This window comes from Rhizobium sp. FKL33 (genome assembly GCF_005222915.1).
Lineage (GTDB): Bacteria > Pseudomonadota > Alphaproteobacteria > Rhizobiales > Rhizobiaceae > Rhizobium_E.
Genome location: NZ_STFX01000052.1, coordinates 791 through 112,267, shown reverse-complemented (window position 1 = coordinate 112,267; position 111,477 = coordinate 791). Strand labels below are relative to the sequence as shown.

At 60.7% G+C, this 111,477-nt stretch carries 109 protein-coding genes, 1 other RNA gene and 2 pseudogenes (1 of these 112 running past the window's edge); 55 read left to right on the top strand and 57 right to left on the bottom strand.

Features of this window, described 5'->3' with window-relative positions; genetic code table 11:
* The 5 genes from E8Q41_RS23345 to E8Q41_RS23325 all read right to left on the bottom strand — a co-directional run.
* Positions 1 to 587 carry the 5' portion of a hypothetical protein gene (locus E8Q41_RS23345; RefSeq protein WP_137157967.1) on the bottom strand. Its footprint begins 340 nt before the window's first position, so the window shows 587 of its 927 coding nt (coding positions 1–587); the start codon lies at positions 585 to 587; its stop codon lies beyond the left edge, outside the window.
* Positions 588 to 887: 300 nt separating this feature from the next.
* Positions 888 to 1,718, bottom strand: coding sequence for a 3-methyl-2-oxobutanoate hydroxymethyltransferase (panB, locus tag E8Q41_RS23340; protein WP_137157966.1), 831 nt, complete (start codon positions 1,716 to 1,718; stop codon positions 888 to 890).
* A 13-nt stretch (positions 1,719 to 1,731) separates the two neighbouring features.
* Positions 1,732 to 2,604 carry a pantoate--beta-alanine ligase gene (panC, locus tag E8Q41_RS23335; RefSeq protein WP_137157965.1) on the bottom strand — a complete coding sequence of 291 codons (873 nt, stop codon included), beginning with the start codon at positions 2,602 to 2,604 and terminating at the stop codon, positions 1,732 to 1,734.
* A 469-nt stretch (positions 2,605 to 3,073) separates the two neighbouring features.
* Positions 3,074 to 3,949, bottom strand: a complete 876-nt coding sequence (locus E8Q41_RS23330; RefSeq protein WP_137157964.1) for a 50S ribosomal protein L11 methyltransferase — start codon at positions 3,947 to 3,949, stop codon at positions 3,074 to 3,076.
* Between the two features lie 2 nt (positions 3,950 to 3,951).
* Entirely contained in the window at positions 3,952 to 4,554 is a 603-nt protein-coding gene (locus tag E8Q41_RS23325; RefSeq protein ID WP_137157963.1) for an SCO family protein, read from the bottom strand.
* Positions 4,555 to 4,844: 290 nt separating this feature from the next.
* On the opposite strand from E8Q41_RS23325, the gene E8Q41_RS23320 reads away from it, so the two are divergent.
* Both E8Q41_RS23320 and E8Q41_RS23315 read left to right on the top strand, forming a co-directional pair.
* A complete protein-coding gene (locus E8Q41_RS23320) occupies positions 4,845 to 6,896 on the top strand; it encodes a methyl-accepting chemotaxis protein (protein WP_137157962.1) in 2,052 nt (683 codons plus the stop codon).
* A 1-nt stretch (position 6,897) separates the two neighbouring features.
* The gene (locus tag E8Q41_RS23315; RefSeq protein ID WP_137157961.1) at positions 6,898 to 7,362 is read left to right on the top strand and encodes a chemotaxis protein CheW; all 465 of its coding nucleotides are present in this window, start codon (positions 6,898 to 6,900) and stop codon (positions 7,360 to 7,362) included.
* A gap of 76 nt (positions 7,363 to 7,438) precedes the next feature.
* Here the strand turns inward: E8Q41_RS23315 and E8Q41_RS23310 are convergent, their stop codons facing one another.
* A complete protein-coding gene (locus E8Q41_RS23310; RefSeq protein ID WP_246660303.1) occupies positions 7,439 to 7,897 on the bottom strand; it encodes a CreA family protein in 459 nt (152 codons plus the stop codon).
* A 295-nt stretch (positions 7,898 to 8,192) separates the two neighbouring features.
* Between E8Q41_RS23310 and E8Q41_RS23305 the strand changes: the two genes are divergently transcribed.
* Positions 8,193 to 8,375, top strand: a complete 183-nt coding sequence (locus E8Q41_RS23305; RefSeq protein WP_137157960.1) for a hypothetical protein — start codon at positions 8,193 to 8,195, stop codon at positions 8,373 to 8,375.
* Positions 8,376 to 8,415: 40 nt separating this feature from the next.
* Positions 8,416 to 8,613: a hypothetical protein gene (locus E8Q41_RS23300; protein ID WP_137157959.1), complete on the top strand. Its 198-nt coding sequence runs from the start codon at positions 8,416 to 8,418 to the stop codon at positions 8,611 to 8,613.
* A 62-nt stretch (positions 8,614 to 8,675) separates the two neighbouring features.
* Here E8Q41_RS23300 and E8Q41_RS23295 read toward each other — a convergent pair whose 3' ends face one another.
* On the bottom strand, positions 8,676 to 10,052 hold the full coding sequence (locus tag E8Q41_RS23295; RefSeq protein ID WP_137157958.1) for a TIGR03808 family TAT-translocated repetitive protein: 1,377 nt from the start codon (positions 10,050 to 10,052) through the stop codon (positions 8,676 to 8,678).
* A 115-nt stretch (positions 10,053 to 10,167) separates the two neighbouring features.
* On the opposite strand from E8Q41_RS23295, the gene E8Q41_RS23290 reads away from it, so the two are divergent.
* From E8Q41_RS23290 to E8Q41_RS23275, 4 genes are all read left to right on the top strand, one after another.
* Entirely contained in the window at positions 10,168 to 10,740 is a 573-nt protein-coding gene (locus E8Q41_RS23290; RefSeq protein WP_137157957.1) for a TMEM175 family protein, read from the top strand.
* Positions 10,741 to 10,844: 104 nt separating this feature from the next.
* On the top strand, positions 10,845 to 11,144 hold the full coding sequence (locus tag E8Q41_RS23285) for a BrnT family toxin (RefSeq protein ID WP_137157956.1): 300 nt from the start codon (positions 10,845 to 10,847) through the stop codon (positions 11,142 to 11,144).
* Entirely contained in the window at positions 11,131 to 11,400 is a 270-nt protein-coding gene (locus E8Q41_RS23280) for a BrnA antitoxin family protein (RefSeq protein WP_137157955.1), read from the top strand. The genes E8Q41_RS23285 and E8Q41_RS23280 overlap by 14 nt, the downstream gene beginning before the upstream one ends.
* Positions 11,401 to 11,479: 79 nt before the next feature.
* On the top strand, positions 11,480 to 12,337 hold the full coding sequence (locus tag E8Q41_RS23275) for a L,D-transpeptidase (RefSeq protein ID WP_137157954.1): 858 nt from the start codon (positions 11,480 to 11,482) through the stop codon (positions 12,335 to 12,337).
* Here the strand turns inward: E8Q41_RS23275 and E8Q41_RS23270 are convergent, their stop codons facing one another.
* The gene (locus tag E8Q41_RS23270) at positions 12,338 to 12,772 is read right to left on the bottom strand and encodes a MarR family transcriptional regulator (RefSeq protein ID WP_137157953.1); all 435 of its coding nucleotides are present in this window, start codon (positions 12,770 to 12,772) and stop codon (positions 12,338 to 12,340) included.
* A gap of 113 nt (positions 12,773 to 12,885) precedes the next feature.
* Between E8Q41_RS23270 and E8Q41_RS23265 the strand changes: the two genes are divergently transcribed.
* A complete protein-coding gene (locus E8Q41_RS23265) occupies positions 12,886 to 13,308 on the top strand; it encodes an organic hydroperoxide resistance protein (protein ID WP_137157952.1) in 423 nt (140 codons plus the stop codon).
* Positions 13,309 to 13,314: 6 nt separating this feature from the next.
* Here the strand turns inward: E8Q41_RS23265 and E8Q41_RS23260 are convergent, their stop codons facing one another.
* Positions 13,315 to 13,761 (bottom strand): MarR family transcriptional regulator, encoded by a 447-nt coding sequence (locus E8Q41_RS23260; RefSeq protein WP_137157951.1) that lies wholly within the window; start codon positions 13,759 to 13,761, stop codon positions 13,315 to 13,317.
* Positions 13,762 to 13,819: 58 nt separating this feature from the next.
* Here E8Q41_RS23260 and E8Q41_RS23255 point away from each other — a divergent pair, with 58 nt between their 5' ends.
* The 4 genes from E8Q41_RS23255 to E8Q41_RS23240 all read left to right on the top strand — a co-directional run bounded on the left by E8Q41_RS23255 (position 13,820) and on the right by E8Q41_RS23240 (position 16,568).
* Entirely contained in the window at positions 13,820 to 14,551 is a 732-nt protein-coding gene (locus E8Q41_RS23255; protein WP_137157950.1) for a thioredoxin family protein, read from the top strand.
* Between the two features lie 13 nt (positions 14,552 to 14,564).
* Positions 14,565 to 15,053 carry a DUF1579 domain-containing protein gene (locus tag E8Q41_RS23250; RefSeq protein WP_137157949.1) on the top strand — a complete coding sequence of 163 codons (489 nt, stop codon included), beginning with the start codon at positions 14,565 to 14,567 and terminating at the stop codon, positions 15,051 to 15,053.
* Between the two features lie 34 nt (positions 15,054 to 15,087).
* Positions 15,088 to 15,864, top strand: a complete 777-nt coding sequence (locus E8Q41_RS23245; protein ID WP_137157948.1) for a VOC family protein — start codon at positions 15,088 to 15,090, stop codon at positions 15,862 to 15,864.
* Positions 15,865 to 15,947: 83 nt separating this feature from the next.
* Positions 15,948 to 16,568 (top strand): FMN-binding negative transcriptional regulator, encoded by a 621-nt coding sequence (locus tag E8Q41_RS23240; protein WP_137157947.1) that lies wholly within the window; start codon positions 15,948 to 15,950, stop codon positions 16,566 to 16,568.
* 21 nt (positions 16,569 to 16,589) lie between these two features.
* On the opposite strand, the gene E8Q41_RS23235 is transcribed toward E8Q41_RS23240, so the two are convergent.
* Positions 16,590 to 16,775 carry a hypothetical protein gene (locus E8Q41_RS23235; RefSeq protein ID WP_137157946.1) on the bottom strand — a complete coding sequence of 62 codons (186 nt, stop codon included), beginning with the start codon at positions 16,773 to 16,775 and terminating at the stop codon, positions 16,590 to 16,592.
* 401 nt (positions 16,776 to 17,176) lie between these two features.
* Here E8Q41_RS23235 and E8Q41_RS23230 point away from each other — a divergent pair, with 401 nt between their 5' ends.
* Positions 17,177 to 17,671: a hypothetical protein gene (locus E8Q41_RS23230; RefSeq protein ID WP_137157945.1), complete on the top strand. Its 495-nt coding sequence runs from the start codon at positions 17,177 to 17,179 to the stop codon at positions 17,669 to 17,671.
* 6 nt (positions 17,672 to 17,677) lie between these two features.
* Here E8Q41_RS23230 and E8Q41_RS23225 read toward each other — a convergent pair whose 3' ends face one another.
* The gene (locus tag E8Q41_RS23225; RefSeq protein WP_137157944.1) at positions 17,678 to 19,252 is read right to left on the bottom strand and encodes a helicase HerA-like C-terminal domain-containing protein; all 1,575 of its coding nucleotides are present in this window, start codon (positions 19,250 to 19,252) and stop codon (positions 17,678 to 17,680) included.
* Between the two features lie 182 nt (positions 19,253 to 19,434).
* Here E8Q41_RS23225 and E8Q41_RS23220 point away from each other — a divergent pair, with 182 nt between their 5' ends.
* Entirely contained in the window at positions 19,435 to 19,806 is a 372-nt protein-coding gene (locus tag E8Q41_RS23220) for a hypothetical protein (RefSeq protein ID WP_137157943.1), read from the top strand.
* A 104-nt stretch (positions 19,807 to 19,910) separates the two neighbouring features.
* On the top strand, positions 19,911 to 20,456 hold the full coding sequence (locus E8Q41_RS23215; protein WP_137157942.1) for a MarR family transcriptional regulator: 546 nt from the start codon (positions 19,911 to 19,913) through the stop codon (positions 20,454 to 20,456).
* Positions 20,457 to 20,528: 72 nt separating this feature from the next.
* On the opposite strand, the gene E8Q41_RS23210 is transcribed toward E8Q41_RS23215, so the two are convergent.
* Positions 20,529 to 20,942: a hypothetical protein gene (locus E8Q41_RS23210; RefSeq protein ID WP_205910417.1), complete on the bottom strand. Its 414-nt coding sequence runs from the start codon at positions 20,940 to 20,942 to the stop codon at positions 20,529 to 20,531.
* A gap of 180 nt (positions 20,943 to 21,122) precedes the next feature.
* Between E8Q41_RS23210 and E8Q41_RS23205 the strand changes: the two genes are divergently transcribed.
* From E8Q41_RS23205 to E8Q41_RS23185, 5 genes are all read left to right on the top strand, one after another.
* The gene (locus E8Q41_RS23205; protein ID WP_137157941.1) at positions 21,123 to 21,725 is read left to right on the top strand and encodes a superoxide dismutase; all 603 of its coding nucleotides are present in this window, start codon (positions 21,123 to 21,125) and stop codon (positions 21,723 to 21,725) included.
* Positions 21,726 to 21,981: 256 nt separating this feature from the next.
* Positions 21,982 to 22,419, top strand: coding sequence for a cytochrome c (locus E8Q41_RS23200; protein ID WP_137157940.1), 438 nt, complete (start codon positions 21,982 to 21,984; stop codon positions 22,417 to 22,419).
* Between the two features lie 62 nt (positions 22,420 to 22,481).
* Positions 22,482 to 23,393 carry a cytochrome c gene (locus E8Q41_RS23195; protein ID WP_137157939.1) on the top strand — a complete coding sequence of 304 codons (912 nt, stop codon included), beginning with the start codon at positions 22,482 to 22,484 and terminating at the stop codon, positions 23,391 to 23,393.
* Between the two features lie 129 nt (positions 23,394 to 23,522).
* Positions 23,523 to 23,801, top strand: a complete 279-nt coding sequence (locus E8Q41_RS23190; protein ID WP_137157938.1) for a DUF1778 domain-containing protein — start codon at positions 23,523 to 23,525, stop codon at positions 23,799 to 23,801.
* Positions 23,798 to 24,325: a GNAT family N-acetyltransferase gene (locus E8Q41_RS23185; RefSeq protein WP_137157937.1), complete on the top strand. Its 528-nt coding sequence runs from the start codon at positions 23,798 to 23,800 to the stop codon at positions 24,323 to 24,325. Before E8Q41_RS23190 ends, E8Q41_RS23185 begins: the two co-directional genes overlap by 4 nt.
* A gap of 39 nt (positions 24,326 to 24,364) precedes the next feature.
* On the opposite strand, the gene E8Q41_RS23180 is transcribed toward E8Q41_RS23185, so the two are convergent.
* A complete protein-coding gene (locus tag E8Q41_RS23180) occupies positions 24,365 to 25,486 on the bottom strand; it encodes a TadE/TadG family type IV pilus assembly protein (protein WP_137157936.1) in 1,122 nt (373 codons plus the stop codon).
* A 175-nt stretch (positions 25,487 to 25,661) separates the two neighbouring features.
* The gene (locus E8Q41_RS23175) at positions 25,662 to 27,758 is read right to left on the bottom strand and encodes a S9 family peptidase (protein WP_137157935.1); all 2,097 of its coding nucleotides are present in this window, start codon (positions 27,756 to 27,758) and stop codon (positions 25,662 to 25,664) included.
* Between the two features lie 134 nt (positions 27,759 to 27,892).
* Between E8Q41_RS23175 and E8Q41_RS23170 the strand changes: the two genes are divergently transcribed.
* The gene (locus tag E8Q41_RS23170) at positions 27,893 to 28,681 is read left to right on the top strand and encodes a polysaccharide deacetylase family protein (RefSeq protein ID WP_137157980.1); all 789 of its coding nucleotides are present in this window, start codon (positions 27,893 to 27,895) and stop codon (positions 28,679 to 28,681) included.
* Positions 28,682 to 28,716: 35 nt separating this feature from the next.
* On the opposite strand, the gene E8Q41_RS23165 is transcribed toward E8Q41_RS23170, so the two are convergent.
* From E8Q41_RS23165 to E8Q41_RS23155, 3 genes are all read right to left on the bottom strand, one after another.
* Positions 28,717 to 29,130, bottom strand: coding sequence for a hypothetical protein (locus E8Q41_RS23165; RefSeq protein ID WP_137157934.1), 414 nt, complete (start codon positions 29,128 to 29,130; stop codon positions 28,717 to 28,719).
* Positions 29,131 to 29,169: 39 nt separating this feature from the next.
* Positions 29,170 to 29,463: an HdeA/HdeB family chaperone gene (locus tag E8Q41_RS23160; RefSeq protein WP_137157933.1), complete on the bottom strand. Its 294-nt coding sequence runs from the start codon at positions 29,461 to 29,463 to the stop codon at positions 29,170 to 29,172.
* 301 nt (positions 29,464 to 29,764) lie between these two features.
* A complete protein-coding gene (locus E8Q41_RS23155; protein WP_137157932.1) occupies positions 29,765 to 31,222 on the bottom strand; it encodes an FkbM family methyltransferase in 1,458 nt (485 codons plus the stop codon).
* A 200-nt stretch (positions 31,223 to 31,422) separates the two neighbouring features.
* Here E8Q41_RS23155 and E8Q41_RS23150 point away from each other — a divergent pair, with 200 nt between their 5' ends.
* Positions 31,423 to 31,653 carry a hypothetical protein gene (locus E8Q41_RS23150; RefSeq protein ID WP_137157931.1) on the top strand — a complete coding sequence of 77 codons (231 nt, stop codon included), beginning with the start codon at positions 31,423 to 31,425 and terminating at the stop codon, positions 31,651 to 31,653.
* Between the two features lie 25 nt (positions 31,654 to 31,678).
* Here the strand turns inward: E8Q41_RS23150 and E8Q41_RS23145 are convergent, their stop codons facing one another.
* Together E8Q41_RS23145 and add are read right to left on the bottom strand one after the other, a co-directional pair.
* The gene (locus tag E8Q41_RS23145) at positions 31,679 to 34,354 is read right to left on the bottom strand and encodes a UvrD-helicase domain-containing protein (RefSeq protein ID WP_137157930.1); all 2,676 of its coding nucleotides are present in this window, start codon (positions 34,352 to 34,354) and stop codon (positions 31,679 to 31,681) included.
* Positions 34,355 to 34,408: 54 nt separating this feature from the next.
* Positions 34,409 to 35,458 carry an adenosine deaminase gene (gene add, locus E8Q41_RS23140; RefSeq protein ID WP_170976591.1) on the bottom strand — a complete coding sequence of 350 codons (1,050 nt, stop codon included), beginning with the start codon at positions 35,456 to 35,458 and terminating at the stop codon, positions 34,409 to 34,411.
* A gap of 208 nt (positions 35,459 to 35,666) precedes the next feature.
* Here add and E8Q41_RS23135 point away from each other — a divergent pair, with 208 nt between their 5' ends.
* From E8Q41_RS23135 to E8Q41_RS23125, 3 genes are read left to right on the top strand one after another with little or no spacing between them, the layout of a single operon-like run.
* A complete protein-coding gene (locus E8Q41_RS23135) occupies positions 35,667 to 36,842 on the top strand; it encodes an efflux RND transporter periplasmic adaptor subunit (protein WP_137157928.1) in 1,176 nt (391 codons plus the stop codon).
* The gene (locus E8Q41_RS23130) at positions 36,839 to 39,976 is read left to right on the top strand and encodes an efflux RND transporter permease subunit (protein WP_137157927.1); all 3,138 of its coding nucleotides are present in this window, start codon (positions 36,839 to 36,841) and stop codon (positions 39,974 to 39,976) included. Before E8Q41_RS23135 ends, E8Q41_RS23130 begins: the two co-directional genes overlap by 4 nt.
* A gap of 12 nt (positions 39,977 to 39,988) precedes the next feature.
* Positions 39,989 to 40,222: a ribbon-helix-helix domain-containing protein gene (locus tag E8Q41_RS23125; RefSeq protein ID WP_137157926.1), complete on the top strand. Its 234-nt coding sequence runs from the start codon at positions 39,989 to 39,991 to the stop codon at positions 40,220 to 40,222.
* Positions 40,223 to 40,274: 52 nt separating this feature from the next.
* Here E8Q41_RS23125 and E8Q41_RS23120 read toward each other — a convergent pair whose 3' ends face one another.
* Positions 40,275 to 43,877 carry an AsmA family protein gene (locus tag E8Q41_RS23120; protein WP_137157925.1) on the bottom strand — a complete coding sequence of 1,201 codons (3,603 nt, stop codon included), beginning with the start codon at positions 43,875 to 43,877 and terminating at the stop codon, positions 40,275 to 40,277.
* 111 nt (positions 43,878 to 43,988) lie between these two features.
* Positions 43,989 to 45,407, bottom strand: a complete 1,419-nt coding sequence (locus E8Q41_RS23115; protein ID WP_137157924.1) for an FAD-linked oxidase C-terminal domain-containing protein — start codon at positions 45,405 to 45,407, stop codon at positions 43,989 to 43,991.
* 101 nt (positions 45,408 to 45,508) lie between these two features.
* Between E8Q41_RS23115 and E8Q41_RS23110 the strand changes: the two genes are divergently transcribed.
* Both E8Q41_RS23110 and E8Q41_RS26180 read left to right on the top strand, forming a co-directional pair.
* Entirely contained in the window at positions 45,509 to 45,997 is a 489-nt protein-coding gene (locus tag E8Q41_RS23110) for a hypothetical protein (protein WP_137157923.1), read from the top strand.
* Between the two features lie 119 nt (positions 45,998 to 46,116).
* Positions 46,117 to 48,234, top strand: coding sequence for a M10 family metallopeptidase C-terminal domain-containing protein (locus tag E8Q41_RS26180; protein WP_137157922.1), 2,118 nt, complete (start codon positions 46,117 to 46,119; stop codon positions 48,232 to 48,234).
* Between the two features lie 62 nt (positions 48,235 to 48,296).
* Here E8Q41_RS26180 and E8Q41_RS23100 read toward each other — a convergent pair whose 3' ends face one another.
* From E8Q41_RS23100 to ssrA, 3 genes are all read right to left on the bottom strand, one after another.
* Entirely contained in the window at positions 48,297 to 48,488 is a 192-nt protein-coding gene (locus tag E8Q41_RS23100) for a DUF4169 family protein (protein WP_137157921.1), read from the bottom strand.
* A gap of 6 nt (positions 48,489 to 48,494) precedes the next feature.
* Complete coding sequence (locus E8Q41_RS23095; protein WP_137157979.1) at positions 48,495 to 49,001, bottom strand: SspB family protein; 507 nt, start codon at positions 48,999 to 49,001, stop codon at positions 48,495 to 48,497.
* Between the two features lie 106 nt (positions 49,002 to 49,107).
* Positions 49,108 to 49,469: a transfer-messenger RNA gene (gene ssrA, locus E8Q41_RS23090) on the bottom strand.
* Positions 49,470 to 49,619: 150 nt separating this feature from the next.
* Here ssrA and E8Q41_RS23085 point away from each other — a divergent pair.
* The 5 genes from E8Q41_RS23085 (at position 49,620) to E8Q41_RS23065 (ending at position 54,755) form a co-directional block, all read left to right on the top strand.
* Positions 49,620 to 50,414 carry a thymidylate synthase gene (locus E8Q41_RS23085; RefSeq protein ID WP_137157920.1) on the top strand — a complete coding sequence of 265 codons (795 nt, stop codon included), beginning with the start codon at positions 49,620 to 49,622 and terminating at the stop codon, positions 50,412 to 50,414.
* Positions 50,411 to 50,929 carry a dihydrofolate reductase gene (locus E8Q41_RS23080; RefSeq protein WP_137157919.1) on the top strand — a complete coding sequence of 173 codons (519 nt, stop codon included), beginning with the start codon at positions 50,411 to 50,413 and terminating at the stop codon, positions 50,927 to 50,929. The genes E8Q41_RS23085 and E8Q41_RS23080 overlap by 4 nt, the downstream gene beginning before the upstream one ends.
* A 125-nt stretch (positions 50,930 to 51,054) precedes the next feature.
* Entirely contained in the window at positions 51,055 to 52,143 is a 1,089-nt protein-coding gene (gene hflK / locus E8Q41_RS23075) for an FtsH protease activity modulator HflK (protein ID WP_137157918.1), read from the top strand.
* On the top strand, positions 52,140 to 53,048 hold the full coding sequence (locus E8Q41_RS23070) for a protease modulator HflC (RefSeq protein WP_137157917.1): 909 nt from the start codon (positions 52,140 to 52,142) through the stop codon (positions 53,046 to 53,048). The genes hflK and E8Q41_RS23070 overlap by 4 nt, the downstream gene beginning before the upstream one ends.
* A gap of 135 nt (positions 53,049 to 53,183) precedes the next feature.
* A complete protein-coding gene (locus E8Q41_RS23065; protein WP_137157916.1) occupies positions 53,184 to 54,755 on the top strand; it encodes a Do family serine endopeptidase in 1,572 nt (523 codons plus the stop codon).
* Between the two features lie 10 nt (positions 54,756 to 54,765).
* On the opposite strand, the gene E8Q41_RS23060 is transcribed toward E8Q41_RS23065, so the two are convergent.
* From E8Q41_RS23060 to serB, 4 genes are read right to left on the bottom strand one after another with little or no spacing between them, the layout of a single operon-like run.
* Entirely contained in the window at positions 54,766 to 55,332 is a 567-nt protein-coding gene (locus E8Q41_RS23060) for a GNAT family N-acetyltransferase (RefSeq protein WP_137157915.1), read from the bottom strand.
* Between the two features lie 6 nt (positions 55,333 to 55,338).
* Positions 55,339 to 55,623: a hypothetical protein gene (locus E8Q41_RS23055; protein ID WP_137157914.1), complete on the bottom strand. Its 285-nt coding sequence runs from the start codon at positions 55,621 to 55,623 to the stop codon at positions 55,339 to 55,341.
* Positions 55,592 to 55,885, bottom strand: a complete 294-nt coding sequence (locus E8Q41_RS23050) for a BrnT family toxin (protein ID WP_137157913.1) — start codon at positions 55,883 to 55,885, stop codon at positions 55,592 to 55,594. Before E8Q41_RS23050 ends, E8Q41_RS23055 begins: the two co-directional genes overlap by 32 nt.
* Positions 55,886 to 55,934: 49 nt before the next feature.
* Positions 55,935 to 56,825 (bottom strand): phosphoserine phosphatase SerB, encoded by an 891-nt coding sequence (gene serB, locus E8Q41_RS23045; protein WP_137157912.1) that lies wholly within the window; start codon positions 56,823 to 56,825, stop codon positions 55,935 to 55,937.
* Positions 56,826 to 56,846: 21 nt separating this feature from the next.
* Here serB and miaA point away from each other — a divergent pair, with 21 nt between their 5' ends.
* Entirely contained in the window at positions 56,847 to 57,746 is a 900-nt protein-coding gene (gene miaA, locus E8Q41_RS23040) for a tRNA (adenosine(37)-N6)-dimethylallyltransferase MiaA (protein WP_137157911.1), read from the top strand.
* Here the strand turns inward: miaA and E8Q41_RS23035 are convergent.
* From E8Q41_RS23035 to E8Q41_RS23015, 5 genes are all read right to left on the bottom strand, one after another.
* Positions 57,736 to 59,748 (bottom strand): DUF87 domain-containing protein, encoded by a 2,013-nt coding sequence (locus E8Q41_RS23035; protein ID WP_137157910.1) that lies wholly within the window; start codon positions 59,746 to 59,748, stop codon positions 57,736 to 57,738. The two genes, miaA and E8Q41_RS23035, sit on opposite strands and share 11 nt — an antisense overlap.
* Before the next feature lie 115 nt (positions 59,749 to 59,863).
* Positions 59,864 to 61,723 (bottom strand): EAL domain-containing protein, encoded by a 1,860-nt coding sequence (locus tag E8Q41_RS23030; RefSeq protein WP_205910416.1) that lies wholly within the window; start codon positions 61,721 to 61,723, stop codon positions 59,864 to 59,866.
* 193 nt (positions 61,724 to 61,916) lie between these two features.
* Positions 61,917 to 62,678: an ABC transporter ATP-binding protein gene (locus E8Q41_RS23025; RefSeq protein WP_137157909.1), complete on the bottom strand. Its 762-nt coding sequence runs from the start codon at positions 62,676 to 62,678 to the stop codon at positions 61,917 to 61,919.
* Positions 62,672 to 63,739 carry an iron ABC transporter permease gene (locus E8Q41_RS23020; RefSeq protein WP_137157908.1) on the bottom strand — a complete coding sequence of 356 codons (1,068 nt, stop codon included), beginning with the start codon at positions 63,737 to 63,739 and terminating at the stop codon, positions 62,672 to 62,674. The genes E8Q41_RS23025 and E8Q41_RS23020 overlap by 7 nt, the downstream gene beginning before the upstream one ends.
* A 52-nt stretch (positions 63,740 to 63,791) precedes the next feature.
* Positions 63,792 to 64,931 carry an ABC transporter substrate-binding protein gene (locus E8Q41_RS23015; protein ID WP_137157907.1) on the bottom strand — a complete coding sequence of 380 codons (1,140 nt, stop codon included), beginning with the start codon at positions 64,929 to 64,931 and terminating at the stop codon, positions 63,792 to 63,794.
* A 106-nt stretch (positions 64,932 to 65,037) separates the two neighbouring features.
* On the opposite strand from E8Q41_RS23015, the gene E8Q41_RS23010 reads away from it, so the two are divergent.
* Positions 65,038 to 65,841: a class I SAM-dependent methyltransferase gene (locus tag E8Q41_RS23010; protein WP_137157906.1), complete on the top strand. Its 804-nt coding sequence runs from the start codon at positions 65,038 to 65,040 to the stop codon at positions 65,839 to 65,841.
* A gap of 4 nt (positions 65,842 to 65,845) precedes the next feature.
* Here E8Q41_RS23010 and E8Q41_RS23005 read toward each other — a convergent pair whose 3' ends face one another.
* Entirely contained in the window at positions 65,846 to 67,720 is a 1,875-nt protein-coding gene (locus E8Q41_RS23005; RefSeq protein ID WP_170976590.1) for an EAL domain-containing protein, read from the bottom strand.
* A 420-nt stretch (positions 67,721 to 68,140) separates the two neighbouring features.
* Between E8Q41_RS23005 and E8Q41_RS23000 the strand changes: the two genes are divergently transcribed.
* The 4 genes from E8Q41_RS23000 to ilvN are packed head-to-tail and all read left to right on the top strand — an operon-like array spanning position 68,141 to position 71,248.
* Positions 68,141 to 69,913 (top strand): acetolactate synthase 3 large subunit, encoded by a 1,773-nt coding sequence (locus E8Q41_RS23000; protein WP_281405316.1) that lies wholly within the window; start codon positions 68,141 to 68,143, stop codon positions 69,911 to 69,913.
* 55 nt (positions 69,914 to 69,968) lie between these two features.
* Complete coding sequence (locus E8Q41_RS22995; RefSeq protein WP_137157904.1) at positions 69,969 to 70,250, top strand: hypothetical protein; 282 nt, start codon at positions 69,969 to 69,971, stop codon at positions 70,248 to 70,250.
* A gap of 2 nt (positions 70,251 to 70,252) precedes the next feature.
* A complete protein-coding gene (locus tag E8Q41_RS22990; protein ID WP_137157903.1) occupies positions 70,253 to 70,654 on the top strand; it encodes a type II toxin-antitoxin system VapC family toxin in 402 nt (133 codons plus the stop codon).
* Positions 70,655 to 70,675: 21 nt separating this feature from the next.
* A complete protein-coding gene (ilvN, locus tag E8Q41_RS22985; RefSeq protein WP_137157902.1) occupies positions 70,676 to 71,248 on the top strand; it encodes an acetolactate synthase small subunit in 573 nt (190 codons plus the stop codon).
* A 24-nt stretch (positions 71,249 to 71,272) separates the two neighbouring features.
* Here ilvN and E8Q41_RS22980 read toward each other — a convergent pair whose 3' ends face one another.
* Positions 71,273 to 72,121 (bottom strand): aldo/keto reductase, encoded by an 849-nt coding sequence (locus tag E8Q41_RS22980; protein WP_137157901.1) that lies wholly within the window; start codon positions 72,119 to 72,121, stop codon positions 71,273 to 71,275.
* Between the two features lie 136 nt (positions 72,122 to 72,257).
* On the opposite strand from E8Q41_RS22980, the gene E8Q41_RS22975 reads away from it, so the two are divergent.
* Positions 72,258 to 72,851: a LysE family translocator gene (locus E8Q41_RS22975; RefSeq protein ID WP_137157900.1), complete on the top strand. Its 594-nt coding sequence runs from the start codon at positions 72,258 to 72,260 to the stop codon at positions 72,849 to 72,851.
* Between the two features lie 42 nt (positions 72,852 to 72,893).
* Here E8Q41_RS22975 and E8Q41_RS22970 read toward each other — a convergent pair whose 3' ends face one another.
* Both E8Q41_RS22970 and E8Q41_RS22965 read right to left on the bottom strand, forming a co-directional pair.
* On the bottom strand, positions 72,894 to 73,379 hold the full coding sequence (locus E8Q41_RS22970) for a DUF2269 domain-containing protein (RefSeq protein WP_137157899.1): 486 nt from the start codon (positions 73,377 to 73,379) through the stop codon (positions 72,894 to 72,896).
* Complete coding sequence (locus E8Q41_RS22965) at positions 73,379 to 74,668, bottom strand: SDR family oxidoreductase (protein WP_137157898.1); 1,290 nt, start codon at positions 74,666 to 74,668, stop codon at positions 73,379 to 73,381. Before E8Q41_RS22965 ends, E8Q41_RS22970 begins: the two co-directional genes overlap by 1 nt.
* A 191-nt stretch (positions 74,669 to 74,859) precedes the next feature.
* Here E8Q41_RS22965 and E8Q41_RS22960 point away from each other — a divergent pair, with 191 nt between their 5' ends.
* Positions 74,860 to 75,993, top strand: coding sequence for a M10 family metallopeptidase C-terminal domain-containing protein (locus tag E8Q41_RS22960; RefSeq protein WP_137157897.1), 1,134 nt, complete (start codon positions 74,860 to 74,862; stop codon positions 75,991 to 75,993).
* Positions 75,994 to 76,061: 68 nt separating this feature from the next.
* Complete coding sequence (locus E8Q41_RS22955; protein WP_137157896.1) at positions 76,062 to 77,189, top strand: ATP-dependent RecD-like DNA helicase; 1,128 nt, start codon at positions 76,062 to 76,064, stop codon at positions 77,187 to 77,189.
* Here E8Q41_RS22955 and E8Q41_RS22950 read toward each other — a convergent pair whose 3' ends face one another.
* Both E8Q41_RS22950 and E8Q41_RS22945 read right to left on the bottom strand, forming a co-directional pair.
* Positions 77,190 to 77,690, bottom strand: a complete 501-nt coding sequence (locus E8Q41_RS22950; protein WP_137157895.1) for a DUF4405 domain-containing protein — start codon at positions 77,688 to 77,690, stop codon at positions 77,190 to 77,192.
* A 150-nt stretch (positions 77,691 to 77,840) separates the two neighbouring features.
* On the bottom strand, positions 77,841 to 78,539 hold the full coding sequence (locus tag E8Q41_RS22945) for a MerR family transcriptional regulator (RefSeq protein ID WP_137157894.1): 699 nt from the start codon (positions 78,537 to 78,539) through the stop codon (positions 77,841 to 77,843).
* A 452-nt stretch (positions 78,540 to 78,991) separates the two neighbouring features.
* Between E8Q41_RS22945 and E8Q41_RS22940 the strand changes: the two genes are divergently transcribed.
* Together E8Q41_RS22940 and E8Q41_RS22935 are read left to right on the top strand one after the other, a co-directional pair.
* Positions 78,992 to 79,744 carry a pyridoxine 5'-phosphate synthase gene (locus E8Q41_RS22940; RefSeq protein WP_137157893.1) on the top strand — a complete coding sequence of 251 codons (753 nt, stop codon included), beginning with the start codon at positions 78,992 to 78,994 and terminating at the stop codon, positions 79,742 to 79,744.
* A gap of 567 nt (positions 79,745 to 80,311) precedes the next feature.
* The gene (locus tag E8Q41_RS22935) at positions 80,312 to 80,821 is read left to right on the top strand and encodes a hypothetical protein (protein ID WP_137157892.1); all 510 of its coding nucleotides are present in this window, start codon (positions 80,312 to 80,314) and stop codon (positions 80,819 to 80,821) included.
* A gap of 35 nt (positions 80,822 to 80,856) precedes the next feature.
* On the opposite strand, the gene E8Q41_RS22930 is transcribed toward E8Q41_RS22935, so the two are convergent.
* From E8Q41_RS22930 to E8Q41_RS22915, 4 genes are all read right to left on the bottom strand, one after another.
* Complete coding sequence (locus E8Q41_RS22930; RefSeq protein WP_137157891.1) at positions 80,857 to 81,216, bottom strand: DUF4087 domain-containing protein; 360 nt, start codon at positions 81,214 to 81,216, stop codon at positions 80,857 to 80,859.
* A gap of 66 nt (positions 81,217 to 81,282) precedes the next feature.
* Entirely contained in the window at positions 81,283 to 82,509 is a 1,227-nt protein-coding gene (locus E8Q41_RS22925; RefSeq protein WP_137157890.1) for an MFS transporter, read from the bottom strand.
* 37 nt (positions 82,510 to 82,546) lie between these two features.
* The gene (locus tag E8Q41_RS22920; RefSeq protein ID WP_137157889.1) at positions 82,547 to 83,158 is read right to left on the bottom strand and encodes a TetR/AcrR family transcriptional regulator; all 612 of its coding nucleotides are present in this window, start codon (positions 83,156 to 83,158) and stop codon (positions 82,547 to 82,549) included.
* An 81-nt stretch (positions 83,159 to 83,239) separates the two neighbouring features.
* Positions 83,240 to 83,950: an aspartate/glutamate racemase family protein gene (locus E8Q41_RS22915; RefSeq protein WP_137157888.1), complete on the bottom strand. Its 711-nt coding sequence runs from the start codon at positions 83,948 to 83,950 to the stop codon at positions 83,240 to 83,242.
* Between the two features lie 146 nt (positions 83,951 to 84,096).
* Between E8Q41_RS22915 and E8Q41_RS22910 the strand changes: the two genes are divergently transcribed.
* Positions 84,097 to 84,561, top strand: coding sequence for an Lrp/AsnC family transcriptional regulator (locus tag E8Q41_RS22910; protein ID WP_137157887.1), 465 nt, complete (start codon positions 84,097 to 84,099; stop codon positions 84,559 to 84,561).
* A gap of 42 nt (positions 84,562 to 84,603) precedes the next feature.
* On the opposite strand, the gene E8Q41_RS22905 is transcribed toward E8Q41_RS22910, so the two are convergent.
* Entirely contained in the window at positions 84,604 to 85,602 is a 999-nt protein-coding gene (locus tag E8Q41_RS22905) for an aldo/keto reductase (protein WP_137157886.1), read from the bottom strand.
* A gap of 117 nt (positions 85,603 to 85,719) precedes the next feature.
* Here E8Q41_RS22905 and E8Q41_RS22900 point away from each other — a divergent pair, with 117 nt between their 5' ends.
* Positions 85,720 to 86,616: a LysR family transcriptional regulator gene (locus E8Q41_RS22900; RefSeq protein ID WP_137157885.1), complete on the top strand. Its 897-nt coding sequence runs from the start codon at positions 85,720 to 85,722 to the stop codon at positions 86,614 to 86,616.
* Positions 86,617 to 86,619: 3 nt separating this feature from the next.
* Here E8Q41_RS22900 and E8Q41_RS22895 read toward each other — a convergent pair whose 3' ends face one another.
* From E8Q41_RS22895 to E8Q41_RS22885, 3 genes are all read right to left on the bottom strand, one after another.
* Entirely contained in the window at positions 86,620 to 87,312 is a 693-nt protein-coding gene (locus E8Q41_RS22895) for a hypothetical protein (RefSeq protein ID WP_137157884.1), read from the bottom strand.
* Between the two features lie 99 nt (positions 87,313 to 87,411).
* Complete coding sequence (locus E8Q41_RS22890) at positions 87,412 to 87,720, bottom strand: HigA family addiction module antitoxin (protein WP_137157883.1); 309 nt, start codon at positions 87,718 to 87,720, stop codon at positions 87,412 to 87,414.
* A gap of 5 nt (positions 87,721 to 87,725) precedes the next feature.
* Entirely contained in the window at positions 87,726 to 88,022 is a 297-nt protein-coding gene (locus E8Q41_RS22885) for a type II toxin-antitoxin system RelE/ParE family toxin (protein WP_137157882.1), read from the bottom strand.
* Positions 88,023 to 88,181: 159 nt separating this feature from the next.
* Here E8Q41_RS22885 and E8Q41_RS22880 point away from each other — a divergent pair, with 159 nt between their 5' ends.
* Both E8Q41_RS22880 and ilvC read left to right on the top strand, forming a co-directional pair.
* Positions 88,182 to 88,829 (top strand): TetR/AcrR family transcriptional regulator C-terminal domain-containing protein, encoded by a 648-nt coding sequence (locus E8Q41_RS22880; RefSeq protein WP_137157881.1) that lies wholly within the window; start codon positions 88,182 to 88,184, stop codon positions 88,827 to 88,829.
* 45 nt (positions 88,830 to 88,874) lie between these two features.
* Complete coding sequence (gene ilvC, locus E8Q41_RS22875; protein WP_137157880.1) at positions 88,875 to 89,894, top strand: ketol-acid reductoisomerase; 1,020 nt, start codon at positions 88,875 to 88,877, stop codon at positions 89,892 to 89,894.
* A gap of 259 nt (positions 89,895 to 90,153) precedes the next feature.
* Here the strand turns inward: ilvC and E8Q41_RS22870 are convergent, their stop codons facing one another.
* On the bottom strand, positions 90,154 to 91,350 hold the full coding sequence (locus tag E8Q41_RS22870; protein ID WP_137157879.1) for a GGDEF domain-containing protein: 1,197 nt from the start codon (positions 91,348 to 91,350) through the stop codon (positions 90,154 to 90,156).
* Between the two features lie 241 nt (positions 91,351 to 91,591).
* Here E8Q41_RS22870 and E8Q41_RS22865 point away from each other — a divergent pair, with 241 nt between their 5' ends.
* Both E8Q41_RS22865 and E8Q41_RS22860 read left to right on the top strand, forming a co-directional pair.
* Positions 91,592 to 92,821 (top strand): PLP-dependent aminotransferase family protein, encoded by a 1,230-nt coding sequence (locus E8Q41_RS22865; RefSeq protein WP_137157878.1) that lies wholly within the window; start codon positions 91,592 to 91,594, stop codon positions 92,819 to 92,821.
* Between the two features lie 212 nt (positions 92,822 to 93,033).
* Positions 93,034 to 93,720, top strand: a complete 687-nt coding sequence (locus E8Q41_RS22860) for a DUF2161 family putative PD-(D/E)XK-type phosphodiesterase (protein WP_137157877.1) — start codon at positions 93,034 to 93,036, stop codon at positions 93,718 to 93,720.
* Between the two features lie 697 nt (positions 93,721 to 94,417).
* On the opposite strand, the gene E8Q41_RS22855 is transcribed toward E8Q41_RS22860, so the two are convergent.
* On the bottom strand, positions 94,418 to 95,731 hold the full coding sequence (locus E8Q41_RS22855; protein ID WP_137157876.1) for a UDP-glucose/GDP-mannose dehydrogenase family protein: 1,314 nt from the start codon (positions 95,729 to 95,731) through the stop codon (positions 94,418 to 94,420).
* Between the two features lie 759 nt (positions 95,732 to 96,490).
* Positions 96,491 to 97,066 (bottom strand): hypothetical protein, encoded by a 576-nt coding sequence (locus tag E8Q41_RS22850; RefSeq protein WP_137157875.1) that lies wholly within the window; start codon positions 97,064 to 97,066, stop codon positions 96,491 to 96,493.
* A gap of 1,208 nt (positions 97,067 to 98,274) precedes the next feature.
* Here E8Q41_RS22850 and E8Q41_RS22840 point away from each other — a divergent pair.
* The 5 genes and pseudogenes from E8Q41_RS22840 to istB form a co-directional block, all read left to right on the top strand.
* Positions 98,275 to 98,373 (top strand): annotated as a pseudogene (locus E8Q41_RS22840) (IS3 family transposase); the annotation flags it as partial.
* A gap of 1,419 nt (positions 98,374 to 99,792) precedes the next feature.
* Complete coding sequence (locus tag E8Q41_RS22830) at positions 99,793 to 100,203, top strand: transposase (protein WP_137157873.1); 411 nt, start codon at positions 99,793 to 99,795, stop codon at positions 100,201 to 100,203.
* Complete coding sequence (tnpB, locus tag E8Q41_RS22825; protein ID WP_137157872.1) at positions 100,200 to 100,442, top strand: IS66 family insertion sequence element accessory protein TnpB; 243 nt, start codon at positions 100,200 to 100,202, stop codon at positions 100,440 to 100,442. Before E8Q41_RS22830 ends, tnpB begins: the two co-directional genes overlap by 4 nt.
* A 141-nt stretch (positions 100,443 to 100,583) precedes the next feature.
* Positions 100,584 to 102,075, top strand: a pseudogene (gene istA, locus E8Q41_RS22820) (IS21 family transposase).
* On the top strand, positions 102,072 to 102,842 hold the full coding sequence (gene istB, locus E8Q41_RS22815) for an IS21-like element helper ATPase IstB (RefSeq protein ID WP_137157871.1): 771 nt from the start codon (positions 102,072 to 102,074) through the stop codon (positions 102,840 to 102,842). Before istA ends, istB begins: the two are co-directional and overlap by 4 nt.
* A gap of 388 nt (positions 102,843 to 103,230) precedes the next feature.
* Here istB and E8Q41_RS22810 read toward each other — a convergent pair whose 3' ends face one another.
* The 7 genes from E8Q41_RS22810 to E8Q41_RS22780 form a co-directional block, all read right to left on the bottom strand.
* Positions 103,231 to 103,917, bottom strand: a complete 687-nt coding sequence (locus E8Q41_RS22810) for a hypothetical protein (protein WP_137157870.1) — start codon at positions 103,915 to 103,917, stop codon at positions 103,231 to 103,233.
* Positions 103,918 to 104,583: 666 nt separating this feature from the next.
* Complete coding sequence (locus tag E8Q41_RS22805) at positions 104,584 to 105,669, bottom strand: glycosyltransferase family 4 protein (RefSeq protein ID WP_281405315.1); 1,086 nt, start codon at positions 105,667 to 105,669, stop codon at positions 104,584 to 104,586.
* Between the two features lie 14 nt (positions 105,670 to 105,683).
* Positions 105,684 to 107,042 (bottom strand): oligosaccharide flippase family protein, encoded by a 1,359-nt coding sequence (locus E8Q41_RS22800; RefSeq protein WP_137157868.1) that lies wholly within the window; start codon positions 107,040 to 107,042, stop codon positions 105,684 to 105,686.
* A complete protein-coding gene (locus E8Q41_RS22795) occupies positions 107,039 to 107,932 on the bottom strand; it encodes a hypothetical protein (RefSeq protein ID WP_137157867.1) in 894 nt (297 codons plus the stop codon). The genes E8Q41_RS22800 and E8Q41_RS22795 overlap by 4 nt, the downstream gene beginning before the upstream one ends.
* Positions 107,933 to 108,053: 121 nt before the next feature.
* On the bottom strand, positions 108,054 to 109,229 hold the full coding sequence (locus tag E8Q41_RS22790; protein ID WP_137157866.1) for a glycosyltransferase: 1,176 nt from the start codon (positions 109,227 to 109,229) through the stop codon (positions 108,054 to 108,056).
* Positions 109,226 to 110,530 carry a WcaI family glycosyltransferase gene (locus E8Q41_RS22785; protein WP_137157865.1) on the bottom strand — a complete coding sequence of 435 codons (1,305 nt, stop codon included), beginning with the start codon at positions 110,528 to 110,530 and terminating at the stop codon, positions 109,226 to 109,228. Before E8Q41_RS22785 ends, E8Q41_RS22790 begins: the two co-directional genes overlap by 4 nt.
* On the bottom strand, positions 110,523 to 111,477 hold a 955-nt coding region (locus E8Q41_RS22780; RefSeq protein WP_246660299.1), incomplete at its 5' end, for a GDP-L-fucose synthase. The genes E8Q41_RS22785 and E8Q41_RS22780, both read right to left, overlap by 8 nt.

Here is a 111,477-nt window from a genome sequence, read left to right as displayed (position 1 = left end):
AGCCTGGCGAGAGGGCAGGAGGCCATCGGCCGTTCGCGGGCGAGAAAGGCCTCGCAGGCGCCGATGATGAACGCTTTCTCGAAGATGGGATCGCCGAGATTGTCGAGCCCGAGCCGGCCTTCGGGCATCACCAGGCTCATAGCCTTGAGCGCATTGGTTATGCGCTCCCGGAATGCCGTCTTGAGCTTGTCGGTGGGACGCAGTCTGAGCGAATGGCCGCGCCGTGCTTCCGTCACCGGTTCGATATGTTTGGCGAAGCGCATGACGCCGAGCATGGCGGAGGCGCGGCCCTGGCTGCAGAGGCCGGTGTCGGCGCAGGCCGCCTTGAAACGGTTGACGGTGAGGCCGGAGCCGGGAATGGCGGGATCATAAAGCGCGTCGAAATAGAGCGCCATCCAGGCCATCATCACCCGGCCGCGATCGCTGGTGACCAGGTTGAGCAGGGGGCGGTGTTCGAAATGGGCGACATAGCTCTTGGCGAAGCTGCGCACCGCGCGAGGCATTTCGGCCGAAGCCATGATCATGGCGACGTCGTCGCGGAATCGCGACGCGTCGCAACTGATATCGATGGCTGCTGCAGGTCTCACGCTTTCCCTTTCTCGTCGTGGTGCGCGGGATCATCCGCCATTGTTCCGGAAAAAACTATGCCATGTTCTTGGGTGGCGGGTGAGCCAAATTTTTGCAGTTGCGTTTTGAAAGATTCGCTTTCACCACGTGGCGCGCCCGCTGTTCCGCGTATTCGGCTCACACTCCGGTGGTTCGGAGGAGATGACGCGCTTCGGCGCGTCAAGGCGCATTACCTTTCGGCGTATTACCCCATAACGTCGATGGCCCGGCGTGGTCTTGCCCCCGCGCCGGGCTCTATCCTGCGGGGCCGCAAACCTCAATCAGAGCTTCTGGCGTCTCATCTGGAACGTATGTTCCTCGCCCGGGAATGTCCGCGCCTTCACGTCTTCGGCGTAAGCGGCGGCGGCGGCGGAGATCTCGGGGGCGAGATTGGCGAAATGCTTGACGAAGCGCGGCTTGAACTCGGTGAAGACGCCGAGCATGTCGTCGGAAACCAGCACCTGACCGTCGCAGGCGGCGGACGCGCCGATGCCGATGGTCACGGCCTTCAGTCCTTCGGAAATCTCGCGCGCCACGGGCTCGATCGTGCCTTCGATCACCATGGAGAAGGCGCCGGCGTCATCGATGGCGCGGGCGTCGCGGCGGATCTTTTCGGCTTCGGCTTCGGAGCGGCCGAGCGAGCGGTAGCCGCCGGTGGCGTTGACGAGCTGCGGCATCAGCCCGATATGCCCCATCACCGGAATGCCGCGGCTCGACAGGAAGGCGACCGTCTCGGCCATTTCCTCGCCGCCTTCGAGCTTGACGGCCGAAGCGCCGGTTTCCTTCATGATGCGGGCGGCGGTGCGGAAAGCCTGTTCCTTGCTCTCCTGATAGGAGCCGAAGGGCAGGTCGACCACCACGCAGGCGTCCTTCGAGCCGCGCATGACGGCCTGGCCATGGGCGATCATCATCTCCACGGTCACCGACACGGTCGATTCCAGGCCATAGACCACCATGCCCAGGCTGTCGCCCACCAGGAGCAGGTCGCAATGCGGATCGAGCAGCTTGGCGATGGGCGCGGTGTAGGCGGTGAGGCTGACGACCGGGCGGACGCCCTTGAGCGCCTGGATCGATGCGGCGGTGCGGCGTTTCTGCAGGGGCTGGACGCTCATGGGCGGTCTCCGTTCAGGCGGGGCGGGCCAGGTTCCCCTTGGGGACCAGGACGCGGTTGTCCAGCAATCGGGTGGACCCGAAGCGGATGAAGAGCAGGATGAGGGCAGGGGCGTCGCCGATGCGATCGAGCCGCTCCAGCGTCTCGGCATGGCGGATCGCCACGACATCGGGCGCGGCCAGCGGTTCGGTGCGGATAAAATCGGCGACGGCGCGCTCCAGCGCGGCGGGATCGCGCTCGCCGGCGTCGATCAGGCGCTGGGCCTCGTCGAGCGCCCGCGGCACGATTGCGGCGGCGCGGCGTTCGGCGACGCTGAGATAGACATTGCGCGAGGAACAGGCGAGGCCATCGGCCTCGCGCACCGTTGGTACGCCGATCACCTGCACCGGCTGGGCGAGATCCTCGGCCATCCGCTTGATGATCTGCAGCTGCTGGTAATCTTTCTCGCCGAAATAGGCGCGGTCGGGGCCGGCGATGTTGAAGAGCTTGGTGACGACGGTGGCGACGCCGGCGAAGTGGCCGGGGCGGACTTCGCCTTCGAGCTGGGCGCCGAGTTTCGGCACGTCCACCACCGTTTCCATCGGCCGGGGATACATGTCGCTCACCCCGGGCGCGAAGAGAATGTCGACGCCGCCCTCGCGCAGCATGGCGCTGTCGCGCTCCAGCGCGCGGGGATATTTGTCGAGATCCTCATTGGCGGCGAATTGCAGGGGATTGACGAAGATCGAGGCGACGACCACGTCGTTTTCGCTGCGGGCGCGGCGCACGAGCTCCATATGGCCCTGATGAAGATAGCCCATGGTGGGAACGAGGCCGATGGATTTTCCGGCGCGGCGTTGGTCCCGCAGATGCTCCTGCATGGCGGCGATCGTCGAAATGATCAGCACATGTCCTCCCCGGCGTTTTCGCCTTGTTGCGAGGTGGTATAATCGTTGCAGTGCAAAAGCACAATATGCAGGCAAAAGCACGCTGAATCTGCACGCTTTTCCGGCTGGGGAAGGGGCGTCAGCGTTCGCGCATGCAAAAAATGCATGGCTCCCATGTGGGGAGCCCCCTTACAAAATCAATCCGAGTGAATTATCTTCTGATTATCGCCAGGACGGAAACGAAGCGGCGAGAACATAAAAGTTTCGGCCTTGTGGTCAAAAGTTTCATGTTCCTACGGACCTGCGGCATCCTCCTCCTCCCAAGCCGCTTGTCCTGAACATGATATTGTCTTTCGGAAGCACTCCTCCTCCCAGCTTCCGAAAGACTGGTCAGCCTTGCTGATCGAAGGCGGCGCCCTCCTCCTCCCGGCGCCGCCTTTTTTATGCGCGGTTTTCAGGATCTGTTCCGGATCGGGGAGGAGAGGCGCGGTCAGCGCCTCAGTTCAATCGTCACCCAGCCGTTCATCCAGGTCGTCTTGATGTGCTTGAGACCGGCGCCGTTATAGGCGGCGATGACCTTCCAGCGCTGTGCGGCGAGAATGCCCGACAGGATCACCGTGCCGCGATCGGAGAGATGGCGCACGAGTTCCGGCGCCAGCTTCATCAGCGGCCGGGCGAGAATGTTGGCGATGATCAGATCGAACGGACCATGTTCGTTGAAGACGGGGTGATGAAAGCCGGGGGCGGTGGCGAGATGCACGCCTTCGGAAATGCCGTTGATGCGGACATTGTCGCGCGCCACGCGAATCGCGACCGGATCGATATCGGTGGCCACCACGGGGATGCGGGCCATCTTGCGGACTGCAATCGCCAGCACGCCGGAGCCGGTGCCGAGATCGAGCGCATTGGCGATCTCACGCGATTTCAGCACCCGGTCGATGGCGTTGAGGCAGCCGGCGGTGGTGCCGTGATGACCGGTGCCGAAGGCCTGACCGGCGTCGATCAAAAGGCCGATGTCGTTGGCCTTCACCTTGTCCCTGTCATGGCTGCCATGGACGAGGAAGCGGCCGGCGCGGACGGGCTTCAACCCTTCGAGCGACTTGGTGATCCAGTCGATGTCGGGCAGAACTTCGCGGGCGACGGTGAGATCGGGGAAGGCCTGGCTCACCAGTTCGCCGAAGACGACGGCGATGTCGGCCTCCTGGTCGGCGGTCATGTAGATCGAGGCTTCCCAGACCTCGTTGGCCTCGTCCACCTCCTGGGTGGCGATGGCGTAGTCCTCCTCGCCGAACAATTCGGACAAAGCGTTGAGTACGGCTTCGGCCACGGCTTCCGTCGTGGTCACATAGAGGCGGATTTCGCTCACGGTCAGTTTCTCGCAATCAGATTCTTGAGTTTTTCGACGGCGACATCGGGATTTTCGCCATAGGCGATGGTTCCTGCGAAGCGGCCCTGCCTGTCAAGCAGGAAGACCGACGCCGTATGGTCCATCGTGTAGTCTTCTTCGGGTTTCGCCGGATCGGTCGGCACTTTCTTGAAGAACACCTTGAAGCTCCGCGCCATGGCCTCGACCTTGGCGGGCTCGCCGGAAATGCCGGTGATCCGGTCGGTGACGTTGGAGAGATAGGTCCCGAGGATCTCGGGCGTGTCGCGGGCAGGGTCGATCGACACGAAATAGGCCTGAATCTTCGATTTGTCAGGATCAACCGTCGAGAGCCAGCCGGAGAGTTCATAGACGGTGGTCGGGCAGATTTCCGGGCAATGGGTGAAGCCGAAGAACAGGGCGGTCGGCTTGCCGCGGAACGCCTGTTCGGTGATCGGCTGGCCATCCTGCCGCGTCAGCGTGAAAGGAGCCCCGAAAGGTTCGTTGGAAAGCGCCGTTTCCTGCTGCTTCGCGGTCTGCCACAGCCAGAAGAACAGCCCCGCCATGATGGCGGCGAGGATGAAGAGAACGATGCGGACGGTCTTCATGGTTTCATTCCTTCCTGGCGCGGCGTGTCTGCCAAGCTCGTGAAACAGGCATTGACCAAAAATCGGCGTCCGCCGCAAGGCGACAATTGGAAGCTCAGGAAAATTGCCGAATTGCAATTTGGCGCATCCTTGCTTTTGGGTTGCGCCAACGAAGGATTAACAGTCGATTAACCGCGCAATATTAAACTGCGGCAAGAAAGTAGAATTGGGGCTACAGCAAGCGTTAACCACTTCGCAGCCATTGATGAATTAGGGTGCGCTAAAGATTTATGTTGCAGTCGGCGGGGCCAATGGAACAGAAACGATCCCTCTCAGTCAATCAGCGCCTTTTCTCGATCGGGGCCGCTGCGATCTTGGGCTTTGGCGCCATGGTCGCGGTCGGCTGGCTGCAGAATCGCCATGCAGTGCAAACGCTGGAGCAGGGGCAGACTCTCCGTGACGATGTCGCTGCGGTCCAGGAACTGAGGATCGACAATCTGAGCATGGTGCTGGCCGCCATGGACTCGATCGTCGACAAAGCGGAGAAGAAGGTCGCCGCCGATCGCATCACGTTGATGTCGGAAGCGCTCGATCGCATGAAACAGGCTTCTGGTCTGGTCAGCGGGCTATCGGCCACGATCGGCAAGCCGGAACTCGCGCAGACCTACTCAGCCGACATCGACGCCGTCAGGGCGTCGGTGTTGACCGATTTGCCGAAGCTGATCGAACAGGGCGCGCCCGATGCGGACTTCGCCAAGATCGACGATACGATCGACGGCGCCGGCGAGCGGCTGAGCAACCTCTTCGCCGAACTGGCGCTTGAAGGCAAGGCGAAGGCCGACGGCACCGTGCTGGAAGCCAAGTCCCTGACGCAGAATGCTCTCTACATGCAGATTCTGCTCGGGCTGATCGGCATCGGCGTGATGTCGGTGCTGTTTCCGATCCATTCGTCCGCCATCCGCCGGGGCGTCTACGCCATCCGCGACGGCCTGGAGCGGATGCGCAACGACGATCTCGACACCAAAATCGACGGCAGCGACCGCGGCGACGAATTCGGCGACATGGCCCGCGCGGCCGAAGCGCTTCGCGTCGCAGGCCTCGACAAGCGCGCCTTCGCCGACAACGCCAATCAGGAACGCGACCGCAACGATCGTGAACGTTCGGCGCGCGACGCCGCCCGCCGCGAAGAGGAGCAACAGGTTCGTTTCGCGGTCGACAATCTCGCCAATGCGCTCGCCCGGCTCGCCGACGGCGACCTCACGGTGCAGATCGACAAGCCGTTCCGCGAGGATCTGGAGCGGGTCCGCGAGGACTTCAATCGCGCGATGGACAAGCTGCAGTCGGTGATCGCCGAAGTGAAGAACAATTCGGCATCCATCGAGGCCAATGCGTCCCAGATGCGCGGCGCCGCCGACGATCTCGCCCGCCGCACCGAGCAGCAGGCCGCCTCGCTCGAGCAGACATCGGCTGCGCTCGAGGAAATCACCGCCACCGTCAAGAAGTCATCCGAGCGCGCCGAAGAGGCCACCCGCATGGTGGACGGCACCAAGGCCAACGCCCAGCAGTCGAGCAATGTCGTTTCCGAAGCGATGAACGCCATGGAGCGCATCGAGACGGCGTCGAACGAAATCGGCAAGATCATCAACGTCATCGACGAAATCGCCTTCCAGACCAACCTGCTCGCGCTGAACGCCGGCGTCGAAGCCGCCCGCGCCGGGGAAGCCGGCAAGGGCTTTGCGGTCGTGGCGCAGGAAGTCCGTGAACTCGCCGGCCGCGCCGCCGGCGCCGCCAAGGACATCAAGAGCCTTGTGGCCCGCTCGAGCGGCGAAGTGAAGACCGGGGTCGAGCTGGTCACCGCCACCCGCGACGCGCTCGTCGATATCGCCGACGAAGTGTCGCGCATCAACGAGATCGTCCGCGAGATCTCGACCACCGCCCAGGAACAGTCGGTCGGCATCCAGCAGATCAACTCCGCCATCAGCCAGATGGACCAGATGACCCAGCAGAACGCCGCGATGGTCGAAGAAACCAATGCCGCGAGCCACACGCTGGCGCAGGATGCGGGCGGTCTGACCTCGCTGATGAAGCAGTTCCAGATTTCCGCCACGGCAGGCCGCTCGGCCGCCTTCTCCTCGGGCGGCTCCGATCACGCCGCGCCGCAGCCACGCCAGCCGTCGCAGCCGTCCTCGCCGCCGGTGCGCGCCAAGTCACTGTTCGCCCCGGCGAAACCGGCCAGCGAGGCCTCGCGGCCGCGTCCGTCGCCGGCCAAGAATCTGGTCGACAAGCTCGCAGGAGCTTTCGGCTCGAAAACCACCGCTTCGGCGGGCTCCAGCTCCAACGCCAACAACTGGGAAGAGTTCTAACATGAGCATGACGATCAAGCAGTCCGGATCGCACCTCGAAATCGTGTCGTTTCACCTGGGCGATCAGGAATTCTGTATCGACATCATGGCCATCCGCGAAATCCGCGGTTGGGCGCCGGTGACGCCGATGCCGCATACGCCGGCTTACGTCCTGGGTCTGATCAACCTGCGCGGCGCGGTGATTCCGGTTATCGACATGGCCTGCCGTCTCGGCATGAAGATGACCGAGCCGTCCGAACGTTCGGCGATCATCGTCACCGATATCGGCGGCAAGCTGGTCGGTCTTCTGGTCGAGCAGGTCTCCGACATGATGACCATCAAGAACGACGACCTGCAGCCAGCCCCGGAAATCATTCCGGAAGCCCAGCGCGCCTTCTGCCGCGGCATCGTGGCGCTCGAAAAGTCGATGGTCTGCTTCCTCAACCTCGACACGGTGATCGCCGACGAGCTCAAGCAGGCCGCCTGAGCCCAACAGGATCTGAAAAACCATTCAGCGCGGGAGCCAAGTTGGCGGGTTCCCGCGCCTTGGCCGTTTATGCGGCCTATTGCGGCTTGCCTTCCGTCCAGGTGACCTGCTGATTGAAGAGCGGGACCGTGGAGATGGCCATCTTGGCCGAGCCTTCCACCACTTCGCGCGAGTGGATCAGATAGATCAGCGTGTCGTTCTTCTTGTCGTAGATGCGATTGACCACCAGCGACTTCCACACCAGCGACAGGCCGGAGCGGAAGACCTCCTCGCCATCCTCGTCGAGATCGATGTCGCCGATGGTGATCGGCCCGGTCTGGCGGCAGGCGATGGAACTGTTGGAGGGGTCCTCGAACCAGTTGCCCTTGCGGAGGCGATCGATCACGCCACGGTCGAAATAGGCGACATGGCAGGTTATGCCCTGCACCTTCGGGTCCTGCACGGCGTCGACGACGATGTCGTTGCCGGTCCAGTCAACGCCGACTTCGCCGACCCGGTCGGCCGCAAATGAGGCCGAGGCGCCCGACGCCGCCATCAGCGCACCGAAAACCAGGCCCTTTGAAATCTTCATGATCGTCTCCTCGTGATGATCGCATTCGTCCTTGAGAGTGGTCACGCCGGCGCCTGCTTTCAAGGTCATGAAGAATTTGTCGACAAGTGTTTGTTTTTTCAGCTGACGATCATCAATTTTCAGCAGGGGGTTTCCGAGCCGCCGCAGCCACTTGCCGAAACCGTTCTTCTCACCTGTCAGGAAAAGCGGTTGAGCGAGGTCAAAGCGCTCAGGACAAGCGGGTGTAGCCTTTCATCATTGCTGATGAAGGAGGCGCGCCATGCGCAACATTGTCGAACTCTTCATGCCATTCATCGTTCTTCTCGGGCTGATCGGCGTAGCAGCGGCGATCGAACTCGCCATGGGCCGTTCCGAAGTCACCGCCGGTCTCGATCCGCGCCATCAGACGCGGATCCGCAATCTGCACGGCCGCTTTTCGCGCCGCCTGCCGAGCCGCCACTGAACACAGTCAGAGCCATCATCCTTCAGGAGGGGAGAGAGCCATGTTTCGCCTGGTCGCCATGATCTACGTTCTTTGCGCCACCGTGTTGATGGGAACGGCGGTCACCGCATTGCTTGCGATGCGGATGACCAACGGTTCTGAGATCGCAGGCGCGGCGCTTGCCGGGGCGGTGCTGGCTTTGCCTGTCGCGTGGCTGGTCGGACGCCAGATCTACAACAGCATCGGCCGCCACGCCTGAGAGCCGATCCCGGACTGGATCCGGGGCTCCAGGAGGGGGCTGCGAGACGAGGGGCGTGAGGCCTATGCGGCCTGGTTGCCCAGGAGACTCAAATGGGGGAAGCTCTCGCCCGAGCCCTGGACAAGTTCGCCCGTCACCTTTTCCGCCCAGCGGAAACCGGCGATGGCCGCGCCTTTCGTCTCGAAAAACTGATTGGACTGGATCAGCGCCGAACCCGCGCCCTCGACCACGGTCACCGCGCAGCCGACGCCAGCCCGGCGGACGATGTTGCCGGTGACGGAGACATTGCGCAGATAAGGCCCCCAGCCGATCTGCAGGCCCCACAAGGGCGCGTTTTCGACGACATTGCCGGTGACGGTGGTTTCGGCTTCCGCTGAAATGCCGATCCCGAAATACTGACCGTCCTGCACATAGGGGCCTTCGGGTTTCAGATTGCGGACGATGTTGCCGCTGACCACGCCCAAACGCCCGCCTTCGTTGAAATTGACCACCGCGATGCCGTTGGCCGCGACATCAATGTGGTTCATGGCGATGATCGCGCCTTCGAAGCCGAATTCGGAATAGATGGCCATTTCGCCTGAGGCCAGGCATTGATTGCCGAGGATCTGCACATTCGAGCCGGCGTTGGAGCGCACGGCGGAGAAGGCGCAGTTGGAAATGTGATTGTTGGCGACCATCACGCCATCGGCGCGGAAGACGTTGACGCCATTGCCGTTTTCGCCGGTTCCGCCGGATTTTGCGGCGATGCGCTCGACGCGGTTGCCGGTGACGATGGTGTTGTCGGCGCCCTTCGTCCAGCGATGGACGAGAATTCCGCCATTGCCGCAATCGAAGACATGGTTGCCGGTGATCTGCAATCCGGTCGACTCCACGGCATAGAGGCCGCTTTCGCCGGCGCCTGACAGCGCGTTGTCGGCGATCTTTCCGCCCGATCGCTCGACCCACAGGCCGAATTTCGGGCTGCCGCGCAGCTCGATGCCGGAAATGTCGACGTCGGGCACATTGCGCAGCGTCACGAGACCGGTCTGGTCATCGCCCAGCCAGCGATTGGCGCCGTCGATCGTCAGACCCGACAGCATCACGCGCTTTGAACCCTCCGCCTGCATGAAGCGGCCCGAGCCGGTGTAGATGAGATGCGTGGCGCCGGGCACGCCGCTCAACCGCACTGTTTCGGGCAGGGTGATATCGGAGATCTCATACCGTCCTGGCGGCAGGAAGACGGGCGCGTCGCGCTTGGCCGCTGCGTCGAGCATGGCCTGGAAGGCGCGGCTCGCCGGATCGACCGCGCCGGGCCGCACCCCGAATTCTTCCGAATTGATCGCGCCGCGAAAATCCACCCGCTCGAAGGCAAGCTTCGGCGCGGACAGAGCCAAGCTGGGAAGGCTGCAGCCGAGGCCAGCAAGGAGAAATCGTCTCGAGATGCGTGTATTGCTGATCATGCCGTCGTCCAGCAATTTGTGTGCCAGCGAGCTTTGCCCTACTTTGGCACAGAGTGGGGCGGTGATGCGTGAGTCTCGGCCCGAACACCAGTCATGTCGTCGCATGCGAGGGAAAATGGGAAAAGGACGGATAGAGGCGTTTTCCGATGGCGTGATCGCGATCATCATCACCATCATGGTCCTGGAACTCAAGACGCCGCATGGCGAGGATTGGCTATCGGTTCTTCCACTTTGGCCGGTGCTGCTGTCCTATGTGCTGAGCTTCGTCAATGTCGGCATATACTGGAACAACCACCACCATATGATGCATGCCGTCAAGAATGTGAGCGGCGGGGTGCTCTGGGCCAATCTGCATTTGCTGTTTTGGCTGTCTCTCGTTCCTTTCACCACCGCGACGATGGGCGAGAATCATTTCGCTCCGTTTCCAGTCGCGCTTTATGGCGGCGTGCTTCTGATGTGCGGCGTTGCCTATATCATTCTGGAATGGGCGCTCCTGCATGCGAATGGACGCGATAGCGACTTCGCCCGCGCTCTGGGCCGCGACGTCAAGGGGAAGCTGTCAGCTGTCGCCTATCTGATCGCTGTTCCCAGCGCCTTCCTGTCGCCCTGGATCAGTCTCGGCATCTATTTCCTCGTCGCTCTGGCGTGGCTCGTTCCCGACCGACGTTTCGAACGGCGCCGCGCGTAAGCGTTTCCCGGAGCGGATCATCCGTAATTTGCACGCATTGACGGAAGCGATCACCCTAAAAGTCGTCAATATTGTCACTTCTGTATATTCTGGTAATATACATCATGATTGATTGGTCGCAGATCGTCGGTTTTGACTGGGATGACGGCAATGCACGAAAAAGCGTTGCAAAGCATGATGTTAGGCAAGTCGAAGCGGAGCAGATCTTTTTCAACGACCCTTTGGTGATCGCGTCAGACATAGGTCATAGCTTCTATGAGGTCCGTTTTCACGCTTTGGGTCAGACTGATGTCGGCAGATTGCTCCATGTGACGTTCACCTTGCGGGCTGACAACACCAAACTTCGGGTCATTTCCGCTAGACCCATGAGCCGGAAAGAGAGAGACGCTTATGAAAAAGCCTGACAGCATGCTTCCAGCTTTCCAGTCCGAGGCCGAGGAACGGCAGTTTTGGGAGACGACCGACAGCGCCGAATTTGTGGATTGGAGCAAGGCGGAGCGCGTTCGGTTGCCGAACCTGAAGCCGTCAACGACCTCGATTTCGCTGCGCCTGCCGACGCCTCTTCTGGAGAGAATCAAAGTTGCCGCCAACAAGCGCGACGTTCCCTATCAATCCCTGATCAAGGTGTGGCTCTCGGAAAAGCTCGACGCCGCCTCCTGAGGCGTGCGCTTCACATAAGCTCCGCGCCAGTTGACTGTGCGATGGCGGAAGGCGGAAAACCTTCTCGCGGAGTCCCGACATGAAGACGCGCACGATCAAGACAGTTTTGGCTCTTACGCTTTTGTCTGTGCCCTTGGCGGGCTGCCTGAGTTCTCCCGAGGATCTGAATTTCTACGACACCGGCTCCACCGACGCCGATCGCTTCGTGGCGCAGACCTATCCTGTCTGGGCGCGGCCGGTGGTGGTCAAGAAGAAGACCCCGTTCACCTCCGACGTCAACGAGATCAAGCCGACGGTGGTCTATCAGGATACGGCCGGCTATCCCGTCGCCTCTGCGGCTGCAAGCGCGGCGATGATGCAGCATCCGTCTTTGATGTACGCCCAGCCCAAGTTGAGGGTCGCCGCCTATGCGGAGTTCGAGGAGGGCGGTCGCCGGGTGCCGGCGGTGCCGGTGGAGAATGTCGATCCGGAATTCCTGCGCAAGGAAGTCGCTTACCGGACGTCGGAGAAGCCCGGCACGCTGGTGGTCGACACCCGTTCGCGCCATCTCTATTTCGTGCTCGGCAATGGCCGCGCCATCCGCTACGGCGTCGGCATCGGCCGGCAGGGCTATGCCTGGAAGGGGCGCGGCGTGATCCAGTTCAAGCGCGAATGGCCGCGCTGGACGCCGTCGGACGACTATGTCGCCGACAAGCCGCAGATGAAGATGTTCTCCGCCTCCTATGGCGGCCTGGTGGGCGGCGTCAACAATCCGCTCGGCGCCCGCGCGCTCTATATCTTCGCCGATGGCAAGGACACGCTGTTCCGCGTCCATGGCACGCCGGATTGGAAATCGGTCGGCAAGCAGGCCTCGTCCGGCTGCATCCGCATGTTCAACCAGGATGTCGTCGACCTCTATCGCCGCGTCGGCCGCGGCGCCGAGATCGTGGTTCTCTGATCAGGCCTCTTCGAGATTGCGCCTGACCCGGCGCAATCCGTCCATCAAGGTCCGCATCTGCTCGAGATCGCAGCCGATCGCCTGGCCGATGCTTTTCAAGACCTCCTGCGCCCGCACCTTCAGCGTCATGCCCGGCGTCGTCAATGCGATCATTACCTGACGCTCGTCCTCGCGGCTGCGTTCGCGCCTGATATAACCGGTCTTTTCCAGCCGTTTCAGCAGCGGCGACAGCGTTCCGGTGTCGAGCCCCAGCGCTGCCCCGATCTCTGTCACACTCGCGGCGCGTTTCTCCCATAGAACCAGCATGACCAGATATTGCGGATAGGTCAGGCCGAGCTCGGTGAGCAGCGGCCTGTAAGCCTTGGTGAAGGCGTGGCTGGCCGAATAGATGGCGAAGCAGAGCTGGTTGTCGAGGCTCAAGGGATCTTGGGTCATGGTCGTCTCCTGAGCCCATCCATACACGTCGAAATGAATTTTGTAAAATTATATTGCGCACAACATAATTGCGCCCTATATAACTCATGTCAGATCCAAACAGGGAGACAGAAATGCCCATTCTCTACACCACCCGCGCAACCTCCACCGGCGGCCGCGTCGGCTCCTCCAAGACGGATGACGGCAACCTCTCCGTCAACCTCACTTCCCCGAAGGAACTCGGCGGCGACGGCGCCCCCGGCACCAATCCCGAACAGCTGTTCGCAGCCGGCTACTCTGCCTGCTTCCTCGGCGCGCTGAAATATGTCGCCGGCCAGGCCAAGGTGAAGCTCTCGCCCGAAACGCATGTCACCGCCACCGTCGGCATCGGTCCGCGCGAAGACGGCACGGGCTTCGGCATCGAAGTATCGCTGTCGGTCGATGTCCCCGATGTCGATCGCGCCGTTGCGGAAGATCTCGTCGCCAAGGCCCACATCGTCTGCCCCTACAGCCATGCGATGCGCACCTCGACCGAAGTTCAGGTCACGCTGGCCTGATCCGGATCAGCCGATCCGACGCAAATCCTGCCGCAGGCGATCCATGTCGCCCTGCGGCATTTCTTTATCTAGCGCCTCGTGTTCGGATTTCCAGACGGGCAAAGCGCGCGCCAGGACGTCGAGGCCGGCGTCGGTCAGCAGCAACAGTCGGGCGCGGCGATCCTTTTCGCTCGGGATAACTTTCAGCAGGCCGTCTCGTTCCAGCGGTTTCAACGCCGCCGTCAGCGTCGTCCGATCCATGGCGAGGAGATCCGCCACTGCCGACAAAGGCGGCGGTTCGGGCCGGTTGAGCGACATCAGCAGTGAAAACTGGCCATTGGTGAGGCCGAAGGGTTTCATCGCCTTGTCGAAGCGCCGGGCGAGCGCCCGCGCCGCGCGCTGGGCATGCAGGCAGATGCAGTGATCCTTGACGAAAATCGTGGTCTGGAAGGGAACGGCGCGTTGAATTGACATGTCTCATATATGTTGATATCAACGTAAATGTCAAGTCCAGCGGCGAGGAGGAAGCCTGATGGAGCATGAAGTCGTATCGCGTGAAGAGTGGCTCGAGGCGCGCAAGGCGCTGTTGGTCAAGGAGAAGGCGCTGACCCGCCAGCGCGACGCCGTCAACCGGGACCGGCTGGCTCTGCCCTGGGTTAAGGTCGACAAGGACTATGTGTTCGAAACGGAAACCGGACCGGCGCGTCTCGCGGATCTGTTTGCCGGTCACAGCCAGCTGATCATTATTCATTTCATGTTCGGGCCGGATTGGGAGGCGGGATGCCCCGGTTGCTCCTTCGGCGCCGATCACATGGACGGCGCGCTCGTCCATCTCAATCATCACGATGTCAGTCTGGTCACCGTGTCGCGCGCGCCGCTGCCGAAACTGCTCGCCTATAAGAAGCGCATGGGCTGGACATTCCCCTGGGTCTCATCCCTCGGCAGCGATTTCAATTACGATTTCCATGTCTCTTTCACGCCCGAGCAACTGGCGGCAGGGGCGGTGTCCTACAATTACACCTCGATCCCCTCGGAGCGCGCCAATGACGAATTGCCGGGCCTGTCGAGCTTCTACAAGGACGAGGACGGGACGATCTATCACACCTATTCGCAATATGCCCGCGGCGGCGAGGAGACGCTGGGAACGCTGATGTTCCTTGATCACGCGCCGCTCGGCCGCAACGAGACGGGCACGTTGAGCTTCATCAGACGCAAGGACGAGTATGTCCAGAAACCGGCTGAAAAGGCTGGCTGCTGCCATTGAGGGAGGGCGTCTCATGGAGTTTCCCAAACCCACCGAACATCATCGCGTGCTCGATCGCCTCGTCGGCGACTGGCTCTATCTCACCTCCACCGGCCATGAAGGCTATGACCCCGAAGACCCGCTCAAGCGCTGGACCGAGAAGGTCCGCTCCATCGGCGGCCTTTGGATCGTCGCCGAAGCGGAGGGCGGCATGGGCGAGGGCGAGCGCGGCGCCGCGATCATCACCCTCGGCTACGATCCGCGTGTCGGCCACTATGTGGGCAGCTGGATCGGTTCTATGATGGATAAATTCTGGGTCTACAAGGGGTGGCTGGAGGACGACGGCCAGACACTCGTCCTGGAGGCCGAAGGCCCGAGCATGGAAGACCCTGACCGCACCGAGCTTTATCGCGACGTCATCCACTTCATTGATGATGATAACAGACGCTTCTCCGGCAGTGTTCGCCAGGCGGACGGCAGTTTCAAGACCTTCATGACCAGCGAAGCAAAACGCGTCGGCTGAGAGCCGACCTCCAAGCAAGAGAGAGGGACTGTGCATGCATGGCACATTTATCTGGCACGAGTTGATGACGCCTGATCCGGCGGCGGCACAAGCCTTTTACGGTTCACTGCTCGGTTGGCAGCCGACGGAGATGGAGATGGCAGGCTTCACCTACACCACCTTTGCGGTCCCGGGCTTCCCCTCCGGCGTGGCAGGCATGATGGCGCTCACCCCCGACATGGCAGCCCAAGGCATCCCGCCCAACTGGAACGGCTACATCGCCGTCGATGACGTCGACAAGACGGCGGCTGAATACGAGCAAAACGGCGGCGCAATCCACAAAGCCCCCGAAGACATCCCGGGCATCGGTCGATTCGCCGTCGTCGCCGATCCGCAAGGGGCCGTCGTCTGCCTCATGACCCCGCAGATGCCTGAGGGTGAGACCGGCAGCTGGCCGACGCCGGGCAGCGCCGGCACCGTCGGCTGGAACGAGCTGATGGCCGGCGACTGGGAAAAGGTCTGGGATTTCTACGCCGCCCGATTCGGCTGGGAAAAGGACATGGCTGTCGACATGGACGCCATGGGCATCTACCAGACCTTCAAGCTCGGTGAGCGCGGCATCGGCGGCATGATGAACAAGCGGCCCGAGATGCCCATGCCATTCTGGAACTTCTACATCCTCGTCCCCGCGATCCGAGCCGCCGCAGCCAGGGTCACTGAACTTGGCGGGCAGGTGCTGATGGAGCCGCATCAGGTGCCGGGCGGCGCCTGGATCTGCCCGGCGCTCGATCCACAGGGCGCGGCGTTTTCGCTGATGTCCGAGAGCGAGTGACCGCGCCTTGCATTGCGGGCGGCTTTTGGAAACAATGCAGGCGCGGGGCGAAACGCCTCGCGCCTGTCTTCTTGGGGTGAATGATGTATACGCCGCCCGCCTTCGCCGTCGACGACCTCTCGGACATCCGCAGGATGATAGCCGCCTGCCGGCTCGCCAATTTCGTCACCGCCACCGCCGATGGGCCTCTGGCGACGCCGCTGCCGATGTTTCTGGACGAGAGCGAAGGCGACTATGGTGTGCTCTACGCCCATCTCGCCCGCCCCAATCCGCAATGGAAGGTCCAGCCGATCGGGCCGGGGCTCGCGATCTTCATGGGTCCCGACGCCTATGTGACGCCGTCCTGGTATGCGTCCAAGGCCGAGCATGGCAAAGTCGTCCCGACCTGGAACTATGAAAGCGTGCACGCCTCCGGTCCGGTGGAGTTCTTCGACGACGGCGACCGGTTGCTCGACATTGTCACACGCCTCACGCGCCTGCATGAAACCGGGCGCAAATCGCCTTGGGCGGTGTCGGACGCGCCCGAAAGCTACATCGCCGGCCAGCTACGCGGGATCGTCGGTCTGCGGATGCCGATCGAAAAGCTCGAAGGCAAGCGCAAGATGAGCCAGAACCGCAGCGAGGCGGATCGAAACAGCGTTCGGGAAGGGCTCGCGTCGAGCGGGGAAGCGATGGATCGGGTGGCGGCGACGCTCGTGCCATAAGCCATCAAAGGGTTCTTCGCGTCAGCTTTGCTTTTCGCCAGCGCCCTTGCCGTCGCTGCTGCGGGACCGCTCCTCGACACGGTCGGCGCCCTTCTTCAAGTCTGAACCCTTTTCGGCTTCGACCTTGCGTTCCTCGCCGGCGGCAGCTTCGTGCAGATCCCTGGATGATTGCTTGCCCTGCGGCGTCGGCGCTTGTTCCGTTCCCATATCGTCCTCCTGCGGCGGTTGGGTTGCGTTGGAGGAACGAGGGGTGATTTCGAAGGTTCCGCGAGACCTACCATTCTCAGGTCATAGAAAGCCGAGATTTATAATCATGTGTTCCCGGAAGTTCGCCATGAAGCTTTTCATGGTCTCGTGGGTAGTTTCTGGATAATTCGCAGCTCGCTGAGGTGCCGGCGAGCGATGATACTACCGACGTCGTTCGAAATCCGCGTTGTTCTCGAACGGAGGATTGAACGAGCCGCGCTGGATCGTCACTGCTCTGCAGCCGTTCGTTGCTATCACCACCCGTGTTTTAAAAAAATTGCGTCTCCATTTGAGAAAGTTTACCTTTCGGATGACGGCGTCTTCTTGCCGGCGTTTCGACATCAAAAAGGGACAAGCGCCCATTGCATACCGAAAAAGCTCAATTGGTTTCTGCCCAATCTCAGTTCGAGGCCTTTGCGCGCGATATCCGCGGCCAAAGAGTGAGTTCAGTTTGGCGAGGGAACGGGTCGGCATTGTTCGTTGAAGTCGGCGCATTGTTTGCCGATCCAAACATGAAGAGCGAGTTTGGCCGGCGATTGATCGGTGAATTCGGGATCATGATCGAATGGAGTTGGCGCATCGAGAGCGAGACCTCGATCCTCTGCGCCAGTTGGACTGAGGAAAATGATTGGGAAAGACATTTCCAGTCCTTAGTTGGCCGTCGTGTGGAAAATCTGTCCCTGTTCGCCCGGTTGCCGGAACTCAATCTGGCTTTGGAAGGCGACACTTATGTCGTGACGTTCAATACGGGGGGCGAACAACCCGAATGGTCTCTGTTTAGGCGCACCCCCGAAAACGGGTCATTTATGACGCTCCATGTCGATAACGGCCGCGTGGTTGAAGAAGGGCGGCCCTAAGCGCCTTTACCGCCGCAAGCTTCCCAAGATCCCGCGCACGATCGCCGCGCCCACCGCCGTGGCCACGGAGCGGGCGGCGGATTTCATCGCGGCTTCCATGATGGTTTCGCGCTGGTAGCCGCTCTTTTTCTGCTGTTGGGCCTGGGGCGTCGGGTCGGTTCCGAAGCCGGGCAGCGTCCAGCCGCCGATGGTGATCGAGCCGGTCTGGTCGGCCGGCGCCTGGGCAGGGTCGGGCTGCTGGACCTGGGTCTGCGACTGCGACTGCGACTGCGCTGCGGCTTCGGCCTTCTTGGTCAGGATCTCGAAGGCGCTTTCGCGATCGAAATCCTCGTCATACATGTCGCGCACCGGGCTGACCGACATCACCTGGCGGCGCTCGTCTTCGTTGAGCGGGCCAATGCGGCCCGAGGGCGGGCGGATCAGGGTGCGTTCGACCACCGAGGGCGCGCCCTTGCCTTCGAGGGTGGAGATCAGCGCTTCGCCTGTGCCGAGCGTGGTGATCACATCTGCGCAGCTGAAGTCGGGATTGGGGCGGAAGGTGTCGGCGGCGGTCTTCACCGCCTTCTGCTCGTTGGGCGTATAGGCGCGCAGCGCGTGCTGGACGCGGTTGCCGAGCTGGGCGAGCACCGTCTGCGGCACATCCATCGGGTTCTGGGTGACGAAATAGACGCCGACGCCCTTGGAGCGGATGAGCCGCACCACCTGCTCGACGCGCTCGATCAGCACTTTGGGCGAGTCCTTGAACAGAAGATGCGCCTCGTCGAAGAAGAACACCAGCTTCGGCTTGTCGGGATCGCCGACCTCAGGCAGTTGCTCGAAGAGTTCGGAGAGCAGCCAGAGCAGGAAGGTGGCGTAGAGGCGCGGATTCATCATCAGCCGGTCGGCGGCGAGCACCGAGATCGCGCCGCGGCCGTCATTGGTGGTGCGCATGACGTCCGTGATCTTGAGCGCCGGCTCGGAGAAGAGTTTGGTTGCGCCCTGCTGTTCCAGGATCAGTAGTTCGCGCTGGATCGAGCCGACCGAGGCCTTAGAGATGAAGCCGAATTTAGTGGAGATCTCCTGTGCGTTCTCGCCCATATAGTTGAGCATGGCCTGGAGATCCTTGAGATCGAGCAGCGGCAGGCCGCCTTCGTCAGCGATCTTGAAGGCGATGTTGAGCACGCCTTCCTGGGCGTCGGACGCATTGATGAGCCGCGATAGCAGCAGCGGACCCATTTCGGTCAGCGTGGTGCGGACGCGATGGCCCTTTTCGCCATAGAGATCCCAGAAGATCACCGGGAACTGCTGGAAATCATAATCGGTGAAGCCGATATCCTTGGCGCGCTTGTCGAGGAAATCCTTGAACTCGCCGAGGGCGGCGACGCCGGAAAGGTCGCCCTTGATGTCGGCGCAGAACACCGGCACGCCGGCGTTCGAGAAACCTTCGGCCAGCACCTGCAGGGTGACCGTCTTGCCGGTGCCGGTAGCGCCGGTGATCAATCCGTGGCGATTGGCGAATTTAAGGTCGAGATATTCCGGCTTGTTGACAGAATCGTCGGGCTTGCGGCTCGTTCCCAGATAAATCTTGCCATCGACCAGCATATCGTCCTCCGGATATATTCAGATGTCCTGTACATAATTGAAACATAGGGGATTTGCTATAGAGGGTGATGACGCTGCGGGCGATGCGTATGTTCACGCAATGCGGGAAAGCGGCGGGGCGGGCTTGCCCTGCGGCGAAACAGGAATTACATTGACGTAAACGTCAATAAACGGAGGATTCAATGTCGGAATTGGTGACTAAGGTTGCGGATGCGGTCGGGATCGAAGCGGACGTCGCCTCAAAGGCGATTGGCTTTATGCTGGCCTTCCTGCGCAAGGAAGGCGATGACGCGGCTGTTGAAAAGATGATTGCGGCCATTCCTGGCGCGGCCGAGCTCGCGGATGGCGCGAGCGGCGGCGGCGGCGGCATTCTCGGCGCTTTGCTCGGCGGCGGCATCATGGGGCTCGGCCAGAAATTGATGAGCCTCGGCCTTGGCATGGGAGAAATTACCGCGCTCGCGAAACAAACCATGGCGGTGGCGCGTCAATATGCAGGCGACGAGACGGTGGATGCGGTTATCGCATCTGTGCCCGGTCTGTCGCAGTTTGTTTAACGAATGGTGGTTGGCGAGGTATAGTATTTCTTGCCTCGCCCCTTTTGATAGGCGAGATATGTGCTAGAAGCAAGGCAGCCTTGCCGAAGTGGAGATTGTTGTAGATGCGACTGGATGAAATGCGGTTGGAGGAGCATGCCGGTTACCTTTGCAAGACGATGTCTCGTCTGATGGCGTCTCTGCTGCAAGACCGGCTCAAGACTCTCGGCATTGCTCCGGCGCAATTCGCTGTGATGCTCGCCATCGATCAGACCGGTTCTCCGCTTCAGAAGGATATTGTCGAGGCGCTCGATCAGGAGCAGGCGACGGTCGCCAACACGCTGGCGCGCATGGAGCGTGACGGTCTGGTGGTGCGTCGCCCTTATGAAAAGGACGCCCGCGTCCAGAAAGTGTCGCTGACGTCCCGCGCCGAGGAGATCTGGTCCGAAGCGCTGGAAAAAGCCACCGAACTCAACGAATTGGCGCTGTCTGGCCTGACGTCCGAGGAGCGGGAAAATTTCATCGTTCTGATGCAGAAGGTGATTTACACGCTGCGCGCCGTCAACGGCAAACCGCCTCAGGAATGGGAAGAGCGCTGCGGCCGCAGTTTCTCCGGCTGTCCCGAGATGATTGCGCCGGAATGCGTCGGTGAGGATCTGGAAACCGCCTGAAAACAGCGCCGGATTGAGCGCGAGCGACCATTGTATTTGGCCGGCTGGCGCCGGCCTTTGTCTCTGATTCGATTATTCGGCGTCTGCGCCGGCGTCATCGTCAGCCGAGTTGGCGGGCTGTTTTGCAGCATCGGCCTTGTTGGCCTCCGCGCCGGCGGGTTTCGGCCGCATGACGCGCACGACATCCTTGCCGAGCATCGTGCCGATTTCGACCTTGCCGGTCTTTTTATCGACGACGCAAAGCACCGCGCCGCGCGCTTTTTCCGTCTTCAGGCGACCGTGAACCAGCGCCAGCCCATAGCTCTCGCTGCCGGTCGGATCGACGACGACGTCGACGCGGCGGAACTCCGCCTTGGCGGCTTCGGCGCATTTGGTTTTCACGGTTTCGTTGAATTCGGCCCAGGCGTCCGGCGAGGATGCTGATGCGGCCATCGGGAGCGCCAATGTCGCGGCTGCCGCCAGAAAGAGGATGTTACGGGATGGCATCAAGATGTCTCCTGTTGATTCTTCAACGGCGCAGCGCCGCCCAATCAGACAATGCGGATCCATTGAGGCGGTTTCGTGGGCGGCAAATTATTGTGGGTGAACGGTTGCCATCAGCGCTGCTCAAACCTATGTTCCGAACGGGTTTTCAACCTTCCACAAGGAATAACAGGAGAGACCGCCATGGCGTTCGAATTGCCGCCGCTTCCCTATGATTACGAAGCTCTCGCGCCCTTCATGTCGAAGGAAACGCTCGAATATCATCACGACAAGCATCACATGGCTTACGTGACCAACGGCAACAAGCTCGCCGAGGAAGCTGGTATGGCCGGCCTCTCGCTCGAAGAGATCGTGGTGCAGTCCTACGGCAAGAATGCCGGCCTGTTCAACAATGCCGGCCAGCATTACAACCACATCCACTTCTGGAAGTGGATGAAGAAGGACGGCGGCGGCAAGAGCCTGCCGGGCAAGCTTGACGCAGCGATCACTTCCGACCTCGGCGGCTACGACAAGTTCCGCGCCGATTTCATCGCCGCCGGCACGACGCAGTTCGGCTCCGGCTGGGCCTGGCTCTCTGTCAAGGACGGCAAGCTCGAAATCTCCAAGACCCCGAACGGCGAAAACCCGCTCGTGCATGGCGCCAAGCCGATCCTCGGCGTCGACGTGTGGGAGCATTCCTACTACATCGACTACCGCAATGCGCGTCCGAAATATCTCGAAGCCTTCGTCGACAGCCTGATCAACTGGGATTACGTGCTGGAAATGTACGAAGCCGCCGTTAAGTAAGGCTGATCGTTTTCGAAAATCCCCGCTGGCTCGCGTCCGCGGGGATTTTTGCATTTGTGAACATACCGTTTCCAGGTCGACGACAATGCCGGGCTTAGCGGGCGGTTTCCGGACGCCGGCGTGTCAATCCCGCCGGGGATGCGGACACTTCACAAAAAAATCATTTTGTTTCACGCGAATTCCATCCGACTGCTATGGGGCGCGCTCATCTGTCGCGCCGACCGGATCGGTCAAGATCACAGTCCAGGAGAGGTATATGCTCAGGAAATTCATCGCCGCCACGGCGCTCTGTCTCATCTCCGCCACCACGGTCGTTTCGGCCGCTGGCTTCGGCGAGGAACGCGAACACACGATGGAAAAGATCGGCGGCGCCATGGCGACGCTCGGCAAGGTGGCCAAGGGCGAGAGCGCTTATGACGCCGAAGCTGTGAAGGGCGCGCTGACCACGATCAACACCTCGATCACCCATTTCAAGACGCTGTTCCCGGCCGGCTCCGAAAACGACTCCAAGGAAGCCAGCCCGGCGATCTGGACCAACAAGGCCGATTTCGATGCGCATGCCGACAAGCTCGCCGCCGATTCGGCGACACTTCTGGCCCAGCTTCCGGCCGATCAGGCCGGCGTCGGCGCGGCGATGGGCGTGCTCGGCAAGGATTGCGGCGCCTGCCATCAGTCTTACCGTCTGAAGAAATAATCGCCTAGGAGGCAATGACCGCCGGCCTTCGCGCCGGCGGCTTTCGTTTGTGGAGACGAGACATGGCGAAACGGGCAGTCAAGGTTTTGGCGGGCTTGATCGGGCTTGGCGTCATCGGCGCGGGCGCGTTCCTGTTCATCACGCGGCCGCAACCCTGGCCAGCGGAGCATTGGGCTCAGGCCGGCGCGGGCGACGCCGCCCGGGGCGCGATCGTGTTCTCCATGGGCGGCTGTGTGAGCTGTCATGCCGCGCCGGGCGCAAAGGACGACGCCAAGCTGACGCTCGCCGGCGGCCTGGCGCTGAAGAGCCCGTTCGGGACCTTCCATGTTCCCAATATCTCTCCTGACGAAAAGGCCGGCATCGGCGGCTGGACGCTGGCCGAGTTCGGCGACGCCATGACGCGCGGCGTGGGTCCCGGGGGAGAGCATCTCTATCCATCCTTTCCCTATGGCTCCTATAGCCGCATGAGCGTGCAGGATGTGGCCGATCTCTTCGCCTATCTGAAAACGCTGCCCAAAAGCGACAATGTCGCGCCGCCGCATGAGCTCGGCTTCCCCTTCAATATCCGGCTGGCAGTTGGCGGCTGGAAATTCCTCTACCTCAACGACAGTCCGCGGGTGGAGCTCGCCAACGCGGACGACAAGGTCCGACGCGGTCAATATATCGTCGAAGGCCCAGGCCATTGCGGCGAATGCCATACGCCGCGCGACGCGCTGGGCGGCTTCAAAGCCGACGCATGGCTGGCCGGAGCGCCCAATCCAGAGGGCGAAGGGCGAATCCCCAACATCACCCCCGGCGGCGAGATTGGAAACTGGTCCGAAGCGGACATCGTGACTTACCTGCAGACCGGGTTTACCCCCGACTATGATTCCGTCGGCGGCAGCATGGTCGAGGTGCAGCAAAACATGGCGAAGCTGCCCCAGGCGGATGTCGAGGCGATCGCGGCGTATCTGAAGGCTGTTCCGAAAATGTAGACGGGCCGGGGTAGTTCAGGCTACAGCGCCAACGCACAGCCACGCAGTCTCCGGGTACGCATTGAAAGTGTACGATTGACGCAGCGCGCGCGCTTGCCTAAAGTGTGATCCGCGCAACCGGAGGCGTCCATGCCGAGAGCAGCAGTCGAAGACAATGAGCGGATGAGCTTGCGGGTCGCAGCAGAGACAAAGTCCAAATTGTTGCGGGCGGCTTCTCTGCGCAATACCGACCTCACTAACTTCGTGACGCAGTCTGCGCTCAGGGAAGCGGAAGCGGTGATCGCGGACGCGGAGGCCGTCAAGGCCTCAGAGCGCGATTATCTGCGCATCCTCAACCTCTTGGAAAACCCGCCAAAGCCCAACGCCAAACTGCGGGCCGCAATCGACGCTCTGCCGGACAGTCTATGAGCATACCGTCCTGGCGTGAGGAGGCGATACGCAAAACTCATGACCGGGCGTCTTTCGATTGTGGCGACGCGCAGATGAACGAATTTCTGCAGCGCTTTGCCCGACAAGGACACGAACAGAACGCCGCCAAGACCTTCTGCGCAGTTGACAATTCTTCTCCCAACCGCGTCCTCGGGTTTTACACCATCGCGCCTGCTTCAGTCGTCCATGAAGCCGCGCCGCGATCGATGACGAAGGGACTGGCGCGGCATGACGTTCCCGGCTTCCGGCTTGCCCGTCTAGCGACGGATTTATCCGTGGCGGGGCGAGGGCTGGGAGGACAATTGCTGGCCGCTGCGGCCTTGCGCTGTTTGCGGATCGCCAATGAAAGCGGCGGCGTTCTGCTGATCATCGACGCAAAAGGAGCCCGCGCCGCCGATTGGTACGCTTCGTTCGGGGCGGAGCCGCTTAAGGACAAGCCTCATACTCTGGTCATGCCGCTGGCGATCTTCGCGCCTGACCTGCGCGCCAAAGGTCTACTCTAACACGATGAAAAGCCAAGATCGCCTCTCGCCAAATCCTTTTCACTGCGTCAGCCGCAACATTGTCTTGGACGAGCTTTCGCCGATCGACTGGAAGGCGGCGACCAATCCGCTGGCGGTGTCGGTCGTGAAGTAGGTGTCGGTGCTCGAGGCGCAATATCTCAGCAGCGCCTGGCCTTTCGCCGGGGCCATCAGCGCGATGGTGTAGATCACCACGCCCGCCGCCTTGGCTTTGTCGCAATATTGCTTGGTGGCGGTGTCGTCCGAGCTATTGTTGTTGTCGCCGTCGGTCATGAAGACGATATAGCGCGACGGGTTGCCGCCGTTCTTCTGCTTGTGGATCGTCGCTTCCGTCGTGGCGCTGACGGCGGCATAGGCTTTGGCGAAAGCGTCTGTTGAGGAGGTGCCGCCGGTCGCATCCAGCGCGTTGACGAAGGTCAGCGCCGCCGACGTGCCCCAGGCGAGATCCGAATAGCCGCGCATTTGCGAGTTGTAGGAGACGGCGCCGGTGCGGACATATTTCGTCTCGGGATCCACCGTGCTGAGCTGCGTCATCAAGCTGGCGACCGCCAGCTTCAGTGCGGCGATCTTCGTATAGGTGAGGGTGCACTGATAGGTCCACCAGCCGAAGCTGCAGGTGGTGGTGTAGGTGGAATTGGTGTTTTCATCCATCGACCCGGACTGGTCGAGAACCAGATAGAGCGACAGCGGGCTCTTGGTGGTGACGGCGGTTCCGCCGAGCACGGCGCTGACTGCCGCGACGTTGACCCGGTCGATGCCGGCCATCTTGAGGAAACTGGTGGGCACGCCGCCGCGCACCGTGGCCTTGATGGTCGATGACGACGTGTCGAGATCGATGTCTTCCGCGGAGAGACTGTAGGCGTTGGCGCTGCCTTGCAGGACGGTCATCCAGTTGATGACCGAGGTTTTCAGCTCGGTTTCGTTCTTGGTGTCGATGTCCTTGATGGCCGCGATCAGCGCGGCGTCGAGATCGTTCTGCAGCTTTGTCCGGACGTTCATCGCCCGGACATAATCAAGGCTGCAGCCGACCGCGACCAGAAGCGGCGTCATGATCAAGGCGAAGGTGAGGGCGATGTTTCCGCTCCGGTCGCGAAGCAGATAGAGCAGCGCCCTCTTCAATATGCAAAAACAGGGTGGTCGCATGGGTATCTCTAAATTATAAATTGCTTATCTTTTGATTGTACAACCTGATTGTTATTGTCAGGTTAATGATTATAAAAATATAATATAGGTTGCGAAGCGTGGATGTCCGCACCCGCGGAAACGAAAAACGGGCCGTCGCCGGCCCGTTCGCACATGTCCCGAAAGTCTCTGCCGATCAGTCCTTGCCGACAACCTTCAAAGCGAAGGCGTATTCATAGGCGACTTCTTCCAACCGCTGGAAACGGCCTGACGCCCCGCCATGGCCGGCGCCCATATTGGTTTTCAGCAGAACCGGGTTCTTGGAGGTGGTGTGATCGCGCAGCTTCGCCACCCATTTGGTCGGCTCCCAATAGGTCACGCGCGGATCGGTGAGACCGGAGAGCGCCAGGATCGGCGGATAGGCTTTCGGGCCGACATTGTCATAGGGCGAGTAGGAGGCGATGTAGTCATATTCCTCCTTGCTGTCGATCGGGTTGCCCCATTCCGGCCATTCCGGCGGCGTCAGCGGCAGCGTGTCGTCGAGCATGGTGTTGAGCACGTCGACAAAGGGCACGGCGGCGATGACGCCCGCAAACATTTCCGGGGCCATGTTGACGATCGCGCCCATCAGCATGCCGCCGGCGGAGCCGCCTTCGGCGACGATGCGGTCGAAGGAGGTATATTGCTGGCGCACGAGGAAATCGGCGGCGGCGATGAAGTCGGAGAAGGTGTTCTTCTTGTTCTCCATCTTGCCATTCTCATACCAGGCGAAGCCCTTGTCTTTGCCGCCGCGCACATGGGCGATGGCGTAGATGAAGCCTCGGTTCACCAGCGACAGGCAGTTGGTGTTGAACGAGGCGGGAATGGAGATGCCATAGGCGCCATAGCCATAGAGCAGGCAGGGCGCGCCGCCGTCGAGCTTGGTGTTCTTGCGATAGAGCAGCGTGACCGGCACTTTCTCGCCATCGGCCGTCGGCGCGAAGACGCGGCGGGTGACGTAATCGTCGATCTTGTGGCCCGAGGGCACTTCCTGCGTCTTGAGCAGCACCCGCTCGCGGGTCTTGAGATTGTAGTCGAACAGTTGCGACGGCGTGGTCATCGAGGAATAGGAAAAGCGGATCCAGTCCGTGTCATATTCCATCGCGCCGATCAGGCCGAGCGAATAGGCTTCCTCGGCGAATGCGATCGAATGATCCTCGCCGCTCACGCGGTCGCGGATCATGATGCGCGGCAAGCCCTCATGCCGCTCCATCCAGACGAGATGGCCCTTATAGGCTTCCACCGACAGGATCAGCGTGCCCGGGCGATGCGCCACGACCTCGGTCCAGTTTTCCTTGCCCGGCGCATTCACCGGCGCCTGCATGATCTTGAAATCCTTGGCGTCGCCGTCATTGGTGAGGATGTAGAAGACGTCGCCGCCTTCGCTCATCGAATATTCGACGCCCTCGACGCGCTCGGCCACCAGCATGGGTTCGGCGGAGAGGTTCTTGGTCGACAGGAGGCGATATTCCGAGGTCTCGTGGTCGTGGATGTCGACGAAGACGAAGTCGTTGAGCATCGAGCCGCCTACACCCATGAAAAAGCCGGGATCGCGTTCCTCATAGACCAGCCGGTCCGAGGATTGCGGCTGGCCGAGAACGTGGTGGAAGACCTTGGACGGGCGGTGGTTCTCGTCGAGCTGCGTATAGAAGAAGCTCTTGCCATCCGGCGCCCAGACGCCGCCGCCGCCGGTGTTCTCGATGAGATCGGCGAGGTCCTTGCCGGTCTTGAAGTCGCGGATCTTCAGGGTGAAATATTCCGAGCCCTTGTCGTCGAAGCCCCAGATGCCCTTGTCATGGCCTGGCGCATGATCGAGGCCGGAGAAGCGGCAATAGGCCTTGCCCTCGGCTTCGCGATCGCCATTGAGCAGGATTTCCTTGAGGCCATCCTTGTCGCGCTTGGTGCGGAAATAATGGGCGTGCTCGCCGCCCTTCACATAAAGCGTGCCATAGGCGAAAGGGCCGTCCTTCATCGGCACGGAGGAATCATCCTCCTTGATGCGGGCCTTCATTTCGTCGAACAGTTTCTTGCGCAGATCGGCCGTATCGGACATCGCGGCGTCCTGATAGGCGTTTTCCGCCTCGAGATAGGCGCGGATCTCGGCGTCGAGAATCGAGGTGTCCTTGAACATCGCCTGCCAATTTTCCGCCCTGAGCCAGGCGTAATCATCCGTCCGCGTGACGCCGTGCCTTGTATCGGTCACGGGCTTCTTTGCGGCTCTGGGCGGTTCCGGCAGATTTTTGAAGGCGGGCAAGGCACACTCTCTTTTTGAATTAACCGATTGTTTGAATCGTTCGCGTCAGAGATAAAGCCGCGCGCCCCCGACTTCAAGCGCGGGGCTGCCGGCGTGACCCTGGACCAAGAGGAATGAGTGACATGGCGATTTCGATGGCGCGCGGCCTGCTGGCGTTTTCGCTGCTTGCGGCTCAGCCCGCTCTTGCCGGAACGCCGGAGGCGCCGACGACGCCGGTAAAGCCGCTTTCAGCCATTGCGGCCAAGACACAGGGCCCGCGTCTCCTCGAGCCGAAGCTGGTGATGGCCAAGATCCCGGGTGAGGGGCCGGCGGTGGCGCTGACCTTCGACGCCTGCATGGGCCAGACCGACGCCCGCATTCTCGACATGCTGATCGACAATCAGATTCCTGCGACGATCTTCGTCACCGCCCGCTGGCTGAAGCGCAATCCCGAGCCGTTGGCAAAAATGATGGCGCATCCCGAGCTGTTCGAGATCGAGAACCATGGCGAAAACCATGTACCGGCGGTCGATCGGCCCGCCAGCATCTATGGCATCGCGGCCGCCGGTTCGCCGGAAGCGGTGGCGCGCGAGGTGGAGGCCGGCGCCGAGGCGATCGTGAAAGCGACCGGCAAGCGGTCGACCTGGTTTCGCGGCGCCACCGCCAAATACACCAGGACATCCATCCAGCAAATCCAGGCAATGGGCTTCGAGATCGCCGGCTATTCGGTCAATGGCGACGGCGGCTCATTGCTCGGCGCATCGGTGACCGCCAAGCATTTCGCCTCGGCCCGCGACGGCGATGTGATCATCGCCCATATCAACCAGCCGACCCATGCGGCCGGTGAGGGCGTGGTCAAGGGTGTGCTGGCGCTGAAAGCCAAAGGCTATCGCTTTCTGAAATTGTCGGAACGCCGGGAAACGCTCTCGGCGAAAGGTCTCTGATTGGGTCGGACGGGCGGCCGCCGGAACCTAGCCTGTCAGAAATCGCAGTAGCCGGCGTCGATGCCGATGCCGTCATCCCACAAAATACGCGCTTCGCAGCTCTCGTTGTCCCGGGGAACAACCGGTCCGAAGCACTCCGTACGTTCTTCCGACGCGTAGAGCTCGACCATCCATTTATGTCCGATGAAGGTGTTGAAGCTCGCAGTTTCGCCCGGTTGAACCAGACCATATTCCTTCAGGAAGCCATCGAAATCGATCCAGAACACCCGGAAGGCATAGGGCGTTTCATTGTGGAAATTGATGCCTGTCGCCGCGTCTGAATTCGGAGAAGGGTCATGAGCCTCCTCACACGCCGCAGCCTGCGCCATCGTGGCACCCAACGGTCCAACGCTGCTGATGCAGGTCGCCGCCAAAAGAATCACAGCCGCCGCTCTGGAAATAGCGCGCATGCTTCACCTGCCATATGATTGAGGTTAACTCGGTCGCGTTTATTCACCGACAACCGTCTTCAAGGCCGTCATCAGCCCGATATCGGGATTGGCGGCGCAGGCTTCGGAGAGTTTCGCAGCAACGGCGGTAATCGCATCGAAGTCGACCCGCGTGTCTCCCGCCTTGCCGCCGTAATAGCCGTGCATCCAGAACATCACCAAGCCGGCTTCATCTTCGGACCAGCTGGCCGTGTCGGAGCATTTCAGCGTGGACATGTCCAAAACTTCGGCATGTGACTGTGTTGCGCACAGCATAAGAATGCTGAAGCCGATAGATGCGATCGTCTTTCTCATAGGCTGTTTCCCCTCATTTTCTGCAGGGGAAGTTACAAATATTTTCTAAATCGAGTCAATGGATTCGATGAAGAGGCAATGGGTTAATTGTTGCAACTATCCAGTGTTTTTATTCTTGTTTCTGTTTTTGAAAATGTTGAGATTGTGTGATTGCCGTAAGCCTCGCTGATGAGATTTTCGAGAATTTACTCTGATGTGATAGCCGCTGCGCCGAACAACTTTCCGGGCGAGTGAATGTGTTGAATTTGACCATCACCGGAGATGAGCCTGTTGCTGGAAAGACAAGAGAAGCTCCGATATTCTATGACGCCGCCCGGTGGATCGCCGCGCAAATCTGCCGCCAGATCGCCGCATTGGGGCTGGAGCTGGAGGCAAACAGTGGGTGCGTCTCGGCGTAGCTGGCTTCCCGCCCAGCGCGCCGGGCGATCAGGCCGAAGCGGCGGTCGAATTCCGGATCATGTCCAGATGTTTTGAGGATCTCCACCAATCGCGGCGACGGCGCGGTGAAATAGGAGGAGAAGCTGAGATTAAGTTCATGATATTCAAGCATCATCCTTTTCAGGCCTGAAAAGTCGTCTCCGAATGGACGCGTGTCGAAGCGCGAGGAGGGCGGCGGGACCGGATATTCGATCGTCCGATAAGCGGCGTCGTTCAGCTCCATCAGCCTGCCGGCAATCTGAAGCGCGGTGGCGCGCGCGCCGAAGATATCGGCGAGCCTGACGCGAAGCGTCCAATGGTGAAGGTCGCCCTTGCCGCTCTCGGTGATGTCCGAAATCGCCTGGAACGCAGTCATCAACAGTGTGTAGCGCGTCGCTGCGGGAATGGCCGTCTCCGAGGCTGCCAAAGCCGCGCCGAGAGCTTGGGTGTAGGCGGGGGTGAGCGTCGACAGGCGGTCGATCCAGGTGGGGAGGAAGGGCTGCGCCCAGTGCTGGCGCAGAAGGAGTTCAGGCAGATCCGGCCGCGGCGCATCAGTGTTCGCTTCTGGATCGACGAGCAGTCCGCGCGCGGCGAGGCGTTGGGCCCGATCCGGTTTGCAGGCGAAAAGATTGAGTAGAAATCCATCCGCGTGCCGGGGATCATAGGACGCGAGCGCATTGAGACCGGGGACCAGCCTATAGAGATCGTAGCCCAGCCCGGTCACGGCTTCGATGAGCCCGTGATTGACAGCCGAGCCATGCCGCAATTCGAACATGAGCAGGGGAGAGCGGCTGCGGAAAAAGTCGTCGCCACCCTTGAGAATGGCGATTTCCTCCCCCTCGGCGTCGAGCTTGACGAAATCGATGTCGGGGACCAGTCCCGCCCGGCGCCAGAATTCGTCGAGCGCATAGAGACGGATGCGCTCGGCTGCGGGGCCCCGCGTGTGCAGCGAATTGGTCTCGCTATTGCCGGAGATCGAAATGTCGGCTTCGCCGTCGCGATCGGAGAGGCCCGCCGCAACAAGCGTCAGGCGATCGGAGAGCCTGCTGTCGGCGATGCTCTTCGCAAGCATTCCGCCCGGCGCAGAGGTCGGCTCGAAGGCCCAGACATGTCCTGAGGTGAGCCGGTTTGCAATCGTCAGCGCATAGACGCCGTGATTGGCGCCGATGTCCAGGGCTTGCATGTCAGAAGTGGCGAGCGCACGGATGAAATCCATTTCGGCTTCAAACCAGTCTTCCTGTTCGAGCAACACATAAGACGTCATACGTCGCACATCGGCGTTCGCAACAACGCCGACGCCGTCTTTGAGGGTGATCGTCCAGGTGGGGAGCGGCTGGTTCATGGTTTTTCCGGAACACGCATTTTGTGTCCGGTGTTGTAATTCGCTGCGCTTGTGTAGGGCTTTCGAATATATGAGAAGCCGAATGGAGTGCGTGCGGCGTCGCCATCGCACGGTCGCCCTTGACGCGCGCTGCAATCACCCCGATAGGGTCTCTCCAAGCCGGCGCCCGGCGCCGAAAACGACATGACAGGAGATTATCCGTGAGCAACCCGACCGTCGAAGCCGCCATCAACAGCATTTACGACTCGCTGCGCGCCGATAACGAGGATCTCGACCCGCGCATCGCCGCGCTCAAGACAGCGCTCGCGGAAGCCGGGCTCAGGGAAGCGGTGTTCGATCCGACCAAGCTCGTGCAGAACAACCGCTCCGGCCGCAAGCTGATGCAGGCCTATTTCCGTCAGCGCGGCGTGACGGTGACGTTTTCGGCCTAAGCAGACAAAGGGGGCTTTAGCCCCCTCACGCCCTCTCCACGAACCCGTCCAGCACCCGCTTCTGTCCCGCCCGGTCGAAATCGATCGTCAGCTTGTTGCCGTCGATGGCCGCGACATTGCCGTTGCCGAATTTGATGTGGAAGACGCGGTCGCCGATCGAGAATTTCGAGGGTTCGTCGACCTTGGATTTTGCGATCAGCTCGCCCTGGATGACGCGGCCGGTGGGGCCGGCTTCGCCATAACCGACGCGCTCCACCGATACGCCAGAGCGGTTGCCCCAGTTGCTGCGGGTCGCCTCGGTCTTGTTGGCCTGGGCGCGCTGCCAGCCGGGGGAGGAATAGGACGAGGCGAACGGCTCCTGCTTGTCGAAGCGCGACTGGCCGTAAGGATTGCCCCTTCCATAGCCGCCATAGCTCTGCTCGGCTTCGGCGACTTCGACATGATCGGGCGGCAGTTCATCCAGGAAGCGCGAGGGAATGGTCGATTGCCAGAGGCCGTGGATGCGGCGGTTGGACACAAACCAGATATGCAGCCGCTTCTTGGCGCGGGTCAGGCCGACATAAGCGAGCCGGCGCTCTTCCTCCAGCCCGTTGCGGCCGCCTTCGTCGAGCGCGCGCTGATGCGGAAACAGGCCTTCCTCCCAGCCCGGCAGGAATACCGTGTCGAATTCCAGCCCCTTGGCCGAATGCAGTGTCATGATCGAGACGGCGTCCATCTCCTCATTCTGCTCGGCGTCCATGACCAGCGAGACATGTTCGAGGAAGCCGCGCATGCTCTCGAAAGAATCCATCGAGCGGATGAGTTCCTTGAGGTTTTCGAGACGACCCGGCGCTTCGGCCGTCTTGTCGTTCTTCCACATGTCGGTATAGCCGCTCTCTTCGAGGATTTGCTCGGCGAGTTCGGTATGGGGCATGGTTTCGAGCAGCTTCTGCCAGCGCTGGAAATTGGCCACGACATCGAACAGCGCCTTGCGCGCCTTGGGCTTCAGTTCCTCGGTCTCGACCATGTCGGCGGCGGCCGCCAGCATGGGAATGTTGCGGGCGCGGGCATAGTCGTGGAGATTGCGCACCGTGGTGTCGCCGAGGCCGCGCTTCGGCGTATTGACGATGCGCTCGAAAGCGAGATCGTCGGCGGGTTGGCAGACCAGCCGGAAATAGGCCATGGCGTCGCGGATTTCGAGGCGCTCATAGAAGCGCGGGCCGCCGATGACGCGGTAGTTCAGCCCCAATGTCACGAAGCGGTCTTCGAATTCGCGCATCTGGAAAGAGGCGCGCACGAGGATCGCCATGTTGTTGAGGAGATGCTTGGCCCCATCGGCTCCGTCGCCGCGCTGCAGACGCTCGATCTCTTCGCCGATGGCGCGGGCTTCTTCCTCGGAATCCCAGGCGGCGTGCACCTGCACCTTCTCGTCGTCGGGGTCGTGGCGTTCGGTGAACAGCGTCTTGCCGAGCCGACCCTCGTTATGGGCGATCAGGAAGCCCGACGCGCCGAGAATATGGGCGGTGGAGCGGTAGTTGCGCTCGAGCCGGATGACGGCGGCGCCCGGGAAATCCTTCTCGAAGCGGAGGATATTGTCGACATCGGCGCCGCGCCAGCCATAGATCGCCTGATCGTCGTCCCCGACGCAGCAGATATTGACGGAGGCGCGTGATGAAGACCCCTCCCCAACCCTCCCCACAGGGGGGAGGGAGTCTGGCTGCGGCGCGTCGCCGGGAAAATCCTCGCCATCCACGACATCTGTGTCCGAGGTCGCGCCGAAATGGTCGCCGCGGGCTCCAAGCCCCGCCCCCTTGTGGGGAGGGGTTGGGGAGGGGCTCTTTCTCCCCGGGCGCTGCGCCAGCAGCCTGAGCCACATATATTGCGCCGAGTTGGTGTCCTGATATTCGTCGACCAGAATGTAGCGAAACCGGCCCTGGTAATCGGCGAGAATGTCGGGATTGGTCTTCAGGATGCGGATCGGATGCATCAGGAGATCGCCGAAATCGCAGGCGTTCAGGCTGAGCAGCCGGTTCTGATAGGCGGTGTAGAGCGCGCGCCCCTTGCCGTTTGCGAAGGCGCGGGAATCGCCTTCGGGGATCTGGCTGGGATCGAGACCCTTGTTCTTCCAGCCGTCGATCATCAGCGCGAATTGCCGGGCCGGCCAGCGCTTGTCGTCCAGGCCTTCGGCCTGGATCAGCTGCTTGATCAGCCGGAGCACGTCGTCCTGATCGAGAATGGTGAAGTCCGAGCGCAGCGATACGAGTTCGGCGTGCCGGCGCAGGAATTTCACCCCGATCGAGTGGAAGGTGCCGAGCCAGGGCATGCCTTCGACGACTTCGCCGGCGAGATGGGTGATGCGCTCGCGCATTTCTCGCGCCGCCTTGTTGGTGAAGGTCACCGCGAGGATCTGGCTGGGATAGGCCCGGCCGGTAGCGAGGATATGCGCGATGCGGGTGGTGAGCACGCGGGTCTTGCCGGTGCCGGCGCCGGCGAGCACCAGAACCGGGCCGTCCAGCGTTTCGACAGCGCGCAGCTGCTCGGGGTTCAGTCCTTCGAGATAGGATGGCCGGGCCACCGCGCCATTGCGGGCGGCCAGCGCCCGGGCGGCGATGCCGCTGCCGCCGCCGCGTTCCGGCGCGGGCTCGCGATTGGTCCTGGGGCGCGCGGACGGGGCGTCCGGCTCCTCGTCAAAGAAGGGAATGTCGTCGAAACCACTGGTCATGCCGCCTAATGTAGTGATTCGGCTGCCGATGGCCAGCGACAGTTTCCGCTTTGTTCATGTCGAAAGGGAGGGGATCGACCGAAATTCCGCGATCAGCGCGTCGATTTCCCTTGCCCAATCCACCGAGAGCGCCCGTTTTTCGCCGTCGTCGAGCCAACTGCCCTCGATGCCGTCGAGAATGGAGCGGCGCAGCATGTCGGGCGAAAAGCCGAGGAGATCATGCGCCTTGCGATATTCCTCGCCGAGATCGGTGGAAAACATCGGCGGGTCGTCGGAATTGATCGTCAGCCTCAAGCCGAAATCGGCCATCTTGCGGATCGGATGGTCGGCGTCGAGGACCGTCCAGGGTGAGGTGACCGCCGCGGTGGATGGGCAGCAGGTGAAGAGGATGCCTTCATCCCGGCAGCGGCGCATCAGCGCCTCGTCGGTCACCACATGATAGCCGTGATCGATGCGGCGGACGCCGAGCGCGTCGATCGAGCCGGCGATATAGGCGGCGGGGCCGCTTTCGCCGGCATGCGCCGTGACCTTCAGCCCGGCCTTGCGGGCGCGGGCGAAAAGATCGCCATAGGGTTCGGGCGGGAACGGCGCTTCGAGGAAATCGAGGCCGATTCCGATCAGCCGCTCCTCCTTGCGCGCGAGGATCATGTCGAGAAGCTCTTCGCCGGCGGCGGGACCGAGTTCTCTGTTGACGCCGGGGACGATGCGGCTTTCGACGCCGAAATCGGCTTTCGCGTCATCCATGCCGGTGGTGATGCCGCCGATCATCGTGTCGAAGCTCACCCCATGGACGAAATGCACCTGGGGCGAAAAGAAGAATTCGACGTAGCGGGCATTGTTTGAGGCGCAGCTCTCCAGCATTTCATAGGTTATGCGCCTGTAATCGTCCGCACTGAGCACGCTGTCGGAGACGGCGGTGTAGATATCGAGGAATTCCTTAAGATCGCGATAGTGATATAGATCTTCGACTTTGTCGTGCGGCGGCAACATCACGTTGTTTTGATGCGCCAGTGCTGCTGCCGTGCTTGGTCTGATCGAACCTTCGAGGTGCAGATGCATTTCCATCTTCGGCAGGCCACGAAGGAATTCTTGGTGTGTCGACATCATAGTCCTGCTCGAAATCTGTGCGCTCTGATGGTCTGCCTAAAAAATCTCCCATTACGAGGTTTTGTCAAGGCGCAGCGGATTGCGATCATTACAATTCGGTTATGTCGGGCGCATATGCTTGTCGCAGGCGAGCGAATTGCGGATAAGCAGATCCGGGGAGTTTCAAAAGTCGTAAACACCCGGCGGCGCAAGACTGGAGACATGAATGCGATATCTCGTCCAGATCCTCACCGGCCTCGTGTTTTTTGTGGTGGGCGCATTGATCCTCATGCATTTCATGCCGGGCTCCGCATCGCTCGCCCGCTCCATCGGCGTGCCCGATCCGGTGATCGCTCTGGTGGCGCGTGAGGAGCCGGATGCGCAGCCGGCCCAATCCAACAATCGCCGCCGCAATCAAGGGCCGCTGGTCGTGGTGGTCGAACCCGCGGGCGAGGGACGCGTCAATGACCGGCTGACCGCGCTCGGCGATGGCGACGCCATCCGTTCGGTTGCGGTGACCCCGTTCGTGTCCGGCCAGATCGCCGAAGTGATGGTCAATGCCGGCGATCGGGTGAAGCAGGGGCAGGTGCTGGCCCGGCTCGACGACGAGGTCGAGAAGATTGCGCTTGATCGCGCCAAGGTCGAGCTGCAAAGCGCCGAGACGACGCTGACCCGCAACCGCGATCTCAAGAAGATCGTCTCGGGCGCCGACCTGCAGGTGGCGGAAGCGGCGGTGGAGACCGCGCGTCTCGCCGTGGCCGAGGCCGACGTCAATCTCGAACGCCGACTGATCCGCTCGCCGATCGACGGCGTCGCCGGCATCGTCAACATCACCAAGGGCGATTACATCACCTCCGCCACGCAGATCGTGACGGTCGACGACCGGTCGCGGCTGCTGGTCGATTTCTGGGCGCCGGAGCGCTTTGCGGGACTGGTCGAGGAGGGGCAGGAGATATCGGCGCAGCCGATCGCCCGGCCGGGCAAGAGCTATGTGGGCAAGATCGCGGCCATCGACAATCGCATCGATCCCGCCAGCCGCACCATTCATCTGCGCGCCGAGATCGCCAATGACGGTGACGAGTTGCGCGCCGGCCAATCCTTCGAGGTGACGCTGGCGCTCGGCGGCGACCGCTGGCCAAGCGTCAGTCCGCTGTCGGTGCAATGGGATAGCCAGGGCTCCTTCGTGTGGCGCGTTCGGGATCACAAGGTCGAGCGCGTGGCCGCCGCCGTGATCGAGCGCAATCCCGATCGTGTTCTGGTCGACGCCAAGCTTGCCGCCGGCGACATGATCGTCACCGAGGGCCTGCAGCGGTTGCGCAACGGCGCCGAGGTGCAGATCTACGGCGAAAAGAAAAAGGACGCCGATAAGGTGGCGGACGCCGCGCCCACGGTGAAACCATGAGCGGCGGCGCGCTGAAACAGGCCTTTTCGGCCGCGCTCTTCGTCCGACGCCCGATCCTCGCGCTCGTCGTCAACGCCTTGATCGTGGTGGCGGGGCTTGCAGCGCTGAGCGGCGTCGAAGTGCGCGAATTGCCGTCCGTCGACCAGCCCGTGATCACCGTGCGCACGGAACTCAACGGCGCATCGCCCGAAACCATCGACCGCGAAGTCACCGACGTCATCGAAGGCGCGGTGGCGCGGGTGACAGGGCTCAAATCCGTGTCCTCCGTCTCCGCCTTCGGCTCCAGCCGCGTGACGCTCGAATTCACCGACACCACCGATCTCGCGGCGGCGGCGGCTGACGTTCGCGATGCGCTTGGCCGCGTCAACGACACGCTGCCCGAGGATGTGACCGCGCCGCGCATCATCAAGGCGGATTCGGATTCGCAGCCGGTCATGCGGCTCGCGGTCACCTCGACCACGATGCGACCCGAAGACCTGACCGTCTATATAGAGGACAAGATCGAGCCGCGGCTCGCCACCGTCGAGGGCGTCGCCGATCTGCAATATTACGGCGAGCGCGAAAAGGCGTTCCGCATCGACATCAACCAGGCGAAACTCGCAAGCCGCGGCCTGACCATCGCCGATATCCGCACGGCGCTCGCCAATGCCGCGCTCGACGTGCCGGCGGGCTCCATCGAAAGCGCCCAGACCGACATCGTCGTGCGCGCCACCTCCGACATCACCACGCCGGAAGCCTTCGAGAAACTGATCATTTCCGGCCGCGTGCGGCTCGGCGACGTGGCCGACGTGTCGCTCGGCGCCGAAGAGGGCACCTCGTCGCTGCGCTCCAACGGCGCGCCGGGCGTCGGCCTCGGCGTCATCCGCCAGGCGCAGTCCAACACGCTCGACATTTCCCGGGGCATCCGCGCCGCCGTGGCCGAGATCTCCAAGACCTTGCCCGAGGGCATGACGATCCGCGTCACCTCCGACGACGCCAACTTCATTCGCGGCGCCATTCACGAAGTGGTGGTGTCGCTGGTGCTGGCCGTGGTCATCGTGGTGGCGGTGATCTATCTTTTCCTGCGCAGCCTGTCGGCGACGCTGATCCCGACGATCACCATGCCGGTGGCGCTGATCGGCACGCTGGCGGCGCTTTATCTCGCCGGTTTCTCGATCAATATCCTGACGCTGCTCGCCATCGTGCTCGCCACCGGCATGGTGGTGGACGACGCGATCGTGGTGCTCGAAAACATCGTGCGCTTCCGCGCCCAGGGCATGGGTCCGCGCGCGGCGGCAGTGCTCGGCACACAGCAGGTGTTCTTCGCCGTGGTGGCGACCACGATCACGCTCGCCGCCGTCTTCGTGCCGCTCGCCTTCCTGCCCGGACAGGCCGGCGGACTGTTCCGTGAATTCGGCTTTGCGCTGGCGATCTCGGTGATGTTGTCGGGCGTCGTGGCGCTGACGCTCTGCCCGATGCTCGCCTCGCGCTTCATCGGCGCGCAGGACATCGAGCATGGCGGCAGCGGCGGTCTGATCGGCGCCTTCGGCCGCGGCTTCGCCTATATCTATGAGAAATCGCTCGCCGTGATGCTGGCTGCGCCGGGGCCGGTGATTGCGCTGTCGCTGCTGTTTTCCTTCGCCGCGGCTGTGACCTTCTTCGCGCTGCCGCAGGAACTGACGCCGCGCGAGGACCGGGCGACAGTGCTGGTCCGCGCCCAGACGCCGCAGGGATCGAGCCTCGCTTACACCGAAGAGCAGTTGCGCCGGGTGCAGGCCGAATTGCAGCCGCTCGTCGATTCCGGCGAGGTCGTCAACATGTTCGTGATTTCGGGGCAAGGCGGCAACGCCAATTCCGGCTTCATGGTGCTGACGCTGGCGCCCTGGGAAAAGCGCGTCCGCAGCCAGGCGGAGATTTCCGACGACGTGCGCGCGGCGCTGCGCGTCGCGCCCGCGCTGCAGGCCAATATCGTGCAGCCCAACAGTCTCGGCATTCGCGGCGCCGGCGGCGGCTTGAATTTTGCGCTCACGGGCAACGACTATGACGCGCTTTACGCCTCCGCCGCCAAGATGATCGACGCGCTCAACGCCACCGGCCGTTTCGAGCTGGTGCGGCTGGACGCCGACCCGACCCAGGCGCAGATCTCGGTCAATATCGATCGCGAGCGCGCCGCCGATATCGGCGTCGACATCAACGGACTGGCGTCGGCGCTACAGGCGCTGCTCAGCGGCTCCAGCATCGGCGACGTGTTCCTCGACGGCCGCCGCATCGCCCTGTTCCTGACCTCGTCGAGCAATCCGGTCAACGATCCGCAGGATCTCGAAAACATCTTCCTGAAGACCACCGACGGCAAATTCGTGCCGCTCTCCACCGTCGCCACGCTACAGGAACGGTCGATCCCGCCGCAGCTCGCCCGCGAGAACCAGACCCGCGCCGTCAGCATCACGGCCAGCCCCAAGGGCGATCTCGGTCTCGGCGATGCGCTGGCGCTGGCGCAATCCATCGCGGCCAAGACGCTGCCTGATGGGGTCGGGCTGCTGCCGCTGTCCGAGGCCGCAACCCTCGGCGACAGCTCCTCCGGCATGGTGCTGGTGTTCGGCTTTGCGCTGGTGATCATCTTCCTGGTGCTGGCGGCGCAGTTCGAGAGTTTCCTGTCGGCGGTGATCATCATGGCCACCGTGCCGCTGGGGCTGGCCTGCGCGGTGTTCGCCATGGCTCTCACTGGCCAGAGCGTCAATATCTACAGCCAGATCGGCCTGGTGTTGCTGGTCGGCATCATGGCCAAGAACGGCATCCTGATCGTCGAATTCGCCAATCAGCTCCGCGACGAAGGCCAATCGGTGGGCGACGCCATCCGCAACGCCTGCCGCATACGCTTGAGGCCTGTGATGATGACGATGATCGCCACGGTGCTCGGCGGGGTGCCGCTGACGCTGGCCGTGGGCGCGGGCGCAGAAGCGCGCGTGGCGCTCGGCTGGGTGATCGTCGGCGGTCTGGGCCTCGCCACGCTGGTCACGCTTTACATCACGCCGGTCGCCTATCTGCTGATCGCCGGACTGACCAAACCGCATGCGCATGAAGAGGAGAGGTTGGCGCGGGAAATGAGCGAGGCGGAGGCGCGCGACCTTGACGACATGCCGCTCGCGGCCGCGTGACCGGAGGCGACGATGATCCGCAAATGTTCAGTGACGCTGAACGGCCACCGCACGTCCTTCTCCCTCGAAGAGGAGTTTCATGCCGAGCTTCGCGCCATCGCGGCCGAACGCGGCCTGTCGCTCGCCGGCCTGATCGCCGAAGTCGACGAGGGCCGCGACGAGGGCGACAATCTTTCGTCCGCGCTCCGGGTCTATGTGCTTCGCGCCGTGAGAAACCGGGCCGGGCCACCGCCGGCGGGTGATTGAGGGAGATCGAGCGCGGCCCCGGACTTACAAGGGGCGGTCGTTCGACGAGATCTCACTGCACTGCCGGCGCATCGCCGTTGAGGCTGTCATCCAGAGCTTTCTCCGCCTTGCGGCGCTCTTCCTCTTCGCGTGCGAGGCGGGCGAGGGCTTCCTGCTGTTCTTGCAACAACCGCGCCTCGTTCAGAGCCTTCTGCCGCAGCCTTTCGCGTTCGGCGGCCTTGGCTTTCCAGAGCATGGTTTCTCGCCGCAGGCGCTGCTTCTCCTGCATCTTGGCCTGAAGAATTTCGACGCGACGGCGCTCTTGCTCGAATTTCCTCAGCGATAGGAAATTGCTCATGGCGGTGATGTCCGCCTTGCGCTCCGGCGCAGCGAAGGGACCCTGGAACGCGAGCGTTACCGAAGGTTCGGCCCCGCTCATGCGCTCTTCGCCGGGATCGAAGGCAAGCGTCATCTGCCCGTCGAGCGCGCCCGTGGCGAGTTCGATCGAGCCCTGCGCGTCGAGCCGCGCGCCGTTGGTCATCACGCCCGAGACCTTGTCGGCGCGTAGTTTCGCGCCTGCCACGGAAAAGGGAATTTCGAGCTTGTCCGCCTTTATGCTTCCCGAGAAGAGAGCGTTCTCGATCAGCGGGCGAAGCGCGGCGTCGGTGAACTGGCCGTCGATCTTGTCGGCTTCGGCGAGAAGCGGCGGCACCGTTCCGGCATTCAGGCCGTTGATGGTGAGATCGTTGAGCGTCAGCGCGCCGGAGCCGGTGGCGCCGTCGAGCAGCGCCCTGGGGCTGTCGCCAGCGGCGTCCAGGGTCATGACGAGATCGGCGCTCGACGCCGCCGCGGGCTGGCCGGCGAACCGCCAGAAGCTCGTCTTGAGGCTGGCGTCCTTGACCGACAAGCGGGCGCGGAGATAGCCCGAACCCTCGGTGTCGCCGAGTTCCGCCTGGCCGCCGAAGGCGCCGCCGAGAAGATTGCCCTTTGCGCCCGACAGCGCCAAGCGCCCGGGCTCCATGGTGATCTGGCTGGAAAAATCGGTGATCAGGGCCAGCGCGCCGATGCGCATCGTCTTCGCATTCAGCCCGAGGCTGACATTGAAGGGCGTGACCGGCCGCTTGGGCAGGGAAGCCGCCGACAGATTGCCGTCGAGATCCTGAAGCGGACCATAGACGGTTTCGGCGAGCCAGCCGAAATCGGCGGCGTCGATCGAGAATTCGCCGCCCACGCTCGGGACGGTTTGCGTGCGGTCGAGGCTGGCTGCGCCGGAGAAGGCGTTGCCGTCGGCTTTGCCGGTGACGTTCTCGAAGGCGACGGCGTCCCGTTCCGAATAGATGTTGGCGCTGACAGAGAAGGGCATGCCTTCGATCAGGCGCGGCAGCGCCACGCCGTTCATGGCGAGGTAGGGGGCGATGTCGCCGCTTTCGAGGCTGAGCGCATAGGAGCCGGACAGGAAACGACCGGCGTCGAGCGCCGTCTGGCCGCGCAGCGTGAGATCCGTGGTGCCCGAGTTGAAGGTCAGATTCACCTGTGGATCGGCGTCGGCCGGCTGATCGACCTTGAGCGTCAGCAGGCCGTCCTGATCAGCGTCGACGGGCAGCGTGTTGAGCCCCGCCTGACCGAGCATGACCCAGGCGTCGGGGTTTTCGATCGTGGCGTCGAGCGAAAGCCCGCCGGAATTGGCGAGGTCGAGGCTTTGGGCCGCGAGCTTGCCGCTCAGGCGGCTGCCATGGGCGATGCCCGACAGCGTCGCCTCGATCGGCCAGTCGCCCTTGCCGATCGTGAGATCGATGAGGAAGTCCGAGCCTTCGTAATAGCGCGCATTTCCGGCAAGCCGCGCGAGCGCCGGATGATTGGGCAGCCGCTCCGCCATCAGCGCGAAGAGGCGCGAGGGATCTTCGGATTTGACGCTGATGCGGGCTGCGCCTGTCGGCCGTTCCGCCAGCCGGTCGAAGCCGCCTTCGACGCCGATGCGGGCGCCATAGAAATCGCCGAGCGTCAGGCGCGCGTCGGTAAGCGCGCCCTGCGACAGGGAGATCGCCGCCTCGACATCGCGCGCCTTGAGGCCGAGACCGGAGAAGTGATCGAATTTGAGCCGCGCGCCGATACGGTGATCGAGAAGATCGGCGGTCTGGGTTTCGCCGGTCACCAGGCTCGCAAGCGCGGTCATCGTTTCCAGGTCGAAATCGTTGCCGGAGAGTTCGGTCGACAGAGCCGGCTGTTCGCCGTCGTTCATCTCATGTTCGAGCCGGCCGGTGAGATGGGCGTCGCCGAAGACGATTTCGAGATTTTCGAAGCGCTGCAGATCGGGCGTCAGGCTCACATTGGCGGAAAAACCGGCCGTCTTGAGACGGCGGATGGCGTCCGGCGTCTTGCCGGTCACCCATTCGGCAAAACCCGACGGCTGGTTGGAGGCGAGCAGCAATTCGCCCTGAAAGCCCTGCGCGGCGGCGAGCGTCAGTTTGCCCTTGGCGGAGAGCCGCGTCCGGCCGGGCAGTTCCGCTTCGGCCTCGTCGATCAGCCAGCCGTCGCCGGCCGGCCGCGTCTTGAGCGTGATGTTGCGGATCACCGTGTCGTCGGCGATCACGGCCGGAAGGGTGATTTCGGCGCGGCCCGGCATCGGCGGCACGGGAATGTCGCCGGCCAGCGCCAGGAAAGCCCGCAGGCGGTCCTTGAGCGGCAGGGCCGCGCTTTCGCCTTCGCCGCCGCCGATCCGGCTCATGTCGACCTGCTGGCCGGCAGCCGTCAGCAGGAATTCCGGATTGCGGCCGGCGTCGATCGTCGCCTCGCCGGTGACGGTGTAGGGATCGTCGACCGGTCCCATGGAGAACTGGTACTTGTCGATGCGGATGCGATCGTTGTTGAGCCTGAAGTCGCCGGTGACGCGCGGCGCGGTGGCCGAAACCGCGTCAGTCTCGCCGCCCTCGCGCTCGGAAGCCAGCTGCCGACGCAAGCGGAAAGAGCCGGCATATTCCGGCCGGAGATCCTTGAGCCCGATCAGCCCTTCCATTTCGGCTGCGACCGCCGGGCTCTGGGGCATGAGCCGCAGCTTGAGGAAGACCTTGTCGTTTTCGGGCACATTGGTGGAGAGCGCGAAACTGCCGCGCTGGCCGTCCGCCGCGCCGGTTCCGGCGACTTTCCAGGGCCCTGCGAGCGTCTTGGCGGACAGGTCGAGATCGAGATCGGTGAGCTTGCGGGTGCGGCCGGTCTGTTCGTCGATGAAGTCGACGGCGCCGTCGGTGACCTGGACCTTTTCGAGCACCACGCTAGAGGCGGGAATGCGCGGTTCGCCGGTCTTCACCCAGTCGAGCGCGCCATCGGCGCCGAGCCGCAGCGTCACTTTGGGCTGGTCGATGCGCATGTTGTAGATCAGCGCCTCGCCGCTCAGGAAGGGCGCGAGCTCGGTTTCCATCGAAAAGCTCTTGGCCGAGACCAGCGCGCCGCCCTGGCCATCCTCGCCGACGCGGACATCGGTCAGCGTCACCGAGGGGAAGGGCAGGAGCCGGGCGTCCACCGAGCCATGCACCACCACCTTCTTGCCGATGATGCGGCTCGCCTGATTTTCGAAATCCTGTCGAAAATTCGTCCAGTCGACGAAATAGGGGGCGATCAGCGCTGAAAACAGCGCTGCGGCCACCAGGCTTCCGACGACGATGAACAGGCGCGCCAGCACGGTCTTGTCTTCCTCTGGTTCTGTCGGTCAGGGCGCGCGGCGGGACTATCCGGCCGCGCTAGTCGATTGTAGGTTAAGGGATATTGTCGATGACGCAAGCGCGAAGGCGGCTCATCCCCGGTCGAGCGCGAAGATCTTTCCGGGGTTGAAGATATTGAGTGGATCGAGGGCGGTCTTGACCTGCCGCATCAGGTCGACAGCGCCGCCCAATTCGGCCTCCAGAAACTCCTGCTTGCCTTGGCCGATGCCGTGTTCGCCGGTGCAGGTGCCGTCCATGGCGAGCGCGCGGGCGTTCAGACGTTCGATGAAGGCCTCGGCGCGAGCGATGTCGGCGGGGTCCTTGTCGTCGACGATCAGCGAGACATGGAAATTGCCGTCGCCGGCATGGCCGACAATCGGCCCCTCGAGACCATGCGCGTCGAGATCGGCCTCGGTTTCGGTCACGCAGTCTGCGAGGCGCGAGATCGGCACGCAGACATCGGTGGCGAGCACGGCCTTGCCATGCGCGAGCGCCTTGACCGACCAGAACACATTGTGCCGGGCCTTCCAGATCTTCGCGCGCTCCTCGGCGTTGGAGGTCGCGACATAGCCCGTCGCGCCGTTGTCGCGGGCCACCTCGCCGAAGGCCTCGACCTGCAGCCCCACCGAGGCGGGCGAGCCGTGGAATTCGACGAAGAGCGACGGCTGCACCGGTAGCGTGAGCCCCGAATAGGCGTTGCAGGCCGCGACCTGCGGCGCATTCATGAGTTCGATCCGCGCCACGGGAATGCCGAGCTGGATGGTCATGATCACCGCTTCGCAAGCGTGCTTGAGCGAGGGGAAGGTGCAGTAGCCGCCGGCGATCTCCTCCGGAATGCCCTGGAGACGGAGCGTCACGGAGGTGATGACGCCGAGCGTGCCCTCGGCGCCGACGAACAGTCGGGTGAGATCATAGCCGGCCGAGGATTTGCGGGCGCGGTGGGCGGTGCGGATTTCCTCGCCATTGGCGGTGACCACGGTCAGCGCCAACACATTGTCCTTCATCGTGCCGTAACGCACGGCGTTCGTGCCCGAGGCGCGGGTCGAGGCCATGCCCCCGATCGAGGCGTTGGCGCCGGGGTCGATCGGGAAGAACAGGCCGGTGTCGCGCAGATGCGTGTTGAGCTCCTCGCGGGTCAAGCCCGGTTCGACGGTGCAATCGAGATCCTCGGCATTGACCGAGAGAACGCGGTTCATGCGGCTGAAATCGAGCGAGAAGCCGCCTGAGGCGGCATTGACCTGACCTTCCAGCGAAGAGCCTGCGCCGAAGGGGATGAGCGGGACGCGATAGTCTGCGGCGATGCGGACCGCCGCCTTCACGTCGTCGGCGCTTTCGATGAAGATCACGCCGTCGGGCGCCTGAGAGGGAACCCAGGTGGTGGTGTGGCAATGCTGGTCGCGATAGGCTTGCGCCGTCGAGAAACGCTGTCCGAAAAGTTCGGCATAGGCGGAGGCGGCTTTGGCGATGCCGGTTTCGTTGCGGACCCCCGGCTTGATCTTGGAGATGCCCATATGTCAAAAACTCCCTGCGAGACGCGTCGACGCGGCGGCTTGATCTTTGCCTAACTCGTTATAAATAAGAATGTTATGACGTACTTAAGCGTGAGCTCGCCTTGGTTGAACCCATCACTTTCGACACGCCTGTTATCGCCTATGGACTGCGCACCGAACAAGCTTGGTTCGACCCCGCCGGCAGCCTTTCACCATGGGGCATGGCGCGCATCTTCGACGGAATCGCCGAAAGCGGCTTCGCCATCCTCGACTGCGGCGAGGCTTATCGCGCGCGGAGCGGCTGCGCAATGGCGCCAAGACAGGCTATGACAAGCTATCTCGAACCGATCAGGCAGGCGACGCCTTTGCGTGGATCGTTTCGGTTGCTCAATGCAGGCGGCTCCGTTCTGCATATCTATCTCGAAATCTACGATGCCATTGGCCGTTTGTCGGCTGCCCAGGAGGCGACCTACGCGCTCATTCGAAACGATGGACTGATTGCCGAATTTACCGATGTCCAGCGAGACGACATCGCCATCATGCTTCGCTATCACGCCCCACTGCCGAAGCCAAAATATTGCGGCCGGCTGATCGGGCTTGGGGTCGTTTGACGTTCGGAACATGGGGTGTAAGGCCTATAGTGAACCGATCGACAAAGTTTGGTGTCGTAAATCAACCGATTGTTAGCATTTGAACCCAATCATTCCTGCGCTGACAACGGGGATTGAGCATGGCGGCGGCGCAATGGACACTGGACGAGGTCCTCAATCAGTTGAATTCCGGACATGCATGGTCCGGCGGCGAGATCACCTATGCGTTCCCGCAGGATAGCACACGCTATCTGGGTTGGAACGAGGCTGACGGCTTTCTCGCCATGACCGACGCGCAGATCGACATTGTCGAATATGCCTTGGCTGGCTGGGACGAATTGATCGCCGCGAATTTTTCCCGCGTCGACGGCGCCTCCGATATCGAGATCGCCTACACCACGACCGGCATCAGCTACGCTCATGCCTATTATCCCTTCACGGGCAGCGTCTGGTTCAATCCCGAATACGACGATGTCTTCAATCCGGTCGTGGGGGAATACGGCTACGAAACCATCATTCATGAACTCGGCCACGCCCTGGGTCTCGATCACATGGGCGACTACAACGGCAGCGGCGATTGGACGCCATCGAGTTTCCAGGACAGCACCGTGTTGTCGATCATGTCCTATTTCGGTCCGGACCAGTATCTCGGCGAAGGCAAGGTCATGTGGGCCGACTGGGAGAAGGACGGCGTGGTTTATTCCGCCCAGACGCCGATGCTCAACGACATCATGGCGATCCAGTATATCTACGGCGTTGAGACGACGACCCGGACGGGCAACACCGTTTACGGCTTCGGCAGCAACATCACCGGGGCCGCTGCAAACATCTTCGACTTTTCCATCAATGACACGCCGATCCTGACCATCTTCGATTCCGGGGGCGAGGATACGCTCAATCTGAGCGGCTATCTGACGGCAAGCGTGATTTCGTTGATCTCCGGCGCCTTCTCCTCGGTCAACGAAATGACCAACAACATCGCCATCGCCTATACGGCCGTGATCGAAAACGCGGTCGGCGGGGAGGGAGACGACGAGATTACCGGCAATGACGGCGACAACAAGCTCACCGGCGGGGCGGGCGACGACCTTTTGCGCGGCGGGGCGGGGGTGGACGCCGCGATCTTCTCCGGGGCATCTTCCGACTATGTGATCACCGCTTATGACGACGGCTCCTATACGGTTGCCGCACGTGCCGGTTATGAGGGCAAGGACACGCTGATCGATATCGAGACTCTGTCCTTCAGCGACGGCGATGTCGATCTTTTCGACAATTTGTCGCCTGTGCTGGTTGCGTCGCTGGCGGACATCCAGGCAAATGCCGGAACCAACTTCAGTTTCGAGATCTCGCCTTCAGCCTTCGAGGATCCCGATGGCGACCCGCTCTCCTATTCGGCGCAACTTAGCGACGGGTCCGATCTTCCCGACTGGTTGAGCTTCGACGCCGAGGCGCTGACATTCACCGTCGCGCCGAACGCCGGGGATGTCGGCACGATTTCGGTGCGGGTGACAGCCAGCGACGGCGACAAGTCCGCTTCGGATGTTTTCGACATCGTCGTGAAGGAGGCCAATACGGCGCCGGAGGCCAAAGCCGACAAGGCGACCCTTACAGAGGGCAAGACCGTTCTGGTCGATGTGCTCGCCAACGACGCCGACGCCGACAGTGACGGGCTGACGCTGATCTCCGCCTCGGTCTCCTCCGACAATGGCGCGGCCGTGATGGAAGACGGCAAGTTGCGCGTCGCTTATGACGGCGAAGACCTCGCGCGCGGCGAGAAGGCTCAGATCGATATCGCCTATATCGTCACCGACGGCGCATCGATGACCGAGGGCAGCCTCACCGTGACCGTCAACGGCGTCTGGAACACCATCAACGGCACGGGCAAGAAGGACACCCTGTGGGGGAGCGATAGCGACGACCTTCTGCAGGCGTTCAAGGGCAATGACACAATCTACGCTTTCGGCGGAAAGGACACGCTGGACGGCGGGCAGGGGCGGGATATTCTGTGGGGCGACGGCGGCGGCGATGTGTTCTGCTTTGCCGCCAAAAGCGGCCGCGACGTCGTCATGGATTTCTCCGATAAGGACGGCGACCGCATCGATCTCTCAAGGCTTTCGGAGATCACCGGTTATAAGGACCTGGTCCGCAATCATATGAAGGACGATGGCGACGCGGTGATCCAGATCTCGTCTTCGAGTTCCATTCGTCTGGATGGCGTCGAGGCCTCCGACCTCGATCGCGGCGACTTCATCTTCTGACGTCGGCCCAACAAAAAGGCGCGGCGAAAACAGCCGCGCCATCATCCAACGTCACCGAATTTTCAATCCTCTGACGGACGCTCGAGCTTGCCCAGATCCAGCGCGCGTTCGGCCTTGTCGTTCAGGGCCTTTGTCAGCTGCTTTTCGGCTTTCGTGCGTCCGAACGTCACCCGGTTCTGCTCGGCGGTCTTGTCTTTCTCAACCCTGGCCTTCGCCTTGCGGGCCTGCCGGAGATTAATGATGTCGGCCGCCATGGCGCGTCAGTTCTTCTTGCGGAAGGCGTCGAGCGACACCACGGAGCCGCCGGCCTTGGCGTCGTCGCCCTTGGCTTCGCCTTCGGTGGTCTTGGGCTCGTCGGTGGACACCGGATAGGCGGTGATCTCGGCGCTTTCTCCGGCGTCTTCCGCAACGGAGACGTCGAACTCGAGTTCGAAATTCACCGAGGGGTCATAGAAACCGCGCACGGCGGCAAACGGGATCGTCAGCTTTTCGGGCTTGTCGGAGAAGCTCAGGCCGATCTCGAAATAGGCCTCATGCACCTTGAGATCCCAGAACTGATGCTGGACAACGATGGTCATCTGCTCGGGATATTTCGACTTCAGATGCTGCGACAGACGCACGCCCGACGCCTGAGTGAGGAAGGTAATGAAGAAATGATGATCGCCCGGCAGGCTGCCCGTGGCGGAGACTTCCGACAACACCTTGCGGATGACGCCTCTCAGCGCATCCTGAGCCAAAATATCGTAGCGGATGTGATCCTGCCCCATGTCGATTCCCATTTCCAATTCCAGATGTTGGTCTGACTATGCCATTTTCTGATGCTTTGGCAAAGCTTTTCGTCGTCCGGACGGGTGCATGGCGGGTGGGAAGGTAAGTGGAGGCTTCTGTTGCCAGGCGCCTCCGAGCCCCGCCTTACAGTGCTACCCGTAAGGACTTAATTTGGGTTTCTGGCACCGCGATTAAGCAGCGACAGCGTAACCCTGAGCGTTGTTGTCGTTTGCAACTACTCTGTTGACCCGATAACGGTGGTATCATGCCGAGCAAAAAGTCGATCTTTACGCCCTTGTCGATCCTATTTCGCCCCCATCAAAAACGGCTCGCTTCGAGAGCCGTTTTTGGTGGAGGCGCCGGGTACCGCCCCCGGGTCCAATGGGTTTATTGCACCGCCCGTTTATTGCCATAGCCGGCGAACCGGCAGCGTCTATATAGGGCGTGGCTGCCGGCTTGGGAAGTGCGGCGCTCAAGAAAATGGAGCGCTTGTCATCACGCCGTCACAAAAAATCGTCCCTGCATAACCCTCGGCCGCCGTCATTCCAAACTTGTGAGCGGCGGCAAGTCGGCTATATCTGCTCCTCAGCACGAGCTCTTTGCGCCGGAGGCCCGCCATGAAGCAATATCACGAACTTCTCGCCCATGTGCTGGAGCGCGGCGCCGATCGCGGCGACCGGACAGGCACCGGCACGCGCGGCGTGTTCGGCTATCAGATGCGCTTCGACCTCGCCGAAGGGTTTCCGCTCGTCACCACCAAGAAGCTGCATCTGCGCTCGATCATCCACGAACTCCTGTGGTTCCTCAAGGGCGACACCAATATCCGCTATCTGCAGGAAAACGGCGTGACGATCTGGGACGAGTGGGCCGATGAAAACGGCGATCTCGGCCCGGTCTATGGATCGCAATGGCGTTCCTGGCCGGCGCCCGACGGAGGGCAGATCGACCAGATCGCCAATGTGATCGAATCCATCAAGACCAATCCCAATTCGCGCCGTCATATCGTCACCGCCTGGAACCCGGCCGAAGTGGAGCGCATGGCGCTGCCGCCCTGCCATTGCCTGTTCCAGTTCTATGTGTCCGAAGGCAAGCTGTCCTGCCAGCTCTATCAGCGCTCGGCGGACATCTTCCTCGGCGTGCCATTCAACATCGCCGCCTATGCGCTACTGACCATGATGGCAGCGCAGGTGACCGGGCTGAAGCCTGGCGATTTCGTTCACACGCTGGGCGACGCGCATCTCTATTCCAACCACTTCGAGCAGGCGAAGCTGCAGCTCACCCGCACGCCGAAAGCGCTGCCGACCATGAAGATCAATCCCGGGGTCAAGGACATCTTCGGCTTCCGCTACGAGGATTTCGAACTCGTGGGCTACGAGGCCTATGAGAGCATCAAGGCGCCGGTGGCGGTATGACGATCTCTGTCGTTGTGGCCATGGCGGAGAATGGCGTGATCGGGCGCGACAACGGTCTGCCCTGGCGTCAATCCTCCGATCTCAAGCGCTTCAAGGCGATGACCTTGGGCAAGCCGGTGGTGATGGGACGCAAATGCTACGCCTCGATCGGCAGGCCGCTTCCCGGCCGGCCGAACATCGTCATCACCCGCAATCGCGACTTTTCCGCCGACGGCGTCTCCGTCGTTCATGACTATCAAGCCGGCATTGCGCTTGCGAAGGAAGAGGCGAAGCGCCTCGGCGTCGACGAGATCTGCGTGATCGGCGGCGGCGAGATCTATCGCATCGCCATCGACACGGCCGATCTCCTGCATGTCACCCATATTCTCGCCGAGATCGACGGCGACACTTTCTTTCCGGCCATAGATCCGGCGATCTGGGAGGCGGGGGAGCCGGACGAATTGCCGGCTGGCGAAAAAGACGACTATCCGACGCGGTTCGTCACTTACCGGCGGCGATCCGTCACAGGGACATAATTTCAGCAAAAAACGCTGTTCTCTGGCGCTCGTCGTTGAAACACCAGGGGTGGATACCTATAAAGTGTTCGGGAAACCGGCTGTCGTGAATGGTCGGTCTTGAGGTTTGTCAAAAAGAGGTGTGAATGCCCTGGAGCAATCAGAACGGCGGCGGCGGCCCATGGGGCGGCGGCGGCGGCGGTAAAAACCAGGGTCCCTGGGGGCAGGGACCGAACCGGCCGCGCGGCGGCGGAACGCCGCCGGATCTCGACGAGATCATCCGGCGCAGCCAGGATCGGTTGAAAACCATGATCCCCGGCGGCATGAATGGCGGCGTGGTCGTCATCGTGGTGATCCTGCTCGCAGTGTTCTGGCTGCTCAACGCCGTCTACACCGTCCAGCCGGACGAGCGCGGCGTCGAGTCGCTGTTCGGCAAGCCCAAGGAAGAAATCTCGGGCCCGGGCCTGCATTTCGTGATGTGGCCGGTCGAAACCGTAGAGCTGGTCAATGTCGCCGAACAGCAGCAGAAGATCGGCGCCATCGGCGACCAGGGCGAAGGCCTGATGCTCACCGGCGACCAGAACATCGTCAATGTGCAGTTCTCGCTGCTGTTTTCGGTCAGCGATCCGCGCGCCTATCTCTACAATGTCGCCGAGCCCGGCAAGACGCTGTCGCAGGTGGCGGATTCGGTGATGCGCGAAATGGTCGGCCGTCGTCCGGCGCAGGACATTTTCCGCGACAACCGCCAGGCCGTCGCGCAGGAAGTCAAGGACTCGATCCAGCAGACCGCCGATCGCTATCAGCTCGGCGTCGTGGTCAACACCGTGTCGATCGAAGACGTGTCGCCGCCCAAGGAAGTGTCGAGCGCCTTTGATGAAGTCCAGCGCGCCGAGCAGGACGAAGACAAGATGATCGAGCAGTCCAACCAATACGCCAACCAGGTTCGTGGCCAGGCGAATGGTGAGGCCGCCAAGATCCGCGAAGAAGCCGCAGCCTACAAGAACCGCGTCGTCAAGGAAGCGGAAGGCGAGGGACAGCGCTTCCTGTCGGTCTATGAGCAATACAAGAAGGCTCCGGACATCACCCGAAAGCGTCTCTATCTGGAAACCATGGAGCAGGTGCTGCAGAACTCCAAGAAGGTCATCACCGACTCGAACGGCGGTCAGAATGGCGTCGTGCCGCTGCTGCCGCTCAACCAGCTGACCCAGCCGGTCCAGAAGGAGACGCAGAAATGACCAATCGTCTCGCTTTCGCGGCCATTGGCCTGTTCGTCATCGTCGTCGGGCTGTTTTCGTCTTTCTTCATTGTCAACGCCCGCCAGCAGGCGATCGTCATCCGCTTTGGTCAGATCACCGACGTGAAGACCGAACCCGGCATCTATTTCAAGATGCCCTTCGCCTTCCTCGACGCCGACCGCGTCCAGTATGTGTCGAACCAGGAACTGCGTCTGGACCTCGACAATATGCGCGTGCAGGTGTCAGGCGGCAAATTCTATGAAGTCGACGCCTTCCTGGTCTACAAGATCACCAATGCCCGGCTGTTCCGCGAAATCGCCGCCGGTGACGTCGTGCAGGCTGAAAGCCGGCTGCGCACCCGCCTCGATTCGGCTCTGCGCCGCGTCTACGGTCTGCGCGGCTTCGAAGCCGCTCTGTCCAACGAGCGCGCCTCGATGATGAAGGAAGTGCGCAACGACATCACCAAGGATGCGGAGTCCCTCGGCCTCACCATCACCGATGTCCGCATCCGCCGCACGGATCTCACCAAGGAAGTTTCGCAGCAGACCTTCGACCGCATGAAAGCCGAGCGTCTGGCGGAAGCCGAAGCGATCCGCGCACGCGGTAACGAAGGCGCCCAGCGTCGTCGGGCCGTGGCTGATCGCGGCAAGGTGGAAATCGTCGCCGCCGCCAGCAAGGACGCGCAGATCCTCCGCGGTCAGGGCGAAGCCGAGCGCAACCGCATCTATGGCGAGGCTTTCTCCCGCGATCCGGAATTCTACGCCTTCTACCGCTCGATGCAGGCCTATCAGCAGTCGCTGGGGTCGGGGGACTCGACCCTCGTGCTGTCGCCGAACTCGGAATTCTTCCAGTACTTCAACAGCGAAGTTCCGAAATCGGAAACAGCGCCGGCGCCGGCGCAATAAATCCGCCGCTCACGGCGAATTTAATCAGTTGAGAAGGGGTTGCTCTAGCCAGCAGCCCCTTCTTCGTCAAAAATGACGTGCATGCTGCCAGCCTGATTCCGGGCGAGGCGCGCCCGGCTTGGTGAGGGTTACGGTATGAAAGCAGAAGGTAAGGGCGTCGGCAGGTTCGGCGCGCGACGGGCGGTGACGCTCGCGGCGACGGCGACGATCGCATGCGGAGCCGTTCTGTCGCCAGCGGCGCTTTCCGCGCAGGAGGCCCAATCGACCGCGCGCGATCACGGTCCCGAATCCGTGGCGGATCTGGCGGAAAGCCTCACCGACGCCGTGGTCAACATCGCCATCCTGCAGAACGCCAAGTCCGATGGCGCGGAGGCGGATCAGGGATTCCCCTCGCCGAACCTGCCGGAAGGCTCGCCCTTCCAGGATCTGTTCGACGACTATTTCAAGAAGAAGGACGGCAACACCGACTCGAACGAGAAAGTCAGTTCGCTCGGCTCCGGCTTCGTGATCGATCCGGCCGGCTATATCGTCACCAACAACCACGTCATTGAAGGCGCCACCGATATCGAGGTCAATTTCGCCAATGGCTCGAAGCTCAAGGCGAAGCTCGTCGGCACCGACACCAAGACCGACCTCGCGGTGCTCAAGGTCGAGCCCAAGAAGCCGCTGCGCTTCGTGCGGCTCGGCGATTCCCGCAAGATGCGGATCGGCGACTGGGTGATGGCGATCGGCAATCCGTTCGGTCTCGGCGGTTCGGTGTCGGTCGGCATCATCTCGGCCCGCAACCGCAACATCAATGCCGGGCCCTATGACAATTTCATCCAGACCGACGCCGCCATCAACCGAGGCAATTCCGGCGGTCCGCTGTTCAACATGCATGGCGAGGTGATCGGCATCAACACCGCCATCATCTCTCCGACCGGCGGGTCGATCGGCATCGGCTTCGCAGTGCCGACGGAGATTGCCGCGAATGTCGTCAACCAGCTCCGGCTCTATGGCGAAACGCGGCGCGGCTGGCTCGGCGTGCGTATTCAGCCCGTCACCGAGGACATGATCGACACGTTGAAACTCGAGACGCCGCGCGGCGCGCTGATCTCCGGCGTCATCAAGGGGGGACCGGTCGACAACGGCGTGTTGAAGACCGGCGACATCGTGCTCAAGCTCGACGGCTTCGACGTGCGTGAAATGCGCGATCTTACCCGCATCGTCGCCGAAAGCCCGATCGGCAAGCCGCTCGACATGGTCATCCTGCGCGACGGCGCGGAGATGACGATCAAGGTGACGCTGGCCCGCCAGCCGGAAGAAGACGCCAAGGCGAAGACCGACGAGGCGGCTGCAACCAATCCTGAGCCCGACGCCGGCAAGGCCGATGACGCGGACAAGGGCGACAAGCCGGCCGGCATCACCCCTGACGATACGCTGGGATTGACGGTCGCAGCGCTGACGCCGGAAAATCGCAAGGAATTGAAGATCCCGGAATCCGTCGAGGGCGTTCTGGTGCTCGACGCGCCCGAGGACACCGAGGCCTATGCCAAGGGTATCCGCAAGGGCGACGTGATCGTCGAGGTCGCGCAGGATTTCGTCGATACGCCGGAGCAACTGGCGGAAAAGCTGGCCGGCCTCAAGGAAAACGATCGCCGCAACGCCTATCTGATGATCGCCAACGCCAAGGGCGAGTTGCGGCTGGTGGCGGTTCCGCTCGAATAGCAGCGGGAGGTCAGGCGAGCGGCGCGGCGCGCCATTCCTCCGCCGTGAGCGCATAGACGGCATGGCGTTTCAGATGCGGCATGTCGTCAGGAATGCGCGGAGAATCGAAATCCCGTTCCGGCTGACGCTTGAGGCCGATCCGCTCCATGACGGCGGTCGAGCGCCGGTTTTGGGTGACGGCGAAGCTGACGATTTCGTCGAGGCCCCGCGTCTCGAAGCCATAGCGCAGCAGCGCGCGTCCCGCCTCCGTCACATAGCCCTTGCCCCAATGGCGATGCGCCAGCCGCCAGCCGATCTCGATCGCGTCATCTGCAAAAATCCCTGAAACGGTAACTAGCGCCAGCCCGCAAAATCCGATCGGCTCATCCGTCTCGGCGAGCGCCAGGGCGTAGAAGCCGAAGCCGCGTTCGGTGATACGGCTGCGATTGAAATCGAACAGGGCGTCCGATTCCGCCCGGTCGCGGCGATGCGGGAAATACTCCATCACCACCGGATCGGAATTGATCTCATGGAAGAGATCGCGGTCGTCATCGCGCCAGTTGCGGATGATGAGGCGGGGCGTTTTCAGGATGAGCATGTCGGTCTATTCGGCAGGATTGCGTTCCAGGGTCTTCGTATAAGCGCGCAGCACACGATTGATCTCTGTGGTCGGATCATCCTGCCCGGTTGTGCGCCGAAAATCGGCCAGGATGTCGGGATCAATCGAAACCAATCCTACGCCGGAGCCCGACCGGCGACGCCCCGCAAACATCTGTTCCATCGACATTTCAGGCGCATCGCTGGTGTCGATGTCCCGATCGCCTTTCGCTTCAAGCGCGGCGAGTTCCGCCTGAAGCTCAGCGGACATCTCGTCCATGTCGGTAAACATGCGCTTCCCGAGCCGTGGCCCGACGGGCGCTGATGATGCGGATGATTTCTTGGCCATTGCGATCGCGACCCGTATGGACCACCAGTAACAGGGTTGCCGCGCCGATCATGCCGATCGAATGTTCGCGCGCCTCTCCATCGATGACTTCACCCTGGAATGTCCAAAGATGCGGATCCTTCCACGCTTGCGCCGCCAATTCGAACGACACGCCGTGTTTGGCTTTGTTGATCCGGTTCTTGTTTTCATCCCATTCGAACAGCATGAGCTTAGCCCAATCGGCGGCGCCTGTACACCGCCGAGCGTAGCGCGCGTCAGGCGTTATGGAAATCCGTCTTCCGATACCCCTGGATGTAGAGGAGCGCGGTGAGGTCGCCGTGATCGATGCGCATGCCGGCCTCGGCGGCGACAACAGGTTTCGCGTGCAGCGCGACGCCTGAGCCGGCGAGCTTGATCATGCCGAGGTCATTGGCGCCGTCGCCGACCGCCATGGCGTCTTCGGGCGAAATGCCGAGCTTGCCGGCGATGTCGAGCAGCGCGTCGACCTTGGCCTGCTTGCCGAGAATGGGTTCGGCGACCTCGCCGGTCAGCAGGCCATCGTCATGGAGAAGGATGTTGGCGCGGTTTTCATGAAAGCCGATCTGTTCGGCGATCGGGCCGGTGAAGACGGTGAAGCCGCCCGAGACGAGGGCGGTGTAATGCCCCTTGGCCTTCATCGTGCGTACGAGCTCAATGCCGCCGGGGGTCAGCGTGATGCGCTTGGCGATCACTTCGTCCACCACAGACAGCGGCAGGCCCTTGAGCAACGCGACCCGTTCGCGCAGGGCGGGCTCGAAGGCGATCTCGCCATTCATGGCGCGGGCGGTGATCGCCGCCACCAGATCCTTGAGGCCGACTTCGGCGGCGAGTTCGTCGATGCATTCCTGGCCGATCATGGTTGAGTCCATGTCGGCGATCAGCAGGCGCTTGCGGCGCGTTTCGTAGTCTTGCACGACCACGTCGATCGTTTCGCCGTCCAGCGCCTGTCGCAAAGCCGCATCGGCTTCTGGCGCGCTCACGCCGTCGCGCAGCGCGATGTCGGCGGCGACGCCATCGGCGAGCCAGTACAATCCCGATGCGGAAATCGCCGCCGCCGCCTTTTCAGCCAGACGCGGAACCAGTACAGGATGGGACGGATTGGCAATGAGAGTGGCGACAAGAGCCATCGGACTTCCTCGGATGGGTGAATGGACGCGATCCTGATAACCGGGCCGACGGCGAGCGGCAAGTCCGCTCTGGCGGCGGAGCTGGCGCAACGTCATTGCGGCGAGGTGATCAACGCCGACAGCATGCAGGTCTATTCGGTGCTCGACTGGCTGACGGCGCGACCGCGGCCGGAAGAGACGCGCAGCGCGGCGCATCATCTCTATGGCGTCGTTGCTCCGGACGAGGCGTTTTCCACGGGATCATGGCTGCGTCGGGTCGAGCCTCTGCTTGCCGACATCAAAGCGCGGGGCAAGTTGCCGGTCTTCGTCGGCGGAACTGGGCTCTACTTCAAGGCGCTGACCGGCGGCCTTTCCGAAATGCCCGAAATCCCCGAGGAGGTTCGCGCGTCATGGCGTCAGCGGCTCGTGGAAGAGGGGGCCGAGGCGCTGCATGCTGAGCTTGGCCGGCGCGATCCTGTGGCTGCGGCCACGCTCAATCCCGCCGATGGCCAACGCATCGTGCGGGCCCTGGAAATCCATTCCGTGACCGGCCGCTCGATCCGCGCGTTGCAGGAGGCCTCCGGACCTGCCTTGATCGACCCTGCCGCCGCACGCAAGATCATTCTCGAGCCCGACCGAAACCTGCTGCATGAGCGCATCAACCGACGCTTCAAGACAATGATGGAAGAGGGAGCGGTCGCCGAGGTCGAAGCGCTTCTGGCGCTCGGTCTGCCGGCCGCGATGCCGGCGATGAAGGCGATCGGCGTCGCACAGATCGCCGAGATGCTCGGCGGTAAAATCACCCGTGAGGAGGCGATCGAACGCTCCTCCGCCGCAACGCGCCAATACGCCAAACGGCAGTCGACCTGGTTCCGCAACCAGATGGATGCGAGCTGGACGAGAATCGGTTCGGCTTCAGAGTTGGGTCCGCTCAGCGCTTGATCAGACTGTCGAGCGGCTTTTTCAGAATGCTCTGGCGTCGCGCCAGGAGATCCTCACGCGGCATGGCGCCGCCGGTCGGGGCGTAAGGCGTCTCTTCACGCCGGTGTTCGGATTTCAGTAGTGATGAATAGCGGTCGAGCCGGGAATCGGCACGCGGCGCCTCCGGCTGCTCCACCCGCGCCTGGCCGGGCAGCATGCCCGGATTGTAGGGTTCGAGCGGCGAGGGACCGGGATCGGCGCGAAGGGCAGGCAGGTCGAGATCATCGCCGCCGGAGGCGGTGACGACGGCGTCGAAGATCGAGGCTTCCACCGCCGAAATACGCGACTGGAAATCGGAAATATCAGGCCCGCCCGTGGAGCGCATCCGGTCCACCACCATGCCGAGATTGATGGAGTTCGGATCGAGTTCGGCTTCCTCCACCTCCACGCCATGGGCGCTCGGCAGACGATTTTCGGGCACGCGGTTGAACTTCAGCCGCATCGGCACCGGCACCGCTTCGCCGAAGGCGATCGCCTCGCCATTGGCGAGCGAAGAGATGAAACTCAGCGCCGAACCGGATGAATTGGGCAGCGCCTTGCGGATGATGTCCTGGTCGCGTTCGTTCGAAAGCCGGAGCGAAAAGACGGTGGAGCATTGCGATAGAATGGTCTGGTCGAGTTCGCCGGGCCGCTGGGTGATGACGCCGAGCGAACAGCCATATTTGCGGCCTTCCTTGGCGATGCGGGCGATGGCCTGGCGGGTGGGCACGAAACCGAGATTGACGTCGGCCGGGACATAGCGATGCGCTTCTTCGCAGACGACGAGCAGTTTGACCGCGCCTTTGCTCCAGAGCGCGATTTCAAACGCCATGCGGCAGAGCACCGAGGCTACGGAATTGACGACTTCGGAGGGGATGCCGGCCAGCTGGAAGGTGCTGATCGGCCGGTCGCCGCCGGGAATGCGGAAGATGGTGGCGATCGTCTCGTTGATCGTGTCGCTGATCGTGTTGGATGAGAACATGAAGCGATAGCGGGGATCGTTGATCGCCGCCGCCAGCCTTAATTTGAGCGCGCGCAGGTATGGCTTTTCGTTGCGGCCGTCGAGTTTGCCGATGCGTTCGTCGATCAGCGCCATGAGATCGGCGATTCGATAGGGCACGGGCGTATCGGCGGTGATGCCGTTCTTCTCCGACAGCCGCCGCGAGCCGGCTTCGGCGCCGCGAAAGCCGCGCTTGGCTTCGGGGATCAAATCGCGTAGCGCATCGAGTTCGTCGGGAACGGCGGGGCGGCCGCGAAACAGAACTTCGGAAAACTCCTCCAGGCGAAACAGCCAGAAGGGCAGGTCGAGATTGCCGGTGTCGATCACCACGCTCTTGTCGGGGAATGCGGCGGCGAATTCGTTGTGCGGATCGAGGATCAGCACCCGGAGTTTGGGATCCGAGGCGATCGCCTCGCGCAGCAGCAGCGTCACGGCGGTCGACTTGCCTGATCCGGTGGAGCCGACGATGGCGAAGTGTCGCGACAGCATCGAGGGCATATGGATCGAGGCTTCGATCGATTCGTCCTGGCTGAGCCGTCCGACGATGCAGTTCTCGCGCTTGCCGTTGTCATAGATCCGCATCAGGTCCATCGAGCGGATCTGGTGAGCGGGGGCGCCGAGATAGGGATAGCTGGAAATGCCCGAGGAAAAGCGTTCGACGCCATCCGTTCCCGTCCGCACTTCGCCGACCAGTTCCAGATCGACGAGGAACTCATTGGCGGCGCCGGTTCGCCATTGGTCGGATGCAGAGCGCGCGGCGCGCGTCAGCGCGACGACGCGGCGGTCCTCGACGGCGATGGAGAGAAGTTTGCCGACCGTCAGCTGGCTGGCGACATCGCCGGCGTCGCCGCCGGTGACGGCGAGAAGGGTGGCGGTGGAGCCGTTGCAGGCCACGACATGGCCGAGCGCGCGAGAGGCGTCGCCATGGACGCGCCGCTCCTGCAAGCCCGCTTGTGGGGCGCTCTGCAACTCCCTGCTATACAAATGAATTCTCCAATAAGGCTTTAGCGGTCAAAACTAAGGCCCCGGAGTTAATTTCCTGTTTAGACACAGGCGCCCTGTTTCGGCACAGGGGCGCTTGCAGCATGTCTCGAAGCCGTCAGGCGGCGCGGGTGGTCGCCGCCACGCTCATGGCGTCGGCCTCGCTCATGGGGCGGCCGAAGAGATAGCCCTGGATGATATCCGGCATGAGCGGGGAGAGAATGTCCATCTCCTGCTCGGTCTCCACGCCTTCGAGCACGCAGCGCAGATCGAGATTGCGGCAGAGCGTGATGATGGCAGCGACGATCTGGCGGGAAGAGGGGCTGTCCGCCACCTTGCGGACGAAGCTCTTGTCGATCTTGACCTTGTTCAGCGGCAACTGGTCGAGATAGGCGAAGCTCGAATAGCCGGAACCGAAATCGTCGAGCGCGATGCGGCAACCGGCGCCGGCGATCAGGCGCAGGGATTCGCGGGCGGCGGGCAGATCGGTCATCACCGCGGTTTCGGTGATCTCGAATTCCACCCGCTCGGGTGCAATCCCGGAGGCCTGAATGCGCTCGATCAGCGCCTGGGTGAAAGCGGTGTCGGACACGTCCTGAGCGGAGAGGTTGAAGGACATCGACAGGCTTGTCGGCCAGCGGGCGAGCGTCTCCAGCATCTTGCTGAAGAGGATATCGGTGACCTTGTGGATCAATCCGGCGCGTTCGGCGGCGCAGATGAAGAGATCGGGGCGCACCGGCCCTAGAACCGCGCTGTTCCAGCGCGCGAGAGCCTCGAAGCTCCTGATTTCCTTGGCCGCCAGGTGCATCTGCGGCTGGAAGACCAGATAGAGTTCGCTTTCGAGGTCGGCCTCGCGCAAAGCGCGTTCGAGCGCATTGTTCTGCTGCAACTCCACATTCTCGCCGATGTCGAACAGGACCGAGCGGCCGCGGCTGTTCTTCTTGGCCTTGTAGAGCGCGAAGTCGGCTTTTTCATACAGTTCGGCGCAGGTGGCGCCGGTTTCGGGGAAATGGCTGAAGCCGGCGGAGGCGCCGACCGAAAGACGCAGGAAATGGATGGCGTAGGGTTCGGTGATCGCCGCGATCAGGCCGTCGCCGAACGCCTGGGTCTCCTCGGCGCTCATCTCGTCCTCGATGATCAGCGCGAATTCGTCGCCGCCGATCCGGCCGATGAACACACCTGTCTTGGCGATGCTGCGCAACCGGTCGGCGACGCTGACGAGCAACTGGTCGCCGACGATATGGCCGTAAATGTCGTTGATCGCCTTGAAGCCGTCGAGGTCGACAATGCCGAGCCGGAACGGCTTGCGCATCGACACCAGGTTCTCAAGCCTATCGAAGACGGAGCGGCGGTTGGGCAACAGCGTCAGGGGATCGGTGGCGGCGAGGCGCGCGGCGAGGAGGCGGGCTTCCACCTGCCGCACCATGGCCCGGCGCAGAAGCGACGCCATGCCGAAGGCTGCGAAACTGGTGGCGACGCCGATGAAAGCGAATTGGTGCTGCAGTTCGGGCGACGCGTGCCGGGAAAACCAGAACATGGCGCCGATCGACACTAGAATGCTGCCGATGGTCAGCCGGAGCGTCACGCCCGAGGTCGAAAACACCACCGCCATCAAGACGAAATAGATGAGTTTCGGCGCTTCGAAATGCAAAAGCATATAGGCGAAGACGTTCGAAAACATCAGCAGATTTGTGGCCAGTCCGCACAGTTCCAGCCGCCCGAGCGTCACGATCGATCTGTTCAAGGGCTTTTGGCGCATCCAGCCATAGGCCAGCGCGGTGAGCGCGCTGATGCCGGCGAGGATCGCCAGCGCAATCCCGCTCTCATCGCCCCAATGGGCGTAGGTCACGAAGATGTAATAGGCGCAGCCGGGCAGCAGGAAACCCCGGAGAATTGGCCGATAGGCGTCCGCGAGCGCTTGCGATCGCTCGATGTCGGTCCAAGCGTGCTTGCCTCTAAAAATGCGCAACGCTTTCATTGGCGCCGCCTGTCCGCCGGCATCGCCGTTCGCTGCCTGATTGCTCCGTGCCCCATCGCGCCCGATCGTCCCCTTATCTACGAGCGCGACTGTAGAACGGCAGTTTTTATTTTCAGTATAGATTATGCCCCAAAAAATCAGAATTCCTGCGGCGTTTTATTCATGCAAGCGTAAAATGCGCGAAGGATGCGCCTCAGGCGGCATTGAGCGCCCGGTCGACGATCACGAGCGGCATTCCCTGGCTGCAATGCTCGATGCGGGCTTCGACGCGATAGACGTCGCGCAGCATCTCCGGCGTGATCACCTTGCGGCTGGGGCCGCTGGCGATCAGCTGTCCGCCTGAAATCACCATGGTCTGGGCGCAGTAGCGGAGCGCATGGTTGAGATCGTGCAGGGCGATCAGCACGGCCATGCCCTGATCGGCGGCGAGCCCGCGCATGAAGTCGAGCACCTCGATCTGCCTGTGAAGATCGAGCGCGGATGTCGGCTCGTCCATGAGCAGTGTTTCCGGTCGCCTCACCAGCGCCTGCGCGATGGCCACCAACTGCCGCTGGCCGCCCGAAAGCGCGCCGAGATCGCGGAAGCCGAGATCGGTGATCTTGAGCGCGCCGAGGATGCGGTCGATGGCCGCGAGATCGCTTTCGGCCACGCGCCAGCCAGAACCCTGCTTGGCGGCGAGCAGCACGGATTCGTAGACGGTCAGCACGGCGTTGGCGCCGGTGTCCTGCGGCATGTAGCAGACCGGCAGGCGGCCTTCGCGCACATCTTCGATGGCCACGACGCCGGGACCGGACATGAGGCCCGCGATCCGCTTGAAGAGCGTGGACTTTCCGGCGGCGTTGGGGCCGATCAACGCGGTGAGTTCGCCGCCCTTCAGCCAGTCGGTGGTGATCTCGGCGAAGATCTCCGTGCGGCCGTAGCGGGCGCCGAGACCGTCCAGTTTCAGGCTCACCATGCGCGCCTCCTGTTGGTGAAGATCAGCGAGAAGAAGAAGGGCACGCCCACCAGCGCGGTGATGACGCCGATCGGCAGCACGGCGCCCGGAATGATCATCTTGGAGACGACTGACGTCGCCGACAGCAACAGAGCGCCGCTCAGGATGGAGCCGGGCAGGAAGAAGCGCTGGTCTTCGCCCACCAGCATGCGGGCGATATGCGGGCCGACGAGACCGACGAAGCCGATCGTGCCGACGAAGGAGACGGGAATGGCGGCGAGCAGGCTGACCAGCATCATGGTTTCGAGCCGGAGCGCCTTTACACGGACGCCGAGGCTCGCGGCCTTGTCGTCACCGAGCCGGAGCGCGGTCAGCGCCCAGGCGCGGCGGGCGAAGAGCGGCGTGCACAGGAGGAGGGCGAGCGCCGTCACGCCGACCTTGGACCAGGTGGCCTTGGTCAGACTGCCCATCGTCCAGAACACCACGGCGGCCAACGCCTGTTCGGAAGCGAGATATTCCAGCAGCGACAGAAGCGCGTTGAAGGTGAAGACCAGCGCGATGCCGAGCAGCACGATGGTTTCCACCGTCACGCCGCGCAGCGTCGACATGCCATAGATGAACAGCGACGCGAGCATCGCCATCAGGAATGCGTTGATCGGCACCATATATTGCACGGCGGCCGGATAGATCGCCACGCCCCCGACCAGGCCGAGCGCCGCGCCGAAGCCGGCGGCGGCGGAAATGCCGAGCGTGAAGGGGCTGGCGAGCGGGTTGGCGAGAATGGTCTGCATCTGCGCGCCGGCCAGCGACAGACAAGCGCCGACCGTGACCGCCATCAGCGCGATCGGCATGCGGATGTCCCAGATCACCACGCGCAGCTGATTGGCGACCTCGGACGGCGTGAAGATTGCCGAGAGGACTTCGCTGAGCGAGTAGCGCGCCGGGCCGAGACCCATGTCGAGGGCAATGGTGAAGACGAGCGCGGCGACGAGACCGACGAGAATGAAGATCCGACGCGCGGCGAGGGCGCGGTATTTCACCGCGCCCTCGACCAGACCGTCGTCCTGAGGAATTGCCGCCATGCGCGACCGCCTTTCGAAAGGAAAAGCCGGCGCTTGCGCGCCGGCTCGGGCATCAATGACCCGAATTCAGGGAGACGAAGTAGCCGCTGCGGTACTCCACCGGCAGGAAGCGCTTGTGCAGTTCGGCGAAAGTCGCTTCCGGATCGACGTCCTTGAACAGATCCGGATGCAGCCACTTGGCGATCTGCTGAACGGCCACGAACTGGTAGGGATTGTTGTAGAACTGGTGCCAGATGGCGTGGACATTGCCGTCCTTGACCGCCTTCACATCCGTGAAGGCCGGGCGCTGCATCAGCGCGGCGAGCTTCTTGGCGGCGACGGCCTTGTCCGCGCCGGGACCGACGCCGATCCATGCGCCGCCGGGAACGTAAAGCTCCCAATTGGCGCCGGTCACGATGATCTGGTCCGGATTAGAGGCGGTGATCTGTTCAGGGTTCACGGTGCCGAAGGTGCCGGGAATGATGTCCTTGGCCATGTTCACGCCGCCGGCGAGCTCCACCATCTTGCCGAAATTCTCCGAGCCGAAGGACATGCAGCAATCGTCGCTATAGCCGCCGGCGCGTTCGATGAAGGTCAGCGGCTTCTTGAGATCCTTGGCGGCGGCGAGCCGGTCGGTGACCAGCTTCAGCTGCTCGTCATGGAACTTCACGAATTCCTCGGCGCGCTCTTCCTTGCCATAGAGTTTGCCGATCAGCCGCATGGAAGGATCGGTGTTTTCCATCGCCTTTTCGCGGAAATCGACATAGACGAGCGGAATGCCGAGCTTGTCGAGCTTTTCGATATAGCCGCTTTCCTCGGTCGCCGACTTGGCGTCGATATTCATGATGATGACGTCGGGCTTCAGCGTCACCGCCTGCTCGATGTCGAACGTGCCGTCCTTCATGCCACCGAAGGTCGGGATCTTGTCCATTTCGGGGAATTTATCGAGATAGGCGTTATAGCCGTCGAGATCGGCCTTCTTGAAATCGTCGCGCCAACCGACGACGCGCTTGAACGGCGCCTCGGTGTCGAGAGCCGCGGTGAAATAGATCTGGCGTCCTTCGCCGAGAATGACGCGCTCGACCGGCACGCTGACCTTGACCTCGCGGCCGGTGATATCCTTGACGGTCACGAGTTCGCCAGCCAGGGCGGAGCCTGACAGAAGGGTGCAGGCGATCGAGGCGGCGACAGCCACCTTATTGAAAATAAACATCTTTACTTGTCCCGATTGGTTGGGTTAACTGCGACTTATAATTCATGATTAATGTAGTCAACTATTATCTTTTCGAACGATTCCAGACTGGGATGAAAGGATGGCCATGACCGCCAGAGCCAACGACGGCGCCAATCATGATTTGAGAGACGAGATCAAGGCTTACTGGTCGGCCAGGGCCGAGACCTTCGACACGCAGCCGGGACATGAGATTTTTTCGGAGGCCGAGCGACTGGCCTGGCTCGCTCTTTTTCGTCGGCATATCGGCGAAGGGCAGGGGCGGCGCGCGCTCGACCTCGCCTGCGGGACTGCGGTGATCAGCCATCTCCTCGATGAACTCGGTTTCGACGTGACCGGCCTGGATTGGGCGGAGCCGATGCTGGAGCGCGCGCGGTCGAAGGCGAAGTCGCGCGGACGGAAGATCCGCTTTCTGATGGGCGACGCCGAGAATACGATGGAGCCTGACGAGGCCTATGACGTTATCGTCAACCGCCATCTCGTCTGGACGCTGGTCGATCCGCTCTCCTGTTTCAGGGAATGGCGGCGGGTGCTGAAGCCGGGCGGGACGCTGCTGATCGTCGACGGCGATTTCGTCAACACCACGCCGCTTGCACGGCTGTTCGGCGGCTTGGCCGCCTGGATCGGCCGGTTGAGTGGCAAGACGCCCCCTCAGCATGGAGCGGGGCCAGACCTCGCTGCGACGCATCGGAGCATCCTGTCGCGGGTGCATTTCTCAAGCGGCGCGCGCGCCGAGGACGTGGCGGCGCTGCTGCAGGAAGCGGGGTTTCATGACATCGTCGTCGACGCAAAACTCGGGGCAATCCATAGGGCGCAGAGGGTTGATTTCGGTCTGTTGAAATGGCTCGAAAGAGCGGCGCAGCACCGGTATGTCATTTCGGCGCGCCGCTGACCGATCAAGTCGAGGCGGCGATCAATTCGGCGGCGGCGGTGTCCGACATCGGGCGACCGAAAAGATAACCCTGGATGATGTCAAGCTTCATGTCCGAGAGGGCGGCGAGCTCCGTCTCGGTTTCGACGCCCTCGAGAACGCAACGCAGGTGAAGCCTCTCGCACAGCGCCACCACGCTGGCGACGATTTCGCGCGCAGCGCCGGGTTCCGTTGCGTCCTGAACGAATGTGCGATCCAGCTTGATCTTGTCGAGCGGCAGGACGCGCAGATGCTGAAGGCTCGAATAGCCTGAGCCGAAATCATCGAGCGCGATGCGGCAGCCGGCCTCGGCGAGAATCGACAAGGCTCGATGCGCGGCGTCCTGGTCTGTGAGGATCGCCGTTTCCGTGACTTCGAACTCAACGCGCTCTGGGGCGACGCCCGATTGGCGCACAAGTTCCAGAAGGCTGGCCACAAAGTTCATGTCGCCTGCGTCCTGTGCGGACAGATTGAAGGACATGCCGATCCGCTCCGGCCAGGCGGCCAGCGTGGCCAGACCCTTGGCCACCACCACGGATGTTATCGCCTTGATCTGTCCCGTGCGCTCGGCTGCGCCGATAAAGACGCCCGGCGGCACGGGGCCGAGAGCAGGGCTGTTCCATCGCGCCAGAGCCTCGAAGCTCTCCGGCCTACGGTCGGCGAGGCAAACCTGCGGCTGGTAAAGCAGGTGCAATTCCCGATCGAAATCCGCGAGACGCAAGGCCTGTTCGAGCGTCTCTTTTTGCTTTTGTTCTGCGGCCTCAGCCTCATTGTAGATCACGACGCAACCGCGGGCGTTTTGTTTGGCCTTGTAGAGTGCGAAATCTGCGTTTTCATAAAGGCGACGGGCTTCGGCCGCCATGCCGGGAAACGAGACGAGCCCGATTGACGCGCCGATCTTCAGGTCGACCGGTTCCAGCCGATAGCGCTCGGAAACTGCGTTGATCACCTTGCGGGCCGCATTGGTCGCCATTTCTGCTGTGCAGGCTCCCATGAAGACCAGCGCGAATTCGTCGCCGCCGATCCGCCCGACCATCAGGTCGCCGTCGGACATCTGCTGCAGTCTTTCTGCGACCGCGCACAAGAGATCGTCGCCGACCGAATGTCCGTGCTGATCATTCACCAGCTTGAAACCATCCAGATCGAGGACGGCGAACCAGAACGGCTGCGCTTGAAGCGTGAGCCGGTCGAGATTGTCAAAGACCGCGCGCCGGTTTTCGATTCCTGTCAGAGGATCGATGAAGGCCTGCCTCTCCAGCTCGCCGGCATAATTCTGGGCAAGGTTGCGGGCCCGGATCTGGTCGATGAGGACGCTGCGCAGGGCCCCGAAGGCCCCGATCACCACCGCCACCGTGGCCGCCGCCAGTCGCAGATATTCGGTATCCGCATCCGGCACGCAGACATAGACATAGACGCCAAGCGTGGCGATCGGCGCCGCGACGCTCAAGATCGTCAGGCGCGCGGTGGCGCTGCCGATCGCGAACACCATCGCGATGAGCAGGAGATAGACAAGCTTCGATTCTTTGAAGTCGGTCTGAATGTAGACGATTACGTCGACATAAAGCAGCACTTGCAGCGCGAGGCACAATCTTTCCATGATGGCGAGAGTGACCGTCTTGCGCGATTTCAGCCAAAGATACGCCGCGCCAAAAACGATGCTCGTCACGAGGCTGCAGGACGTCGTCAGGTAACGCGTCGGGGTTAGCCCTGCAAGGATGGAGTCGAGCGTCTTGTAGGGGAAATAGACGATGCCGGCGAGCAGGAGATAGGACATCACCGACCGGTGGGTGTCCGCAATGGCGGCATTCTCGCTCACCGTGAGAATCTTCTTCATGTAGGAAAATGCGCTCTTGATGGACAATGTCGGGCTCCAGGAAAGATGCGGTTCGGTCCCAATGCGATTGTTGAAATTCCCCATGCCCTGCTCAATCTCGTATTTTTACCAAAATCAAGCCAATACTTACCAAGCGTAGTGATTTGGGGGCCGATTTCCCGAATATGTTAAATCGTTGTATTAGATAGATAAGATTGGCTGCCGGTTCCGGTTCTAGCGCTCGCGGGTCTTTCCTTCTGTCGCGGTTGACGTCCGGTGAATTTCGCTCTATGCAGGGCCCATGATCAAATTCGCAAACATTCTTGTAGTGGGAAGGCGCATGGGCAGGACGGTGTGACCGTCCGGCAATAGCCACCCATGCGCAAAACGAGGCTCCTCCGGGGGCCTTTTTTTATGCCCTGAAACTTGGTAATGCGCGCGACAATTCGAAGGGAAGGACCAGAGACAATGAGCGACATGCGGATGACGGGGGCGGAGATCGTCCTGCAAGCCTTGCGGGACAATGGCGTCCAGCACATTTTCGGTTATCCCGGCGGCGCCGTGCTGCCGATCTATGACGAAATCTTCCAGCAGGACGACATCCAGCACATTCTCGTCCGTCACGAACAGGGCGCGGGCCATGCCGCCGAAGGCTATGCGCGCTCCACCGGCAAGGTCGGCGTCATGCTGGTCACCTCCGGCCCGGGAGCGACGAACGCTGTGACGCCGTTGCAGGACGCGCTGATGGATTCCATCCCGCTCGTCTGCATCACCGGCCAGGTTCCGACCACGCTCATCGGCTCCGACGCCTTCCAGGAATGCGACACGGTCGGCATCACGCGCCCCTGCACCAAGCACAACTGGCTGGTCAAGGACGTCAACGATCTCGCCCGCGTGCTGCATGAAGCCTTCCGCATCGCTCAGACCGGTCGGCCGGGTCCTGTCGTCGTCGACATCCCGAAGGACGTGCAGTTCGCCACCGGCACTTACGTGCCGCCCTCCGAAGTGCCGCTGAAGGCCAACTACCAGCCGAAGATCCAGGGCGACCTGAGCGAGATCGAAAAGGCCGTGGCGCTCCTGGCCGGCGCGCGCAAGGGCGTCATCTATTCCGGCGGCGGCGTGATCAATTCCGGTCCGGTCGCGTCCAAGCTGCTGCGCGAACTGGTCGACCTCACGGGCTTCCCGATCACCTCGACGCTGATGGGTCTCGGCGCCTATCCGGCCTCCGGTCCGGCCTGGCTCGGCATGCTCGGCATGCACGGCACCTACGAGGCCAATATGGTCATGCATGACTGCGACGTCATGCTCTGTGTCGGCGCGCGCTTCGACGACCGCATTACCGGCCGCCTGAACGCGTTTTCGCCGAATTCGAAGAAGATCCATATCGACATCGATCCCTCTTCGATCAACAAGAACGTCAATGCCGACGTTCGCGTCGTCGGGGACACCGCCTCGGTGCTCGAGGACATGCTGAGGATCTATCGCTCCCAGGCGAAAGCCGCCTCCAAGGATCGTCTCGCCGACTGGTGGGCGCAGATCCAGAAATGGCGCGGCCGCAACTCGCTCGCCTACACAAAGAGCAACGACGTGATCATGCCGCAATACGCCATCGAGCGGCTCTACGAACTGACCAAGGATCGCGACACCTACATCACCACCGAAGTGGGCCAGCACCAGATGTGGGCGGCGCAGTTCTACAAGTTCGAAGAGCCGAACCGCTGGCTGACCTCCGGCGGGCTCGGCACGATGGGCTACGGCCTGCCGGCGGCGCTCGGCGCGCAGATCGCCCATCCGGAGAGCCTGGTCATCGACATCGCCGGCGACGCCTCGATCCAGATGTGCATTCAGGAAATGTCGGCGGCGGTGCAGTATAACGCCCCGATCAAGATCTTCATCCTGAACAACCAGTATATGGGCATGGTGCGCCAGTGGCAGCAGCTGCTGCACGGCAACCGCCTGTCCAACTCCTACACCGAGGCGATGCCCGATTTCGTCAAGCTGGCCGAAGCCTATGGCGGCAAGGGCATCCGCTGCGAAAAGCCCGAGGATCTCGACGCGGCGATCATCGAGATGATCGAAAGCCCGCTGCCGGTGATCTTCGACTGCCGCGTCGCCAATCTCGCCAACTGCTTCCCGATGATCCCGTCGGGCAAGGCGCATAACGAGATGCTCTTGCCGGACGAGGCGACCGATGAAGTGGTTGCCAACGCCATCGACGCCAAGGGCCGCCAGCTGGTTTGATAAAGATCGGCGGGAGGGATATGCTCGAGCATGTCCTTCCCGCCCGGAGATCTCGATGGCCAAGGTGAAGATCAGTCCCGACGACGTGGTGGCGCTGCCGAAAGCGGTGCTCGAGGCGCATGGCATCGCCGAAGGCGACGATGTTGAGGTGTCTGGCGATCGCAAAGAGGTGCGGCTGAGAGTTGCGTCTACGGTGGCGGAGCCTCAGCGCAAGCTGACGCCGGATGAGTTCGTTGCCGGGCTTCCGCGCTACAAGGGACCGGCGATCACCGATGCGCTCATTGAAGAGGCGATCGCTGAGGAAGTCCGGGAACGTTGGGAGCGGAAGAGTCGGTAGCCATGGACATCCGCGTCGTCGATACCAATGTGCTCGTTCGATATCTCGCAAGAGACGACAGCGAGCAATGGGAGGTCGCAGCGAAAATCTTCAGCCAAGGGGATGTTCTGTTGCTGTCCACGGTGCTGCTGGAAACGGAGTGGGTGCTTCGCAAGGTGCTCAAACTGGATAAGGCTTCGACGCTGAACTTGCTCCGGCGACTGGCGATGTTGTCCACAGTGGCGATCGAGGAGTCAGAACGGTTTCAATGGGCGCTGGAACTGAGTGAGAACGGTCTCGATTTTGCTGACGCCTTTCACCTCGCATCCATGCGATCCGGCGGAACCTTCATAACTTTCGACCGCGCTTTTGCGCGGGCGGCGCAGAAATCTCAGAATTCAGTCAGCGTCGAGCTGGCGCACTAAACACAAGGGCAGGAAACAGACATGAACGCACATCTTCAGCCGACCGGTTCGGCCTATTTCATCTCCAAGGAAACCGAGCTTGCCGAAAGCCATACGCTATCGGTTCTGGTGTCGAATGAACCGGGCGTGCTCGCCCGTGTCATCGGCCTGTTCTCGGGCCGCGGCTACAATATTGAGAGCCTGACGGTGTCGGAGACGGAGCATAAGTCGCATCTGTCGCGCATCACCATCGTCACCCGCGGCACGCCGCATGTGCTCGAACAGATCAAGACCCAGCTCGACCGCATCGTGCCGGTGCATCGCGTCGTCGATCTGACTGTCCGCGCCCGCGAAATGGGCCAGGAGCGTCCGATCGAGCGCGAATTGGGCCTGATCAAGGTGGCGGGCAACGGCGAACATCGTGTTGAAGCGCTGCGGCTCGCCGACGCCTTCCGCGCCAAGGTCATCGACGCCACCACCGATCATTTCGTGTTCGAAATCACCGGCAAGCCGTCGAAGATCGACCAGTTCATCGCCATCATGCAGCCGCTCGGTCTGATCGAAGTCTGCCGCACCGGCATCGCCGCGATGAATCGCGGCTCGCAGGGCATGTAAGGCTGAATTCTAGCCCGCTCGCGGTCAGATCATCTCGAGCGGGATCTTCCGGCTCGGCCGGGGAAACAGCCGGTCGAGCGTCGCCAAGGTTTCGGACGTCAGCCTGATTTCCGCCGAGGCGCGGTTTTCCGCCACGCGTTCGGCGCGGCTGCTTTTGGGGATGGCGATCACGCCGGCCTGTCCCAGGAGATAGGCGAGCGCAACCTGCGCCGGCGTCGCCTGATGCGCCTTGGCGAGGCGGATGAGGTCAGGGTGGCTCAATAATTTGCCCTGCTCGATGGGCGAATAGGCCATGATCGACACGCCATGTTCGCGGCAGAAGGGGATCAGGTCCACCTCCGGCCCTCTGCGGGCGAGATTGTAGAGGATCTGGTTGACGAGGCAGTTCTCGCCGCCGTCCACGTCCAACAATTCAGCCATGTCGTCGGTGTCGAAGTTCGACACGCCCCAACCGCCGATCTTTCCCTCCTGCTTCAATTGCTCGAAAGCGGCGACGGTGTCTGCAAGCGGGTGTTCGCCGCGCCAGTGCAGGAGATAGAGATCGATGCGATCGACGCCGAGCCGCTTGAGGCTGCGTTCGCAGGCGTCGATCGTTCCCTGGCGGCTGGCGTTCCACGGATAGACTTTGCTGACCAGGAACACGTCGCCGCGGCGGCCGCGGATCGCCTCGGCAACCACCTTTTCCGCCCCGCCTTCGGCATACATTTCCGCCGTGTCGATCAGGGGCAGGCCGAGATCGAGGCCATGGCGGAGGCTTGCCGCTTCCGCAGCCGTCTGTGAGGCGCTTTCGCCCATCATCCAGGTGCCCTGGCCGAGAGTGGGAAATTCGGCGCCGTTCTTCAGGCGGAGCGTCGGGATCGGGGCAACGGGCATCATGTATCTCCTTGCGTTCATTCTGATCATTGCAGAGCCGACGCCAAGGATCAATTTTCGTTCATGGTTGCTCAAGATTTGTCATTGGACAGAACATCCGCGACCTCTATCGTCCCCCGGACTTGATGAGGGTCCCATGTCGCCTGAAATACTGCTGTCGCTAGTCCTGTTCGCCTTCACCACCTCGATCACCCCTGGCCCCAACAATATGATGCTGCTGGCCTCGGGCGTGAATTTCGGGTTGAGACGGACGATCCCGCATATGGTCGGCATTGAAGTCGGCTTCGGCAGCCTGCTGATCGCCTGTGGTTTCGGGCTGGGGGCGCTGCTCGAGGCGGCGCCGATCGTCTATACGCTGCTGAAGATCGCCGGCGGGCTCTACCTTCTTTATATCGCCTGGTCGATCGGCATGTCGCGTTCGCTGGGCGAGGGGGGCGAAGTGGGCGAGCCGATGCGCTTCTGGTCTGCGGCGGCGTTCCAGTGGGTCAATCCCAAAGCCTGGGTGATGGCGGTGTCGTCGATGGCCGCCTATGCCGATCCCGCCCATCCTGTGCTATCGGTATTCGTGGTCGCCTTCGCCTTCCTGCTGCTGGCGCTGCCGTGCCAGGGCGGCTGGACCGTGTTCGGGGCGCTTCTGCGCGACTGGCTTTCCGAGCCGGTGCGGCTGAAATGGTTCAATCTCACCATGGCGGGGCTCCTGGTGTTGAGCCTGTGGCCGATGCTGCGCTGACCTGATTTTCCGAGTCTCCGCAAAGGCTTGGCGCCAAATGCTTCAGTTCATGAAGAGAGTCAGGTCCGGCTTGTTGAGCATCAGCCAGAAGATGCCGACGACGGCGGCGAAGGCGGGAAAGCCGCAGGCGAACCAGATGCGATAGAGCCTGAAATAGGCCAACGGCAGGGGCGCGCCTTCCGCGGCGGCGCGGCGGGCGAGATCGCGCAGACGGATCTGGATCGCCACCACCGGCAGCCAGAACAAGCCGGTGAAGACGTAGAGCGCGAGTGACACCAGGATCCAGCCCTCGGTCAACGGCCAGCCGATTTCGCGCGCGAGCAGATAGCCCGTGATGGGCTGCAGGATTGCTGCGGTGGCCGTGAACAGCGTGTCGGCGATCACCACCGTGCCGGAGACATGGGCGATGAGGCGCGCGTCACGACTGCGATGCGCCATGACCATGAAGAAGGCGATGCCCGCGCCCGTGCCCAGGAGCACGGCGGCGCCGGCGACATGGGCGAGCCGAAGGAAGGGTTCGATCTCCATCAGCGTTCATCCAGAATGGCGAGCGCCACGAGAGTCAGCGCGAGCGATGGCGTCACCTTGACGAGCGGTCCGAGCGGATCGAGCCAGAGGTCCGGCTGCAGAAGCGTTCCGCCGACGATATAGGCCAGCGATGTCGCCAGCATGCCCCAAAGCGCTCGTCGCGACCATGGCCTCACGGCAACGGCCAGACCGAGGGCGATGTCGAGCGCGCAGGTGGCGAGGGTCACGCCGAGCGCTGCGCTCCAGGGCATGAAAGGCAGGAAATTCGCGCCCGCCCGCATGGGATCGAGAAGCGGGATCAATCCCGACAACAGCCAGAACAGCGATAGCGTGAAGAAGAGGAGCGGCTTCTTGAAATAGAGCCGTGCGAACCACAGATCCTGGACGCCGGCGGGATGGGCGGCCAAAGTCTGCCCCGCATTCAACAAGCCCTCGACCGGCGATCGCGCCGTCAGGCCGCCGGACATGACCCTGAGCGCCGTCGACCGCAAAGGCGAGCGCCAGCCGAGACGGCCGAGCAGGTCCGCAACCGCGCCCACGGGGCGGCCCACCAGCGCCGGAAGGGCGATGACGGGCGCGTCGGGCAGGCCGAGCCAGCGGCGATGCAGCTTGACGAGTTCGGCGAGCGTCGGGATCTCGGGGCTGGCAAGATGCAGATCTGCTCCCGCCTGCGTCTCGCCTTCGACGGCGGCGACGACCTCGGCCGCTACGTCGCTCAGCGCGACGGTCGCGACCGGGCTGTCGTGGTCGATGAGCGGCAGGACGAAGGGCAGGGCGGCGAGCGCCCTGATGAGCGCCGTGCCGCCGAAAGCATTACGGCCGATCACCAAGGCGGGGCGCAGAATGACGTGGTCGAGGCCGGAGGCCTTCAACGCATCGTCGGCGGCGCGCTTGGTGGCGAGGAAAGCGGCGTCGGCGCCCGCGCCATCGGTATCGGCCGAGATCTGCACGATGCGGCGTATCTTCTGTGTCCGGGCGGCGGCGTTGTAGAGCGCGAGCATCGCATCGCGCTGGGTGGCGGCGAGATTATCGGACAGGCCGTCCTGCAGCGCGCCAGCGCAATTGACGACGACCTCGACGCCGTCCAAAAGTCGAGTCCAGTCAGAGGCTTGCCGGAAGCCGCTAAGATCTGAAGTCAGCCAGCTCACATCGCGATTCAACTGCGCTTCGCGCGCTTCGGCGCGTCGTGTGTTGCGGCCTAAAGCCAGGATCTGATGACTGCGGGTGGCGAGCGCATCGGTGATGGCCGAACCGATGAAGCCGGTGGCTCCGAGGATCAGAATTTTCATGCGCATTGCTCCGCTTGCTAGCCTGCCGGTATAGCCTTGGCTTGCTTCTCTGGCCAGTCAGCAACGTGACGCATCTTTTGGCTTCTCTCGTCTGCAAATTTTAGACTTCGGGCATTGCAAACCGGTTGAAAGGTATGTGTCGTTAATGCTTATTTAGGGTAATCTTCAAAGGTTTTCGGGGGAGGCTGGCAATGGCGACGACATATTACACCTTCGACAATATCGGCTCTGGCGTCCGCGCGGTGCTTACGGCAAATTCTGGTCTCTATGTCGATAGTGGGGTCACCCTGGGGTCCACTGATGACTATGGCGTCGAGGGCACGGGAGTTAGCTTGAGATTGTCCATCTACGGAACGGTTGCAGGCAATTCGGGCGGCGTCTCTCTGAGCAGCGGCTCCGGTGTGTTGCGCGTTTATGACAGCGGGGCGCTCACATCCGCCACCTCGTCCAGCGAAGCACTTCTGATTGGCGGCGGGGCGACCTATCAGGTCTACAATGACGGCTCAATTCTTGGAGAGACGGGAGTTCGGTTCGAGGGCGCCGTGGATGCCCGAATAGTCAATCGAGGCACGATTGAAGGCATTGAAAGCGGAATCGTGTCTGAAGCGTCGACCACCGTCACATCGTCTATCAGTGTATTGAACTACGGCGAAATCAATGTTTTGCGATCTATTCCCGCGATCGCGTTTGGTGGTCAGGAAGAAAATGTCGTGTTCAACGATGGGCGCATCAACGGCTATATCTATCTCGGCGCCGGGGACGACACATATGTCGGGACGACCGCGAAGCCGATCGACGAGGGACTTCTGAAATACCTGCTGGCCTCACAGAATTCCCCACTGTCGGTCTCGTCCTATGTGTTCGGCGGAGACGGCGTCGACACCTTCATCGGCGGCAAGGCCACGGATCTCTTCCAAGGGGAGGCTGACGCCGACGTCCTCAATGGTGGGGCGGGCAAGGATTATCTCACCGGCGGGCTCGACAAGGACAGCCTGAGCGGCGGGGACGGCGCGGACGTCTTCACGATCTCGGAGGTGGAGGACAGCACGCTGTCCAATCCGGACCGCATCCTCGATTTCAGCCTGAAGCAGAAGGATCAGCTGGCGTTCAGCTCGTCGGTTGACGCCAACACGCTTCTTGGGGGGAGCCAGGATTTTGATTTCATCGGCTCCACGAAGTTCTCGGGCGATGCTGGGGAACTTCGTTTCCGCTACAAAGGCGATTTAACCTATCTGGAAGGAAATATCGACGCGGACAAGACAGCGGAGTTCCGGGTCATCTTCGAAGGAAAGATCGCGTTTACGGAAGACAGTTTCTTGCTTTGAAAGATCCTGCGGGGTCTGCTTTGCGCCTTCCGCTTGCGCCGCAGGATAGAATCCTGCCAGAAGGCTCTATGCAATTTTCGACCCAACAGGATGAAGCGCTTCAGGCCGTGTCGCGCTGGCTGAAGGACGGACGGAGCCAGGTGTTCCGGCTGTTCGGCTATGCCGGCACCGGCAAGACGACGCTCGCCAAGCATTTCGCCGAGAATGTCGACGGCGAGGTGCTGTTCGCCGCCTTCACCGGCAAGGCGGCGCAGGTGTTGCGCTCGCGCGGCGCCTCCAACGCCAAGACCATCCATTCGCTGATCTATCGCCCGAAAGGCGAGGAGGAGGTGGAGGACGAGGTGACGGGCAAGACGAATATCGCCCCGATGTTCTCCATCAACCGTCAGAGCCCGGTCGCCAAAGCGCCGCTGATCGTCATCGACGAATGCTCGATGGTGGATGAGGCGCTCGGCAAGGATCTGCTCAGTTTCGGCACGAAAGTGCTGGTGCTCGGCGATCCCGGCCAGTTGCCGCCGGTGTCGGGCGGCGGGTTCTTCACCGAACAGGAGCCGGATTTCCTGCTCACGGAAATCCACCGTCAGGCGCGCGACAATCCGATCATCCAGCTGGCCATGCAGATCCGCGAGGGACGCGAGATCATGCATGGCGATTATGGCGCAGCCCAGGTGATTTCGCGCAACGATGTGACGCAAGCGCTGGTGCTGGAGGCCGATCAGGTGCTGGTCGGCACCAACAAGACCCGCAAGCGCTACAATCAGCGTCTGCGCGAACTCAAGGGCTTTGCGAGCTGCTATCCAGCAGCCGGCGACAAGCTGGTCTGCCTCAGGAACGATCAGGTCAAGGGACTGCTCAACGGCTCGCTCTGGCAGGTGATGTCGTCGTCCAAGGAGACGACCAAGCCGGGCATCAATCTGCTGGTGCGGCCGGAAGACGACGACATGGATCGCGGCGCGGCCAAGATCAAGCTGTTGAAAGCCGCCTTCGAGGAGATCGACGGCGAGATCCCCTGGTCGATGCGCAAGCGCTATGACGAGTTCGATTATGGCTATGCGCTGACCGTGCACAAGGCGCAGGGCTCGCAATGGAACAATGTCGTGCTGTTCGACGAGGCCTGGGCCTTCCGCGACAGCCGCGAACGCTGGCTCTACACCGCCGTCACCCGCGCCGCCGAGACGCTCACCATCGTGCGCTGATCAGGGATCGAGCTTGGTGAGATCGCCGATCAGCTGAAAGCTCTCCTTGCTGGACGCCTTGGCGACATCGCCGAGCGTCGTTTCGGTGGAGGCGACGGAGTAACCCTTCTGCTCCAGCGCCGCTTTGAGCGCATCCGGCGACTTGCCGAACACCGGCGCCGCATTGGCGAGCGTACTCTTCTCCAGTGCCCTGACGACGCCCATCACCGGATTTCCGCCGCCTGCGCCCGAAGCGCCCAGATAGACGAAGGGCAGTGCGGCGACGAGGCTCAGAGCCAGCGCGATCGCCATCGGCGAGCGGCGGAAATAGTTCAGGAAAGGCCGCCAGTTCTTGAGCAGATGCAGGATGAACGGCAGGATCAGCACCATGCTCAGCCATTCATGCATGCCGTGGAAATAGGCCTGGCCGATATGGAAGAACAGCGCGACGCCGGACACCAGGCTGACCACGAACAAGCCGGTGATCAGGGGCGTCGCGTAGCGCATCAGCATTGTGTACATTTTGGGCTCCTGGAGTTCTGTCGTGAGTTGCCCCACTGCTATGGTCCAGGCGACCGTCCTGTAAAGTGACGATTTTATCAGTAATGACAACCGTCATGTCCTGATGCAGTTTTTTTAGATAGGGCACTCGTCTGAGGCGAAAGCGGCGCCTCAATCCCCTACTATTCCGAGCAAGACAGCCTTCGCCACCGCCTGGAAGCGGTTGGAAGCGCTGAATTTGCGGACGATCCCGGCTTCCATGGACAGGACCTGCTCGAGAGCAACGTCCAGGGATTTGGAAATGCGAACCGGATTGTAGCCCTCGGCCATCAGTTTCAGGCAGCGGAACTCGCTGTCGCTAAGGAATGGCGGATGGGCGGGGAAGTTCTGGTTGTCGGCATCGTCGCGTGCGGCGTCCATTTCCTGCAATGCAGTGGTGATCTGCTGCATCTGGCGGCGGATCAGCGACTCCTCGGAGACCAGTTCGTTGCGGCGGGTGATCAGCGCAGCCCTGAGTTTGGCCTCGCTTTCCGCAACGCTCTCCGAATAGGTGAGGTCGGTCAGCAGATCCTGAATCTGCACAATCGCCATGCCGGTTTCCCGGCAGAGATTGATGAGACCCATCATGCGGATCTGCCGATGCGGATAGATCCGCATTGCGCCATGGCGATCGGGCAGCAAAAGCCCCTTTTCCTCGTAAAAATGCAGGGTTCGATGCGTTACGCCGAAGAAATTCGCCATTTCGGCGATGGGCAGCGGATGATCCGGAAGAGGACGCGGAAGCGGCGTTTCCGGAAGATGGGTTATCCTCTGCCAGTCAGATGGCTCGTCCTGGACGAATTGGAGGCGATCCTGGCTATGCTCTTGCATCACATCCTACTCTCTCCGGTCTCTCTGGCCGGATCGGCGTTTCCTCTCCCCGTCCGCGGCTTTTTGTGCAACATAGCCGCAGTTCGGGTATCTCCTGCTAACTCGTGCTTCATGCACCTCCGGTTGCCGTCTGCATCTTCGCCAAATGCGGCGTCCGGGCAAAAATTATCTTGATATCAGCAAACTTCCCGCACAAAAGCGACGAAGCGCTCTCTAATATTCGATAATCCTTATACATCATTTTTCAATTACAGGTAATGGAAAATCATTGTTTCCAGCACCTTCTTTCGTAGGGCGCATCTCACCCCCACACCAGCATATACTGCCTGATAAACCTAGCGCCAACTTTGTGATTGATCAAATTTGCGCGTGGACAGATGAAGAAAAGTGGCTGGAGTCGGCAGGGGCCTTCGGGTAGTTAAACCGGGACATGGAATTGGGAGTGTCTTGTCATGGCCGCCAGCCTATCGGTGAACCTCAACGCCGTCGCGATGTTGCGGAATCGTCGCGATTTGCCATGGCCGAGCGTCGTGGGCCTGGGCCGCGTCGCGCTTGAAGCGGGCGCCGGCGGACTGACTGTTCATCCAAGACCTGACCAGCGCCACATCCGTTTTTCCGATGTGCCGGCGCTGCGTCAGTTGATCGACCGCGAATTTCCCGGTCGCGAATTCAATATTGAAGGCTATCCTTCCGAAGATTTCCTGCAATTGGTCGAAGCTGCCCGACCGGATCAGGTGACGCTGGTGCCGGATGATCCGTCTCAGGCAACGTCCGATCACGGCTGGGATCTCGCCGCCAACGGGGGTCTCCTCAAGGATATCTGCAGACGTCTTCTCGACGGCGGCATGCGTCCGTCACTGTTCGTCGATGGCGGCATCGGCTCCGACCTCGTCGCCATCGCCAAGGACGCCGGCGCCGGTCGTATCGAGCTGTATACCGGCCCCTATGGCGGCTGTTTTAACGATGCGTCTGCGGCCGCGAGCTGGATCGAAAAACTAGGCGCGACGGCGGATAGCGCCCATAGCCTCGGCCTCGGCGTCAACATTGGCCATGATCTGACGGTCGATAACCTGCCGGCGCTGATGGCCCGCATCCCCTATGCTGACGAAGCGTCCATAGGTCACGCCCTGACGGCCGATGCGCTTCTTTATGGCATGTCGGAAACCGTGCGTCGGTTCCGGCGGGCGCTCGGCCAGCAGCTCTAACGCCAAGCATCGTTGATAAGAATTCATATGGCCGGATCGTTTTTGTCTTCCGGCTAGCAGAGCGCCACCGTCGTACCGAAAGGTCTGGCGAGGGTTTTCGTCGTCGTGCGGAAGCCAAAAGCGACCAGCCCTTCGAGTGACCCGGAAAACGGCCGCCGGGGAGCGTCCAGGCCATCACATCCGTTCTTATCAATGATCCTTCGGTCTTGGCCTCTTCGCGACGGTCGCTTCTTGAGAGCGTATCTCAGCTTATCCGCTTCATTCTGCCGGATAAGCTGAGATACTCTAATTTACTGTTTCACAGTTTTCCGACCGCTCTTGCGCGCCAGCGCTGTCGGACGGTCTTTTCTGCACGCCAGTGCGGCGACGCTGTTTGTGAAATTTACAATTCTATTAAAAATCTCAGTGTTCATCGTTAACTGAAACCATGACTCCAAGAAATGGTTCAAATACCGCCAAGAGCAGGGCTGCATTCGGCCGAAGGACTTTTCTTTGACGTAAGCCGGTTCTATAGGCTTCTCCTGTGAGCGTTGAAAACAACGCGGCAAACGGTCGGGATTTTTCCTAATGTTGACTTTGCCCGAAAGGGTGCGTTTCAAGAAGCAGCCCTATCTCTCCTTGCGGTCGCGTTTGAATGCGCGACAGCTGATGACTCAGGCGCAGGTCTTTCTTGGCGAGGTCAGGGCCGAACTGAGCCGCCAGCAGGTGACGGATTACGGTCGGGCCTTCTTTCGCTACAATCTCTTCGCCCCGAATGGCGAGATGGAGATCGAGTTCGGATATTTTACGCCCCGCCTCGTCACCGCGAAGACGCCGTTCCGCGCGGCCTCTCTGTCGGGCGGTCCCTTCATGACCGTGTATTGGCATGGACACTACGACAAGCTTCGCGAGGTCCACGCCATGCTGCGCGGCTGGATGGGCGTCATGAATTGCCCTCCGGTGCAGAGTGCAAGCGCGGATGGCGTCGCCTTCGCCTGCTGTCTGAACATTTTTCATCGCAGCATGCTGCATGATCCCGATCCGGCAAACTGGATCACCCAGGTCGCTTACGCGCTGCCTCCGGGCTCGACCATCTGAGTTGACGAGCCGAGCCCGGAAGTTCTGTCCCGTCTCTATTCGGAGGGTGCTTTCAGCGCCTTGTCGCGCTTGCAGGTCTTCAGCGGCAATTGCTTGAAGCTCGAAATGCTGACGATGCGGCTTTCCGAGACGTCGACCTCGGCGTCCACGCAGGCGCAGCCGTAGCCGTAATTGCCGTTGGTCGCGACATAGTCGCCGGCCGAGATATCGCCGATCAGATCCATGCCCTCGGCTTCGGCGGCACCCTGTGCGGCGAGGATCCACGAGCCGTCGCGATCGGTGAGCCACCAGTTGCCGGGCGTGGGGTTTTCGATCCAGCCGCAAAGTTTCTCGGCGGACGCCGCCCCGGCCGTCGCGGTGAGGGCCAGAGCGAGAAAAATTGTCTTGATGCGCATGAAATGCCTCCGGATGTGCGGGCCGGATGATACCAGCCTGCGCATCCGAGGCGAAGACATCCGCGACTATGATTTCCGTGCAGTCCGGCCCGGCCGGAATTCGGTGAGGAGCGCGAGGAGAGCGAGTGTGGGGAAAGCGAGGCCGACCCAACTCGTCCGTTCCCAGCCGCCTGTCGCGTAAGCCCAACCGCCCAACGCCGAGCCGACCGCGCCGCCCGCGAAGAAGAAGGCCATGAACAGGCCGTTCAACCGGCTGCGGTTTTCTGGCGACAGGCCGAAGATGGCGCGCTGGCCGCAGACGAGGCTGGTGGTGACGCCGAAATCGAGGATGATGGCGGCGGCGACCATCAGACCCAGCGCCAGCAAGGACCCGTCGGTGGCGACATGGCTGATCAGGAAGGCGGCGATCGCCATCAGCATTGCCGCGATCGTGGCGAAGCGGGTCAATCCGCGATCGGCGAGCCGGCCGGCGATCGGCGAGGCGACTGCGCCGGCGGCCCCCGCCAGGGCGAAGAGCGCGATGCCGGTCTGGCTGAGGCCGAAGGCGGGGCTGGCGAGCAGGAGTGGCGAGGCGGTCCAGAACAGGCTGAAGGCGGCGAACATGCCGGCCTGATAGATCGCGCGGCGCTGCAGCACGCGTTCGGTGGCGGCGAGCTTGGCCATAGATGCAAGCAGCGCGCCATAGCGCATGCGGGCTACGGGGCGGCGTTGCGGGATGTTCAGCCGGAGGATCAGCGCGATCACCGCCATCAGCGCAGCGGTGATGAAATAGACGGCGCGCCAGGACATGAATTCCGACAGGAAGCTCGAAAAGGGCCGCGCCAGCATGATGCCGACCATCAGACCCGACATGACATTGCCGACGACGCGGCCGCGTGCGTGATCCGGCGCCATGCCGGCGGCGAAGGGCACGACGACCTGGACTGCGACCGAGGCGAGGCCGATGGCGAGCGAGGAGGCGAGGAACAGGCCGGCCGTGGTCGAAAATCCCGCGCCGAGCAATGCGAGCCCGGCGGCGAGGATGAGGCCGAGCACGAGGCGGCGGTTTTCTAGGAGATCCCCGAGCGGCACCAGGAAGAGCAGGCCGAGGCCATAGCCGATCTGGGTGAGGGTGACGATCAGGCCTGCGGCGGCCGGGCTCATGCCGAGTTCGAGGCTGATCGGCCCGGCCAACGGCTGGGCGTAATAGAGATTGGCGGCGACGAGGCCGCAGGTCGCGGCGAACAGGAAAGTCAGCAAAGGCGAAATCGCCCGTGGCGCGCGTGCGCCTTCGGCAGTGGCGGAGATGGACATCGGAGGCTCCGATCGAGGTTGGCGTCTTGGGAGGGGATCAGTCGAGAAGTTTCATGGCGGTGGCGGCGATGGCGCGCATTTCCGCCTCGCTGCGTCCGGTCTTGCCGATGACGCGCATGCCGTAGAGCAGGCAGAGCAAGGCTTTGGCCGTCGCCTCGGCATCGACATGTCCGGGGATCGAGGCGTCGGCCTGCCCACCGCGGATCGTGTCGAGGATCAAGCTCTCACGCACGGCGACGGCTTTTTCGATGCGGGTCCGCAGTTCGGGATCGAACAGAGCCATATCGCGAGCCGAACCGATCACCAGGCAGCCGCGGCGGCCTGACTCGCCATGGGAGTTGCCGGCGTAATAATCGATCAGCAGCTTGAGGCGTTCGCGGCCATTGGCGGCGTCCGCGAGATGGTCGGCGATGCGCAGATCGCGGGTGGAAGTGTAGCGTTCGAGGGCGGCAACAAAGACGCCGCGCTTGTCGCCGAAGGCTTTGTAGATGCTGCCTGCGGTGAGCCCCATCGCCTCGCCGAGATCGCTGACCGCGGTCGCGGCGTAACCGCGCTCGATGAACAGCGCCATCGCGGCGTCGAGCGCCGCTTCGGTGTCGAACTCACGCGGGCGACCGCGACTTTTCTGCAGATCGAGCGTATCGGACATGATTGCGCCTTTCGGAAATGATCGTTTCCCATTTAATAGGGAATGATCATTTCCAAATCAAGCGCGATTTTTTGCTATTCGTTATGCGCTGAGACGCAATTCGGCCGGAAAAGCGAAGCGGGCGGCGGCGCGGCAGTGGATGGCGGTGGAATCAAAGCCTGGAAGCGGCGTCTTGTCCGGGTCGAGGCTCAGGCAGATTTCCGTGCAGCCGAGGATGACGCTGTCGCAACCCTGGTCAGCAGCCGTGTCGATGAGCGCCGTGAGATCGGCGCGGGAGCCGTCGAGCACCTGTCCGGCGCAGAGTTCCTCGAAAATAATGGCGTGGACGCGGGCGCGACCCGTCTCGTTGGGCGTGGCGACTTCAAGGCCGTGGGTCGCGAAGCGGCGATGATAGAAGCCGTCCTCCATCGTGTAGCGGGTGGCGAGCAGAAGCGGCTTGCGTTTGCCCGCAGCCTTCAGCGCCAGCGCGGTTTCGTCGATGATGTGGAGGAGGGGAACGGATACGGCAGCTTCGACCTCGTCGGCGACCTTGTGCATGGTGTTGGTGCAGATCAGCACGCAATCGGCGCCGGCTTTTTCCAGCTTTGCTGCTGTGTCGGCGAGAATGGCGGCCGCGCGCTCCCAGCGGCCGGCCTTTTGCAATGCGACGATTTCGTCGAAATTCACCGAGCGCAGGAGAATATCCGCGGATGCCAGTCCGCCATAGGCGGCGCGCGCCATGCGGTTGAGATTTGCGTAGTAGACAGCGGTGCTTTCCCAGCTCATGCCGCCGATCAGGCCGATAGTTTTCATGTCTTGTCCCCACAACTCGTTATGAGATGAAGTTAGCGCGTCTAAGGCGGTGATTGTTTGCGATTTTGATCGCTGTTGAATAGAGTGACGCCGAAGATTTGCGCGACATCTGGAGAAGGCGCGCCAAAAATTGCGCGGGAAATGCGATGTTGGATGATCGAGACCGGAAATTGCTGGAACTGATGCAGGCGGATGCCGGCCTGCCGGTGGTGGATCTCGCCGAACGCGTGGCGCTATCGGTTTCGGCCTGCTCGCGGCGCATACAGCGGCTTGAGACTGAGGGGTATATTACGGGTCGTCGCGCGGCGCTTGATCCCAAGAAAATCGGCCTGCCGACCACCGTCTTCGCGCTGATCAAGACGTCGCGCCATTCCGACGACTGGGTCGAGGCGTTTCACAAAGCGATCGCGCGCATTCCGGAAATCGTCGAGGCGCATCGACTGACGGGCAATTACGACTATATTCTCAAGATCGCCCTGCCGTCGGTGGAATATTATGACGTGATCTACAAGCAGATCATACGGCAGGTGGAGCTGTTCGATATGTCCGCCTCGATCTCGATGGAGGCGTTGAAACAAAGCGGGGCATTGCCGGTTTCGCATGCGGTGTAGCCATGCCCCGGCCAGCGCCGGGACATGGATGAGGTTGCGCGTTCAGCCGCGCTTCTCGCTATCGAGATGCGCCATCAGCTGTTCGGCATAGCGTGCGCCAGCCACTGCGTCGGCGGGCACAGCCGCCTCGATATGGGCGATATCGTCCGAGGTGAGCGTTTTTTCCAGCGCGCCGAGCGATTCCGACAGCTGGCTGCGCTTGCGGGCGCCGATCAGCGGGACGATGTCCTGTCCCTGGGCGACGACCCAGGCGATGGCGGCCTGCGTCGCGGTCATGCTGCGAGCTTCGGCCACCTCCTGCAGCGCTTTCGCCAGCGCCTGATTGCGCTCGGCGTTTTCACCCTGGAAGCGGGGGCTATGGGCGCGGAAATCTCCGGCGGCAATGGCAGTTGTGTTAAACGCCCCGCTGAGAAGGCCGCGCGACAGCACGCCATAGGCGGTGACCGAGATGCCCAGTTCGCGCACAGTCGGCAGGATGTCGGCCTCGATGCCGCGTGACATCAGCGAATATTCGATCTGCAGATCGCTGATCGGATGCACGCTTGCGGCGCGGCGGATGGTGTCCGGGCCGACTTCCGACAGGCCGATATTGCGGACATAGCCTTCCTTGACCATGTCGGCGATGGCGCCGATCGTGTCCTCGATCGGCACAGCGGGATCGAGGCGCGAGGGGCGGTAGATGTCGATATAGTCGACGCCGAGCCGTTGCAGCGTATAGGCAAGCGCCGTCTTCACCGCGGCCGGCCGGGCGTCATAGCCGAGCCAGGCCCCATTGGGCGCGCGCAGCGCGCCGAACTTGACGCTGAGCAGGAAGGAGTCGCGCGGGCGGCCCTTGATCGCTTCGCCGATCAGCATTTCGTTATGGCCCATGCCGTAGAAATCGCCGGTGTCGAGCAGCGTCACGCCGGCCTCGAAGGCGGCGTGGATCGTCGCGATGGATTCCGCCCGGTTGGACGGGCCATACATGCCCGACATGCCCATGCAGCCGAGGCCCACGACGGAGGTCTGCGGGCCGGTTTTTCCGAGAGTGGTGGTCTTCATGATCTGTCTCCTTGGCGTTCGTCCCGTCGTGTCGTTCGGGAATGACGGTCTTTTACCGCGTATCAGTTTGTGCGATAATCCGACGCTGATGAAACGACCTGTGCGGAAAATCGTACAATGAATCACTTGCCGCTCGCCGATCTCGAAGCCTTCGCCGCCGTGGCCGAGAGCCGTAACTTCCGACGCGCCGCATCGTTGCGTGGGGTGTCTGCCTCCGCGCTCAGCGAGGCGGTGCGGCGGCTGGAGACGCGGCTGGAGACCCGGCTCCTCAACCGCACCACTCGCAGCGTGACGCCGACGGAGGAGGGGGAGCGGCTGTTGGAGAAAGTCCGGCCGCTGATATCGGAGATTTCGACGGCGCTGGAGCGTGTGGCGGAGACGTCGGACCGGCCCGCCGGCCGGTTGCGGCTGAATGTGCCGTCCTTCATTGCGCGGCAGATCCTGCCGCCGATTGCCATCGCTTTTCTTCGGGAGTATCCGTCGGTGACATTGGAAGTGCAGGCCAGCGATACGTTCATTGACGTGTTCGCCCAGGGCTTCGACGCCGGCATCCGCTATGACGAGAGCCTCGAGCAGGACATGATCGCCGTGCCGATCGGGCCGCGCACGCAGCGTTTCGCCGCCGTCGCCTCGCCGGACTATCTGGCCCGACGCGGCATGCCGGAGCATCCGCGCGACCTGCTCAGGCACGCCTTCATCCGCCATCGTTTCGACAGCGGACGAATGTCGGCGATGGAATTCGAGAAAGATGGCGAGATCGCTCGGATCACGCCCGACGGTCCGTTGGTCGCCAATCTCATCGATATCGAATTATCGGCGGCGCTGGCGGGCCTCGGCGTGCTCGCGACTTTCGAGGAGGTCAGTCGGCCCCATGTCGAGAGCGGCGCCCTGGTGGAGGTTCTGAAAGACTGGCAGCAACCGTTTTCCGGGCCTTATCTCTATTATCCCAGCCGGCGGCATATGCCGTCGCCGCTCCGTGCTTTCGTGGATTTCATCAAGCGCTGGCCGGGCTGATCCTCAGGGGTCGCGGCGCTGATAGGTGTTCTGGAGCTCGTCCTGCAGCACATGCGCCACGCCCCTGGCCTCCAATTTGTAATCCTCTGTCAGCACGCGCGAGGAATAGGTCCAGCCCCTGGGCAGTTTCAGCCGCGCGCCGAGGTTGGGCAGGTCAGCCAGCGTGAGCTTGGGATCGACGATCTGCGCATAGGACTGCATCCTATAGACGCGTCCCTGAGGATCGGTGAGTTCGAACACCGGCTTGCCGGCGGCAAACAGCCAGACGGTCTCCCTGTTGACCTCGGTCGGCTGGTAATAGGTCTTTCCGATTGGCGCGCCGAGCAGCGGCATGGTGATCTCGGCGCGCGCCGCCATTTCGATGCCGCCGAAGGTTTTGACTTCGCCCGCCGCGGTCGCGCCCTTGCCGATGATCCCGTCCATCAGCCAGTGACGCGGACCGTTGAGTTGCGTCGCTTCGACGTCGAGTTCGCGCGCGAGCACAAGGGCATTGAGTTTGCGCCAGGCGTCGTCCGGGCAGGTGTTGTAGCCGAGCGTGTTGTAGACGGTGACGTGCAGCTTGAGCTTACGGCGCTCGACAGTGAGGATCTCGCAGTATCGCTGATCGAACAGGCCGGAAGCGGTTCGATCTTCCGCATGCAGCGGCGCGGTCATCGCGAAAAGCAGAGGGACAAGCAGGGCAGGGTGTTTTGGCATGGGGCGCTCCAGGCTGGGAATGTCCGAAGAGTAGCGCTTGGGCGCGGAGAGAGCGCTGAAGATATTTGGATTGGTATCGCGCCTTTCCTGCGGTTCCGCTCATGCCGCCTGATCGATCGGCTTGGCGCGTTCTACGCGTTCGCGTTCCCGGGGCGTGTTCATCACCAGCCAGATATCCGTGCGGCGTTGCGTGTTCAGCCAGAAATCGGGGCTGTTACCAAAGACGCGGGCGAGGATCAGGGCCGTGGCAGCGGTCACCGCCCGTTTGTCAAGGCAGAGTTCATTGACATGCTTGCGTGGAACGCCCATCGCGGCGGCGAGCGCGGTCTGGGTCAGGTCGAGCGGCTGCATGAATTCCTTGACGAGCATTTCGCCGACCGAGACGGGTTTACGAAGGGTGGTTTGCATGGAATTCACCTGTAATCGTGATTGTCGAGATAAATCGATGAGGCGACGCCTCGGGATGGATCCCATCGAAAGAGCAGCCGCCATTGCTTGTTGACCCTGATCGAGTGGAAGCCGGATAGGGAACCGACGAGCTTTTCGAAATGATTGCTCGGCGGCGCTCGCAAGTCTGCGTCACAGGTCGCGTCATCGATCATCTGCAGCTTGCGAAACAATCGATCCGAGATGTCGGCCGGAATTCGTTTGCTCGGCCTGTCAGCCTTGAAAAACTCTCCAAGCCAACCATCGCGGAAGCTTTCGATCATCGTGCGCCCATCGCCTTCGTGGTTGAATGTACCATCTGATGGGACAGGCGTCTACGATAATGAAGCGTTTATCTTTCCTCTTGACCTCCTCCCCAATTCGCTGCATAAACGCCGCGAACCGTACCGTACGGTACCGCAGCGCAGCATTGAGGTGGAGCGATGTTGACCACGGCAGAGGCCAATCCCGATCAGTTTTCGCCACGGCAGAACGCCGTGCTGGAAGAGGCGCTTCGCCTGCTCGTGTCGGGCGGCGAAAAAGCGTTGACGACGGCGGGCGTGGCGCGCGCCGCCAATTGCTCCAAGGAAAGCCTCTACAAGTGGTTCGGCGATCGCGACGGGCTGATGGAGGCGATGATCGCCTATCAGGCCTCTAAGGTGAAGACGGGCGAAGCCAATGCCGGCGCGCTGACCCGCGACAGCCTTGAGAAGATGCTCGACGATTTCGCCATCGCCCTGCTCGACGTGCTGTCGGGCGACGTGTCTCTGGCGCTCAATCGGCTCGCCATCGGCCAGGCCAGCCGCGACGGCTCGCAGCTCGGCGAAATGTTGCTGGAGCGCGGCCGCAAGCAGATCGGCCGCCGCGCCGCGACGCTGCTGATCGCCGCCAAGCGCGCGCGTCTTATCGAATTCGACGACGTGACCGAGGCCTATGAGGTTCTCTACGGATTGATCGTCAAGGACTGGCATGTCCGGCTGCTGCTCGGCGAAGACATGTCGGCGGCGAAAAAAGAGTTTGGTTCGCGGGCGAAGAGGGCGGTTGCCGCCTTCCTTCGCCTTTACGGAACCGATAAGGGGATGGCGGGCTAAGGCCGCCGCATTCAAAGACAGACAGCTAAGGGAAGGACATTCAATATGCGCGTCTATTACGATCGTGATGCCGATCTCAACCTCATCAAGTCCAAGAAGGTCGCCATCATCGGCTACGGCTCGCAGGGCCGCGCCCATGCGCTGAACCTCAAGGATTCGGGCGCCGCCAATGTTGCGATCGCGCTGAAGGCCGGCTCCAAGACCGCCGCCAAGGCCGAAGCCGATGGCTTCAAGGTGATGACGGTCGCCGAAGCCGCCGCCTGGGCCGACCTGATGATGATGGCGACCCCGGACGAACTGCAGGCCGACATCTATCGCGACGAAATCGCCGGCAACATCCGCGACGGCGCGGCAATCGCTTTCGCCCATGGCCTCAACATCCATTTCGGCCTGATTGAAACCAAGGCTTCGGTCGACGTCGTCATGATCGCACCGAAGGGCCCGGGCCACACCGTGCGCGGCGAATACCAGAAGGGCGGCGGCGTTCCCTGCCTCGTCGCCATCCATCAGAACGCTTCGGGCAACGCCCTTGAGCTGGCTCTCTCCTACGCTTGCGGCGTCGGCGGCGGCCGTTCGGGCATCATCGAAACCACCTTCAAGGAAGAATGCGAAACCGACCTGTTCGGCGAGCAGGTCGTCCTTTGCGGCGGTCTGGTCGAGCTCATCCGCGCCGGCTTCGAGACGCTGGTGGAAGCCGGCTACGCTCCGGAAATGGCCTATTTCGAATGCTTGCATGAAGTGAAGCTGATCGTAGACCTGATCTATGAAGGCGGCATCGCCAACATGAACTACTCGATCTCCAACACGGCCGAGTGGGGCGAATATGTCACCGGTCCGCGCATCATCACTGCGGAAACCAAGGCTGAGATGAAGCGCGTTCTGCACGACATCCAGACCGGCAAGTTCACCTCGGACTGGATGCAGGAATACCGCGCCGGCGCCGCCCGCTTCAAGGGCATCCGCCGCGTCAACGACAGCCACCAGATCGAAGAAGTCGGCGCCAAGCTGCGCGGTATGATGCCCTGGATCGGCAAGAACAAGCTGGTCGACAAGGCCCGCAACTAACCGCGGCTTGCCGATCCCGGTCATCTCGTTTGCACGCCTCCGGCGATGCGGGGATCGGCAAGAAAGAGCTGGCCGACAAGGCCCGCAACTAACAGCGGCTTGCCGATTCCGGTCATCCCGTCTGCACGCCTTCGGCGATGCGGGGATCGGCAAGAGCACGCTGGTCGACAAGGCTTGCAACCAACAGCGGCTTGTGAGAGCGACTATGTGATTGAGAAACCGGGGGCGACCCCGGTTTTTTCGTGGGCGATCGATCCCGTCAGTCTTTTACGCCGTCGGCGTCGACCGGGATATCAACCGCCACGCGGTTGCGGCCCTTCTGCTTGGCGCGATAGAGCGCCCGATCGGCGCGGGCCACGAGATCGGCCGGGGTGGCATCGGCTCGGGTGCGGGTGGCGGCGCCGAAGCTGGCGGAAATCGAGGGCGACGCCCCGGACAGATCGGCAGTCTCCGCCGCTTCTATGGCGCTCCGCAGGGTTTCGGCCAGCCGGGCCGCTTCGACGGAATCGGCCCCCGGCAGGATGAGCGCAAATTCCTCGCCGCCATAACGTGCGGCGCTGTATGGAGTGTCTTGCAATGTTTCCGAGATCACCCGCGCCACCAGCCTGAGGCAGTCGTCGCCGGCCTGATGGCCGTGAGTGTCGTTGAAGACCTTGAAATGATCGATATCGAGCAGGATCAACGACAGGGGCTCCCGATCGCCGGCGGGGGCAAAGGCCGCGTTCAGAATCGTGTCGAAGCTGCGGCGGTTGGCGATGCCCGTCAATCCGTCGGTCAACGCATGGCGCGCCAGTTGCTCATTGGCCTGTTTCAGTTTCCTGTTGGCGTCCGCCAATTGCGCAAGGGCGCGTTCCCGGCCGCACGCCGCCTGGATTTCGCCGAGATAGAGGTCGATGAGGCGGGCGAGATAAGTGAGCTGAAACAGGAAATAGACCGCGCAGATCGGCGCCATCATCCACTGGCCCTCGACGGCTGCGGCCATCGACACCGTGCCCATGAGGAGCCCGATATTGACGAGCATCGGGGCGGGCGACATGAAGGCGCGGGCGGCCGAAGACTGGATGATGCCGCAACCGACCGCGAGCACGATCAGCTTGCTGTCGCCATCGCCGCCCAGATAGAGCGAGGCGAGGGAGAGGCCCCAGAACAGACCCGACGCGGCCGACAGAACCGCAAACAGGCGTGTCCATGTCGTCAGCGATTGGCCTTCGCGGCGATGAAAGGCGAACTTGCCGGCGAAACGGGACGCCAGCTGAAGCGTGATCAGGCCGGCCGCGACGGCCACTGCGCCCGTTCGTCCGTTCAGCCACGGCTGGACCGCCGCCATCCCGATGCCGAGCGCCGCGAGAAGGTGCGGCGTTAGGCGGAACAATTCGGCGAGCTGCCGCCAGTGAATCTCCGGCGGACCGAGATCAAGGCCGATCATGATCTGGGTGAGATGGCGGAGCCGGCGCACGGTATCCTCTTGAGTTTGACCTCGCCGAAGCTATGTATTTCAACTTCTATAAAAATACACTACCGCACAGCGGTGGTTGCAAAGCTATTTTCCTGTAAAATTATGGGGTCATACAGCGACCCGGCACGGACATCAGACCAGGCTCCAGCGATTTCAGAGCTCGAAAATTAGGTCAGTATTGTTGACTTATTCCTGTTCCCGTGATCTTCTGCCGAGATAATATCGGAGAGGAAACGAATCCATGGATTGGCAACAGGTCTTCGCCACGCGCGCGAGCCGCATGAAGGCGTCTGAAATTCGCGAATTGCTCAAGCTTCTCGAGCAGCCCGACATCATCTCCTTCGCCGGCGGCATTCCCGACGTGAACCTGTTCCCGAAGGCCGAAGTGGCCGAAGCCTATGCCGAAGTGCTGGCCAGCCCGCAAGGCGACGCGGCGCTGCAATATTCCGTTTCCGAAGGCTACAAGCCCCTGCGCGACTGGATCGCCAAGGAGATGGGCAAGATCGGCATTGCCTGCACGGCCGAGCACGTCTTCATCACCTCCGGCTCGCAGCAATTGCTGGATTATCTCGGCAAGCTCTTCCTGTCGAAGAACGACACCGCGCTCGTGACCTGGCCGACCTATATGGGCGCGCTCGGCGCCTTCAACGCCTATGAGCCGAACTACGACAAGCTGTTGCCGCTCTCCAACCGCGAGCCGTCTTCCTATCTGGACGCCGCCAAGGAGAAGGGCGGGGCGGTGAAATTCGCCTATTGCGTGCCGGAATTCCACAATCCCACCGGCGTGACCATGACGCGGGCCGAGCGCGAATGGCTGCTCGATCTGGCGGAAAAACTCGACGTGCCGGTGATCGAAGACGCCGCCTATCAATCGCTGCGTTACGCCGGCGAAAGCGTGCCGCCGATTCTGGCGCTCGATCTCGAACGCAATGGCGGCGATATCGAAAAGACCCGCACCTTCTATTGCGGCACCTTCTCCAAGACGCTGGCTCCGGGCCTTCGCATCGGCTGGGTGGTCGGCAATTCCGAAGTCGTGCGCAAGCTGGTGCTGATCAAGCAGGCCGCCGACCTCCACTCCTCGACCATCAACCAGATGGCTATCCACAAGGTCGCCGAACGGCTGTTCGACGAGCAGATCGCCAAGATCCGCAAGGCCTATGGCCATCGCCGTGAAAAGATGCTGGCCGCGCTCGACGCCTATATGCCGGCCGGTGTGGAATGGACGCGGCCCGAGGGCGGCATGTTCGTCTGGGTGACTTTGCCCAAGGGCATGAACGGCGCCAAGCTGCTCGCCCGCGCCATCGAGACCGTGCGCGTGGCCTTCGTGCCGGGCAAGGCCTTCTTCGCCGACGGCACCGGCGAGAACACCATTCGCCTGTCCTTCTCTTGCGCCTCCGACGAGATGATCGATGATGGCGTCAAGCGTCTTGGCCAATTGATCGCCTCGGAAAGCGCCGCCCTGGCGGCGTGAGGCCTTTTAGAGATGATGCGGCGGCGCTCGGCCTTGGTCGGCCGGGCGCCGCCTTTTTCGGCTCAGCGGCTGTGCATTCGGGAATTGCGCCGCTTCGGCCAATGCCGGTCCACCGCGCCTCTGGCCGGATCACTTCACATTCGACGATCAATGCGTTCCTTGGATCGGTACGGCGCCTGCCGACACATATCCTTCAACTCTCCGGGTCGCTCATGGAAACCGATCTCTATCTGCCGGTGAAGCGCTTTCTCGAGGGGCTGGGCTTCGAGGTGAAGGGGGAAATCGGCGGCTGCGACGTGGTCGGCCGCATGCAGGGAGAGGCCGGCGAGGTTGTGGTCGTTTGCGAACTCAAGATGAGCTTCAATCTCGAACTCGTGCTGCAGGCGGTGGACCGGGCGCAGGTCGCCGATGAAGTGTGGATCGCTGCGAGAGTGTCCGCGAAGGGCAGGGGGCGGGAGGCCGACCGGCGGTTTCGCGATCTCTGTCGCCGCCTGGGCCTCGGCATGATCGGGGTCGACGATCGCGGCGAAGCAGAGATCATCGTCAAATCCGTTTCCCCCATGCCGCGCACCAATCCGAAACGCCGGTCGCGGCTGATGCGCGAATTCGACCGCCGCCGCGGCGATCCCGTGACCGGGGGCTCGACGAAAATACCGCAAATGACCGCCTATCGGCAGCAGGCGCTCGCGGTTGCGGCGCTGATACGCGACGGACGGACCAGGCCGGCCGAGATCCGTCCCGATTGTCCCGACGCCGGCAAGATCCTGCAGAACAATGTCTATGGCTGGTTCGCGCGCATCGAACGCGGGGTCTACGCCCTGACGCCGGCGGGGGAGGAGGCTCTGGGTCGCTGGATGCAGGCCACGACAACTTCGCAGAGTGGCGGCGATGGAGAATGAGGCCCGCAGGAGAAGACCTAATTCGCTGACCGTGAAAGTTGCAGAGCGGGACGTTGGACCCGTCATGCGACACGTCAAAACGATCTGACGGTGGTTGCAAACTAGCGCGAACCCGTCTCCGAAGAATTTTCCCTAACGCCAGGAAAATTAGAGAAAATATCTTCAAAACAGTGACTTAGTGCCGGAATAGAAGTCCGGTTTTTTTGGTTTTGGCCCGAATGGAATACGTCGGGATGTTTTTTGCTGGCCTGTTTTTGGTCGGAAAACAGTTTCGTCGCACCATGGGCTCAAGACGCGCAAGATATATGTAATTCAATGGCTTGCACCGCTCTTTGGCGAGCGAGGATTATCCGCAATCCCAAGATAACAGGCGGGACTGTTGTCTCTAACCGGGATATCATTGCCGTTATCTGGGAAGATACGGCTGATTGGCGGTTGGCCGCTGCTCTATCGCGTCACAAAGGCGCCAGTAGGCGAACACCTAATGTCGTTCGCCGATCAGCGGAAACCTCTATGTGGGAGGCGAATCCCGTAAATGCGCTGCGGTTGCCGCAAAACGACTGACAGCATGCGCCGATGGGTCTAACCGCATATGCGCTTCTTCCATCCGATGGTTTTTTGTATTGAGTGGTATGCAACCGCAAAAAAAAGCCGCCGGGGCGACCCAGCGGCTTTTTTCTTGGTCTCGATACGCTCTTCAGCCCTTCTGGGCCTTGCCGATCGCCGTGTAGCGGAAGCCGTTTTTGGCGAGTTCGGCGGCGTTATAGACGTTGCGCAGGTCCACCACCACGTCTCCGGCCATGGTCGCCTTGAGCTTGCGGAAGTCCAGCGCACGGAAAGCGTCCCATTCGGTGACCAGCACCACGGCGTCGGCGCCGTCGGCTATCTCGTAGGGGTCCTTGCCATAGGTCACGTCGCCCAGCATCGGCTTTGCCGCGTCCATGCCTTCGGGATCGAACGCATGGACCGACGCGCCTGCGTCCTGCAGCGCCTGGATGATGGCGATCGACGGGGCGTCGCGCATGTCGTCGGTGTTGGGCTTGAAGGTCAGGCCGAGAATGGCGATCTTCTTGCCGCGCACGGAACCGTCGCAGGCGGCGATGACCTTGCGGCCCATGGCGCGCTTGCGGTTGTCGTTGATGGCGACTGTCGTCTCGATCAGCCTCACCGGGCTGTCGTAATCCTGGGCGGTCTTGACCAGCGCCAGCGTGTCCTTGGGGAAGCAGGAGCCGCCGTAACCGGGCCCGGCATGCAGGAACTTGTCGCCGATACGCTTGTCCATGCCGATGCCCTTGGCGACCTTCTGCACGTCGGCGCCGATGGTTTCGCAGAGATCGGCGATCTCGTTGATGAAGGTGATCTTCATCGCCAGGAAGGCGTTGGCGGCGTATTTGATCAGTTCGGAGGTGCGGCGTTCGCAGAAGAACAGCGGCGCTTCGTTGAGATAGAGCGGGCGATAGACTTCGCGCATCGCGTCGATGGCGCGCGAATCCTCTGCGCCGACCACGATGCGGTCGGGGCGCTTGAAGTCGGAAATGGCGGCGCCTTCGCGCAGGAATTCGGGATTGGAGACGACGGCGACGTCCTTGTCCGGGAACTCTTCGCGGAAGATGCGCTCGACCTCGTCGCCGGTGCCGACGGGCACGGTGGATTTGGTGACGATGACGGTGAAGCCGGTGACGCTGGCGGCGATTTCGCGGGCGGCGGCATAGACATAACTCAGATCCGCATGGCCGTCGCCGCGGCGCGACGGCGTGCCGACCGCGATGAAGACGACATCGGCCTCAGTCACGGCGGAAGCGAGATCGAGGGTGAAATCGAGACGGCCGGCTGCAGCATTGTTGGCGATCAGGGCTTCGAGGCCGGGTTCGAAAATCGGCGACTTGCCGGCCTTGAGCGCCTCGATCTTGGCTTCGGACTTATCGACGCAGGTGACGTGATGGCCGAAATCCGCAAGGCAGGCGCCGGATACGAGACCAACATAACCCGACCCAATCATGACGATGCGCATCTTTTCTACCCGGTCTTGCTCGCTGCTCTATTCGAGCTAATACATACCGCTGTTGTTGCCAGGCTGTAAAGCAATTTAACTCCAAATCCAGGTAAACATTATAGAGGGGTTAACCGACCAGTTCGTTAGATATAGTTCAAATGAACTGAAAATCGCGGACGATAAATGGAATCAGAAGTTCTAAAAAGCCATTACGGAAAAAATCCCAAACGTGATTCGTGTGTTGTGAATTATTTTATTTGATCGGCGAATAGACATTGCTGCGTCTACCAAATTTCATGATTTTCTTACGTAATGGTTCCTCACCGAAAGTGAACACCAGAATGCTGGTTAGAAATAGGGCGCACAACAAAAGAGGCCATGGCACCAACATGCTCATAAATGCCTTCAGGGCTAACAGCACAGGGATATGAATGATCTACAGTGAATAACTTGATGCGCCGAGGAGCACGACCAGACGTTGGCTTAAAAGCGGCGTGCCAAGGCCTGTCGCCACCGCAGAGATTAAGAGTGCAAAAAACGGTCCATGCGCTAGATATGCGGGTTTGACAGGCTGCGTCATACTCAGGAGTACAATAGCCGCAAAGGAGATGGCCGCTACATGCCAGTAATGATACAGCGCCCGCATTTCACCGCTAGTATAGAGCGTTCCGCAAACTGCGCCAGTTATGAAGTCGAACAGATGAGGAAGCGGGAATTGGGATACCAGAAACCCGGCGCGATTCGGTGGTGCCAAAACCGGGATCAGTAAGCACCATATTAATTGAAGTATCCAGGCGATAGCGACGACAGACAGTAATGCGCGGACACTCTGGAGAATGAGCACACGACGGAGGAACGGGAAAAGAGCATAAAAAAATGCCTCGCAAGAAAGGCTCCAAGCTGGCCCATTCCATGGCTGATTAAGTCCGCGATAGGGGTCCATGCCGTAATCAGCAAAATTTGGCAAATCAGGCTTGCAATAAGCAGTGCGGACACGTTGCCTTTCAACGAGAACATCGTCTCGGACAAAGAGGAACTGGTAGCAGCGACGTAGAGGACGGTCGGTGCTGATATCGCCAACCCAAAAAGATCAACCGGATATACTTTTGCAAACCGTGCGAGGTAGTAAGGGGCTCTGATTTCATCCGGGCGATATCGAAGTGCCAGGACAAATCCTGAAAGGGTGAAGAAAAACGCTACAGCAGGACGTTCACCGTCCAGCATATGATGCAAAAGCGGAGCATTCAAAAATTCGAGCCCGTGAAAATATGAAATAACCACTGCCATAGCCGCTACAAAACGAAGTGCTGTCAGTTCCGGAATATCTTTTCGCGCATCCAATCCTTGTGCCAATCCTATAAATATTTCCTGTCAGGAAGTTATTTTTTGCGATATATTGAAATCGAAATTTTATAAACAGCGTATATTTGCATTTTTGTGGTGTTTTAAAGGCATCTTCAGATATTCTGCAATATTAGTTAATCATTGCACAATCCTGTTCCGTCATATTGTTCGCAAAGCGTGCAGTTCGGCGTGCATTTAGGCATCGATACGCCGACGAGTAAACTTGCTCGAAACCATCGCTAGTTGCCTCGTTGCTTCGCAAATACGAATAAATCGTAACTTATTGAAAAAAAGTATTTTTTTGCGAGGTAGTCCCCTTGGCCTTTGTGCCGAGCGCCGGTGCGTTTAACCAAGGCTGGGTTTTGGTTCGCAACACTGGGCCAAACCGCTTGATTGTCCCGCCGCGCCAACCTAACTTCGAAGATGAAAACTGGAGGGAGCCACATGGCTGTCTGGCAAATATGGGTCGTGTTATCGGTGCTGTTCTATGCGGGTCTCGTCTATGGCCTTCGACCCCAGCGCTATGATCATTATCTCTGGTTGTTAGCGATAGTTTTGTTGGCACCAGTCATTTTGATATTTTCAGGCTTGTGTTTGGTACTGATTTTTTTGACACCAAGGCGAGTCGCTTGCTAGTCTTGGTCCTCTGAATTCGGAATAGGAACAGGAGAGCCAATTCCGAAAACCAGATAACTCCGTGCTGCGATTGATTTGGCGGAGATTACACGGTTTACGCATATCACCAGCGCGCATGTGCCGGTGCAACGGTTTGAGGTTTTCACCGGAGTCGGCCGCAGGCGCGCCTGGAGCGATGAGGAGAAGGATCGGATCGTCGCCGAGAGCTATAGCGGAGAGATGTCGGTGAGCGCTCTTGCGTGACGGCATGGTTTATCTCCGGTCAATTGTTCACTTGGCGGCGGCAGGTTCGTAAGTAAGCGGAGCCAGCCTTGCCGCCGCTGGTTGTGCCTGCGGTCGTTGAACGAGCGGTAGAGCGGCCTCCGCCATGTCGAAAGACGATAGCGAGGCAAGCGCCTCCCATTGCGGCAATCGAGCTGGAGGTTGGTGGAGCGATCGTCAGGATCGCCTCTGGCGGCGACGCAGTGACGATTGCCGCCGTAATCCAGGCCTTGAAGGCGTCATCATGATTGGTCCGTCCGGTGTGGTAAAGGTGATGATCGCCACTTTTCCCGGCTGTTCAAAATTCCCGAGCCACCTCTGTGTTGGACTACATCGAAATGTTCTATAACCCGAAACGCAAGCACGTCAGGAGCGGCGTGCTGTCGCCCGTCGAGTTCAAAAAGCAGCAGAAAATCTAACCCGAGGGTGTCTACGAAACTCTGGGATATTCAAAGGGCTGGTGCCCCCATCACCCTCGAATAGCTGCAATTCTGCTCAGCATGCATAGACATTTCAAGATGGATGCCGAGATGTCTTCTCTCTAGCGAGGCCGCGTATTAGATCCAACATAGGCTTTTCGAATAGTCGCCAGCATAAAGATCCTAGGGCTGTTGTAATTGCAGTAAAAAGGAAAAAGAACATTGTCCAGGCTGTCCAACCTGAAAGCGGTAATTTGTCGAGAATAAGCAAAATTGGCCAATGTACTAAATACGTGAAATAAGAATATTTCCCAACTATTCTGAGGACTTTTCCCGAGAAGATCCTTTCCATCGGTGCGCTCGTTATAGTTGAAATGATGAGGCAGCCGTAAAATGTGCTTATCGCCACATAGCCCCACTTTTGAATAAGAGGATTCATGTAATGCGAGGTCCCGGCATAGAGTATCAAAACGAGCAGCGACGCTGCTGAAAAAACTAGAGCGGCTGGTGCAAGGGCCCGGTATTTCGATATCGATGGGAGCCAAAGCGCCAATAACGAGCCTATGGCCAATCCATCGAAGTGGAAAAGTGTGAAATGGTATATCGCCTGGGGATCGATGTGTCCGACTAGAAAAAGGCGAAAAACAACTAAAACTAGGTAGCAGAGTGAAATTATAGACTTTGCGGCCTTCGTACTAAAACGCAAAACAATAATTGGCCATATCAAATAGAAATGCTGTTCTATCGCGAGCGACCATGCGGGTCCTAGTATGATGTTTGCAGAATCGTTGTTTAATTTGAGTATGTCAGAGAAATTACTAATATAAAACCAATATACAAACCAATATTCCCGATAGTTTTGGAGCGGGTTCGCTGCCTCGTTGGGGAGCGGCAAAAACGACAAAAGAAGAAATCCTGTCAAAACGAGAAAATATAGGGGGGCAATACGGGCTGTTCGATTAAGGAGGAAAATCCTATAAGTGCCGCCTTCTGATCTAGATTTTGCGAGAATTGACGTGATCAAAAAGCCCGATAAAACAAAAAACAGTTCAACTCCAGACCAGCCAAATATGAGAATTCCCGAAAAAATTGGGGACGCGTTAATGTTAGGGCCTCTGTAGTAACAATGAACCGCTATCACTAGCGCGATTGCCAATCCACGCAATCCGTCGAGCGCGGGAATATGGTTATACGCTGGATTGATATCTCTCCCCGCCATCTAAGAATTCCCCTTCCAAAAATGAACCCAGGCGTTTCTAAGTGGAAATGTGCTGTGTTTGCAAACCATATTTTCCTAAGCTCATGTTCGATTTTATCATTTACGCAGTCTACACAAGTACGGTAAGCCCACGGTGAGGGCCGTATTGCGAGCTTGATGCGAACATTGGAAGTCCTAGTGCAAACACTAGGAGTAGTCCTATGACGAAGCATCCGATTGAAGTGATCACGTCTGTCGAGCGCCGTCGGCGCTGGTCTCGCGAGGACAAAGAGCGGCTTGTTGCAGCCTGCCTTGAGCCCGGTGCGGTTCTTTCCGAGATTGCCCGTGCGGCCGGCATCCACGTGAGCCAGCTCTTTCGGTGCCGCAAGGAACTCTGCCGGATCAAGGAGTCGTCGCTTCAGGTGGCGAACACCTTGGTGCCTGTGATCGTGTTGGAGGCCGCGCCGGCAGTCCAGCCCGCCGCCTCAGAAGCGCCAGTTTTGCCGCAACCCCGTCGGAAGCGTAGCGATGTGACGATTGAGATGGGCCGCGGTCGCCGTGTCCGTGTGGACAGCGGCATCGACACGGAGGCGCTCGGTCGCATTCTCGAGTGTGTGCTGGGTCGGCGATGATCCCGGTCCCCGCTGGTGTGAAGGTCTGGCTGGCGACAGGCCATACAGACATGCGCAAGGGTTTCCCTGGTCTGTCACTGATGGTGCAAGAGACGCTGAAGCGCGATCCGATGTGCGGACACCTGTTCGTCTTCCGCGGTCGTGGCGGTGGCCTGATCAAGGTCATCTGGCATGATGGCCAAGGAGCCTGCCTGTTCACGAAGAAGCTGGAACGTGTGAGAGCGGCGGTGCAAAATTAGTCCACGGTAGCGGCGGGATAGTCCCGCCTCGGGCGGCGTAAAAGTCGGCCACCTATTTTCCCTTCTGCGACGCATGCAGGAGGGCTGGGGATTTATACCGTGGAACTTTATCTGAGGGTTCGTCTGGCTTGTTCTGAAGGAATGAGCCGGCGTCAGGCTGCAAAGCATTTCAACATTTCGCGCGACAGTGTTTCCAAGATGCTGTCCTATTCGACGCCACCCGGCTATCAGCGGCAATCACCGATCCGGCGGCCGAAGCTGGATGCGTTTATTCCGACGATCGAGCATTGGCTTGATGAGGACGTGAAGCTGCCGCGCAAGCAGCGCCATACGGCCAAGCGGGTGTTCGACCGGCTTCGTGACGAATGCGGGTTCACCGGCGGCTACACGATCATCAAGGACTATATTCGTGAGCGGGATCAGCGTCGCCAGGAGGTGTTTGTGCCATTGGCTCATCCACCGGGCCATGCGCAGGCCGATTTCGGCGAGGCGATGGTGGTGATTGGCGGCGTGGAGCAGAAGGCGCATTTCTTCGTGCTCGACTTGCCGCATAGCGACGGCTGCTACGTGCGGGCTTATCCTGCGGCGGTGGCCGAGGCTTGGATCGACGGCCACGTCCATGCGTTCGCCTTCTTCGGCGCAGTGCCGCAATCGATCGTCTACGACAATGACCGCTGCCCCCCTCTCGGGCATGCAAGCATGCCCTGCCGGGCAAGGTGTTGCGAAGATCCTGCCCGATGGCGCCCGCAAGCGCGCGACGCTGTTCAGCGGGTTTCTGTCCCATTATCTGATCCGGGATCGTTACGGCCGTCCCGGCAAGGGCAACGACAAGGGGAATGTCGAGGGTCTCGTTGGCTACGCCCGGCGCAACTTCATGGTTCCGATTCCGCAGTTTGCTACCTGGGACGCCTTCAACGTCTGGCTGGAAGAGCAATGCCGCAAACGCCAGCGCGACAGACTGCGCGGCGAGAGCGAGACGATCGGAGAGCGGCTGCAGCGTGATCTTGCTGCCATGCGTGCGTTGCCGGCCTCTCCATTCGATGCCTGCGACCAGGCGAGTGCGAAAGTCACGGCCCAGTCGCTGGTCCGTTACAAGACCAACGACTATTCCGTGCCGGTCGCCTACGGCCATCAGGATGTTTGGGTTCGAGGCTATGTCGACGAGGTGGTGATCGGTTGCCGAGGCGCGATCATCGCTCGCCATCCCCGGAGCTGGGAACGGGAAGACGTCGTCTTCGATCCCGTGCATTACCTGCCGCTGATCGAGCAGAAGATCAATGCGCTGGATCAGGCAGCGCCCCTTCAGGGCTGGGACCTGCCGGAAGAGTTTGCTACGCTGCGCCGACTGATGGAAGGCCGCATGGCCAAGCATGGCCGGCGTGAGTATGTGCTGGTCCTGCGCCTGCTGGAGAACTTCGACCTTGCCGATTTGCATGCGGCGGTGACGCAGGCCCTGCAACTTGGGGCGATCGGCTTCGATGCAGTCAAGCATCTGATCCTGTGCCAGGTGGAACGCCGACCGCCGCGACTGGACCTGTCCATCTATCCCTACCTGCCGAGGGCGACGGTCGAGACGACTTCGGCGAAAGCCTACATGCGCCTCCTGTCGTCGGATGCGGGAGAAGCGGCATGAGCACCGAAGCGCCAGATGCGCCCTCTGGGATCCTTCTCGCACACTATCTCAAGACCCTGAAGCTGCCGACATTCCAGCGTGAGTATCAGAAGCTGGCCCGGCTGTGCGCCACCGAAGGCGTCGATCATGTCGGATACCTCACTCGGCTTGCCGAGCGGGAGATGATCGAACGGGATCGCCGCAAGGTCGAACGCCGCATCAAGGCGGCCAGGTTCCCGGTCATCAAAAGCCTCGACAGTTTCGACTTCGCAGCCATCCCCAAGCTCAACAAGATGCAGGTGTTGGAACTGGCGCGTTGCGAGTGGATCGAGCGGCGGGAGAACGTGATCGCGCTTGGGCCCAGCGGCACGGGCAAAACCCACGTGGCTCTCGGTCTCGGCCTATCAGCCTGCCAGAAGGGCCTGTCTGTCGGCTTCACGACAGCGGCCGCCTTGGTCAGCGAGATGATGGAGGCACGTGACGAGCGAAGGCTGCTGCGGCTCCAGAAACAGATGTCCGCCTACCAGCTTCTCATCATCGATGAACTGGGCTTTGTGCCGCTGTCGAAGACCGGCGCGGAATTGCTGTTTGAGCTGATCTCCCAGCGCTACGAGCGTGGCGCCACCCTGATCACCAGCAATCTTCCATTTGACGAATGGACGGAAACCCTGGGATCGGAGCGCCTGACCGGCGCTCTGCTCGACCGTATCACCCACCATGTCAGCATCCTCGAGATGAACGGCGACAGCTATCGTCTCGCCCAAAGCCGCGCCCGCAAGGCTGGCTGAAACCCCTCAAAAAATCGCCGCCCGCGCATGAGACCCCCGCTCGGGCTACGCCCTCCCGCGGGTCTCATGCGCGGGCCAAGGTGGCCGACTTTTGCGCCGCCGCGTGGCCGGTTTTTACTCCGCCGTTGACAGTAGAGAGGCAAGTCCGACGGCTGGCGTGATCGATAGCCAGAGCGTCAAAACGGTAATTAAGCGCGGAACTTTGACCCCTTTCGGCGCGGAAGAATGACCCCAGCTGTTGCAGACTAACATGCTGAGCGACTTTGTTTTTCTTTAGAGCGCCTGGGGTCACCATTCGACGCCTATAGTGGGGTCAAAGACCGCGCCGAAACACACGCGCAGAAACCAACACCAGGAAACCAGGCGACAGAGTCTCGTTGCGCGGGCCTCACTTGCTCACAATTGTGTTGCTAAGCCTATGCGAGCGGCAGGCTTCTGATGGTGCCCGCCGAGTAATTCTGCTAAAAGCCAAGCAAATGCCCGTGGCTACCCCATACCACATAGTCAATCCTCTATTCCCGAATGTTCCGCCATAAAATCCGTAGGCCAAGGTGCCAAGAACAATAGTACAGCCAAGGACATGAAGAAACATCCTCTCAGATATGTCTGAAGCCGATGACTTTCTCAAGCTGAATACTGAGAAAATCGCAATGTAAAACTGCCAGAGTAAAAGTGGCATGCCACCTAGCAGTCCAGCGACAAAAATCATGCTTATATGCTGATTATGGCCAAATCCGTTACCAGTCTGAATTCCATCACCGCCGCCAAGATCGCGCTCGAGCCAATAACTGCTTTCTCCGTATAAGCCATTGCCAAGGAGAAAATTGCGTTCAATGCCGTCTATCATTGATTCAATTTGGCGCTGTCGTGTAAGCGACGTTGGATCGACACCAACTCTTTCAGACGCAAACAACCGTGTTGACCAGCGCTCCAGTACCGGCGCGCCCATAAACTGTAGCGTTCCAAGGCTAGCAATGATTAATAGCGCTGGGATAAACAGTCGCTTAATATTTCTAAAATATGCGTAGCCTCCCAAAAGCAAACTAAATGCCATTTGAATTGCGAGCACCAACACCCAGGTCCGCGTGACGGATAGAGCGATGACACTTGTTGCCAGCGCCGCGCATATTATCTCTATTAATTTTAATCTATAACGGAGAAATAATGGCACGTAGCTTAGACAGACTAATATTGACGAGCCTATTATCTCATATCTAGTGGAATTTACGTCTATTCCACCCTGAAAAAGTAATACTATTAATATATTCGTGATGAGAAAACTAAGCGCGACGAAAGAGAGGCCGGCTCGAAATTTATCGAAACTTGGTTGCAAGTTTATTAAGAGTAAGTATGTGGAAACAACTGAGGAAGAATATATTAATATCGTAATCGAATTTCTGAATAGTCCGTATGTGTCGTTATTTTGCACTATTCCTGAAATAAGACCACAGATTATGAATATGATAACTGCGAAGAGGAAGAAAGCTAGATCAATTATTCGTTTTTTGGGTGTGTACGCATAAAACACAACGCTAGTTGCCATGTATAGAGCCAGGAAGATTGCCTGAATTGCTGCCCCTTGCCCGGCACCTTCGCTGCGGAAGTCAAACATCCATGTGGCTATCGAAAGAAAATATGTATAAAACATAACATTCTGACATTTGTTTTTTGATTTTATTCCTCGCATGGGCGTGTTTCCGATCTTGTATGGATATTTATTGTTTATATTTAAGAAATATTCTTAAAATAGTTTTTTGTACAAAGAAAATGTCTTTTTTATCGAGAATCCTTCTTTTTCCCGTTCAATTAATCCGGTTCTTAGGTTTTCTGTCACTAGGCTTCTTAGTGAATTTTCATCGGTTGGTGGGATGAGGTGAACGCCGGGGCAGTCCTTAACAAAAGAAAATGCGGCTATATCAGATGCCACCACGGGAAGGCCGCTGACCAGAGCCTCCAGCATAGCCACGCTATGAGCTTCCGCTAAGGAGGGCATAACGAACACATCGGCTGCTGCCAATAATTCGTGAACATCGTCTCTACTGCCTAAAAAAGATGTAAATGCGGCTAATCCGTCGCCCTCAATCTCTCTGCGGAGCATGCTTTGATACGCTTTGTTTTCCGTCAGGCCAACGTACCATAACTCAATGTTCAAATCTTCGAGAACGCCTCGCAGCGCTTGGTAACTGAGATGCTGTTGTTTGACGGGGGCGATCCGCCCCACTTGTATCACGACTTTTTTTGTGTCGGGGATGCCTAGCTTTTGCCTAATATTTACGCGATCTAGGTTCTCAAATTTCTTCAGGTCAATTCCGTTCCGAATTACATGCACGGGGACGTTTTCTCCAAAACGTCTAATGTAATTTTTTTTTCCTTGATCCGATACGGCAACCACTGCATCGATGAAAATGCGGGATAAAAGTTCACTAAGATGTAAAGCTTTACCTCCGTAATCGTCGTTACTTGCGCTATGCAACACTGAAACAAATTTTGACTTTGGCTTTCTAAAGGAGTTCGCAAATCTGCCATAAAAAGAGGGCAGCACCGAATGACCGAAAATGGTGTCTGGCAGAAAGGCCGAAATCGATTTGCGATAATGCATAAGTCGCTGGGATCGCGTCAAAGGGTGGTCGGGGAAATACAACTTTACGCCGGCCTCTTGAAGGTGCCGCCGATCAGCTTCGAAAGGAGTTTCGCATGGCGCGAAGGAAGCGATAGCAGTCGGGACTCCCTGCTCCATACCTATAAGGCTCAGATCCCGCACCAATGACTCCGCTCCAGAATGTCGTGGGGTATGAATTAGATGAAGAATCCTAGGGCCGTTTTCCATGTTTTGTTCTCGTATCATTTCACGCCCGAGCGGATCAGATTTCTAACCGCGATTCTGGATTTATCAATAATCTCGTAAACCCCTGACCTAGACGGCAAAAGCGATAGATCCGCGTTTCTCAAGTTCATCATTGCCGACATGATCGATCCAATGCTCAGCCCTAGCATGATCATGACAACGATGCCATGTTGCAGACCAAGTTGGCCAAAACACCAAGCTAGGCTGGGGCCGATGAAGCTGGCTACTCCGTGCCCGACAATATTCCAGGTGATGGAACCGCGGCTGACCCCGAGAAGATAAGCTGGAGTACAAACAACGTTACAGAACCAGCCTAACCCAAAGACTGCAGAGCAAAAGACGAAATAATAATCAATTCGATTCAACAACAAAAAACTCGCCATTGGCGAGAAAAGTACTGCCCCGCCCAGAATCGTGGCAGCAGAAACGAAGACGGTGGCAGTCGCCTTTTCGTATAGCGGTTTTACGGTTTGTCCGTCCGCATTCTCCAGATATGCGAAAGCTGATACCAGATTCTGAACCGGAGCAACTACCACATGCCGGAATTGAAGAATGTATCGATAACTCATTTCGTAAAGCCCGAGAATATGTAACCCTCCCACGAGAGAGATGACATACTTTGACAGTGGCTCGAAGAGAAATGAGATAATATTTGCAAGTTGTAGTTTGACGCCAAACTGAAATAGTTCTTTGAGGGCGGCAACTCCAAATCTGCGCGGCACGACATCGGCGATTGAGGAACCAATCAGCTTCACGACAAGTAAACGCCCCGCGACCATCGCCAGAGCATATTGGATGATTTGCGCCCAGGCGAGGCCCTTTAGGCCATGTGTTGACAAAAGCCAGACAGCAAAAAAAAGCTGCATTAGGTTGGCAATTATAGCCACCTTTGATTTGTAGTCTGCGCGCTGTGCCCCAACCAGCCCAGAGACGGTGACGGAGAAAAGATTGAGACAAACGAAAGATGTCAGCGCATAGGGCAACAACTCGATCGCGTCTTTCGCTGCTCCGACATCAACCGCAGTGAGAATTGCATATTGAAGTGGAACGTAGAGACCAACGGCAAAAACGCAGTATAGTCCCGCATTTACAATCAATGCGGTATCCATATATCGCAACGCGAGAGGCTTGTCATTTCTCGACAGTGCAATGGCGACGAAGCGACCAAGACCAGCCGCTGCGCCGATGTCACCAAAACGCGCCAATGACGTAGTTGCCAGGACAAGCGACCACAGACCGAGCTTATCGACGCCGAGTTCAATGGCGACGTATCGATATAGGACAAACATTGATAGCCCTGAGATGATGACCTCTAGCGCTGACCAGACTGCATTGCTTCTCAAATTCAGGTTCATGTTAAATTGGGCCTGGTATCAAGAGGGCTTTTGTACAACGCCGGGTCAATGCCGAGCATTGCCAAAATTGTCCTCACATCTCTCCTTCTAATATCCTCGATCTTTTTTCCCAGTGCGTCTTGATCAATTTGAGGTGGTTTCCAACTCGACAATAAAGTGGCAGCGTCGGGACTATGATCATAAGGCAGAGGTAGGTTTGGATGCCCTATCTCATCTGCAAGCAAATTCATGTAGGAGCCGTCGCGAACGATGCTCGGCTTTCCCAATTGAAAGGCGCGTCCTAGTATCCCGGAAGATTGGTTGTAGGCCGGACTGTAACAGCTCCAAATACAGTCAGCCGCAACATAAAGCGTTGCGAGTTCGTTGTCCGATATATAGCGATCCAATATTACCCCACCTGTTTCCGCTATTTCTGAGGCAATAGATCGGAGCCCTTCAGCCACTCTTCCTGCAGCCACAAACAGGAATTTTTCTCGAATAGCTGGGTTGGACAACCAGATTCTTGCAAAAAACTCGAATCCTTTGTCGGTATTTTGTGCGCCAAGAGCCACACAAATTTGGCGCCCTTTTGCTTTGTTGATAAGAATCTCCGCTAATTCATCGATGTATTTTGTTTCAGGCAAGTAAGGAATGTCCCAAAATTGTGGATCATAAATCCAACCGTTTGATACTTGAGAGAAGCGTTGATCGATGGAGTGAGGCATAATCGTCACGATATTGTACAGTTTGGAATTTGCTGCCAAGCTGAACAGAAGCCTCTTTATCTTATATTTAATACTGTCAGTCCGAAAGCACTCTCCGGTTCTAAAGAACAAGCCAGCAGTCCGTCTCAAGAAAGGTAAATTAATAAAGCCAGAAGCAAAAAACGATCGAAGATCTTCGTCGATCATCAGAAAAAAATCTGTTCCATAACGAGAGGTGTGATTAAGTCGATATTCCTCAAGTATACGTTCGAAAACAGAGATGAATGCAGATCTGTGTCCGTCGTTTGATTTTGAAATGAACCTAACTTTATCCATGCGCAGCGCTCGGGGATTTCCTTGATGAATAGTCCGACGTTTCTACCAACTCAAAGAGGCCGTTGTAGATTTCGCGAGCGGCCTCCGAAGGGCTAAAAGAGGCTATGTGGTCAATGCAGGTTTCTGCGAGATTTGAGGTTCCATCCCTCATTGCCTGTACAGCAAGAATACCCTTGAGCAGATCATCCACATTGTCGCATTCGAAGGCATACCCCGTTTTGCCTTCGATCACCAGTTCTGGCACGCAGCCGCACCGCTGGCTGACGATGACTGGACATCCGTAGGCTAGAGCCTCATTGACTACCAGTCCCCAGGGTTCACTCTGGCTCGGCAGCACTAGTGCACTGGCGGCCAAATACTCTGCCCAAAGCGCATCGCCCGATTTGCCACCAACGAAATCGACATTGCCGATGATCGCCATCTCTTCGGCCAGTTGCTGGAGTTCCTGCTCCTCTGGCCCTTTACCTACAATTACCAACCTTCCCGAACCGTGAAGCTGGAGAAAATTCTTGAACGCCTTCAACAGCGTGTCCACTCGTTTTTCGAGTGCAAGCCGACCGACATATAGCAGACGCACCTCACCGGGATCTTGAGCTATTCTTGCGGCCACCACGGTGGCAGGATCATAGTTCCGAGGCAAAGCTGCGGCCTGCCGGCGAAAGCGAATCTTGCGGGCCGGCATGCCGTAATGCATGAGGTATTCCTTAGCGCGGACACCATAGCAAAAAACCGCGTCGGCAAGGCGGAAAAAGAACCGCTTGGCCAGCCCCTTGAGCAGTGTCTGTTCATTGTCGTAAATGGTCGAGTCGCAAAAAAATACCACTTTCTTACGACGTGCCTTGAGTATGAGGAGTTGAATCCAGTATTCTGGCCGTTCGAAGCCGGCGAGAGCGATTATGTCGGCGTCAGTCTTGAATGCTTCCCTAGCAACGCGACTGATTAGCGTTTGGCGTGGAATGGCGGAATATGATCCCCCGAACAGTAGTTTGTAGGGATAGCCGTGCCACTCCTTCTCAACGCCGGATAGGCCGACCCGATCGGAATCGGTTTCTGCGATCTGGTAGATTTTGAGATCTACGTCGTTTTCAACGCTAATCCGGTGCAGTTCGGTGAAGACCACCGCCTTGTAACGGGACCATAGAATGTTATGCCAAATCTCCACCTTCATGGGAGTGCTCCCTGAGCATCGAGTGTTTGGTTCTGCAGGCGCACCAATTGCGACAATGCTGCGTCTTTGGCGAGGGTGAACGCGAGCTTCTTAATTTTTTCTGGATAGTGCGGAAGCCTGCCTTCTTGAAGCGCTGTTATCGCGTTCACCAGAGCCTCGACATCACCAGTTTGTACGAACACTGCAGCGTCGCCGAGGAATTCATACAGTTCCGTGCCGCTGTCTGCTGTGACGACAATTTGCTTTCCAGTCGCCAGCATCGCTCCTAACTTGCTTGGCAGAACGAGGTCTGCTGCTCCTTTTTCCTGCATCAACGCGTGAAGGTCTGCGCAGTTAAGAAATTCGTTCAATTTTTGGTGAGGTTGGAACGGCAGAAAGCGGACATTGTTGAGATTGCCGTATTTTTCTATCAAATCTAATTTCACCGGCCCCTCGCCGGCAATTATAAACTTAATTCTCGCATTAGATTCGAGTTTTTTGGCCGCTTCAAGAAGTATATCCAACCCCTGCTTTGCTCCGATGTTTCCGGAATAGAGGACTACGTAGTCATGTGTGAATAGGTCCAATTGCGTGCGATAAGCGTTTTCCCCGGCAAGCGGAAATATGTGATCGAGATCTACCCAATTGCGAACTAACGTAATCCGCTTGCCGGAACATCCCTTTTCCACGAGTTTATCCGCCATCTTGCCTGAAATCGTGATTACATGGTTGAACCGCTTCAATACCGAGCGTTCGAAGGCGGTTCCAAGCCTTTGCAAAAGTTTGGATCGGTTCAGATGACCCATCGCGAAAGCGGCATCCACTTCGAGGTCTTGAACGTGAAGTAGGGTTCGAGCACCTACGATCCAGGAGGCAAGCTGCGCTACCGGCGCCGCGAATAGAGTTGGCTCAACACAAAAAACAGTTTGTGGGCGTAGTGTGATAATTTTCCAGAATACGACTGGCGCCGAACTCACAGCGAACGACAGTGGCGCTAGCAAGCGCCAGATCCCCTTCATCTTCCGGCGCAACAACAGAGGTGTCCGGTTCACATGGACATTCTCCTCCCGGGATTTCGAAAAGCTATTTTTGTATCCTTCCTGAACTCGCCATCCCGGATAGTGGGGGGGGGTCGTCACGACGTGAACATCGGCCCCTGCCGCTGCAAAATGACCAGCGATCTCTCCGGTATATTTACCGACCCCAGCTATTTCTGGCGCATAGTTCATTCCATAGATCACTATGCGCTGCCCAGATAGGGGCAATTCACTTTTTTGGCTTGGACCCGGAGCGGTTTGAGCGGACCAATTACCCTCAGCCATGGACAGCACCGCCTACATGTTCAACCTTGTTGGCGAGGAACCACTGATAGACGCTGGCGACACCCTCTTCGAGGCCGATTTTCGGCGCCCAGCCGGTGGCGCGGAGCTTGTCGGCGCTCATCAGCTTGCGCGGCGTGCCGTCGGGCTTGGAGAGGTCGTGGACAATCTCGCCCTTGAAGCCGACGACATCGCAGACCAGCTTGGTGAGGTCGAGGATGGTGATGTCCTCGCCCGAGCCGATATTGACGTGACCGGCCTCCGAATGCGTCTTCATCAGATGCACGCAGGCGTCGGCGCAGTCGTCGACATGCAGGAATTCGCGGCGCGGCGTGCCGGTGCCCCAGACAGTGATCGACGGCGCGCCCGAAAGCTTGGCCTCATGCGCCTTGCGGATCAGCGCTGGCATCACATGGCTGGAATTGAGGTCGAAATTGTCGCCGGGACCGTAGAGATTGGTCGGCATGCCCGAAATGAAGTTCGCGCCATGCTGCTTGCGATAGGCGTCGCAGAGCTTGATGCCGGCGATCTTGGCGATGGCGTACCATTCATTGGTCGGCTCGAGCGCGCCGGTCAGCAGAGCATCCTCGGTGATCGGCTGCGGGGCGAACTTCGGATAGATGCAGGACGAGCCGAGGAACATCAGCTTCTCGACGCCCACCTTGTGGGCGCCATGGATGATGTTGGCCTCGATCATCAGGTTGTCATAGAGAAAATCGGCCGGATAGGTGTCGTTGGCGAGAATGCCGCCGACTTTGGCCGCGGCGAGAAACACCGCGTCCGGCCTGGTCTTCTCGATCCAGGCGGTGGTGGCGGCCTGGTCGCGCAGATCGGCGTCCGCGCGCGAGGCGGTGACAACCTCGGCGCCTTCCGACGCCAGCCTTCTGACGATGGCGGAGCCCACCATGCCGCGATGGCCGGCCACCCAGACCTTCTTTCCGCTGAGCGAA

Bases quoted from the DNA above. Each gene is read 5' to 3' on its own strand.
- E8Q41_RS23055 (WP_137157914.1), bottom strand. From the start codon at position 55,623: ATGTTTACCGACATGGACGAGATGTCCGCTGAGCTTCAGGCGGAACTC.
- E8Q41_RS23205 (WP_137157941.1), top strand. From the start codon at position 21,123: ATGGCGTTCGAATTGCCGCCGCTTCCCTATGATTACGAAGCTCTCGCG.
- hflK (WP_137157918.1), top strand. From the start codon at position 51,055: ATGCCCTGGAGCAATCAGAACGGCGGCGGCGGCCCATGGGGCGGCGGC.
- tnpB (WP_137157872.1), top strand. From the start codon at position 100,200: ATGATCCCGGTCCCCGCTGGTGTGAAGGTCTGGCTGGCGACAGGCCAT.
- E8Q41_RS23015 (WP_137157907.1), bottom strand. From the start codon at position 64,931: ATGTTTATTTTCAATAAGGTGGCTGTCGCCGCCTCGATCGCCTGCACC.
- E8Q41_RS23290 (WP_137157957.1), top strand. From the start codon at position 10,168: ATGGGAAAAGGACGGATAGAGGCGTTTTCCGATGGCGTGATCGCGATC.
- E8Q41_RS22905 (WP_137157886.1), bottom strand. From the start codon at position 85,602: ATGAAGACCACCACTCTCGGAAAAACCGGCCCGCAGACCTCCGTCGTG.
- E8Q41_RS22945 (WP_137157894.1), bottom strand. From the start codon at position 78,539: ATGCAAGAGCATAGCCAGGATCGCCTCCAATTCGTCCAGGACGAGCCA.
- E8Q41_RS22860 (WP_137157877.1), top strand. From the start codon at position 93,034: ATGGAAACCGATCTCTATCTGCCGGTGAAGCGCTTTCTCGAGGGGCTG.
- E8Q41_RS23130 (WP_137157927.1), top strand. From the start codon at position 36,839: ATGAGCGGCGGCGCGCTGAAACAGGCCTTTTCGGCCGCGCTCTTCGTC.
- E8Q41_RS22885 (WP_137157882.1), bottom strand. From the start codon at position 88,022: ATGATCGAAAGCTTCCGCGATGGTTGGCTTGGAGAGTTTTTCAAGGCT.
- add (WP_170976591.1), bottom strand. From the start codon at position 35,458: ATGTCGACACACCAAGAATTCCTTCGTGGCCTGCCGAAGATGGAAATG.
- E8Q41_RS23065 (WP_137157916.1), top strand. From the start codon at position 53,184: ATGAAAGCAGAAGGTAAGGGCGTCGGCAGGTTCGGCGCGCGACGGGCG.
- E8Q41_RS22920 (WP_137157889.1), bottom strand. From the start codon at position 83,158: ATGTCCGATACGCTCGATCTGCAGAAAAGTCGCGGTCGCCCGCGTGAG.
- E8Q41_RS23285 (WP_137157956.1), top strand. From the start codon at position 10,845: ATGATTGATTGGTCGCAGATCGTCGGTTTTGACTGGGATGACGGCAAT.
- E8Q41_RS23295 (WP_137157958.1), bottom strand. From the start codon at position 10,052: ATGATCAGCAATACACGCATCTCGAGACGATTTCTCCTTGCTGGCCTC.
- E8Q41_RS23155 (WP_137157932.1), bottom strand. From the start codon at position 31,222: ATGAACCAGCCGCTCCCCACCTGGACGATCACCCTCAAAGACGGCGTC.
- E8Q41_RS22865 (WP_137157878.1), top strand. From the start codon at position 91,592: ATGGATTGGCAACAGGTCTTCGCCACGCGCGCGAGCCGCATGAAGGCG.
- E8Q41_RS23180 (WP_137157936.1), bottom strand. From the start codon at position 25,486: ATGCGACCACCCTGTTTTTGCATATTGAAGAGGGCGCTGCTCTATCTG.
- E8Q41_RS23210 (WP_205910417.1), bottom strand. From the start codon at position 20,942: ATGCCATCCCGTAACATCCTCTTTCTGGCGGCAGCCGCGACATTGGCG.
- E8Q41_RS23265 (WP_137157952.1), top strand. From the start codon at position 12,886: ATGCCCATTCTCTACACCACCCGCGCAACCTCCACCGGCGGCCGCGTC.
- E8Q41_RS23170 (WP_137157980.1), top strand. From the start codon at position 27,893: ATGGCGCGCGGCCTGCTGGCGTTTTCGCTGCTTGCGGCTCAGCCCGCT.
- E8Q41_RS23275 (WP_137157954.1), top strand. From the start codon at position 11,480: ATGAAGACGCGCACGATCAAGACAGTTTTGGCTCTTACGCTTTTGTCT.
- E8Q41_RS22790 (WP_137157866.1), bottom strand. From the start codon at position 109,229: ATGAAGGTGGAGATTTGGCATAACATTCTATGGTCCCGTTACAAGGCG.
- E8Q41_RS23125 (WP_137157926.1), top strand. From the start codon at position 39,989: ATGATCCGCAAATGTTCAGTGACGCTGAACGGCCACCGCACGTCCTTC.
- E8Q41_RS22930 (WP_137157891.1), bottom strand. From the start codon at position 81,216: ATGCGCATCAAGACAATTTTTCTCGCTCTGGCCCTCACCGCGACGGCC.
- E8Q41_RS23240 (WP_137157947.1), top strand. From the start codon at position 15,948: ATGTATACGCCGCCCGCCTTCGCCGTCGACGACCTCTCGGACATCCGC.
- E8Q41_RS23325 (WP_137157963.1), bottom strand. From the start codon at position 4,554: ATGAAGACCGTCCGCATCGTTCTCTTCATCCTCGCCGCCATCATGGCG.
- E8Q41_RS23050 (WP_137157913.1), bottom strand. From the start codon at position 55,885: ATGCTGTTCGAATGGGATGAAAACAAGAACCGGATCAACAAAGCCAAA.
- ilvN (WP_137157902.1), top strand. From the start codon at position 70,676: ATGAACGCACATCTTCAGCCGACCGGTTCGGCCTATTTCATCTCCAAG.
- E8Q41_RS23260 (WP_137157951.1), bottom strand. From the start codon at position 13,761: ATGTCAATTCAACGCGCCGTTCCCTTCCAGACCACGATTTTCGTCAAG.
- E8Q41_RS23020 (WP_137157908.1), bottom strand. From the start codon at position 63,739: ATGGCGGCAATTCCTCAGGACGACGGTCTGGTCGAGGGCGCGGTGAAA.
- E8Q41_RS23030 (WP_205910416.1), bottom strand. From the start codon at position 61,723: ATGAAAGCGTTGCGCATTTTTAGAGGCAAGCACGCTTGGACCGACATC.
- E8Q41_RS23255 (WP_137157950.1), top strand. From the start codon at position 13,820: ATGGAGCATGAAGTCGTATCGCGTGAAGAGTGGCTCGAGGCGCGCAAG.
- E8Q41_RS22965 (WP_137157898.1), bottom strand. From the start codon at position 74,668: ATGAAAATTCTGATCCTCGGAGCCACCGGCTTCATCGGTTCGGCCATC.
- E8Q41_RS23185 (WP_137157937.1), top strand. From the start codon at position 23,798: ATGAGCATACCGTCCTGGCGTGAGGAGGCGATACGCAAAACTCATGAC.
- E8Q41_RS23000 (WP_281405316.1), top strand. From the start codon at position 68,141: ATGAGCGACATGCGGATGACGGGGGCGGAGATCGTCCTGCAAGCCTTG.
- E8Q41_RS23235 (WP_137157946.1), bottom strand. From the start codon at position 16,775: ATGGGAACGGAACAAGCGCCGACGCCGCAGGGCAAGCAATCATCCAGG.
- E8Q41_RS22955 (WP_137157896.1), top strand. From the start codon at position 76,062: ATGCAATTTTCGACCCAACAGGATGAAGCGCTTCAGGCCGTGTCGCGC.
- E8Q41_RS22940 (WP_137157893.1), top strand. From the start codon at position 78,992: ATGGCCGCCAGCCTATCGGTGAACCTCAACGCCGTCGCGATGTTGCGG.
- E8Q41_RS22995 (WP_137157904.1), top strand. From the start codon at position 69,969: ATGGCCAAGGTGAAGATCAGTCCCGACGACGTGGTGGCGCTGCCGAAA.
- E8Q41_RS22895 (WP_137157884.1), bottom strand. From the start codon at position 87,312: ATGCCAAAACACCCTGCCCTGCTTGTCCCTCTGCTTTTCGCGATGACC.
- miaA (WP_137157911.1), top strand. From the start codon at position 56,847: ATGGACGCGATCCTGATAACCGGGCCGACGGCGAGCGGCAAGTCCGCT.
- E8Q41_RS23100 (WP_137157921.1), bottom strand. From the start codon at position 48,488: ATGGCGGCCGACATCATTAATCTCCGGCAGGCCCGCAAGGCGAAGGCC.
- E8Q41_RS22935 (WP_137157892.1), top strand. From the start codon at position 80,312: ATGTTGACTTTGCCCGAAAGGGTGCGTTTCAAGAAGCAGCCCTATCTC.
- E8Q41_RS23010 (WP_137157906.1), top strand. From the start codon at position 65,038: ATGACCGCCAGAGCCAACGACGGCGCCAATCATGATTTGAGAGACGAG.
- E8Q41_RS23315 (WP_137157961.1), top strand. From the start codon at position 6,898: ATGAGCATGACGATCAAGCAGTCCGGATCGCACCTCGAAATCGTGTCG.
- E8Q41_RS23300 (WP_137157959.1), top strand. From the start codon at position 8,416: ATGTTTCGCCTGGTCGCCATGATCTACGTTCTTTGCGCCACCGTGTTG.
- E8Q41_RS23220 (WP_137157943.1), top strand. From the start codon at position 19,435: ATGTCGGAATTGGTGACTAAGGTTGCGGATGCGGTCGGGATCGAAGCG.
- E8Q41_RS23060 (WP_137157915.1), bottom strand. From the start codon at position 55,332: ATGCTCATCCTGAAAACGCCCCGCCTCATCATCCGCAACTGGCGCGAT.
- E8Q41_RS23165 (WP_137157934.1), bottom strand. From the start codon at position 29,130: ATGCGCGCTATTTCCAGAGCGGCGGCTGTGATTCTTTTGGCGGCGACC.
- E8Q41_RS23190 (WP_137157938.1), top strand. From the start codon at position 23,523: ATGCCGAGAGCAGCAGTCGAAGACAATGAGCGGATGAGCTTGCGGGTC.
- E8Q41_RS22855 (WP_137157876.1), bottom strand. From the start codon at position 95,731: ATGCGCATCGTCATGATTGGGTCGGGTTATGTTGGTCTCGTATCCGGC.
- E8Q41_RS23280 (WP_137157955.1), top strand. From the start codon at position 11,131: ATGAAAAAGCCTGACAGCATGCTTCCAGCTTTCCAGTCCGAGGCCGAG.
- E8Q41_RS22950 (WP_137157895.1), bottom strand. From the start codon at position 77,690: ATGTACACAATGCTGATGCGCTACGCGACGCCCCTGATCACCGGCTTG.
- E8Q41_RS22910 (WP_137157887.1), top strand. From the start codon at position 84,097: ATGTTGGATGATCGAGACCGGAAATTGCTGGAACTGATGCAGGCGGAT.
- E8Q41_RS23135 (WP_137157928.1), top strand. From the start codon at position 35,667: ATGCGATATCTCGTCCAGATCCTCACCGGCCTCGTGTTTTTTGTGGTG.
- E8Q41_RS23115 (WP_137157924.1), bottom strand. From the start codon at position 45,407: ATGGGCATCTCCAAGATCAAGCCGGGGGTCCGCAACGAAACCGGCATC.
- E8Q41_RS23310 (WP_246660303.1), bottom strand. From the start codon at position 7,897: ATGGCGGCGTCGGGCGCCTCGGCCTCATTTGCGGCCGACCGGGTCGGC.
- E8Q41_RS22800 (WP_137157868.1), bottom strand. From the start codon at position 107,042: ATGAACCTGAATTTGAGAAGCAATGCAGTCTGGTCAGCGCTAGAGGTC.
- E8Q41_RS22830 (WP_137157873.1), top strand. From the start codon at position 99,793: ATGACGAAGCATCCGATTGAAGTGATCACGTCTGTCGAGCGCCGTCGG.
- E8Q41_RS23225 (WP_137157944.1), bottom strand. From the start codon at position 19,252: ATGCTGGTCGATGGCAAGATTTATCTGGGAACGAGCCGCAAGCCCGAC.
- E8Q41_RS23025 (WP_137157909.1), bottom strand. From the start codon at position 62,678: ATGGTGAGCCTGAAACTGGACGGTCTCGGCGCCCGCTACGGCCGCACG.
- E8Q41_RS22960 (WP_137157897.1), top strand. From the start codon at position 74,860: ATGGCGACGACATATTACACCTTCGACAATATCGGCTCTGGCGTCCGC.
- E8Q41_RS26180 (WP_137157922.1), top strand. From the start codon at position 46,117: ATGGCGGCGGCGCAATGGACACTGGACGAGGTCCTCAATCAGTTGAAT.
- E8Q41_RS23145 (WP_137157930.1), bottom strand. From the start codon at position 34,354: ATGACCAGTGGTTTCGACGACATTCCCTTCTTTGACGAGGAGCCGGAC.
- E8Q41_RS22925 (WP_137157890.1), bottom strand. From the start codon at position 82,509: ATGTCCATCTCCGCCACTGCCGAAGGCGCACGCGCGCCACGGGCGATT.
- E8Q41_RS22880 (WP_137157881.1), top strand. From the start codon at position 88,182: ATGTTGACCACGGCAGAGGCCAATCCCGATCAGTTTTCGCCACGGCAG.
- E8Q41_RS23270 (WP_137157953.1), bottom strand. From the start codon at position 12,772: ATGACCCAAGATCCCTTGAGCCTCGACAACCAGCTCTGCTTCGCCATC.
- E8Q41_RS22890 (WP_137157883.1), bottom strand. From the start codon at position 87,720: ATGCAAACCACCCTTCGTAAACCCGTCTCGGTCGGCGAAATGCTCGTC.
- E8Q41_RS22915 (WP_137157888.1), bottom strand. From the start codon at position 83,950: ATGAAAACTATCGGCCTGATCGGCGGCATGAGCTGGGAAAGCACCGCT.
- serB (WP_137157912.1), bottom strand. From the start codon at position 56,825: ATGGCTCTTGTCGCCACTCTCATTGCCAATCCGTCCCATCCTGTACTG.
- E8Q41_RS22975 (WP_137157900.1), top strand. From the start codon at position 72,258: ATGTCGCCTGAAATACTGCTGTCGCTAGTCCTGTTCGCCTTCACCACC.
- E8Q41_RS22795 (WP_137157867.1), bottom strand. From the start codon at position 107,932: ATGATCGACGAAGATCTTCGATCGTTTTTTGCTTCTGGCTTTATTAAT.
- ilvC (WP_137157880.1), top strand. From the start codon at position 88,875: ATGCGCGTCTATTACGATCGTGATGCCGATCTCAACCTCATCAAGTCC.
- E8Q41_RS22785 (WP_137157865.1), bottom strand. From the start codon at position 110,530: ATGGCTGAGGGTAATTGGTCCGCTCAAACCGCTCCGGGTCCAAGCCAA.
- E8Q41_RS23320 (WP_137157962.1), top strand. From the start codon at position 4,845: ATGGAACAGAAACGATCCCTCTCAGTCAATCAGCGCCTTTTCTCGATC.
- E8Q41_RS23215 (WP_137157942.1), top strand. From the start codon at position 19,911: ATGCGACTGGATGAAATGCGGTTGGAGGAGCATGCCGGTTACCTTTGC.
- E8Q41_RS23085 (WP_137157920.1), top strand. From the start codon at position 49,620: ATGAAGCAATATCACGAACTTCTCGCCCATGTGCTGGAGCGCGGCGCC.
- E8Q41_RS23200 (WP_137157940.1), top strand. From the start codon at position 21,982: ATGCTCAGGAAATTCATCGCCGCCACGGCGCTCTGTCTCATCTCCGCC.
- E8Q41_RS23195 (WP_137157939.1), top strand. From the start codon at position 22,482: ATGGCGAAACGGGCAGTCAAGGTTTTGGCGGGCTTGATCGGGCTTGGC.
- E8Q41_RS23070 (WP_137157917.1), top strand. From the start codon at position 52,140: ATGACCAATCGTCTCGCTTTCGCGGCCATTGGCCTGTTCGTCATCGTC.
- istB (WP_137157871.1), top strand. From the start codon at position 102,072: ATGAGCACCGAAGCGCCAGATGCGCCCTCTGGGATCCTTCTCGCACAC.
- E8Q41_RS22805 (WP_281405315.1), bottom strand. From the start codon at position 105,669: ATGGAAAACGGCCCTAGGATTCTTCATCTAATTCATACCCCACGACAT.
- E8Q41_RS22970 (WP_137157899.1), bottom strand. From the start codon at position 73,379: ATGGAGATCGAACCCTTCCTTCGGCTCGCCCATGTCGCCGGCGCCGCC.
- E8Q41_RS23080 (WP_137157919.1), top strand. From the start codon at position 50,411: ATGACGATCTCTGTCGTTGTGGCCATGGCGGAGAATGGCGTGATCGGG.
- E8Q41_RS22990 (WP_137157903.1), top strand. From the start codon at position 70,253: ATGGACATCCGCGTCGTCGATACCAATGTGCTCGTTCGATATCTCGCA.
- E8Q41_RS22980 (WP_137157901.1), bottom strand. From the start codon at position 72,121: ATGCCCGTTGCCCCGATCCCGACGCTCCGCCTGAAGAACGGCGCCGAA.
- E8Q41_RS23305 (WP_137157960.1), top strand. From the start codon at position 8,193: ATGCGCAACATTGTCGAACTCTTCATGCCATTCATCGTTCTTCTCGGG.
- E8Q41_RS23250 (WP_137157949.1), top strand. From the start codon at position 14,565: ATGGAGTTTCCCAAACCCACCGAACATCATCGCGTGCTCGATCGCCTC.
- panB (WP_137157966.1), bottom strand. From the start codon at position 1,718: ATGAGCGTCCAGCCCCTGCAGAAACGCCGCACCGCCGCATCGATCCAG.
- E8Q41_RS23245 (WP_137157948.1), top strand. From the start codon at position 15,088: ATGCATGGCACATTTATCTGGCACGAGTTGATGACGCCTGATCCGGCG.
- E8Q41_RS22900 (WP_137157885.1), top strand. From the start codon at position 85,720: ATGAATCACTTGCCGCTCGCCGATCTCGAAGCCTTCGCCGCCGTGGCC.
- E8Q41_RS23095 (WP_137157979.1), bottom strand. From the start codon at position 49,001: ATGGGGCAGGATCACATCCGCTACGATATTTTGGCTCAGGATGCGCTG.
- E8Q41_RS23160 (WP_137157933.1), bottom strand. From the start codon at position 29,463: ATGAGAAAGACGATCGCATCTATCGGCTTCAGCATTCTTATGCTGTGC.